General features: G+C 66.8%; 74 protein-coding genes, 3 tRNA genes, 1 rRNA gene and 2 pseudogenes. 42 read left to right on the top strand and 38 right to left on the bottom strand.

Features of this window, described 5'->3' with window-relative positions; translation table 11 throughout:
- Positions 1 to 162: 162 nt before the first annotated feature.
- From EDL96_RS11515 to EDL96_RS13965, 9 genes and pseudogenes are all read right to left on the bottom strand, one after another.
- Entirely contained in the window at positions 163 to 1029 is an 867-nt protein-coding gene (locus EDL96_RS11515; protein WP_123826264.1) for an aldo/keto reductase, read from the bottom strand.
- A gap of 74 nt (positions 1030 to 1103) precedes the next feature.
- Positions 1104 to 2246, bottom strand: a complete 1143-nt coding sequence (locus tag EDL96_RS11510; protein ID WP_123826262.1) for an MFS transporter — start codon at positions 2244 to 2246, stop codon at positions 1104 to 1106.
- A gap of 80 nt (positions 2247 to 2326) precedes the next feature.
- Positions 2327 to 2992: an N-carbamoylsarcosine amidohydrolase gene (locus EDL96_RS11505; protein WP_233568858.1), complete on the bottom strand. Its 666-nt coding sequence runs from the start codon at positions 2990 to 2992 to the stop codon at positions 2327 to 2329.
- A 507-nt stretch (positions 2993 to 3499) separates the two neighbouring features.
- Positions 3500 to 4596: pseudogene (locus tag EDL96_RS11500) on the bottom strand (IS3 family transposase).
- Positions 4597 to 4635: 39 nt separating this feature from the next.
- The gene (gene mobF, locus EDL96_RS11495; protein ID WP_123826260.1) at positions 4636 to 8220 is read right to left on the bottom strand and encodes a MobF family relaxase; all 3585 of its coding nucleotides are present in this window, start codon (positions 8218 to 8220) and stop codon (positions 4636 to 4638) included.
- Complete coding sequence (locus tag EDL96_RS11490) at positions 8217 to 8927, bottom strand: hypothetical protein (RefSeq protein ID WP_123826258.1); 711 nt, start codon at positions 8925 to 8927, stop codon at positions 8217 to 8219. The genes mobF and EDL96_RS11490 overlap by 4 nt, the downstream gene beginning before the upstream one ends.
- A 250-nt stretch (positions 8928 to 9177) precedes the next feature.
- Positions 9178 to 10242: a LysM peptidoglycan-binding domain-containing protein gene (locus EDL96_RS11485; protein ID WP_123826256.1), complete on the bottom strand. Its 1065-nt coding sequence runs from the start codon at positions 10240 to 10242 to the stop codon at positions 9178 to 9180.
- A gap of 139 nt (positions 10243 to 10381) precedes the next feature.
- Complete coding sequence (locus tag EDL96_RS11480; RefSeq protein ID WP_123826254.1) at positions 10382 to 12073, bottom strand: hypothetical protein; 1692 nt, start codon at positions 12071 to 12073, stop codon at positions 10382 to 10384.
- Between the two features lie 301 nt (positions 12074 to 12374).
- Positions 12375 to 13220: a tyrosine-type recombinase/integrase gene (locus tag EDL96_RS13965; protein ID WP_123826252.1), complete on the bottom strand. Its 846-nt coding sequence runs from the start codon at positions 13218 to 13220 to the stop codon at positions 12375 to 12377.
- A 1132-nt stretch (positions 13221 to 14352) separates the two neighbouring features.
- Here EDL96_RS13965 and EDL96_RS11470 point away from each other — a divergent pair.
- The 3 genes from EDL96_RS11470 to EDL96_RS11460 all read left to right on the top strand — a co-directional run bounded on the left by EDL96_RS11470 (position 14353) and on the right by EDL96_RS11460 (position 19384).
- On the top strand, positions 14353 to 14625 hold the full coding sequence (locus EDL96_RS11470; RefSeq protein ID WP_123826250.1) for a DUF6504 family protein: 273 nt from the start codon (positions 14353 to 14355) through the stop codon (positions 14623 to 14625).
- A 52-nt stretch (positions 14626 to 14677) separates the two neighbouring features.
- Positions 14678 to 18034, top strand: coding sequence for a DNA polymerase III subunit alpha (locus tag EDL96_RS11465; RefSeq protein WP_123826248.1), 3357 nt, complete (start codon positions 14678 to 14680; stop codon positions 18032 to 18034).
- 88 nt (positions 18035 to 18122) lie between these two features.
- A protein-coding gene (locus EDL96_RS11460; RefSeq protein ID WP_123826246.1) for an IS3 family transposase occupies positions 18123 to 19384 on the top strand; the annotation gives its coding sequence in 2 pieces (ribosomal slippage) (positions 18123 to 18471 and positions 18471 to 19384; 1263 coding nt in all).
- Positions 19385 to 19507: 123 nt separating this feature from the next.
- On the opposite strand, the gene EDL96_RS11455 is transcribed toward EDL96_RS11460, so the two are convergent.
- On the bottom strand, positions 19508 to 21025 hold the full coding sequence (locus EDL96_RS11455) for an MFS transporter (protein ID WP_123826244.1): 1518 nt from the start codon (positions 21023 to 21025) through the stop codon (positions 19508 to 19510).
- 61 nt (positions 21026 to 21086) lie between these two features.
- On the opposite strand from EDL96_RS11455, the gene EDL96_RS11450 reads away from it, so the two are divergent.
- Both EDL96_RS11450 and EDL96_RS11445 read left to right on the top strand, forming a co-directional pair.
- Positions 21087 to 22064, top strand: a complete 978-nt coding sequence (locus tag EDL96_RS11450) for a helix-turn-helix transcriptional regulator (RefSeq protein WP_123826242.1) — start codon at positions 21087 to 21089, stop codon at positions 22062 to 22064.
- A 54-nt stretch (positions 22065 to 22118) separates the two neighbouring features.
- The gene (locus EDL96_RS11445; protein WP_123826240.1) at positions 22119 to 23612 is read left to right on the top strand and encodes a cryptochrome/photolyase family protein; all 1494 of its coding nucleotides are present in this window, start codon (positions 22119 to 22121) and stop codon (positions 23610 to 23612) included.
- Here EDL96_RS11445 and EDL96_RS11440 read toward each other — a convergent pair.
- On the bottom strand, positions 23587 to 25098 hold the full coding sequence (locus tag EDL96_RS11440) for an SDR family oxidoreductase (protein WP_123826238.1): 1512 nt from the start codon (positions 25096 to 25098) through the stop codon (positions 23587 to 23589). The two genes, EDL96_RS11445 and EDL96_RS11440, sit on opposite strands and share 26 nt — an antisense overlap.
- A gap of 67 nt (positions 25099 to 25165) precedes the next feature.
- Positions 25166 to 26083 (bottom strand): LysR family transcriptional regulator, encoded by a 918-nt coding sequence (locus tag EDL96_RS11435; RefSeq protein ID WP_123826236.1) that lies wholly within the window; start codon positions 26081 to 26083, stop codon positions 25166 to 25168.
- An 89-nt stretch (positions 26084 to 26172) separates the two neighbouring features.
- Between EDL96_RS11435 and EDL96_RS11430 the strand changes: the two genes are divergently transcribed.
- Positions 26173 to 26454 (top strand): hypothetical protein, encoded by a 282-nt coding sequence (locus EDL96_RS11430; RefSeq protein WP_123826234.1) that lies wholly within the window; start codon positions 26173 to 26175, stop codon positions 26452 to 26454.
- Between the two features lie 215 nt (positions 26455 to 26669).
- Here the strand turns inward: EDL96_RS11430 and EDL96_RS11420 are convergent, their stop codons facing one another.
- From EDL96_RS11420 to EDL96_RS11395, 6 genes are all read right to left on the bottom strand, one after another.
- Positions 26670 to 27407 (bottom strand): amino acid ABC transporter ATP-binding protein, encoded by a 738-nt coding sequence (locus EDL96_RS11420; protein WP_123826232.1) that lies wholly within the window; start codon positions 27405 to 27407, stop codon positions 26670 to 26672.
- Complete coding sequence (locus EDL96_RS11415) at positions 27400 to 28074, bottom strand: amino acid ABC transporter permease (RefSeq protein WP_123826230.1); 675 nt, start codon at positions 28072 to 28074, stop codon at positions 27400 to 27402. Before EDL96_RS11415 ends, EDL96_RS11420 begins: the two co-directional genes overlap by 8 nt.
- The gene (locus EDL96_RS11410; RefSeq protein WP_233568857.1) at positions 28071 to 28910 is read right to left on the bottom strand and encodes a transporter substrate-binding domain-containing protein; all 840 of its coding nucleotides are present in this window, start codon (positions 28908 to 28910) and stop codon (positions 28071 to 28073) included. The genes EDL96_RS11415 and EDL96_RS11410 overlap by 4 nt, the downstream gene beginning before the upstream one ends.
- Positions 28911 to 28920: 10 nt before the next feature.
- Positions 28921 to 30054, bottom strand: coding sequence for a trans-sulfuration enzyme family protein (locus tag EDL96_RS11405; protein WP_123826228.1), 1134 nt, complete (start codon positions 30052 to 30054; stop codon positions 28921 to 28923).
- 152 nt (positions 30055 to 30206) lie between these two features.
- A complete protein-coding gene (locus EDL96_RS11400) occupies positions 30207 to 30521 on the bottom strand; it encodes a DMT family transporter (protein ID WP_233568856.1) in 315 nt (104 codons plus the stop codon).
- A 125-nt stretch (positions 30522 to 30646) separates the two neighbouring features.
- On the bottom strand, positions 30647 to 30967 hold the full coding sequence (locus EDL96_RS11395; protein WP_123826224.1) for a DMT family transporter: 321 nt from the start codon (positions 30965 to 30967) through the stop codon (positions 30647 to 30649).
- Positions 30968 to 31113: 146 nt separating this feature from the next.
- Here EDL96_RS11395 and EDL96_RS13795 point away from each other — a divergent pair, with 146 nt between their 5' ends.
- A complete protein-coding gene (locus EDL96_RS13795; protein WP_233568855.1) occupies positions 31114 to 31971 on the top strand; it encodes a MerR family transcriptional regulator in 858 nt (285 codons plus the stop codon).
- 135 nt (positions 31972 to 32106) lie between these two features.
- Positions 32107 to 32817 (top strand): LppP/LprE family lipoprotein, encoded by a 711-nt coding sequence (locus EDL96_RS11380; RefSeq protein WP_199732600.1) that lies wholly within the window; start codon positions 32107 to 32109, stop codon positions 32815 to 32817.
- A 25-nt stretch (positions 32818 to 32842) separates the two neighbouring features.
- Here the strand turns inward: EDL96_RS11380 and EDL96_RS11375 are convergent, their stop codons facing one another.
- Positions 32843 to 33817 (bottom strand): MsnO8 family LLM class oxidoreductase, encoded by a 975-nt coding sequence (locus tag EDL96_RS11375; RefSeq protein WP_123826222.1) that lies wholly within the window; start codon positions 33815 to 33817, stop codon positions 32843 to 32845.
- 42 nt (positions 33818 to 33859) lie between these two features.
- Positions 33860 to 34474: a TetR/AcrR family transcriptional regulator gene (locus tag EDL96_RS11370; RefSeq protein ID WP_123826220.1), complete on the bottom strand. Its 615-nt coding sequence runs from the start codon at positions 34472 to 34474 to the stop codon at positions 33860 to 33862.
- 401 nt (positions 34475 to 34875) lie between these two features.
- On the opposite strand from EDL96_RS11370, the gene EDL96_RS11365 reads away from it, so the two are divergent.
- From EDL96_RS11365 to EDL96_RS11345, 5 genes are all read left to right on the top strand, one after another.
- Positions 34876 to 37317 carry a nitric-oxide reductase large subunit gene (locus EDL96_RS11365; RefSeq protein ID WP_233568862.1) on the top strand — a complete coding sequence of 814 codons (2442 nt, stop codon included), beginning with the start codon at positions 34876 to 34878 and terminating at the stop codon, positions 37315 to 37317.
- A gap of 5 nt (positions 37318 to 37322) precedes the next feature.
- Complete coding sequence (locus EDL96_RS11360; protein ID WP_233568854.1) at positions 37323 to 38030, top strand: transposase; 708 nt, start codon at positions 37323 to 37325, stop codon at positions 38028 to 38030.
- Positions 38030 to 38821, top strand: coding sequence for a slipin family protein (locus tag EDL96_RS11355; RefSeq protein WP_123826216.1), 792 nt, complete (start codon positions 38030 to 38032; stop codon positions 38819 to 38821). The genes EDL96_RS11360 and EDL96_RS11355 overlap by 1 nt, the downstream gene beginning before the upstream one ends.
- Before the next feature lie 34 nt (positions 38822 to 38855).
- Positions 38856 to 39197, top strand: coding sequence for a DUF2200 domain-containing protein (locus EDL96_RS11350; RefSeq protein ID WP_123826214.1), 342 nt, complete (start codon positions 38856 to 38858; stop codon positions 39195 to 39197).
- 80 nt (positions 39198 to 39277) lie between these two features.
- Positions 39278 to 39796: an asparaginase domain-containing protein gene (locus EDL96_RS11345; RefSeq protein ID WP_123826212.1), complete on the top strand. Its 519-nt coding sequence runs from the start codon at positions 39278 to 39280 to the stop codon at positions 39794 to 39796.
- Positions 39797 to 39917: 121 nt separating this feature from the next.
- Here the strand turns inward: EDL96_RS11345 and EDL96_RS11340 are convergent, their stop codons facing one another.
- The 4 genes from EDL96_RS11340 to EDL96_RS11325 all read right to left on the bottom strand — a co-directional run bounded on the left by EDL96_RS11340 (position 39918) and on the right by EDL96_RS11325 (position 44027).
- On the bottom strand, positions 39918 to 40820 hold the full coding sequence (locus EDL96_RS11340; RefSeq protein ID WP_123826210.1) for an alpha/beta hydrolase: 903 nt from the start codon (positions 40818 to 40820) through the stop codon (positions 39918 to 39920).
- Positions 40821 to 40950: 130 nt separating this feature from the next.
- Positions 40951 to 42474, bottom strand: coding sequence for a peptide MFS transporter (locus tag EDL96_RS11335; RefSeq protein WP_123826208.1), 1524 nt, complete (start codon positions 42472 to 42474; stop codon positions 40951 to 40953).
- A 65-nt stretch (positions 42475 to 42539) separates the two neighbouring features.
- Positions 42540 to 43553, bottom strand: coding sequence for an NADP-dependent oxidoreductase (locus EDL96_RS11330; protein ID WP_123826206.1), 1014 nt, complete (start codon positions 43551 to 43553; stop codon positions 42540 to 42542).
- Between the two features lie 84 nt (positions 43554 to 43637).
- Positions 43638 to 44027, bottom strand: a complete 390-nt coding sequence (locus tag EDL96_RS11325; protein ID WP_123826204.1) for a DUF1304 domain-containing protein — start codon at positions 44025 to 44027, stop codon at positions 43638 to 43640.
- Between the two features lie 165 nt (positions 44028 to 44192).
- Between EDL96_RS11325 and EDL96_RS11320 the strand changes: the two genes are divergently transcribed.
- The 5 genes and pseudogenes from EDL96_RS11320 (at position 44193) to EDL96_RS14090 (ending at position 52695) form a co-directional block, all read left to right on the top strand.
- Positions 44193 to 44774, top strand: coding sequence for a TetR/AcrR family transcriptional regulator (locus EDL96_RS11320; RefSeq protein ID WP_123826202.1), 582 nt, complete (start codon positions 44193 to 44195; stop codon positions 44772 to 44774).
- Between the two features lie 193 nt (positions 44775 to 44967).
- Positions 44968 to 47064 carry an acyltransferase family protein gene (locus EDL96_RS11315; RefSeq protein WP_123826200.1) on the top strand — a complete coding sequence of 699 codons (2097 nt, stop codon included), beginning with the start codon at positions 44968 to 44970 and terminating at the stop codon, positions 47062 to 47064.
- Between the two features lie 575 nt (positions 47065 to 47639).
- Complete coding sequence (locus EDL96_RS11310; protein ID WP_123826198.1) at positions 47640 to 49814, top strand: RecQ family ATP-dependent DNA helicase; 2175 nt, start codon at positions 47640 to 47642, stop codon at positions 49812 to 49814.
- Between the two features lie 106 nt (positions 49815 to 49920).
- Positions 49921 to 50009 (top strand) — tRNA-Ser (locus tag EDL96_RS11305).
- 28 nt (positions 50010 to 50037) lie between these two features.
- Positions 50038 to 52695: pseudogene (locus EDL96_RS14090) on the top strand (HAD-IC family P-type ATPase).
- On the opposite strand, the gene EDL96_RS11295 reads toward EDL96_RS14090, so the two are convergent.
- On the bottom strand, positions 52679 to 54820 hold the full coding sequence (locus tag EDL96_RS11295) for a prolyl oligopeptidase family serine peptidase (protein ID WP_123826196.1): 2142 nt from the start codon (positions 54818 to 54820) through the stop codon (positions 52679 to 52681). The pseudogene EDL96_RS14090 and the gene EDL96_RS11295 overlap by 17 nt on opposite strands.
- Before the next feature lie 56 nt (positions 54821 to 54876).
- Between EDL96_RS11295 and EDL96_RS11290 the strand changes: the two genes are divergently transcribed.
- The gene (locus EDL96_RS11290; protein WP_123826194.1) at positions 54877 to 56940 is read left to right on the top strand and encodes an FAD/NAD(P)-binding protein; all 2064 of its coding nucleotides are present in this window, start codon (positions 54877 to 54879) and stop codon (positions 56938 to 56940) included.
- A 36-nt stretch (positions 56941 to 56976) separates the two neighbouring features.
- Here EDL96_RS11290 and EDL96_RS11285 read toward each other — a convergent pair whose 3' ends face one another.
- Positions 56977 to 57516: a TetR/AcrR family transcriptional regulator gene (locus tag EDL96_RS11285; protein WP_123826192.1), complete on the bottom strand. Its 540-nt coding sequence runs from the start codon at positions 57514 to 57516 to the stop codon at positions 56977 to 56979.
- Here EDL96_RS11285 and EDL96_RS11280 point away from each other — a divergent pair.
- On the top strand, positions 57515 to 58321 hold the full coding sequence (locus tag EDL96_RS11280; protein WP_123826190.1) for an ABC transporter permease: 807 nt from the start codon (positions 57515 to 57517) through the stop codon (positions 58319 to 58321). The two genes, EDL96_RS11285 and EDL96_RS11280, sit on opposite strands and share 2 nt — an antisense overlap.
- A gap of 119 nt (positions 58322 to 58440) precedes the next feature.
- On the opposite strand, the gene EDL96_RS11275 is transcribed toward EDL96_RS11280, so the two are convergent.
- The 3 genes from EDL96_RS11275 to EDL96_RS11265 all read right to left on the bottom strand — a co-directional run bounded on the left by EDL96_RS11275 (position 58441) and on the right by EDL96_RS11265 (position 61520).
- On the bottom strand, positions 58441 to 58842 hold the full coding sequence (locus EDL96_RS11275) for a VOC family protein (protein ID WP_123826188.1): 402 nt from the start codon (positions 58840 to 58842) through the stop codon (positions 58441 to 58443).
- Between the two features lie 94 nt (positions 58843 to 58936).
- Positions 58937 to 60046, bottom strand: coding sequence for a DUF4190 domain-containing protein (locus EDL96_RS11270; RefSeq protein ID WP_123826186.1), 1110 nt, complete (start codon positions 60044 to 60046; stop codon positions 58937 to 58939).
- Between the two features lie 475 nt (positions 60047 to 60521).
- Positions 60522 to 61520, bottom strand: a complete 999-nt coding sequence (locus EDL96_RS11265; RefSeq protein ID WP_123826184.1) for an acyl-CoA thioesterase — start codon at positions 61518 to 61520, stop codon at positions 60522 to 60524.
- Between the two features lie 112 nt (positions 61521 to 61632).
- Between EDL96_RS11265 and EDL96_RS11260 the strand changes: the two genes are divergently transcribed.
- Both EDL96_RS11260 and EDL96_RS11255 read left to right on the top strand, forming a co-directional pair.
- A complete protein-coding gene (locus EDL96_RS11260) occupies positions 61633 to 62076 on the top strand; it encodes a helix-turn-helix domain-containing protein (RefSeq protein WP_123826182.1) in 444 nt (147 codons plus the stop codon).
- Positions 62077 to 62096: 20 nt separating this feature from the next.
- Positions 62097 to 62465: a HepT-like ribonuclease domain-containing protein gene (locus EDL96_RS11255; RefSeq protein WP_123826180.1), complete on the top strand. Its 369-nt coding sequence runs from the start codon at positions 62097 to 62099 to the stop codon at positions 62463 to 62465.
- Between the two features lie 108 nt (positions 62466 to 62573).
- Here EDL96_RS11255 and EDL96_RS11250 read toward each other — a convergent pair.
- Positions 62574 to 62661 (bottom strand) — tRNA-Ser (locus EDL96_RS11250).
- Positions 62662 to 62789: 128 nt separating this feature from the next.
- Here EDL96_RS11250 and EDL96_RS11245 point away from each other — a divergent pair.
- The 4 genes from EDL96_RS11245 to EDL96_RS11230 all read left to right on the top strand — a co-directional run bounded on the left by EDL96_RS11245 (position 62790) and on the right by EDL96_RS11230 (position 67125).
- Positions 62790 to 63770: an NAD(P)H-quinone oxidoreductase gene (locus tag EDL96_RS11245; protein WP_123826178.1), complete on the top strand. Its 981-nt coding sequence runs from the start codon at positions 62790 to 62792 to the stop codon at positions 63768 to 63770.
- Between the two features lie 185 nt (positions 63771 to 63955).
- Positions 63956 to 66250, top strand: a complete 2295-nt coding sequence (locus EDL96_RS11240) for a carbon starvation CstA family protein (protein WP_123826176.1) — start codon at positions 63956 to 63958, stop codon at positions 66248 to 66250.
- 141 nt (positions 66251 to 66391) lie between these two features.
- Positions 66392 to 66607 (top strand): YbdD/YjiX family protein, encoded by a 216-nt coding sequence (locus tag EDL96_RS11235; protein WP_123826174.1) that lies wholly within the window; start codon positions 66392 to 66394, stop codon positions 66605 to 66607.
- 23 nt (positions 66608 to 66630) lie between these two features.
- On the top strand, positions 66631 to 67125 hold the full coding sequence (locus EDL96_RS11230) for a hypothetical protein (protein WP_123826172.1): 495 nt from the start codon (positions 66631 to 66633) through the stop codon (positions 67123 to 67125).
- A 38-nt stretch (positions 67126 to 67163) separates the two neighbouring features.
- On the opposite strand, the gene EDL96_RS11225 is transcribed toward EDL96_RS11230, so the two are convergent.
- Both EDL96_RS11225 and EDL96_RS11220 read right to left on the bottom strand, forming a co-directional pair.
- A complete protein-coding gene (locus tag EDL96_RS11225; protein ID WP_123826170.1) occupies positions 67164 to 68807 on the bottom strand; it encodes a beta propeller repeat protein in 1644 nt (547 codons plus the stop codon).
- A 213-nt stretch (positions 68808 to 69020) separates the two neighbouring features.
- Positions 69021 to 69093, bottom strand: a tRNA-Thr gene (locus EDL96_RS11220).
- 239 nt (positions 69094 to 69332) lie between these two features.
- Here EDL96_RS11220 and EDL96_RS11215 point away from each other — a divergent pair.
- The gene (locus EDL96_RS11215; protein WP_123826168.1) at positions 69333 to 70097 is read left to right on the top strand and encodes an HAD-IA family hydrolase; all 765 of its coding nucleotides are present in this window, start codon (positions 69333 to 69335) and stop codon (positions 70095 to 70097) included.
- 77 nt (positions 70098 to 70174) lie between these two features.
- On the opposite strand, the gene EDL96_RS11210 is transcribed toward EDL96_RS11215, so the two are convergent.
- The 3 genes from EDL96_RS11210 to tmk form a co-directional block, all read right to left on the bottom strand.
- Positions 70175 to 71677: an alpha/beta hydrolase gene (locus EDL96_RS11210; protein ID WP_123826166.1), complete on the bottom strand. Its 1503-nt coding sequence runs from the start codon at positions 71675 to 71677 to the stop codon at positions 70175 to 70177.
- Positions 71678 to 71784: 107 nt separating this feature from the next.
- Positions 71785 to 72924 carry a DNA polymerase III subunit delta' gene (locus EDL96_RS11205; RefSeq protein ID WP_123826164.1) on the bottom strand — a complete coding sequence of 380 codons (1140 nt, stop codon included), beginning with the start codon at positions 72922 to 72924 and terminating at the stop codon, positions 71785 to 71787.
- Positions 72921 to 73544, bottom strand: a complete 624-nt coding sequence (tmk, locus tag EDL96_RS11200; protein ID WP_123826272.1) for a dTMP kinase — start codon at positions 73542 to 73544, stop codon at positions 72921 to 72923. The genes EDL96_RS11205 and tmk overlap by 4 nt, the downstream gene beginning before the upstream one ends.
- 149 nt (positions 73545 to 73693) lie before the next feature.
- Between tmk and EDL96_RS11195 the strand changes: the two genes are divergently transcribed.
- From EDL96_RS11195 to EDL96_RS11185, 3 genes are all read left to right on the top strand, one after another.
- The gene (locus EDL96_RS11195; RefSeq protein ID WP_123826162.1) at positions 73694 to 74845 is read left to right on the top strand and encodes a trans-sulfuration enzyme family protein; all 1152 of its coding nucleotides are present in this window, start codon (positions 73694 to 73696) and stop codon (positions 74843 to 74845) included.
- Positions 74842 to 75192 carry a DUF2516 family protein gene (locus EDL96_RS11190; protein ID WP_123826160.1) on the top strand — a complete coding sequence of 117 codons (351 nt, stop codon included), beginning with the start codon at positions 74842 to 74844 and terminating at the stop codon, positions 75190 to 75192. The genes EDL96_RS11195 and EDL96_RS11190 overlap by 4 nt, the downstream gene beginning before the upstream one ends.
- A 120-nt stretch (positions 75193 to 75312) precedes the next feature.
- Positions 75313 to 76068 carry a phosphoglyceromutase gene (locus tag EDL96_RS11185; RefSeq protein WP_123826158.1) on the top strand — a complete coding sequence of 252 codons (756 nt, stop codon included), beginning with the start codon at positions 75313 to 75315 and terminating at the stop codon, positions 76066 to 76068.
- Between the two features lie 101 nt (positions 76069 to 76169).
- Here the strand turns inward: EDL96_RS11185 and phoU are convergent, their stop codons facing one another.
- Positions 76170 to 76865, bottom strand: a complete 696-nt coding sequence (gene phoU, locus EDL96_RS11180; RefSeq protein WP_123826156.1) for a phosphate signaling complex protein PhoU — start codon at positions 76863 to 76865, stop codon at positions 76170 to 76172.
- A gap of 297 nt (positions 76866 to 77162) precedes the next feature.
- Between phoU and EDL96_RS11175 the strand changes: the two genes are divergently transcribed.
- Positions 77163 to 78428 (top strand): sensor histidine kinase, encoded by a 1266-nt coding sequence (locus EDL96_RS11175; protein WP_123826154.1) that lies wholly within the window; start codon positions 77163 to 77165, stop codon positions 78426 to 78428.
- Positions 78425 to 79105, top strand: coding sequence for a response regulator transcription factor (locus EDL96_RS11170; protein ID WP_123826152.1), 681 nt, complete (start codon positions 78425 to 78427; stop codon positions 79103 to 79105). The genes EDL96_RS11175 and EDL96_RS11170 overlap by 4 nt, the downstream gene beginning before the upstream one ends.
- A 136-nt stretch (positions 79106 to 79241) precedes the next feature.
- On the opposite strand, the gene EDL96_RS11165 is transcribed toward EDL96_RS11170, so the two are convergent.
- Positions 79242 to 79781 carry a hypothetical protein gene (locus EDL96_RS11165; protein ID WP_123826150.1) on the bottom strand — a complete coding sequence of 180 codons (540 nt, stop codon included), beginning with the start codon at positions 79779 to 79781 and terminating at the stop codon, positions 79242 to 79244.
- A gap of 210 nt (positions 79782 to 79991) precedes the next feature.
- Between EDL96_RS11165 and EDL96_RS11160 the strand changes: the two genes are divergently transcribed.
- The 6 genes from EDL96_RS11160 (at position 79992) to glgX (ending at position 86702) form a co-directional block, all read left to right on the top strand.
- The gene (locus EDL96_RS11160) at positions 79992 to 80474 is read left to right on the top strand and encodes a CarD family transcriptional regulator (RefSeq protein ID WP_123826148.1); all 483 of its coding nucleotides are present in this window, start codon (positions 79992 to 79994) and stop codon (positions 80472 to 80474) included.
- Positions 80475 to 80531: 57 nt separating this feature from the next.
- Positions 80532 to 81317 (top strand): IspD/TarI family cytidylyltransferase, encoded by a 786-nt coding sequence (locus EDL96_RS11155; RefSeq protein WP_123826146.1) that lies wholly within the window; start codon positions 80532 to 80534, stop codon positions 81315 to 81317.
- Entirely contained in the window at positions 81314 to 81829 is a 516-nt protein-coding gene (gene ispF, locus EDL96_RS11150; protein WP_123826144.1) for a 2-C-methyl-D-erythritol 2,4-cyclodiphosphate synthase, read from the top strand. The genes EDL96_RS11155 and ispF overlap by 4 nt, the downstream gene beginning before the upstream one ends.
- Positions 81830 to 81926: 97 nt before the next feature.
- On the top strand, positions 81927 to 83387 hold the full coding sequence (cysS, locus tag EDL96_RS11145; protein WP_123826142.1) for a cysteine--tRNA ligase: 1461 nt from the start codon (positions 81927 to 81929) through the stop codon (positions 83385 to 83387).
- Between the two features lie 101 nt (positions 83388 to 83488).
- On the top strand, positions 83489 to 84496 hold the full coding sequence (gene rlmB, locus EDL96_RS11140; protein WP_123826140.1) for a 23S rRNA (guanosine(2251)-2'-O)-methyltransferase RlmB: 1008 nt from the start codon (positions 83489 to 83491) through the stop codon (positions 84494 to 84496).
- Between the two features lie 118 nt (positions 84497 to 84614).
- Positions 84615 to 86702 carry a glycogen debranching protein GlgX gene (gene glgX / locus EDL96_RS11135; RefSeq protein ID WP_233568853.1) on the top strand — a complete coding sequence of 696 codons (2088 nt, stop codon included), beginning with the start codon at positions 84615 to 84617 and terminating at the stop codon, positions 86700 to 86702.
- A 98-nt stretch (positions 86703 to 86800) separates the two neighbouring features.
- Here glgX and glgP read toward each other — a convergent pair whose 3' ends face one another.
- The gene (gene glgP, locus EDL96_RS11130; protein ID WP_199732596.1) at positions 86801 to 89383 is read right to left on the bottom strand and encodes an alpha-glucan family phosphorylase; all 2583 of its coding nucleotides are present in this window, start codon (positions 89381 to 89383) and stop codon (positions 86801 to 86803) included.
- A 321-nt stretch (positions 89384 to 89704) separates the two neighbouring features.
- Between glgP and EDL96_RS11125 the strand changes: the two genes are divergently transcribed.
- The 4 genes from EDL96_RS11125 to EDL96_RS11110 all read left to right on the top strand — a co-directional run.
- Complete coding sequence (locus EDL96_RS11125; RefSeq protein WP_123826268.1) at positions 89705 to 91729, top strand: alpha-1,4-glucan--maltose-1-phosphate maltosyltransferase; 2025 nt, start codon at positions 89705 to 89707, stop codon at positions 91727 to 91729.
- A 116-nt stretch (positions 91730 to 91845) separates the two neighbouring features.
- A complete protein-coding gene (gene treS / locus EDL96_RS11120) occupies positions 91846 to 93624 on the top strand; it encodes a maltose alpha-D-glucosyltransferase (RefSeq protein WP_407656955.1) in 1779 nt (592 codons plus the stop codon).
- A gap of 110 nt (positions 93625 to 93734) precedes the next feature.
- The gene (gene glgB / locus EDL96_RS11115) at positions 93735 to 97559 is read left to right on the top strand and encodes a 1,4-alpha-glucan branching protein GlgB (protein ID WP_233568852.1); all 3825 of its coding nucleotides are present in this window, start codon (positions 93735 to 93737) and stop codon (positions 97557 to 97559) included.
- Between the two features lie 530 nt (positions 97560 to 98089).
- Positions 98090 to 98205 (top strand): 16S ribosomal RNA (locus tag EDL96_RS11110); the annotation flags it as partial.

The following is a 98205-nucleotide window of genomic DNA, read 5'->3' as shown; positions in this document are numbered from 1 at the left end:
AACGGCCGGCCGGAGCACCTGCGAGGCACCGCCCTGGGCTTCGGCAACCTCGGTCACTACATCACCCGCTCTCTGCTCGACACCAGGGGCTTCAGGAACGAGCTACACCGCCATCTGTGAAGAGCCGTTTTACCCACTGGTGCGCGGCAGCAGGCTGGGGAGTTAGTGGCCGTTCTCGGGGGCGTCCGAATCGCGCGCGGCCTGTTCACCGCGGTCGAGTCCTGCCATGGCTTCCATGTCTCCGGGCGTCAGGCAGAAGTCGAACACCGAGATGTTCTCCGCCAGCCATTCGGGCTTGGCAGCCTGGGGGATTGGGACGATTCCCTGTTGCACGTGCCACCGGAGGAGGACCTGCGCCGGAGTCCGTCCCGTTCTGTGTGCGATCTCCACCACTATCGGGTGGTCGCGCAAGCCCGATTCGCGGCCGATGGGACTCCACGCTTCCGTGACAACTCCCAGACTCTGGTGGACGGCCCGCGGCGGCAGGCGTGCGAGGTCGGGGCTGAGCTGGATCTGATTGACGTCGGGGACAACGTCTGTCGCGGAGATGATCTTCTCCAGGTGTGCTGGCTTGAAGTTGGAGACGCCGATGGCCTTGACACGTCCCTCGTGGAGGAGCTTGACGAGGCCCTTCCACGCTTCGACGTAACGGCCCTGAGCAGGCACCGGCCAGTGACACATAAACATGTCCAGGTAGTCGAGACCGAGGGCCTGGAGACTGCGGTCATAGGCCCGCTGGACGCCATCGACGCTGTGGGACTCCTTATTGAATTTGCTGGAGACGAACAGTTCCTCCCGGGGGACGTCGGCCGTACGGATACCTCGTCCCACGGCATCTTCGTTGCGGTACTGGAACGCAGTGTCAACGAGCCGGTATCCGCTTCGAACCGCGTAGCGGACGACCGCTTCGCACTCCTCGCCCACGAGCGGCCAGGTGCCCAGTCCCAGGTGCGGAATGCGGTGCCCGTGCAGCAGGTTCAGCCGTGGGGCCGCCGCGTATTCGTTGTTTGGGTGAGTTTTCGTTATCATGAACAACCTTTCGGCGTAGTGTTTGAAGTTTCGGTCTCTGAATGCGAGCGGTCGGGGGTCAGGATCTGTGTCGCTCAGGTAACACCCTTGTTCGACCTCCGGGTGATGGCCGCCGGGGCGGTGATGAAAAGACCCGCGGCCAGCAGTGCGGCCGCCACTGGGGCAATGGCCACCACTCCTGCCATACCCACTGGTGTAAGCATGAGCGCCATAGCCCGGAAGGTGCCCGTGAGAGCCAGGGCGTCCCCACGTTCCTCCGGGTCCACCTTCTCGGCCGCGATGGCGGGGCCAACGGTCTGCAGGATCCCGGCGCCGATGCCGGAGACGGCCAGGGAGACAGCCACGAGGGCCGTGAGCCCGGCGAACGGTCCCGTTGCGGCCACACCGAGTCCTGTCGCGAAGACGCCGGTAATCAGAGATGCCCTGATCCCCTGTCTGTGTATCCAGCCGCCGAAGGCGCTGCCAGCAAGGATGGTCGTGTTGGCAATGGACAGCAGGATGCCAATGACTGCAGCCGACTGCCCTGCCAGGGATAGGGCGAGCGGAACGTAGGAGTCCAGAAGACTCTTCCATGCGCCTGCGGCAGCATTCATCCAACAGGCTGCATTGACGCCGGAGCGTCGCCATAGATGCTTCTCCTGGTTCCTGCGGGCAACGGGCCTGGGCGCGAACGGAGGAAACCTGATCAGCATGGCCGCAGGGAGGACGGCCATGGACCCCGCAACGGCTCCCAGTGCCAGTGGAAGCTGGACCGAGACCTCCCAGAGGTAGCCGGCCACCGCAGGCCCGAGAAGCGCGCCGACGCCAGCCGTCAGATTGACATCTCGCAGCCCGTTGACTGCTGAGGCCGAGGTGCGGACGGCGTGAGTCTGGTTGCTGGTCCAGAAGAAAGCCCGGGCTGCTCCCTGCATCAACTGGGATGCCACGAAGATTATGAACGTGGGAGAGATTGCCAGGAGTGCGCACGAAACTGCAATCATCACCCCGGAAGCTATGAGGAACCATTTGTCCGGGATTCTGCGCATGAGCGCGCCCATGCAGAGGCGTGTGATGAGCTGCGCGACGGCAGCCACAGCCACCAGCATGCCGATCTCGCTGGCGCTGTAGCCAGCATTAACTCCCAGTAAGGGTACGACGACGGAGAGGGTGCCTAGTGCGACGCCGAACAGGAAGATGGCCAGCGCACTCAACACTCTGTCACGGCCGACGGAGGGCATGGGGTTCCTCGTGGCGGAAGCTTGTTCGGCCGGGCGTTCCGGTGGGTCCCCCGGTGGGCGGGGGCTTACCCTCACCGTTTTTAGCCGCAGACATGCTGGAGGTAGTCGCTGGCGTCGTCCAGGCTCACCACGTCACCGTACTTGTTGTCGATGTCGACGAGGCTGGCAAGGTGCGGCAGCTCGGCCCTGTCTCCAAGACCCTCTTCCACGACAACCGTGTGGAACCCGTAGGAGCAGGCGTCCACGGTGGTGGCGCGGATGCAACCGCTGGCCGTGCAGCCGACGAGTATCACCGTGTCCACGGCCCGCGAGATCAGCCGGGCCGCCAGGTCCGTGCTGAAGAAGCAGGATGCATATTTTTTGACCAACAGCATCTCGTTCTCGCGGCGATCGAGCCGTTCGTCCAGCTCCACCCACTCGCTCCCTTCCACCAGCCAGCTGCTGGAAGGAATCTTGCGGATCCATTTTCCGGCCCCCTGGAGGTCGGAATTGTAGGCGGCCGTCGAGAAGATCACTGGTATGTCGGAGTCTCGAGCGTCCGCGAGCAGCTGTTGGGCTGCCCGTAGCTGAGAATCGAGCTCGCCTGCCAGGGGGGATCTCGTGTCGGTGAACCCCCGGATCAGGTCGATGACTAGCAGCATCGGGCGCTGCCCATAGCCAGTCCGGCCACCTAGACCTTTGGTCTTGAAGTCTGCTGGAAGACGTTCGTACTGCTTCAGTGCAGCGCCGCTGAACATGGTCTGCATCTCCTGTGGCTTGTTGGGACGGTCGTGGTCGGTCTGTGACTCTTCTTCAGGACTGAGGTTTTCTCACCAGGCGAGGTGCCTAGCAGGGGCGTGAACCAGTGGCAGGAGCGAGTTGGCCTGGCGCAGGGCCCTCGAGCAGGACGGAGATCGCCAGGAAACCTATCCGCGAACAAGGACTACGTGTTTGTCTACTCTGCCATCAGCGACCTGCCGATCGAAACCCTGGACTTTCTCACCGGCCTGCTGCACCGCCACCGCTGGGCCCATGATAGGCGATCCTTCCAGCGGGCCGGAACGGCCCGGACGCAGGCGAAGCTGGTGCTTCGCTGGTTCCGTGACCACACCCGGGTGAGGAACCTGGGGCAAGATCATGGGCTGTCGCAGGCCATGGCCTACCGGTATCTGCACGAGGGCATCGACGTAGTCGCCGCCCGGGCCCCTGACCTGCACGAAACCTTCTCCACCGCACAGGAGGGACTGCTGCACGATCAGGTGACAGTTGAGGTGTCAGGCCGCGAGGTGTACGGCCGGGCCCAGGATGGTCTCGTACTCGAGGGGGTCAATCGGCCCAGCCGGGCCTGCCGGCGGCGGGCCAGGACGTTCTTCTGCAGCAGCGCGAAGAACGATTCCATCGCCGCCTTGTCCCCAGCCGCGCCGACCTGGCCCATCGAGCCGACCAGGTGATGGCTGTTCACCGCGTGCACGAATGACCGCGCCCGGAACTGACTGGGATCCTCTGTCCGAATGTACGATGCACCCGGCCACCTCTCCGCGACGCGTCACGGCAATGGCCAGGCCATTCACCGGGAGGCGGGCCTTCATCCGCGAGTCCATCGAGTAGCCCACGATCCGCCCGGAGAACACGTCCTAGATCGCGTAGAGATACAACTTGCCCTCCTCGGTCCAGTGCTCGGTGATGTCGGTTAGCCACAGCTCGTTCACGTCATATGCGGTGAAGTCGCGCTTGACGAGATCGTCATGCACGGGTGGGCCCGGGCGCTTGCCGTTCTTCCCGCGCTTCTTCCCGAACGCGGAGAACCACTGGTTGTCGCGGCAGATCTTCCACGCCGTGCGTTCGCACATCGCCTCGCCAGTCGCGCGGGCTTCCTCGACGAGGAACCTCGAGCCGAACTCCGGGTCGTCCCGATGCGCGTCGAACAGAGCGTTGGCACGGTACGCCTCGGTCAGCTCAGCCACGGTGACCTGCTGCGTGAACCACCGGTAGTACGGAGCGCGAGAGAGCTTCAGGACCCGCAAGGACACCGCGACGGGGACCCCATCGACGGCGAGCTCTCTCACGAGCGGGTAGAGCCTTTTGACGGCAGGTTGGCCTGGGACAGGTAGGCCGCGGCCCGGCGCAGGACCTCGTTCTCCTGCTCCAGTAGCCGGATCCGCTTCTTGGCCTCGCGCAGCTCGGTGTGCTCGGCGGCGGTCGTTCCGGGCTTGGAACCGTCCTCGACGTCGGCCTGGCGCATCCAGTTACGCAAACAGGACTCGGCGATGCCGGAGTCCGCGGCGATCTGCTTGATGGTCTGGCCAGGTTCACGGTCACGGGCGACGCGCACGACGTCGTCGCGGAACTCCTGGGGATAGGGCTTGGGCACGGTGTCCATGCTTCCAGCGACACCTCACGGCGTCACAGATTAGATGTCACCTATTCGTACAGCAGTCCCGTAGTCCTCCGGGCGCAGGGCGTCCGGGGCGGGAGTCGGTGGGCCCTGAGGCGATGAGGTCTGCTCGGTGTCGGCTGTGGCTGTGGCCGTGGTGCGGAAGGCGTGCCAGGCCTCGGCTGCGCGTGGGTCGGAGGGGGTCTGGTCAGGCAGGACTTTGTATTCGTCATGCCAGTGGCACAGCTGCCGGGCGATCAGGGCGGCGTCCACGCGCTCGGGCGTCAAGGGCTCAATGTCGGCTCGCCAGGGCTCGTCGCGGGTCTGGGTTCGGAGGGTCGCGAGGCGAGCGGAGATCTTGTCGAAGACCTGCTCGACGGTCTGGATCTCGGCGGGAGTCTCGGCGCGGGGGACGGTGAGGCCTCCGTGGCCGGCCTCGCGGTGCTGCTGAGGCGTGTCCTTGATCGCGGCGAGGGCTTCTCGCGGAGTCTCGACAGGGCTGTCGGGCAGCTGGTGTCCGCGGGTGAGCTCGTTGATGATCGCGTTCCAGTGCTCGGTGTTAGCCCACCGGGTCACGGCATCGGGGCCGTGAGTCTGGCGGACCCAGTCGACGGCCTGACGGGTGGCGATCGCCTGACCGACATAGCGCAGTTCGTCCGTTAGGTGCGGCAGGTCGGCGTCCCATCCGTGGGCGTGGTCGCGCACCTCGTGCGCGGTCAGCTCGGTCTCGGAGCGGTCGAGCACGCGGGTGAGCTGGTCGCGGGCCGTGGCCGGGGTGATCTCCTTGATCATCTGCCAGGGATCGGGGCCATCGTCGGCCGGCTCGGGCTGGGACAGCACGGCCGTGTTGGAGTGCCGGCCACGGGTCATGCCGACATAGAAGGTCTCGCGGGAGGTCGCTGCCGGATCGACGGCGGTGATCGCCCGGTCCACGGTCACGCCCTGGGAGCGGTGGGCGGTGGAGGCGTAGCCCAGCTGAGTGTGCTCCAGGACGTTGCGGGGCAGGTGGACGGCGGCTCCGTTATCGCGGGTGGCCTCCAACGTGCCGTCGGCGTGGAGGCGGGCCACGGTGAGCAGGTCGCCGTTCTTGATGAACTCGCCTCGGTCGTCGAGGACCTGGCGCTCGTTGCGACGGGTGAGGATGCGATCACCCACACCGGCTTCTGAGTCGCCGGCGAGGCCGGCGGTGCGGGTGTGGTCGATCTCGCCTTCGGAGCGCAGCAGATCCTGGGCCTGGGAGTTGAGGCGGTCGACGGCGTCCTGGGTGGAGGCGATGAGCAGCGCGGAGCCCTTCGTGCGGGCGGTGGCCCACTGGTCGAAGGCTGCGGATTCGACGTCGTCCGGGGTGGCAACTTGGCTGACGCGGCCGTGGTCCATGAGGGTGTCGATCGCGGCGTGGTCGCCGCGGCGCAGGGCCAGGGAATTCTCGGCCTCCCAGTCGTTCTTGAAGCGCCACACGGAGGTCAGCGTGGCGGCGGTGACGTCGTGGTTGCTCTGGTGGCGTTCGATCCAGCCGAGGGTGCCACCGGCCTCGATCGCGCCGAGCTGGGCGGGGTCACCGACGGCCACGATCTTTGCCCCGGCCCGCCGGGCCTGATCGCGCAGCTGGTCGAGGGCATGGGTGCCGGTCATCGACGCTTCATCGACGATGACCAGCTGCCCGGGGCGCATCTGGAAGCGGTCCTGTTCGGCGTCCAGCTGGGTCAGCGTGGCGTTGAGGCGGCGCAGCGATCGCTGCTGGGCTGCCGAGGGGGTCTCGTCGAGGCGGGAGAGCAGGTGTGCCATCTGCTGCTGTGTCTGGGCGATCTGCTCCTGGCGGTGCTGTGCGCCGGGGCCGGTCGACTCCCAGAGCCACTTAGAGACGTTGTCCGTGGGGACGTCGATCTCCTTGCCGAGCACGGAGGCGGCAACTGCGGAGGGAGCCAGGCCGACGATGCTGCCCGGTCCGTGCTGGTCCTCCCACACCTGACGCAAGGCGGACAGGCAGGTGGTCTTGCCAGTGCCGGCCGGGCCGATCAGTGCGGTCAGCGATTGAGGCGCGGCCGCGATGCGCAGCGCGGCTTCACGCTGATCGGCTGCGAGGGCGTGTCCGTCGCCGACGGTCACGGCATCGAGGATCTGGCCGGCACGATCGACGTCGGCCGCGGTCGGGGCCTGGTCGTTGGTCGCGGCGTTGATCAGGCGCTGCTCGGCGTCGACCTGATCGGAGGTGGCATAGGAGGCCGGCTCGTTGAAGGCGTGATCGGCTCCGGAGGACAACCCGGGGTGGAAATCCATCGAGGGCTCGTAGCGGTGCGGGCTCAGTCTGACCGTGGACTCCAGGGCCTGATCTGTGACGACGTCGAGGAGACGATCTCGGTCAGCGGCAGAGTGGCAGCGCACGGCGGCGAGGCAGCGGGAGATCTCGGCATGGACATTCGCGCGAGTGAACGTGGCGCGTTGGGCGGACACGGTCGTGATGGCGCGATCAGCGATCTGAGTCAGGGTCTCGCTCTGGACGTCGTCAGCGCTCAGGACGGTCGGTGACTGGCCGAGCGCTCTGGAGAGGACGGAGGACGGGTCGACGCCGACGGTTTCAACGCGTGCTCTCCAATCCACGGACTTGTGCTCCAGGCTGCGGTCGTCGTCGGTGTCCTTGGCGGTGCGCGTGGACAGCGTCGCCTGCTGGCGCAGGGCCAGGAGATCCGCTCCAGTAGGGGGTGTGCCGTGATCGGCTTCCCACTTGGCGGCGAGGCGGTCCTTCTCCTGCTCGATGGCGTGGGCGCGGGAGGAGAACTCGTCGATCAGCTCGTCGGGGACACCGGCCAGCTCAATCCGGGCGTTCCGATCAGCGATCGCCAGGCCGTCGGCATCTTGGGAGGGGATGTCGCCGCGGACTTCGGCCTGAGTGCCCAGGGTCCGGGCGAGCTCGTCGAACAGGAGTCCGTTGAAACGCTCGGAGGCTGCCACGACGTTCTTGTGCAGCGCGTAAGAATCCAGGGTGGTCCACGCGCCGTCCGAGGCGCGCTGGATGCGGTTGGCGACCACGACGTGCGTGTGCAGCTGGGGATCACCGGCGCGAGAGTCCCAGTGATCGAACGCGGTCGCGACGAGTCCGCGGGTGGCGACCTTGGCCACGCCGGCATGCCCGGCACGGGTCTGGACGCCCCGATCATCCAGCCAGGACAGGGTCTGATCGAGCGCAGCGCGATGCGCGGCATGCACTGCGGCCTTCGTCGGCTCATCGGCCATCGCCCACAGCACGGAGACCGACTTCGGCACGGAGAACGTGAGATCGAATCCGGCCACGGGCTGCCGGTCGCTCTTGGCGAGTCTGCCGGCAGGAGTCTTCGCCCTTTCCGGTGCCGGGCGGGCGGCAGCCGGCGCGCGCCCGAGTGGCTCGCCGGTGTCGGGGTGAGCGGAGTCCTGGAGGAGACGGCGTGCCGCGCGAGCGGTCACTCGCGTGCCGGCGTCGATGCCGAGCCCGGCGGTGCCGGCACCGATCCAGCGGCCCGGAGGCGCGCCGGCAGAGGTGTAGTAGCGGGTCAGGTCGCGGCTGCCTGTGCCGGCCACGGCGGCATCGCCGATGGCGACCTTTTCCAAGTAGTACTCCACGGACATCTTCGAGATGGACACGGTCATCGGTTCTTCCTCTTGGGTCGAGCGGTCGGGCGGGTGGGGCGTGCCGGTGCGGGGGCCTTGCCGTCGGCAGAGCTACTGGAGGGTGCCGGGGTCTGTTGCCGGAGGCGTTGCCAGGTGGTGACGACCTCTTGATCGAGCCCGGCAAGCGGCAGCGCGGTCTTGCCGGAGGCCTGCCGGGCGAGGCGCGCGGCAAGCGCTTCCCATTGCCGGCGGATGGTCTGGATCGGCACTTGCCGCTCGGCCTGCTCGCGCTGCTCGGCATCGACCCGGAAGCGGGTCAGGACCTCGCGCAGCTGATCGACGTGCTCGCTCTGGGTCTTGGCCTCCTGCCGGACTTGCCGCAGTGCATCGGCCAGGTCCGCGTTCCTCCGGCTGATCGCGTGCTGATCTCGACCCATCGACTCGATCGCGCGCTCAGCCCGGCGGTCGGCGGCAGCGGCAGCGACCTCGGCTGCACGGGCTCGATCCCGGTCAACCTGACGACCGGCCCGGAGCCGGGCGATCGTGCGGTCTTTGCCCGCGATCTGCCGATCGAGCTTGGTGATGCTCGGAAGGTCCTGGTCCTTGGTCGCTGGGTCCTGCTCGGGGAGGCCACGGGAGCGACGCCAATTGGCGCGGTCTCGGCAGCGCTTGTTACAGAACCTCTGCGTGGGCCGCGGATCGGGAATGGGGGTGGCGCAGGCTGCGCAACGGAGGGAACGGCTCATGCAGGGCCATCGCTGTAGGCATGCGGAACGTAAGTCGTGCCGCCGAGTCGACTCGGCGGCAGTGCACCTTGGTGCCAGACGTGTGTGCAGTGGTTTGGTCTGGATCTTGTGCAGGTGGGCTGGGCTCTCCTGCGGGCCTGCGTGGCGGGGTGGCCGGTGGTCTCGGGCGGGCGGCTGTGGATATGGCTCAGCCCCTCCAGGGGGGGGGGATGAACTGGAGGGGCTGAGGTCTAGGTGAGCTGCTGGTAGGTCAGCTCAGGTTCAGGGTGATGATCTCTCCGGGGAAGATCAGGTCGGGAGCTCCGGAGCGGAGGGTGTCGTCGTTGGCGGCGTAGAGGGCCTGCCATCCGCCCTCGATGTCGTATCGCTCGGCGATCTCGCTGAGGGTGTCCCCGGGGATGATCACGTACTCATGCGTTCCGTGCGGGTGCTCGGTCGGGATCTCCGCGGGGTCGGCCTCGGGTGCGAAGAGGCTGCCGGGGATCGACTGCTGGGGAACTGTGGTGGGCTTCGGAGCGGTCGGGGCCGAGGGGGTCGGAATGGCCGGTGCCGGCTCGGACTCTGCCGTGGTAGGGGCCGGGGGGATGAACGAGCGCTGCGGCATGACCGGCGTCTCCGTTGCCGGGGCCGCGGGGCCGGATGCCGAGGGCGCGGCAGCCGGCGCGGGTGCCGAGGTGCTTGCCGGTGCCGGAGCGGAAGAAGCCGCCGGTGCCGGGGTCGGGGCCTTCGGCTGCGCGGAAGGTGCCGGTGCCGGGGTAGATGCCGGCGCGGCAGACTCTGCCGGTGCCGGTGCCGGTGCCGGTGCCGGTGCCGAGATCGACGGCTGCGCGGCGGGTGCCGGAGCGGACGTCGGGGCCGACGGTCGTGCGGCAGGAGCAGGTGCCGGTTCGGCAGCAGGGGCCGACGGCTGCACGGAGGGCGCGGGTGCCGGAGCCTGGGGCGCTGCCGGTACAGCGGGTTGGGGCTGCGTCTCCGGAACGGCAGGGGCCGCGGGAGTCGGAACGTCCGGTGCCGGCTCGGCAGGAGCCTCGGGCTCGGGCTGCGTCTCCGGAACGGCGGGGGTCTCGGGTTCTGCCGGCGTCTCCGGGGTCTCGGGGTCGATCGGGGTCTCCGGCTCGGCGGGAGTGTCCGGCTCCTCGGAGGGGCTGCCGGGGTCGATGCCGGTGTCCTCCGTGGGATCGGGGGCGTCCTCGACGGGGGCCGGGGAGATCGGCAGCCCCAGGTCGTCGTCGGCCATCACGGGGGTCAGGGACGTGAACGCGACGGCCGGGGTGATGACTGCGGCAGCCAGGAGGCTGCGAGTGCGGGTGTTCATCGGAGGTCTCCTTCGGTGGAACGGGGGTCGGTGATCTGTGCGGGAATGGACGCGGCCTTGCCGGTGCCGAGCTGGAGATGGGCCGGATCTCCGAGGGGGCCCGGTCCACGGCACCGGCTGCTGTGCGGGTCTGGAATAGTCACTGGCTCTCTCCTTCGGTAGCAGGGGTGAAGGCGGCGATGGCGCCGCGGTGGTCGACGACGATCTCTCCGGACTCGGTGAGGCCGAGCAGAGATTCGGTGGTCTCGGGGGACTCCAGGGATTCACCGTCGGGGCCGATGAGGGTCTGGGTGCCGTCGGAAGCGGTGGAGGTCCATCCGCCGGGAACGGTCTCGACGGTCTGGGTGGTCGAGGACCCGGCGGAGACGGAGCCTTCGATCTTGCCCGTGTCGAGGTCGATGAGCGTCGATCCAGCGACGAGCTGCTGACCGTCGGTGGAGGGCACGATGCGCATTCCAGCACCGGCCCCTGTGGTTCCCATCTCGTAGGTGTCGACGATCTTGCCGGTCTCGGCGTCATGGACGGCGATCACGCTGCCGGACCCGTCGTTGGCCCAGATGGCTGCGGCGTAGTCCTCGGATGCTCCGAGCCACTGGGAGATCGTGGTGTTCTCCGACGGGCCGATGAGGCGGGTGCTGGACTCTTCCTCGCCGTCCTCGTTGGCGAGCAGCAGGGTGCCGCCCTCATCGTTGGTGGCCCACAGGAAGCCGCCATTGCGAGTCGGGCCGATCGGGGCGGCGGAGGAGTCGGGGGAGACGATCTCGTGGAAGCCGTCCGTGGTCACGAGCTGGAGCGCATCGGGGCGAACGTCGTCGTTCTGCGGGACGGTGAAGGCCGTTGTGCCGCGCAGCACGAGTCGGTCGTCTTCCCCGATCTCGGAGTCGACGAGTCCGTGCTCCTGGGACCAGGTCATCACGCGGTCATCGGTCGCCAGCAGCATCCCGCCGTCATCACCGTCGCGCAGCGGGGCCGGGCCGGTGGTGGGCGGGGTCGGCAGGGTGACGGACTCGGCGATCTCCCCGGAATCGGTCTCCACGACATCGAGGGCCCGGCCGGAGACCGCACCGACGTGCGCGCCGTTCCAGGTCATGCCGGAGCTTTGATCTGTCGCACCAACGACTTCCCAAGACGGGGTGCCAGAGAATCCAGCAGGGGGCAGCGCCTGCGAGACGAGCGCGGTCGCTGACTCGGAGGGCTCGGGCGTGGCGCTAGGGGCGGAAGATGTGGCTGCGGCTTCGGGGGTCGACTCCGGGCTGGTGCCCGGGGCGTTGAACAATGCCCATCCGGCAGCGGAGACGGAGCCGAGCAGGAACAGTCCCAGTGCTGATCCGCCGAGGATGGCTCGGCGGCGGAACTTCCGCTGCGCCTCGCTGGGGCCGGTGTCCCCGTCGGCCAGCTCCTCGAACAGATCGTCCTCGGGCTCGTCGTCGAGGGCCTGGGGCGCGGTCACGGTCTCAGGCACGGAGGGCTCGATCAGCTCGGACGTGTCCTCGTCGGTGCCGGTCGTCTGGAGGATGAGATTGACGTTGCCGGCCGTAGCCGCGTCGGTGGCCTGAGCGCGGGCGACGGACAGCGTCGAGACCTCGCGAACATCAGGACCGTCCTCGTAGGGGACGGACATCAGCCACGGCGAGAGCAGCAGACGGAATTCTGCCTCATCGGGCGTGGTCGTCGGAACGATCTCCAGCTGCGTGCGGGTGCCGTCGGGCGAGAGCTGCCACATACGCAGCAGCTCATTGCCGTCGAGGACAGCTATCTTGGAAACGAGGCCGGTCGCCCGGATGTGCTGCGTGATCGTCGCCCAGACCGGGTCGATCGAGGATTGGTTCATGCGCCGATCGGCGACGCTGAGAGTCAGCGTCGGCGTGAGCGTGATTGTCGTTGTCACAGGATCCCCCCTGGAACGGATTTGCGAGGACGTCTGCGCCTCCCTCCGTCATCGGAGAAGCAACCCCGCGCGTAGTTCACCTTTGACTCGGACGTTCCCCGAGCTCGTCCCGCGCGCTTAGGCGCCGATCTCCCGGCCGGCGGTGCCCAAGGGAGCGCAGCGACCGCCGGGTGTCGGCGGAACGAGGGTGCAGGGGCCGAGCCCCTGCCGCCGGGGTTCGGGGGCGGCGGCAGCCCCCGAGTCGTCACCGCGCGGATTGCGGTGGCTTCGGGATCGCGGCGACCGCGGCCGTAAGGGCATCTCGATCTACGCCGACATAGATCTGTGTGGTCGCCACGGAGGCATGTCCGAGGAGCTGCTGGACGGCCAGCAAGTCGCGGGAGGCGCGATAGCACTCCGTGGCGAAGCGGTGTCGGAGCGTGTGGGCCGTCCATCCCGGGCCGAGGAGGCGGGAGATGCGCTTGCCGATGTAGTCCGGGTGGACATGCCCGCCGAACCGCCCAGGGAAGGCCCAGCCCTGCCGGTCTTGGACGCGGCGCAGGAAGGGATCGAGGGCGCTGTGGATCGGAACGAACCGACGCGCGCCGCCCTTGCCCGTCACGAGCAAGAAGTCGTCGTCGATGTCGGCGGCATGCACGCAGGCGATCTCCGTGCGCCGGAGGCCGCCGAAGGACGCCAGCAGGAGCATGAGCTGTTCAGCGTCGGTCTGGGCTGCCTCTAGGGCATGGGCCAGGACGCGCATCGGCGCAGGGCGCGGCGTCGGTCGGGGGACCTGGACGCTGAGCAGAAGCTCCGACGGATCATCTGCGCGGATGCCGGTGACGCGAGCCCAGTAGAAGAAGCGCTTGAGAGCTGCGCGGGCCGAACGGCGCGTGTTCGGGGACCAATCGTGCCGCGCGCCCCAGCTCAGGATCTCTTCCGAGGTGATGGTGGACGGGGCAGCCGGCGCGCAGTCCACGGCTAACTTGGTGATCCACCAGACGCGCAGGTTCACGGTCCCTTGGCTGCGCCCGGCGGCCGTCAGCCATGTCGAAAACTGCTCCACGGCCTGACGCCATGACGGGGGGATGCGATCGCTCTGAGTCGACATCTGCTTAGTCTCGGTGCACTCCGGGAGGACTTGTGACGTGGCCAGTGCTGCCGGAACTTACAAACCAAGTAGAGAACGAGGTGCCGGCGTCGGTCCATGCTGTCGAGAGAGCAGGAGTTTGTGACATGCGGCAAGTGTCGCCAGCTTCGTGTGAACGCGGCGGTGTGACGGGAGCAGGGTGGTGCATCTGTCATCCTGATGGGATGGAGCTCACCATGAACGTGACTACTCTCGTGGTCTCTCTGATCGCTTTGATCGTGGCCGTCCTCGCTTTACTTCACGAGCGTTCTCAGTCAACGGCACATGCGATGTTGGTGGAGATCACTCCTGGTGATGGGCAACGTCCAGTCGAGCATGGGCAGCCGGCCAGCATCGTCGGCTGGACGGCACGCATCGAAATCTTGGGCCCCGCGCCGGTCCTCCAGGCTCAGCCATTGCTCTTTACAGAGGGCGATAGGCTCGCCAAGACGAAGGACGGAGATCCCACGGTGACGGCAGTTGTCGATAGGCAGCTCGTGCCGATCTGGAGCCCTGGGGATGCTCCGTTGGAATTGACGATCAGTCGAGCGCCCGATGGAGCCATGCCTGAGGAGATTCGGGCGGGTGTGACCTGGGCGGAGCCGGTTCCGTATGGAAAGGGGCTGATCTCGCGGGTTCGTCGGTGGCAGATTTATGTTCGAGGCGGTGCTGAAACCAGCAGCGCGACCTACTACTGGTGTCATTGGGGCAAAGGGCGATGGGCTCGGTCCCGTCGGCCGTTCTGGAGGCCGGAACCAACGAACCGGTGGGGCCGAGACATGAAGAAACTTCCGCTCCGGAGGCCAGATGAGCCGCACCAAGGTGACGCCCTGACGGATCGGTGATGCGAGCAGGTAGCTACCTACCCGCCGGCATCGGTGGGACTGATAATCCATGGGTCGTGGGTTCGAGCCCCACAGGGCCCACCCATTCTCTGACGCCCCCGTGGTGACCAAGTCGCCGCGGGGGCTTTTGCGCGGGTGGAGGCTTGTTTGGCCTGGATGACATCTTCTACTGCAATTAGGTCATCTGAGGCCCTTGCGCTGTCCGACCCCGTCCATACACTCGAACATATGTTCGAATCATTGAGTGGATGGGTGGGGAGGTCGCGATCATGCCGACGATGATCGATCAGCCGATCTCGGTGGCCGTCGCCCCGGACGGTGAACCGCGGTCTTTCATGTGGGGTGCCTACGAGTACGAAGTCATAGGGGTCCCCCAGGCCTTTTTCCGCCGCCGCAAGTGGTGGCGTGAGGCCGGGGACCTGACCACCATTGACCAGGAACTGTGGCGAGTGGAGGCGTCCTGCGACAGCACCGAGTTCCGCCTCTACGACCTCCTCCGCAGACCCGACGGCGAATGGGCGCTCTACGTCCAGTGGGAGTGATCCCCGTCTGACCTGACCAAGGAGCCAGCAGAACCAGCACTCGAGTACGTCCATGCCCTTCACGCACTTGCACGTCCATTCCGGATTCTCCGCCCATTACGGCACCACTTCCCCGGAGCGTTTGGTGCAGTTGGCAGCAGACCAGAAGTCCTCCGCACTCGCCCTGACCGACCGGGACGGGTTGTACGGGGCCGTCAAACACGTCGGAGCCTGTCACCAGGCAGGCATCGCTCCTGTCCTCGGGGCCGACCTGGCGGTCCGGGGCGACGACGGCGCCCCGCTGGGGCGCGTCGTCGTCCTCGCCCACGGGCGCCTCCACGGGGCCGGGTACGCCGCACTGTGCCAGGCGGTGTCGGCGGCACACGCCGTTGACACCAAGAACCCTTCGATCAGCAGGAATGACCTGGCCGAATGCATCGCCCACGGGCGCCCTCTCCCTCACGGGGAACGTCGCAGCAACACCGGCGGTTCCAGCTGCAGCGGGGACAGACCCGTGACGCAGGAGCCGCACTCACCTCATGCTCCTCTGCTGAGCATTCTGGTGGGGCCGGGCTCCGACGTCGGCCGCCTCGTGGAGAACCGCAGGTTCGGCCCGGCCCGGAAGGCGTTGGAGGGATGGATGCAGGCATTGCCTCCTGGCTGTTTGAACATTGAGGTGGTCTCTCGGCTGGCCGAACCCGGTCGGCCAGGCAGCGTCACCCCCGCAACACGCATGCTGGGGTTGGCCGAGGCGTCGTCGTTGCCCGCCGTGTTGACCAATGCGGTGCGCTACGGGACCCCGGAGGAGGCGGTCACGGCAGATCTGGCCGATTCCACCCGCACGCTGCTGCCTCTGGATCAGGTCGACCAACTGGATCCCACCGGCCAGGCCTGGCTGAAACCGGAACCGCTGATGCACCGGATCGCGCGCATGGTGGTCACGGTCGGCGACCACCAACGCACGGCCGCCGATCTGCTCGAAGCCACCGAACGCCTGAGTGAGCGCTGCGCCCTGGACCCCCTCGAGGACCTGGGGTGGGGTGTGCCCAAGATGCCCGAGGCCTCCGTGATCGGTGTCAACGGGGACCCCATGACCACGCTGTGGGAGCGGGCGCGAGCGGGGGTCGAGGTCCATTACCCCCGGGCCACCCGTCGTCGACGACGCGAGGTGGAGGACCGTTTGGCCCACGAGATGGCCACGGTGGAGCACCTTGGTTTCCCGTCGTACTTCCTGACCGTGGCCCGGGTGGCAGAGATCATCCGTTCCATGGGTATCAGGATCCAGGCCCGCGGTTCCGGGGTGGGGTCGGTGTTGAACTACCTGCTGGGGACCTCCGGGGTGGAGCCGTTGTCCAACGGTTTGTTGTGGGAGCGTTTCCTCTCCCCCGAGCGATTGAGCCTGCCGGACATCGATCTGGATGTGGAGTCGGCCAGACGGCACGAGATCTACCACCGGTTGTTCAAGGAGTTCGGGGAGCAACGGGTTTCCTTGATGTCGATGACCAACACCTACCGGTCCCGCGGTGCCGTGAGGGACGCCGGCCTGGCCCTGGGGCTGCCGGAGGAACAGATCGACCGGATCGCCAAGGAACTGTGGCGTTTCGACGCCAAGCATTTCCGCCGAGCCCTGGCCGAGAAACCCGAGCTGGGTGAAATCGCCCAACAGGTGCGGGAGTCCGAACAACTGGATCTGCTGGTGGAGTTGACCCAGCGGCTGGATTCCCTGCCCCGGCACATCTCCATGCATCCGTGCGGCGTGATCCTTTCGGACACGTCCCTGCTTAACCGCACCCCCGTGCAGAACAGCGGGCTGGGGTTGCCCATGTCCCAGTTCGACAAACACGACATGGACCCCATGGGCCTGATCAAACTCGACATCCTGGGAGTCCGAATGCAGTCCTCCATGGCGTTCGCCCTGGAGGAGATCCGGCGCAACACCGGCGAGCGCATCAATCTGGACCGTATCCCTCTGGACGATGAACCGACCTTCGAGACCATCCGCACCACCCACACGTTGGGGATCTTCCAGGTGGAGTCCCCCGGACAGATGGAGCTGGTGGGCAAGTTGCAACCGGAACGGTTCAACGACCTGACCGTGGACATCAGTCTGTTCCGCCCCGGGCCGATGAAGTCCGACATGCCCCAGCGCTACCTGGCCGCCCGCCACGGGTATGCCCGCCCGGACTACATTCACCCCCGGCTCAAACCGTTCCTGTGGGAGACCAAGGGCGTGGTGGTCTTCCACGAACAGATCATGCAGATCCTGGACGAGATCACCGGGTGCGGTCTGGGCAAAGCCGATGTTTACCGCCGCTGGTTGGGCAATCCCGACAAGATGCCCGCCATCCAGGAGCTCGTCTACACCCAGGGCGCAGAACGCGGGTTCCCACGGGGCGTACTCGACAAGGTCTGGAACATCCTGGAAGGGTTTGGTTCCTTCGGTTTCGCCAAGGCGCATGGCGCAGCCTTTGCCCTTCCCACGTACCAGAGCGCCTGGTTGAAGACCCATCACCCGGCGGAGTTCCTGGCAGGATTGTTGACCCATGATCCAGGGATGTGGCCCAAGGACCTGTTGGTTGCCGAGACCCGCAGGCTGGGCATCCCCCTGCTCCCGTTGGATGTGCAACATTCCGGGTTGGACTACGCCACCGAGCCTTTACCTGACGGTCGTACCGGGATCCGCATGGCCTTGGGTGAGCTCATGGGCAGTTCCGAGGCCGAACGCACCCGGATCGCCGGTGCCCAGCCCTTCAAGACCCTTCACGATTTCCGCGACCAGGTCCGCCCCCGCCGCACCACGTTCGAGAACCTGGCACGGGTGGGTGCCTTGGACTCGTTCATCGGTTATGAACGACGACGACGCCACGACCTGCTGACCTACGTCCGATCCATGACCGCGTCCGCGGAACAGGTTCCCCACGGGCAGTTGTCCTTCGACTTCGCCGTGCCCGTCCCGGAGCTCTCCGGGGTGACGGCACTGGACCTGCACGGTCAACGACAGGTGGATCTGGAACTCCAGCAACTCGGGTTGGGTGTGACCGAACACCAGATGCAACGGTTCCATCCGCTGTTCCGTCAGCTGGGGGTGGTCCCCGCCAAGAGGCTCGTGGAGTTGCCGGACAACACCGAGGTGCTGATCGCGGGGGTCCGTCGCGCCACCAACACCCCACCCATGCGTAGCGGCAAACGGGTGGTGTTCGTGAGCCTGGACGACGGCACAGGGCTGTCGAACATCGTGTTCTTCCCCGATGCCCAGGAACGCATCAAGAACAAGGTGTTCCGAACCAACTACATGTTGGTCCGCGGGGTCACCAGGCGGCAGGGTGCCCGCGGGATCAGTGTGGTAGGTGACATGGCCTGGGACCTGTTAACAACCCAGCGACAGGAGGACGTGCTGACATCAGGGCGCGTCTGGTCATATGCAAGCTAGGGGTCACCCGGGTACGGGGCCTGACCCCGGTTCTTGGACACGCTGAATCCAGCACGTGGTGCTGGGGAAGCGAGATGATCCGAGAACCATGGCCAGGAAGAACTACTCCGAGGAGTTTCGTCGTCAGGCCGTCGACTTGTACGAGTCCACCCCGGGCGCCACGGTCCGCGGCATCGCCGAGGACCTCGGCATCGTGCGCGGCACGCTGCGGGGCTGGCTCGAGGTCTACGGGACCGGCAAGAAGACCGCCGCCGACGGAACGCTGACCTCCAGCCCGTTGCAGTCCAAGCCTCCAGGGCCGAGCCCCGCGGTACCCGAGGGTGAGGCGCCCGAGCAGAGGATCGCCCGACTCGAGGCCGGGAACGCGGCGCTACGTGCCGAGAGGACCAAGCTCACCACCGAGCGGGAGATTCTCCAGCGGGCGGCCAAGTATTTCGCCGGGGAGACGCGCTGGTGAGTCGCTTCCAGTTCGTCGCCGACAACTCCGCCACCTTCGAGGTGAAGCGACTGTGCGCGCTCGTCGAGATCGAGCGCTCGTCCTACTACGCCTGGCTCAACGCCGCCCCCGCTCGCGCAGAGCGCGCCCGGGCAGATGCTGAGCTCGCGACGCGGATCAGGGCCGTTCATGCCGAGGACGACACCCAGGGGGCGCCGCGGATCACCGCCGAGCTCAACGACAACGCCCCTGCCGGTGAGCGCGTGAACCACAAGCGCGTGGCCAGGGTGATGCGGCTCGAGGGCATCCGTGGCTACGCGAAGAAGCGGCGGGTGCGGACCACGATCCCCGAGCCGTCGGAGCAGAAGTATTTGGATCTGCTCAAGCGGGACTTCACCGCCGAGCGCCCGAACCGGCGCTACGTCGGGGACATCACCTACCTGCCGTTGGCCGACGGGACGAACCTGTACCTGGCGACCGTGATCGACTGCTACTCACGTCGGCTCGCCGGCTGGGCGATCGCCGACCACATGCGCACCGAGCTCGTGGAGGACGCCCTCAACGCAGCGGCCGCGACCCGGGGCAGCCTCAAGGGCGCGATCTTCCACAGCGACCACGGGTCGGTCTACTGCTCCAAGGCCTACGCCAAGCTGTGCAGGAAGCTCGGTGTCACCCAATCCATGGGCGGCATCGGATCGTCCGCCGACAACGCGCTCGCGGAGTCGTTCAACGCCACCATGAAGCGCGAGGTCCTTCAGGACGCCGCATGCTGGACAGACGAGCTGACCTGCCGCCGGCAGGTCTTCAGGTGGCTCGTCCGCTACAACACCCGCCGCCGTCACACCTGGTGCGGCTACCTGTCCCCGTCCACCTACGAGGCCCGCCGGGCCGCTACACTGCCGACCGCCGCGTAATCACACCCTGTGTCCAAGTTCCGGGGGTAGGGCCCCCAGCGGCATGACCCACTGTTTCTTCTGGCGCCGGTGACACGGGCCGGATTCGGAACACGGCCCGAACTCAGGACCGCTGAAATCCGCTCAATGCGCCCCGGCTGCGGCGGCTTTGGGCAAGGCAAGCATGGCGACGGCGGCCAGCACGTAGGTGCCCACTTGCCAGGGCATCACGTGGGCCAGGGCATTCCCGAAGAGTTCGCCCGGCGTCGTCGATCCTGCCGCCGTTGCCGTGCCCGTAGATGTGAGCGCACTGAAGAAGATGGTTCCAAGGAAGGCCACGCCAACAGCCCCGCCGATCTGATTGACCGTGGAAAACACGCCGCCCGCGGCACCCGCTGCGCGGCCGGGAACACCGGCAAGGACAACGTTCACCAGAATCGGTGCGCCGAGTCCCAGTCCGAGACCACCAATGAACAGAACCCCAGCCAGAGACCAATATCCGGGTGTGGCGCCGTCGCGAACCAGCCACCACAGCAGCGCCTGTGATGCGGCCAGCATCAACGCACCGGTCACGAGGAGGGCCCGCCCAGCCTTGGGGGCAAAGGCCACGCCGGCTCCGGACGTCAGCATCGAACCGATGGCGTAGGGGAGCATCACCAGCCCGGTCTCCCAAGCTGACCTCCCGGTACCGGCCTGAAGGTAGATCGATAGCACGAGGAAGAACGACGCGAGGCCCCCGAAGAACAGCACCGATGCGGACAGCCCGGCCGTGAATGGGCGCAAGCGCAGTAACGCAGGGTCCAAGACGGGTTCAGCGCCCTTGCGCGTCAGTGCGTGTTCGTAACCGAGGAACCCGACCAGCACCAGCACACCGACGGCGAGCAGTGCCCACCCCCATCCCGGCCATCCCCAATCCCTGCCCTGCACCAGCGGCAGAAGGACCAGAAACACTCCGACCGACGCCATGACGGCACCGATGACATCGAGGCGTCTTCGGATCGGCGCATGGGACTCGGGTAGCACACGGACACCCAGAATCAACGCGATGATTGCGGTGGGGACATTGATCCAGAAAATGGTCCGCCATCCCAGCCCCCACAGATCGGCATCGACGAGCGCACCACCCAGCAACGGCCCTGCGACGGCAGCCAGGCCTTGTACGGCACCGAAAGCGCCAAAAGCCTTGGCCATCGAGCGGGGCTCGAAAGACGAGCGGATGATGCCGAAAACCTGGGGAACCATGAACCCGCCGGCCAGGCCTTGGACCGCCCGGACCGCAATGAGCGCACCAGCACTCGGGGCCAGAGCACAGGCCGCGGAGGCGATGGCGAAGCACGTCAGCGAGACCAGAAAGACCCGACGACGCCCATAGCTGTCACCGACTCGCCCTCCCGTGATCAGGCCCGATCCCAGGGCCAGCGTGTAGGCCGCCAATGTCCACTGCAACTGGGCCGGTGAGGCCTCCAGGTCCGCAGCGATGTGTGGGGCCGCAACCGTGACGATGGTGACGTCAACCAGATCCATGAACGAGGCGAAGAGGATGACAAGTAGCGCCAGGGACGCCGTTCGGCCTTGCACCTGTCCGGCCTCGCTCGGGTACGGGCTGTCGGAGCTCACGGCGGTGTTCGGCGGTGTCGGGGAGTTCTGCTGAGGTGAAGTCATGAGGCAACGGTGACTTGGGTACGGGACATCGACTGGCCGCTTCTTCCTGCATGCTGAAGTCATGGCTGATACCTCTGCCCGCACTCTGCGGCTGCTGTCGCTCCTCGGGGCACGCCTCGAGTGGGCTGGGCATGACCTCGCGCAGCGACTAGGGGTCTCAGCGCGAACCCTGCGGCGTGACATCGAAACCCTGCGCGAGCTCGGGTATCCCGTGGAAACGCTCAAAGGCCCGGGAGGAGGCTACCGACTCGGCACCGCAGGCAAGCTTCCGCCTCTCGTTCTCGACGACGACCAGGCCATCGCCATTGCCCTCGCACTTCAGACCGCTCCAGCCACGGTCACGGGCATCGACGACGCTGTGGGGCGTGCACTGACCACACTCCGTCAGGTGATGCCCGCGCGTCTGAGAGCTGCAAGTGAAGCGTTCCAGGTCACGAGCTTGCGCAACTACTGGGACTTCGCTGCCCCGCCCGTCGACGTCGCCACCCTCCAGGCCGTTGGGTCCGCGATCCGCACCAACCACACGCTTCGCTTCGACTACGCGGAACCGGACGGTCACTTCCTGGCACCTGCGGATCCGGGATTTCGCCCTCCCGCAGAAATCGAACCTCATCACCTGGTGGTGTGGGCCGGGCGTTGGTACCTCATCGCCCGAGAACCTGTCGCTGCCACCTGGGCCACCTACCGTGTTGATCGCATCAGGCCGAAGGCCGCCGTGGGCCGTTCCTTCACTCCGCACCCTCTTGGGTCCGATGATCTGGCGCGACTCGTCGTGCAGAACCCAGACAGGGGCGACACTCCGGGGCAATGGCAATGCGTCGGGACCGCAACCCTGGATCTGCCCGCAGACCTCGTCGCCCGGTGGGCGCCCGGAGGGTCCGTGGTGACACCCGTCGATCCGAAGCACTGCCGCCTCACCATCGGAGGCTGGTCCTGGGTCGGGATTGCGGGGCTCTTCATCACCTTCGACAGCAACCTGGCAGACATCACCCCGCCCGAGCTTGCCGACGCTTTCGCAACGATCAAACGCCGTCTTTAGCTTTCCCGCTTGTCGTCACCGCCGCCCGTCTGACCAGAGTGCCAAGATGACCCCATGGCACACCCACCGCACGGCCCGAGTCGCAAGGCCACATCGCCCGAAACCGTAGGTGCCCCAGACCAGCCCGTCACGTTGGTGTGGTTCCGTGACGATCTGCGGATCACTGATCACCCCGCACTGACCGCCGCGCGTGGCGACGGGCCGGTGGTCGCGGTGTGGATCCGTGAGGAGCGCGACGACGACGGCCTGGGGCCACGGCCGCTAGGAGGTGCGGCGCGGTGGTGGGCCCATCGTTCGCTCGAGGTGCTGCACGGAGAGCTTGAGGCGCTCGGCATTCCCCTGCTGTTCGCCGCGGGGCGGGCGGCTGATGTCCTGCCCCAGATTGCACGAGGACTGGGTGCTGACACAGTGCGCTGGTCGCGCCGCTACGCACCGGCGTCGCGCGAGCTGGACGCGCGGATCAAGGCCGCACTGCACCGGGACGGGATGACCGTGCACAGCCATCCGGGTTCCTTGCTTGTCGAACCCTGGCAGGTGAGCACCGGTGCCAACGAGCACTACAAAGTCTTCACACCCTTCTGGAAGGCGGCCCGCGAATTCCCAACGGGCGAGGCGCTGCTCGCCCCACAACTACAGACACCGCGGCACGACCTCTACCCTCGTATCGACGGATTGTGTGACGCCGGCGTCGTCAAGGACCTGGATGCCCTCGGCCTCCTGGACGGCACCGGCACAGGCCAGGGCGAATCGGCTGCGGCCCGCACACCCCGATGGTGGGCGGACACAGTGGCCCGGCACTGGACCCCGGGCTGCGCTGCCGCGCTGGATGAGCTGGGTAACCTGAGCCACGCCGTCGACGGGTACACCGACACCCGTGACCTTCCCGCCGATCGGCACGGCACCACCAGGCTGTCCCCGCGGTTGCGCCATGGTGAGCTCTCCCCGCGCCAGCTGCTCCAAGCGGTCGCCCAGGACCCCCATCTTCCTGACGACGACCGTGAAGCCTGGGTCCGCCAGCTCTACTGGCGCGAGTTTGCGTGGCACCTGACCTACCACCACCCCGGAGTCGAGAGCCGCCCCATGCGCCCGGAGTTCGAGGTCTTCCCCTACGAACCCGACGACGACGCCCTGCGCGCCTGGCAACGCGGGCGCACCGGTGTTCCCCTGGTGGACGCGGGAATGCGCCAGCTGTGGCAAACAGGCTGGATGCACAACCGGGTCCGCATGGTCACGGCCAGCTTCCTGACCAAGAACCTCCTGCAACCCTGGTGGCACGGCGAACAGTGGTTCTGGGACACCCTGGTGGACGCGGACGAGGCGAACAACGCCGTCTCCTGGCAGTGGGTGGCCGGCTGCGGGGCCGATGCCGCACCGTACTTCCGGGTCTTCAACCCCCAGACCCAGCGCGAGCGGTTCGACCCCCAGGACGCGTATGTGCGCGAATGGCTGGGCTCACAGCCCGAGGAAGAGCCCATGGTGGACCTCAAAGAATCCCGCCGGCAGGCGCTGGACGCCTACGACGTCATGAAGCATCGGTCGGGCCGCTGACCTGGCCCGTCCCGGTGGATTTGCGCTCGGCCGCGGCCAAGATGTTGCGCGCCATGGACGGGAAGATGAATCCGTGGAAGGGGTAGACCCCCCACCAGTAGGCCTTGCCCAGGATCCCGCGCGGGAAGTAAATGGCCCGCTGTCGGTACTCCGTGCCACCGTCCTTGGGGACCGCTGACATTTCCAACCAGGCCTGTCCCGGGGCCTTCATCTCGGCGTGCAACAGCAGGGTCCGCCCGCCGTCGTCGGTGTTCGTGATGGCTTCGACCCGCCACCAGTCGACGGCATCGCCCACGGCCAGTCGCTGCCGGTGGCGGCGGCCGCGGGTCAGGCCCACCCCGCCCGCCAGTTTGTCCATGACCCCGCGCACCGACCACGCGAGCCCCCAGGAGTACCAGCCGTTGTCGGCACCCACGGACTGAATGACCTCCCACACGGCGTCCGGGGAGGCTGCACCCCAACGGTGACGCTCATCCACATAGGTCGCGCGCCCGGACCAGTCGGGGTCGGAGGGCAACGGGTCCGACGGCGGTGTGTTGGCCGCGCTGGCCCACGTGGTCTCCACGTCTTCCGCGGCGATCTTGCCCAAGGCCAGTTGGACGGACCGGCGATAACCGGTCAAACCACCTTCAGGCGGGGGGATGTAGCCGTCGATGTCGTGCTCGGTGGTCACCGCGTCGTGCTGCAGGGACTGAACCAGAGGCACGGCCAAAGGGTGAGGGATGGGGGTGGTCAGGGCAACCCACCACCCGGCCAGTGTGGGCGCAGGAATGGGCAGGGCGTAGATGTAACGCTGATTCAGGTGGGCCTCGTGTGCGTAGCCGTACATGATGGCCCCGTACGTCAGGACCTCGCGGGAACCAAGACCGAACCGGCGATTGAGACCGGCGGGCAGCTCCGGCGCATGCACCAGGTAGTGCAACAAGTCCCGGACTGCGATCGACTCGATCTTGCGCAGCACCCAACTGGGGGCGGGCATCACGGGAAGGTTCTCCGTGAGGTGCCGGATCATCTCGAACGACGCTGATCCGGACCCGATGACCACACCCGCCTCGAACACGACCGCGGGGACCTCACCCTGCAGCAGGATGTCCCCGACGGCGGTCCGCGAGCGCATGTGCTGCGAGAGCTTCACGCCTTCCGGGTGCAGACCACCCAGATAGACGATGCGTTGCACCCCCGCACGAGCGGTGGCGGCGGCGACGGTTCGGGCCATGTCGCTTTCGGTCTGTTCGAAGGCGGCACCGGAGGACATCGAATGCACCAGGTAGTAGATGGTCTCCACGTCCTGACAAGCCCGTTCAACGGACTCGGCATCTCCGAGGTCCCCCTGCACGATCTCCACCTGATCGTGCCAGGGCACTCCCGAGAGCCGCTGCGGCGAGCGGACCAGCACCCGGACCGTGTAGCCCGCTTTGAGGAGTCGGGGCACCAGGCGCCCGCCCACGTAACCGGTGGATCCTGTGACGAGCACGCGTGAAGTCATATGGTCAGTATGCTGCAGGGCGCCGACACGCACACCGTCTGGGGCGTACCGAATGTGAGGTCCGCTCTCACAGAACCCGAACACCCGGCACCACGTCCGCGTGATCGGCGGCCACGGCTCGCACGCATTCCAGCGCGTACCGTGCCGCGGGGTTCTGCGCCACAGCGCGGCGCGTCCGCACCTGGATCCGTCGGCGTGGCCGGTCACCTGCCAGGGGGATCGACACGACATCGGCGCGGATGCGCTGGGTCACCAGCGATGGCTGCACGCTCACGTGATCACCGGCCGCGAGAAATCCCAGGACCGCCTCGAAATCCGACGGGTTGACCTCCACGTGCGGTGTGAACCCCGCTGCCTTGCAGGCAGATGCGATCACGCCGAACCACACGGAATCGAGTGGGTCGTCGGTCACCCAGGGCAGGTCCGCGAGTTCGCCGAGCGCCACACGTTCCCGCGCGGCCAGTGGGTGGGTGGCACCGACCAGCGCCACGTAGCCCTCCTCGAGCACGTCGGTCGATTCCCATTCCGGGCCGAAATCACCCGCCGTTGCGTCGACGATCGCGACATCGCCGCGGTAGGCCGCATCGCCTTGCGTGCAGTCCCGCAGTTGCAGCGTCAGCGCCAGATCCGGGAACGCTTGGCGCACCTCGCTCGCCACGCGTGGCAGCCACGTGGCCGCCACGGAACCCACGTAAGCAAGGGACAAGGATCCGGTCCTTCCCGACTTCAACTCTTGGGCCAGTCTTTCGACGTCGGCCAGGGCCTCCAGTGCCCGGTCGGCCCGGTCGGCCAGGGCCTTGGCGGCCGGAGTGATTACAACACCCCGGCCCGAACGTTCCACCAGCTCCAACCCGGTCTGATGCCGAAGCGCCGCCAGGTGCTGGCTGACCGCCGACGGGGTGTAACCCAGGGCCTCCGCGCTGGCCCGGATGGATCCGGTTTCGACGACGGAACGCAGCACGCGCAGTTTGACAGGATCGAGCATGCGGCCAGCGTAAAACAGTTCAGTACGACTGAACAGAAGGCAAGAAACGTTCGCTTGTCCTATGTGGTTGGCGGCCGCAGGCTCGAACCATGAACACCACACTCACCGGCCTCTTCGTCGTTGCTGCCATAGCCGTCATCACCGCGGTGCTGGGTGTCGCCTCCAGGGCCCTGGCGCGACGCTGGACCCGCGGTCAGGAGGTCACCGAACCGTCGGCAGAGCGGCCACTGGCCACGGATCCGTATTCGTGGCGGGAGGCGCGCGAGCGGCAGGTACGGCGCCGCAATGCGGAAAATGCCGTTGATCGGATGCGCCGTGAAGCCCAGGTTGCCCAGAAGGGCCTTCCGGATATTCGGAACGTGCCGCGGTGACCCCCAGATCCGTGCGGGCTAGCGTCGCTTCACCAGGCGATCTGTAATCCCGGCAGGTCGTCGAACACACGCTCCAGGAGCAGACCACTCACGCTCCGCCCTCCCACGCACCGATCTCGTCGTCGGGAAGGGGCTCGAAGAACGAGTCGGGGACGGAATAGGTGCCGAATCCAAGTTCACGTTCGCCGCTGTCCAGTGAGCATGAAGCCCGTCCCTTACGCGGTCCCGTACGTGCTCAGGTACCGCTGGATCCGCTCCGAATCCGAGGCGAAGAACTCCTCCGGGGTTCCGTCGAAGCCCACGGAGCCATCCGCCAGGAAGATGACGCGCTTGGCCACCTGGCGGGCGAACTCGATGTTGTGGGTGACCACCACGAGCGAACGACCTTCGGAAGCCAGGTCGACCATCACCCGGGTGACGTCGGCGGCCAGTTCCGGGTCCAGGGCGGAGGTGGGTTCGTCGAACAACAGGTAGTCCGGGTCCACGGCCAAGGCCCGGGCGATCGCCACGCGCTGCTGCTGACCGCCCGAGAGATTGTCCGGATACTCGTCCAGACGATCGCCCATGCCCACCCGGTCAAGAACCTCCTGCGCGCGCTCGCGAGCCTGAGCCTTGGAGAGCTTTCCGTTGAGCACCGGAGGCAGGCTGACGTTGTCCACCACGGTCTGGTTGGGGAACAGGTTGTACCCCTGGAAGACCATCGCGGAGTGCTTCCGGACAGATCGGATCTGGGCGTCCGTGAGACGACCGCCGAACGTGACGGCGTCGTCGTTGATGCTCAGGGAGCCGGTCTCGGGGAACTCCAGCAGGTTCATGAACCGCAGCAGCGTGGACTTGCCGGAGCCGGAGGGGCCCAGGATCACCGTGGTTTCACCGTCGCGGACGGTGAGGGAGGCGTCTTGGAGCACCTGGTTGTCGCCGAAGGCCTTGGAAACGTTCTTCAACTCAAGCATTGGTGCTCCTGACGTAGCGGTTGGAGACCTTCTCGGCACGTCCCTGGATCCAGGACAGGACGGTGAAGATGATCAGATAGATCAGCGCCACCTCCATGTAGAGGGCTAGCGGCTGGAAGGTGGTGGCCGCGATCTGGCGACCCACCTGGAACACGTCGGCCAGGGTGATGACCATGACCAGTGACGTGCCCTTGACCAGGTCGATCAGGTCGTTGCCCAGGGGAGGCAGCGCGATCCGCAGCGCCTGCGGGGCGATCACGTGCCGGAGCGTCTGCCAGCCGGTGTAGTTCAGCGTCTTGGCCGCCTCGATCTGTCCGCGGGGGATCGACTGCACGGAGGCGCGAAGGGTTTCGGCCGCGTATGCGCCCGTGTTCAGCGTGAACGCGATGATCGCGGAGACCCACGCGGAGAGCGTGATCCCGATGGCCGGCAGTCCGTAGAAGATGATGAACAGTTGAACCAGGATCGGGGTGCCGCGGAACAGCCACACGTAGAACCGGGACAGCCATTGCAGCGGTTTCACCCGGCCCATTCGCATGGCCGTGGCGATCACGGCCACGATCAGTGCCAGGACGAAGGCCAGCGCGCTCAGCGGGATGGTGACCGTGAGCGTGGCCAGGAGCAGTTGGGGCAGCGATTCTGCCCAGAGGGAGAAGAGTTCAGTCATGATTCCGGGGTGAGGTCGATGGACACGTAATCCCGGAAGATCTTGGCCAGATCTCCGTTGTCCATGTGGGTTTGCAGGGATTTGTCGATCGCGGCGCGCAGGTTGTCCTGCCCCTTGGGCATGAGGATCGCCGATTCGGCGGGCTCACCGAGCACACCGTCCAGCAGCCGGATGTCGACGTCGGGGCGCTGTTGGGAGAACGCCTCGAAGGTCACGAAGTCGTTGCCGGTCATGTCCACGCGCCCGAAGGAGACCAGCATGACGGCCTCGTCGAAGCCGGTCACGGGCACCAGATCGGCTCCGGCCTTGGCCATTTCCTGGCCGAAGTTGGAGGTCTCGGTCTGGGCCGCCGAGTGACCGGCGATCTCGTCGACGGACTGCAGCGGAGAGTCGTTCGCCACCCCCACCTTGCCCTCGCTCACGGCGTAGGGGACCGAGAAGTCGAAGACCTCCTGGCGCTCGGCCGTGGGCGCGATGTTGTTGATCACGATGTCGTACCGTCCGGCATCCACACCTGCGATCAGAGAGTCCCACTGGGTCTCCACGTACACCGGCTCGACGCCCAGATCGGCTGCGACCAGGTCAGCGATCTCCTTCTCGAAGCCCACCAGCTTCCCGGAGGAATCGTGGTACCCGTACGGCTGGAAGGTGCCTTCCATCCCGATGCGGATTTCGCCGGCGGACCGGATGGTCTCCAACAGGTCGCCCTGCGGGCCGGAGTCCGCCGATTCGTCGTCGCCGGAGCAGGCTGCCAGGGCGAGGCTCAGCGCCCCGATACCGGCTCCTCCCAGGAGACGACGGCGGGTGGGGCGCAGGTCCGCGATCTGTGTCAGCACGCCGGGGGTGTCAGGCCGCATCGATCGCACGGGTCAGGTCCTCGATCAGGTCTTCCGCTCCCTCGATGCCCACGGCCACGCGCAGCAGGCCGTCGGGAATCTGCGCCAGTTCGCGGTCTTCGGCCGAGTAGGCGCCGTGGGTCATGGAGGCGGGAAGGCAGATCAGGGATTCGATCCCGCCCAGGCTCACGGCGAAGCCGAACACCTTGAGTTCGGCCAGGAATTTGCGGACATCCTTGCCGTCGGCGAGTTCGAAGGCGAACACGGCACCCGGTCCGGAGGCCTGCTCGGACTGGATCCGGGCCTCGTCCTCGCTGAACGACCCCGGAACCAGCACGCGGCTCACGCCCGGGTGGTTGTTCAGCGCCTCCACGATGCGGCTCGTGTTCTCCTGCTGCCGGTCCAGCCGCAACCCCAGGGTCTTGACGTTCTGCAACAGACGGTAGGAGTCGATGGGGGACAGAACCCCACCGGAGATCACCTGCGACTGGGCAACGGTGGCGGCCAGGTCGCCGTCGTTGGTGGCCACCACGCCGGCCAGGAGGTCGCCGTGGCCACCCAGGTACTTGGTGGCCGACTGGACGGTCAGGTCTGCCCCCAGCTCCAGGGGGCGCTGCAGGTAGGGGGTGAGGAACGTGTTGTCCACGACTACCAGTGCGCCGTGAGCGTGGGCCAGATCCGTGATGCGGCGGATGTCGGCCACACGCAGTGTGGGATTGGTGGGGGTCTCCAGGAACACCATCTTGACGGAATCCGTGAAGTGGTCCTCCGTCAGCTGGTTCAGGTCCGGGACAAAGGTGGTGGTCACGCCGCGCTTGGGCAGTTCGATCGTGGCCCAGCGGTAGTTTCCGCCGTAGACCGGCAGGCCCATGATGACTTCGTCACCGGAGGCCAACATGCCCAGCACGGAGCCGGTGGCGGCCATGCCCGTGGCAAACGCGAACGCGTGCTTGGAGCCTTCGACGGCGGCCAGGGTGGTCTCCGCATCGGTGCGCGTGGGGTTGGAGCCACGCTGGTACTCGAACTCGCCTTCCCCGCCCTCGGTGGGCTGTAGGAAGGTGGACGCCGGGTAGATCGGCGGGGTCACGGCGCCCTTTTCGACGTCGTGCAACGCGTGGATGACGCGGGTGGTGAAGCCTGGCACTGTGCCTCCTGGCTGGGGGACGAAGATCTGGTTCTCGCCCCCCTCAGCGATGCGGGCCAGCGAAATAGTCCCGCCGAGGCGCCGGTGTGAGCTTCGCGTCAGGATTTGTGACTCCTGGTGTCCTGACCCTGGAAGTTTCCTGGATGCCGGCTTCAGCCCTTGTGCCCGTCGGCCACCTTCAACCACACGACTCCCGAGATGATCACGGCCAGCCAGACCGCCCGTGACGGAGTGAGGACTTCGTCGAAGAATACCGGCCCCAGTACGGCTGCGCCCACCGCGCCGATCCCCGCCCAGACCGCGTAGCCGATGCCGACGTCGATCCCCCGGAGGGCGCGGCTGAGGCAGAACAGCGTCAGCAGGAAGAACACAACGGCCACGACGGACCAACTGAGCACGGTGAAGCCTTGGCTCCCGCCGACCGACAGTGCGTAACCGACCTCGAAGGCACCTGCCAGAAGGAGCACGGCCCAGGATGACGCGCCTGAAGGCTGATGTTCGGCATGCGGATGCTGGGATGGTTGATTCGTGCTTGCGGTGGACATGCGACTTCCTTTCCTGAAGGGAGATTGCTGGGCGACGGCTTGTGGGCTCACGCGGCTCCGCAGAGCTGCAGCCCGACGACGCCGCCGATCACGACGGCGATCCCCACGGCTTTCCGCCACGCGAGGCGCTGTCCGAAGAAGAGCGCACCGAGCACCACAATCCCGACTCCCGCGATAGAGGTCCACAGCGCGTACCCCACTCCCACGTCGAAGGTGAGCAGGGCGAGACTCGGGAAATAGGCGGCGATGCCACCGCTGATCAGAGTCACCACGGTCCACCCCACGCGGGTGAAGCCCTGCGCCAAGCCGGCAGCCAGGGCAACGGTGATCTCGAAAACGATGGCGACGGACAGGAACAACCAGCTCACAACGGCTCCTTGTATACGGTGACGGCGGGGCACGGCACTGGATTCACCCCTGATTCACCAAGGTGTGGGAATCACTGGGTCCCGCGGCGTATCGAGGATCGGACCTGACACCGGTGTCAGGTGCAAGCTCTCTACCGGAGGACGAGATGCGGATCGGCGAACTGGCGGAGTCCACGGGGGTCAGCGCGCGGTCCCTGCGCTACTACGAGGCGCAAGGGTTGATCCGTTCCTGCCGGAGTCCGGGCGGGTGGCGTGATTTCGATGAGGACACCGTGGAGCGGGTGATTCTGATCCAGTACCTGTTCGCCGCGGGTTTGGGCAGCCGCACCATCGACCAGGTGCTGCCGTGTCTGGAGGCTCCCCTGGAGGAGCGGACCGGCGTGCTGGAGGACCTTTTGGAACGGGAAGTCAGCCGGTTGGAGGAGCGCCGCCGGGACCTGGACCGTGAACTCGACACCCTTCGGGCGCTGCAGTCCGAAACGCGGGTCGACACCGTGAGGACGTCATGGCGTCTTGAACCTGACACCGGTGTCAGGGCTGAGCATCAGGGCATGACGAATACATGTGACCCCGCCGAACCCACGTCCAACACCCCGGCCGTTCGGCAACTGCGCCTGGTGATCGAGGCCGCCGACTTCGACGCGGCGCGGGCGTTCTTCCAGGACGCCTTGGGAATGTCGGCCCTGGCGGCCTTCTCCGAAGCCGACGACGCACAAGTCGTCATCCTGGACGCCGGCCGCGCGACTCTGGAGATCACCAATCCCGCGCACAAACGATTCATCGACGACGTCGAGGCGGAGGGGCGGCCCAGCACCCCAATTCGTCTCGCTCTGGAGGTCGACGACACGGCGGCCGTGACGCAACGGGCGGTCGACGGCGGTGCCCAGCTGACGGCCGAGCCACGGCTGACCCCGTGGCTCTCCGTCAACGCCCGGTTGGCGGCGCCGTCCCTGCCCGACCTGGACCTCACGCTGTTCCAGGAGACCATGGAAAGCGACCACTGAGGGCCCTTCGATAACAGCCGCGTGCCCGCCACGTCATGTTCTGCCGAGCCATTGAGGGCGTACCCGGGCTGTCCTAGCCTGGCCACGTCTCACCACGGTGGGCTCGGCAACGGGAACGCGGCGATGGAGGTAGCAATGAAGAAGGCATCCACGGCAACGGTGGTCCTGGCACTCATGTTCGCCCTCTCGGCGTGCGGCGGTGGAACCGGCGGCGGTTCCGACGGTGGAACAGAAACCAGCGCGCCTGCGTCGTCGGCGTCCGCGGAATCCACTGAGTCGACAGGGTCCAGCGCGTCCACGAGCCCGAGCGCAGAGACCGGCGCCCCTGCGGCACCTACCGCAACAAGCGCGGCCCCCTCCACCGAACCCACGACGGCGGAACCCTCGGCCACGTCGTCGGCGACTCCTACGTCGTCGACCGAGCCCACGTGCTCAGGGATACCGGCGGATCAGGCAGTCGCGGACAACCTGCCTCAAGTCCCGGAGTATGACTCCGGCCTCGGAGAAACGTGGGCGTGGGACGGGCAGACCGCCGCAACGGACACGTACGACGACTGCGCCGAGCTGTCCGCCGTCGCGGTGACGGTCGAGGGGGCCACGGCTTCCTCCCCTTACCAGATCCTGCTCTTCAGCAACGGCGAGTACATCGGTACGGCCAATGATGAGGCCTATGGGTTCTCCCCGCAGATCGTCCGCGTGGACGACTCCACGCTCCAGGTGACGTACGTATGGCCCGGCCCCGAGGACGCCAACGCCAACCCGACCGAGTCCGCCGTCGCCACCTACACCGTGGACCCGGAATCCGACAGAGTGACGATGAGCGGAGAACTTCCGCCCTCCCAGTAGGTCTGCTGCCGGGGGCAGCCGGAGATCACAGTGACTTGACGACCTCGACCAGGCGGGAATCGGAGGCGTACAGGGCCTGGGTGTCGAACGTGGATGCGGTGCTCATGATCTCGTCCGCTCCGGTCCGGGTGATCAATTCCTGCAGTCGGTCCTGAACGGTGTCCTCGGTCCCGGCGATGACGAACTTCAGCGCTTGGTCCACGTACTCCGCCTCCCGGGCGGCGAGGGGAGCCGGGATCGTCGTCGTCGGCGCCAGGGGAGGGAAAGCGCCCGTGAGCCGCGACTGTGCCATGGCCCACGCCTCCGGCAGCGCGAGCTCCCGGGCTTCGGACCCCGTGTCTGCCACGAAGATCTCCGCCGAGACCACTAGATACGGTTCCGGACATTCCGCGCTCGGCCGGAACGTGGCCCGGTACTCCTCGAACGGGGCGGGATCCGCAGCGATCAGTGGACCACCGACGACGACGGGCAATCCCAGCTCGGCCGCGAACTTCAACCCGCTGCCGGTACCCAGCACGAACACGGGAATGGTGCCGGGCAGGGACGGGCGCATGGTGATGGCGGCCCGGCCCGTCAGGTAGTCGCGAAGTCTTGTGATGTCTCGGAGGAAATCGGCCGGTTCCGCCTGCGTCGTGCCCAGCGCCTCACGGACGGGTTTGGTGAACCCCAGGGAGCGGCCGACTCCAAGGTCGAAGCGTTCGCCGTGCAGCGCCGTGAGCACCGCGAACTCCTCGGCCACGACCAGCGGTCGGTGGTTGGGGAGCATGACCCCGCCGGAGCCGACGCGGATCGTGTTCGTCGTGGCGGCGACGGCCTGAGCCATGAGTGCAGGTCTGCCCGAAGCCACCCCCGGAACCCCGTGGTGCTCAGAAACCCAGAAGCGGTGGTACCCGGCGGATTCCGCGTGCTGCGCGCGGGTGACGGTCTGCGTCAACGCCGCCGCGTCGGTTTGGTATCGGCGAGTTCTGGAACGGTCCAGCATGGAAATTCGGACATTCATCAGGTGTCCCAACGGCCTTGAGTTCCGGGTGATTCCGTGCTGTCAGATTTTCCCCGCGCCCAGTCCGCCCAGGATGAAACTAACGGTCATGTCGCTGATCTCCTGCACCCGCGCGGGGTCCCGGTCGATGTGTTCGATGGTTCGCTCCATCGTGGCCACCATCAGATCCAGGACCAGTGTCAGATCGGCGGGTTCCGGAATCTCTCGTCCCGCGACAGCTTGCTGCAGCAGGTCCAAGACCACGTTGACCATGACGTTCTTCTGCGCTTCGAACAGGTCGCCGTCCGCCGCGGTCGGTCTCTGACGCAGAGCCCAGACCGCCAAGGCGCCATATGCCTTGTTGGCCACGTTCGCCAGGAGTAGCCGGATCAACCCCTCCAGCCGTTCCACGGCGGACACGGAGGTCTCTGCCACCAGTGCCCCCAGAACCGGCTGGATCGCCGTGACGGCGGCCTCGGCCGAGGCCAACAGCAGCGACTCCTTGTCCGGCGCGTAGTTGTAGATCGCCGTCCGGGCGACACCGGCCCGCTTGGCGATCTCGGCCATGGACACGGATTCGATCCCTTGCTCGGCGATGAGCTCCTGAGTGGCCTGCAGCAAGGAGGCGTAGGTCCGCTCCTTGTGCTCAGCCATGTTGGCCGCATTGATCTTCGGCACGAGCCCACCTCCTTGAATGTGTTGCACACCACATTAGGTTGTTAGGGGGCTGATTTTGCCACGGGATCCCGATCGGGCCGACGACGGCGGGTCGCAAGCCGTCGGAATCACACCGACATTCTCCTGAAAATTGCCTTTGATCAAGGAAATCTATTTAGTGTTGGATTAGCCGCTGCTGATTCTTTCGACTTAATTGCAAAAGTTGCACATTCTTAGTGAATATCTGTCAGCAAAGGGGTAGGCCTGACTGTGAGTTGACCATCCGGTGGTGCGCTTTCCTCCCTGTCCTGCCCCCGCACCCTGGGTCTGACCAGTGAGGTAGCACCATGTCGGTATCCACCAAGGACCGCAGCACACCACAACCGGATCCCGAGTTCAGGGTGGATGCCACATCCAAACAGATGGTTCTGGGCAAAGGCTGGGTTCAAGCCATTGCCATGGTCATGCTTTTCGGTTTCTTCGTCATGGGCCTGTTGGCCTATCGAACGTACTCGGCCTCCATGCCCTTGCCCGATAAGATCGTGGCCGAGGACGGAACGGTGGTGGCAACCGGTGAAGACATCACGCGCGGCCAGGAGATCTTCAATGCCCGTGGGCTCCAGGAGTACGGATCCGTCCTGGGTCACGGTGCCTACCTGGGCCCCGACTGGACGGCGGAATACCTCCGTGTGACCACAGACCGGGCGATCGAGCAGTACACGAACGACGGCGTCCAGGACCCTCAGCAGGCGGTCGAGGACGAATGGCGGACGAACCGGTACGACGAGGAAACTGGGACCTTGACCTGGACCCCCACCCAGGTCGACGGCTTCAATCACATGGAGAGCTACTACTCCGACTTCTTCGGTGAGCCGACCACCAAGAACGGTCTGCCGGCCAACATGATCACGGACCAGGACCAGATCCACGACCTGACCGCGTTCTACGCGTGGACCGCCTGGGCGGGCTCCACAGATCGGCCGGGACACGACTACTCGTACACGAACAACTGGCCCGCCGAACCGAACGTCGGCAACACCGCGACCGCCGACTTGATGATCTGGTCCGTGCTGTCCTTGGTCGTCCTTCTGGGCGGTATCGGCGTGCTGTTCGCGGTCTACGGTCGGTGGTCGGCCAAGATCGGTTGGCACGGCGACGACGCCCCCATCCTGGACTTCCGGCAGCCCGGCGAAGTGCGGCTCACGCCCTCACAACGCATGACGGTGCTGTTCTTCTCCACCATCATCGTGTTGTTCCTGGCTCAAGCGCTCCTGGGCGCTCTGACAGAGCACTACCGCGTGGAACTGACCGGCTTCTTTGGCTTCGACATGTCGCAGATCCTGCCTTACAACCTGGCACGCACGTGGCACGTTCAGCTGTCCCTGTTCTGGACAGCCGCGGGCTTCCTGGCCGCGGGTATCTTCCTGACGCCGTTCATCGCCCGTCGGGAACCCAAGAAGCAGGGGCTCCTGACCGTGCTCCTGTACGTGGCGGTCGTGATCGTCGTCGTCGGAACGTTGTTGACAACGTTCCTGTCCGTCCACGGAATCACGGAACCAGGGTCCTGGCTGTCCCAGCAGTGGGAGTACCTGGACCTGCCGCGGCTGTTCCAGATCCTGCTCACGGTGGGCATGTTCATCTGGATCGCGATCGTCTACCGCGGCATGCGCGCCAGGTTGCGCGGGGAGCACAAGGGCAACATGCCCTGGCTGTTCTTCTTCGCGGGCCTGGCCATTCCGGCGTTCTACGCCGTCGGGATGCTGGCGAGCACGGACACACACTTCTCCGTCGCGGATTTCTGGCGCTTCTGGGTGGTCCATCTGTGGGTGGAGGACTTCCTGGAACTGTTCACCACGGTGATGGTGGCCTACATCTTCGTGCTGCTGGGTGTGGTCCGGGAGCGCATCGCGATCGCCATCATCTACATGGACATCATCCTGTACTCCGTGGGTGGCGTGATCGGCACCATGCACCACCTCTACTTCTCCGGAACCCCGGTGGAGCACATGGCACTGGGCGCGTTCTTCTCCGCGGCCGAGGTCATCCCGCTGACGTTCCTGACGGTCGAGGCATGGGGCTTCATGCAACTCGGGTCCCGCCAGCACTCGAACCGGACCAAGCCGTTCCCGCACCGTTGGGCGGTCATGTTCCTGGTGTCGGTGGGCTTCTGGAACTTCCTGGGCGCGGGAATCTTCGGGTTCCTGATCAACATGCCGATCGTGTCCTACTACCAAATCGGTACCGCACTCACCGCCAACCACGCACACGGCGCCATGATGGGCGTGTACGGGTTCCTGGCGATCGGCATGGCGGTCTTCGCCCTGCGCTACGTCATCCCGCCGGAGAAGTGGCCCGAGAAGTGGATGGGGTTCTCCTTCTGGGCGCTGAACATCGGCTTGCTGTGGATGGTCTTCGTCTCCCTCATGCCGCTGGGGGTCGCCCAGCTCTACCACTCGGTCTCCGAGGGGTACTACGAGGCACGGTCGCTGGGCTACCTGACTGAACCCGGCAACGTGGTGGTCGAGTGGCTGCGCATGCCAGGCGACGTGATCTTCCTGGTCGGCATCGTTCCGCTGCTCTACCTGGCCTTCCTGGGACTCAAGTACTTCCTGCGCAAGAGCCCGGGGGAGGACGGCACCACCACGCCGTTGTACGAAGAGATCACCCCCGCCAAGTTGGCGGAGTTCGACGCCGAGGAGCGGGTGGAGGCCACCGCCACGAGCGAACGCACGCCATACCGTTCGGACCGTCAACTCCGGGAAGCCGACAAACCGCGGGGACGGTACCGGTCGGACCGGGAGGCACAGGACCGACCCATGGGCCGGGCCGATGACCCGGACGATCCCAACAGTTCGGACCTGTGACCGGAATGGATCAGATCTCACTGCTGACATGGGGCCTGTGCCTCTACGGTCTGGCGTTGGCCGCCGCCGCCTGGGGATTCGACATCCTGGCGCGGCGCACGTCCCAACGGGCGGTGGCCTGGCGGACCAACGGCTTCGTCTACCACGAGAGTCACGACGCCTGGCTGTGCCCGGAAGACCAATGGTTGTGGCCCACGTCCTTCGACCCGGACAACCGCGTCATGCGGTATCGCGGCAAGGCCGACATCTGCAATGCCTGCCCGGTCAAGGACACCTGCACCGTGTCCGACCACGGCAAGCAACTGACCCGAGAAGTGGACCCGTGGCCGCATTCCGAGAACGGCCGGTTCCATCGCGGCGTGGCCGTGGCTGTGGGAGCCATGGGCGTGATCATGCTGTTGGCCGGCATGCTCATGGCCACCACGGGCCTTGAAGTGTTGGTGCTGGCGGTCACCGCGTTCGTCGTCGCCGTCGTGTGTGCGCCCCTGGTGATCCATCTGGTGCGAACCCCGACCGGGGCTCCCGATCACATCGTTCACCACAACGACCGTGAGGCTCTGCAGGCTATGACCACGGATCGCTTCGCCGCCAAGTGGGGTGGAGATTCGCGGGGCAACGACGCCGTGTGGGGCGGTGTCACGCGGGAGCGGCTGCCCATCGAACCGGTGCAACGCTCTGCGTCCGATACCAGTACCGTCCGAAAGGGGAAGTGATGCCCGCGTCCGCGGTCATAGCCGTTCTGTGTGTCCTGCTGGTCATCGTGGTGATCCTGCTGGTGAGCCTGCGGGTGATTCCGCAGTACCAGCGCGCGGTGGCCTTCCGGTTCGGCCACGTGAAGCCGCTGTACGGGCCGGGGCTCAAGGTGGTGCTGCCGCTGATCGATTCCCTGCACCGGGTGGACCTGCGCACCATCACGCTCACCATTCCGCCGCAGGAGATCATCACCAAGGACAACGTGCCCGCTCGCGTCAACGCCGTGGTCATGTTCCGCGTGGTGGACCCCCAGAAGGCTGTGCTGGAGGTGGAGAACTACGCGGTGGCCACCTCGCAGATCGCGCAGACGTCCCTCCGGTCCCTCCTGGGGCGCGTTGATCTGGACACACTGCTGGCCCATCGGGACGACTTGGGGTCAGATCTTCGGGAGATCATCGCCCGCCAGACAGGGCCCTGGGGCGTGGAGGTTGTGATCGTGGAGATCAAGGACATCGAGATCCCGGAGGCCATGCAGCGTGCGATGGCGCGTGAAGCGGAGGCGGAGCGCGAGCGCCGCGCCAAGGTGATCAATGCCCACGGTGAGCTGCAGGCCTCCGCCGAGCTTCGCGATGCCGCCGAGACGCTGTCCCAGGCTCCCGCCTCCATCCAACTGCGCTACCTGCAGACCCTGCTGGAGCTCGGCGCGGACCAGAACTCCACCGTGGTGTTCCCGTTGCCCGTGGACATCATGTCCGGGCTGACCAAGATGCTGGGGTCCGAGGGGCAACCCGGCAGCCAGGGCGACCACTGACCGGTGTCCGGAGCAGGTGGTCTAGCCTGAGTCGATGCACAGGATCTTCACCACCAGCGTCGCCTCCGTCTATCCGCACTACGTCACCAAGGTCGAGAAGAAGGGGCGTACCCGGGAGGAACTGGATGAGGTGATCCGCTGGCTCACCGGCTTCACGCAGGACGAGCTCCAGGCGCACCTGGATCAAGAGACCACGTTCGAGGACTTCTTTGCCGACGCCGATCTCAATCCCAACGCCCCGTTGATCAAAGGCGTGGTCTGCGGGGTCCGCGTGGAGGACGTCGAGGATCCGCTCATGCAGAAGATCCGGTACCTGGACAAGCTGGTGGACGAACTGGCCAAGGGCAAGGCCATGGAGAAGGTCCTGCGAGGGTGACCTTCTGCGCCTGCCAGTCCTCGGCCGCCGTGGTCGGGGTCGAGGGTCCAACCGACCTCGGCACCCGATAGTCTCGTGCGATGACGAATCCCCAGCCCATCGCGCTCGTGACCACCGGCGGCACCATCGACAAGATCTACTCCCTGACCGGCGACTTGGAGATCGGGGAGCCCGCAGCGTTGGAGATCCTGTCCGTCGTCAGGCCGACCGTTCCCGTCACCGCGGAGCCGGTCCTGCGCAAGGACAGCCTGGACATCACCGACGACGACCGGCAGACCCTGTTCGAGCGGGTCGAAGCCCTGCCCAACACGCGTGTGGTCATTACGCACGGCACGGACACGATGACCGACACCGCGGAGTACCTCCGGACGCACGGCACCGCGCTCGCGGACAAGACCATCGTGTTCACGGGCGCCATGCAGCCCGCGTCCCTTCGCGTCACGGATTCGCAGTTCAACCTGGGTACCGCGTTCGCGGCGGTGCAGCTCCTCGACCCAGGGATCTACCTGGCGATGAGTGGCCGCGTGTTCCCCGTGGGCGCTGTGGTCAAGGACCGAGACCGCGGTCAGTTCGTGGACCTCGTCGTTCCGGAGAACTGAACGGCCCCGTTTCGCTCCGTTCGTGCCGACCACACCACTAAGCGTCGACCGCACACGTTATGGCGTGTGCGGTCGACGCTTAGTGGTGTGGTCGAGGGACTGAGGGCGGGTGGCCGGGCTGTCAGTTCGGGGAAACCTGGGCGGCAAGATCGGCCACCGACTCCACCAAGTCCGTGAGACCCGGTTCCTCGATGGGGAAATGCCCGCACCCACGCAACATGACCACTCGTGTGGGTCCGGACAACCGCCGCAAGAAGCGGGTGCTGAGTTCCACCGGTGTCCACGCATCCTGTGCCGGGTGGGTCAGGAGCAGCGGTTTGGTGAAGTCCTCCGGTGCGCTGTGTCGATGGGTCATGTAGGACCGGAAGAACCGAAGTGGGACCTTGGCGCCCCCGCCTCTCGGGTCCAATGCACACAACTTGGAAAGGTCCGGGTTGCGGCTCATCTTGGACAGGTCCGCCACCCACCGCATCGGGATCATGAGGTCGCCCACGCGTCCGCGGAGCAACCGCAGGAACGGAGGCCCCAGGACGGCCAGGGGTCCGAACCGCGTCATGCGTGCGCGTGCACGCCAGTCGGCTGGGTCCAAGAGGCAGGTTGCTGCCACAGCGACCACGCGATCGGAGCGGTGAGCCACCTCGTACGCGATCAACCCGCCGATGCTCGCACCGAGCAGCAGGACGGGCCGTTCGTCGTCGTCGGCGTCCAGGAGATCCTGGAGGAGGTCCAGCCACAAGTCGTAGGTGACCTTCTGCGGGGTGGGTGATTCGGTTCGCCCGTAGAGCGGGAGATCGATCGCCGTCACGTCAAGTCCGTGGTCCGCCAACTGGGCCACCGTGGGCCACAGCGCCGCACTGTGTGCGCCGGCCCCGTGCACGACGACGACGCGCACGGGACTGTCGCAACGGGCCCTGGCGACGTGAACGCGATGCCCGGTCCACGACCACCAGTCGTGGACCGGATCAATCGCGGCCGCGGCTCGACGGGGTTCCGGGAGGAATGCGGCGTACTGAGCTTCCGACACGTTCCGAATCTACCGGCCTGAGTGGGCAGCGCCAGCGACCCCGATCATCGACCACACCACTAAGCGTCGACCGCACACGTTATGGAGTGTGTGGTCGACGCAAAGTGGTGTGGTCGAGGGGACGGAAGGGTCAGCGGACTCCGCGCATCATCTTGGTGATCGAGCGCGACAGCACCAGCAGGATCACGCCGATGCCGATGGTCACGGCACCCAGGGTGCCGAAGTACGCGGCCTCGGTCTCGGCGCTGTAGAACGTCGCCAGGGAGCCCGACAGCGCGGTGCCCAGCGCCACGGCCAGGTAGTTCAGGGCCACCATCTGCACGGGGAACGACGTCGGCGCGAGCTTGGTCGACAGCGACAGGCCCACGGGGGAGACCAGCAGCTCGCCGATCGTCGCCACCAGCATGATCAGTGCGATCCACATGACTGCCACCATGGCAACGTTCACCTGGCTGAGGAAGATCAGGAACGCGGAACCCATCAACACGATGCCCAGCCCGAACTTGGTGGGCGTGGACGGCTGGCGGGTGCCGAGCTTGGTCCACAGGGCCGCGAACACGGGCGCCAGCACGATGATGAAGAACGGGTTGAAGGACTGGACCCAGGAGATGGGCATCTCCCAACCGAACAGCGACCGGTCCAGGCGGGTGTCCGCGTAGATCGTGAGCACCGTGAACTGCTGCTGGAACAGCGCGAAGAACGCCGCCTCACCGATGAACAGCGGGATGAAGGACAGGACGCGGGAACGCTCGTCACCGTCGACCTTGCTGCTGCTCAGCAGCAGCGTGAACACACCGATCGCCGCGATCACGATCAGGGTCACGATCACGTTGGCCAGATTGGCGGCGTTGAGGAGGCCCGTGACCACGGCAATTGCGATCAGAACGACGGCGACGACGACGATCCCGATCCACTTGGGGTACTGGGAACGAGGCAGCGGATCCGGAACGTGGTGAGCCGATTCGGGCATCGCACCGCGGGTCAACCAGTACTGCGCCAGACCGATGGCCATGCCGATCGCGGCCAGTCCAAAGCCCAGGTGGAAGCCCCAGGACTGCTGAACCAGACCGGTGAGCAGCGGGCCGAACAGACCGCCGATGTTGACGCTCATGTAGAACAGCGAGAAGCCGGCGTCGCGGCGCGGGTCCGTGCGCTCGTACAGGCCACCCACCAGGTTGGTGATGTTGGCCTTGAGCCCTCCTGAACCGACGGCGACCAGCATCAGACCGACGGCCAGGCCCGCCACGCCCGGTAGCAGCGCCAGCGCGATGTGGCCGGCCATGATCATGAGGGCGCTGACGAACATGGCCCGTTCGGAGCCCATCAGGCGGTCAGCCACCCAGGCGCCGACGATGGTGAACAGGTACACGCTGCCGCCGTAGGCTCCGACGATGCCTGCGGCGACCGACTGGTCGATTCCCAAGCCACCGTCGGTGGTCTGGAAGTACATGTAGATCAGGACGATGCCCTGCATGCCGTAGAAGGAGAATCTCTCCCACAGCTCCACGTTGAACAGTGAGGCCAACATTCTGGGCTGGCCGAGGAAGGTTTTCTGGTCATTCTGACCAGGGTGGTTGTTGGTGGGGGACGGAGTGGCCGCGGGGTCAGCGGCGGTCTGTCCCCGGTTTTCAGGGGGTTGAATCGATGAATTCATGCGTCTACCTTCCGCCTCCTGCCCGCGATTGCACAGCAGGCATGCGGGACGGAGCCACGGTTTTCTCAGGCGGTCCGCACGACCATCTTTCCGGTGTTGGCCCCGCGCATCATGTCCAGGAAGGCGTCAACGGCGTGGTCGATTCCGTCCACCACCGTCTCGTCGTAGGCAATCTTTCCCTGCCCGAACCACTGCGCCATGCGCTGGTTGAACTCCGGCGCCAGGTCCATGTGGTCACCCAGGGTGAAGCCCCGGAGCGACAGGCCCTGCTGGATGATCTTGACCATGTTCTTGGGTCCCGGCACGGGCTCGTCCGAGTTGTACGCGGCGATCGCCCCGCACATTGCCACCCGTCCGTCCCGGTTCAACGTCCCCAGTGCCGCCTCCAGGTGGTCGGCCCCCACGTTGTCGAAGTACACGTCAATGCCCTGCGGCGCGGCAGCCGCCAACTGCTCTGCCACCGGTGCGTCCTTGTAGTTGAAGGCGGCGTCGTACCCGTACTTGGTGGTCAGCAGATCGACCTTCTCGGGTGAACCGGCGGAGCCGATGACGCGCGCCGCCCCGAGCAGGCGAGCGACCTGCCCGGCGGCCGTCCCAACCGCTCCGGCGGCGCCCGAGATGAACACCGTGTCCCCTTGCCGCACGGGCGCAATGCGGGTCAGACCCACATAGGCGGTCAGCCCGGTCAGCCCCAGAACGCCCAGATACAGGGACAGCGGTGCTCCGGGGAGTTCGGGAACCACACGGAACTTCTCGGCGTCGTCCTGCGCGATGTCCCGCCACCCGAGCTGGTGGAGCACGACGGCGCCGACGGGGACGTCGTCGTCCGTGGATTCGACCACCCGGCCGATCGCACCGCCGGTCATGGTTTCGCCGAGTTCGAAGGGCGGGACGTAGCTCTTGGCGTCGTTCATCCGGCCGCGCATGTAGGGGTCCACGGAGATGAACTCGTTGCGGACCCGGACCTGCCCGGGGGTCAGTTCGCCGTAGGAGACGGTGGCGGTGCGGAAGTCCTCCGCGGACGGCCAGCCGGTGGGGCGGCGAACGAGCTGGATCTGTGTGCTGTCAACGGAAGTCATGAGTCCTCCAGGGGTTGAGGTCGTGCGGAATCTGCGGGTGATTGAGGGTGGCGTGGGTACGACGGCGCAGGCCGCCGGCAGGCCTCAGGCGGCCAGGCCGATCCCCAGGGCAATCACGCCGAGCAGCGGAAGGGTCAGTTGTTTAAGCGCAGCCGAGGTCTTGGTGCGGTCGGACATCAGGAGCACCAGCCCAGCGGCGACCATGGATCCGGCGCCCGTGAAGATCAGGGTTGCGCCGACGGCGGTCGACCCCAGTGCCATGACGACCAGCCCCAGGAACACCGCGACGGCCAGGAACAAGTTGTAGAAGCCCTGGTTGAACGCCAACGACTTGGTGGACTCCGCGAACTCGGCGGAGGGGAGCCCGAAGGTGCGCCGGGCTGCGGGGCCGGTCCAGGCCAGGGACTCCAAGTAGAAGATGTAGACGTGAATCAGGGCTGCCAACCCGGTCAGGATCAGGCCGATGACGGTCATGGAATACCTTTGCTCGAAAGTTGAGGGGGGCCGAACAGAGCGGAGAGTCGCTGAGCGGGCCCATTAATTTGAACAGATCGTTCCAATATATGCTGATCTCGCGCGACCGCAACAACGGGGGAAGGCTCGCGCGGGTCGAGCACCAGAGGCGGAGAGGGCGGATTCATGGGCCGGGCGCAGAGCTTTGACACGGACACGGTGGTTCGCGCTGCGCTGGGCGTGTTCTGGGAGCTGGGCTTTGAGGCGGCTTCCCTCCCGGATCTGGAGCGCGCAACCGGGCTGAACCGTTCCAGTCTCTACAACTCGTTCGGAAACAAGCGAGGACTTTTCGACGCGGCGGTGGAGGACTACCTGGACCGCGTGGTCCGGCCCCGACTGGCACCGTTGACGGGACGGGACGTGGCACCGGAGGCCGTCGTGGACTATCTGCGTCAGCTGCGGGCGTCCCTGGCCACGCCGGGCTCCTTGCCCGCCAGGTTCGGGTGCCTGCTGGTCAGTGTGGCCGGTGCTCCGCTGGGTCAGGACGACGTGGTGCGGGGCGTGATCTCCGGATACCGAACCGAGATGCTGGCCGCCATGACCCGGGGCGTGCAGGCGCACGCCCCGGACCTGTCCGACGAAGAGTTGCGGCAACAGGCCGAGACCACGGCGGGGCTGATCATCGCGGCCCTCGCCATGGCCCGGGTGGATCGGGACGCGGCTCTGGCCAGCCTGGACGCCGCCCTGTGGCACCTGGGAAATCACTGACCCGAGTTATGGGCGGTGCCGATTCAGGGTTCGGCGGGCCTAACGGGTGAACTCACCGGTCGCTGGTCGGAACCCGCGGTCCCGTGTGACCAATTGCCCCTGGAAGGCACTTTCCCGTAATGGTTCGCATGCGTAAACTCATGCGCTAGGAAATGCTTCCCGAGCCAATACCCGAGCCAACACCAGCGCCAGTATTCAAGCCAGTCGCCAAGGATCCAGAATCAGTACACGTACCGATGCTCCCTCACAGGGTCTCCGCGGAGGCCCCACCCGCCGCACCGAGATCCAGGGGCTGCGGGGTCTGGCGATCCTCCTGGTTGTCGGTTTCCACCTGTGGGGGACCGGAGTCTCCGGCGGGGTCGACGTGTTCTTCGTGGTCTCGGCCTATCTCCTGACGCTTTCCTTCACGCGCAAGGCGGAGAGCGGCAAGCCGCTGGACCTGCTGCACTACTGGTCACGGACGTTCGTACGCCTGCTGGTGCCGGTCGGAATCGTCCTGCTGAGTGTCCTGGTCGCCGCGATCGCCTTCTATCCCCGCTCGCGCTGGGAAGCCCTGTGGGAGCAGCTGCTGGCGGCGGCGACCTACCGCCTCAACTGGAATCTCGCGGAGCGATCCGTGGACTACTACGCCGGTGGAGGGGTCAATTCCAGCTCCGTCCAGCACATGTGGTCCCTGGCTGTTCAGGGCCAGGTCTTCGTGATCTTCCCGCTGCTGATCGCACTGGCGCTGCTGGTGGCCAGATGGACCAACAGATCCTTCCGAACCGTGGCCGTCGTGGTCTTCGGTGCGGTGTTCGTGGTCTCCCTGACCACCTCCGTCCTGGTTACGCGACTGGATCCCGCGCCCAATTACTTCGACACCCGTTTGCGCCTGTGGGAGTTCGCCCTGGGGGCGCTGGTTGCGCTGGTCGTCACCCGTCCGCTGCCGCGCCGCCTGGCGGTTGTGCTGGGGTGGACGGGCCTGGTCGCGGTGGTCAGCACCGGATTTGTGGTGGGGCCGAACGCGCTGTTCCCGGGATGGGTGGCGATCATCCCCACTGTGGGTGCCGCACTTCTTCTGATGGCCAAGGACGACGGCGGAGATCACGGTGCGCACGTGCCTCTCCGGGTGCGGTGGCTCACCTGGATCGGTGACCGTTCCTACGGGATCTACCTGTGGCACTGGCCGATGATGATCACCTACCTGTTGCGCACCGGCGCCCAGGACGTGCCGATCCACGTGGGGTTGGCGATCTTCGGTCTGTCGGTCGTGCTGTCCCTGGGGACGGAGCAGGCCGTCGCGTTCGTGACCCGGCCGCGATCTGCCAAGCAGAAGGCGTCCACGCGTCGGGAACTTGTGCGGCTGGTCGCCGTCGTCGGTGTCGTGGCCTTGCCCGTGACGGCGGCGCAGGCCTGGACGGACAGCCGAGCCCGTGCCCAGGCGTCCTACGAGCGCACCGCCGAGAACTATCCGGGGGCGGCCGTGCCGGCCGGAACCTACGACGAAACGGCGCTGCCGGACCTGGAACCGATCCCCATGTGGTCGGAGGTGAACGCGGAATGGGGCAGCCCGGGGGAGGCGTGTACGGAGGAGCAGCTTCCGGACAGCTTCCAAGACAACTCGGAGTGCTTCGTCTACGAACCCGAGACCCAGGATGGCGGAACGGGTGAGGGTGCCGAGCCGCAGCGGACCGTGGTGTTGTTGGGCGATTCGCACGCCAAGCAGCTCTCCGAACCGTTGAAGGCCGTGGCGGACGAGCAGAACTGGCGCGTCGTCAGCTATCTGTACCCGGCCTGCCGGTACGCGGGGGAGACCGAGGGCAACACGGAGGAGTGCAACCGGTTCAACGCCGCAGCGCAGGAGGCGGTGCTCGAACTCGAACCGGACGCCGTGATCGCCCAGGGCACCCGCTCGACGATGGATGGCGACCGCGAGGAGCTGGTGGCCAACTGGTACGAAGGGGTGGAGCCGTTCGAGGACGCGGACATCCCCGTGGTGAGCGTGCGCGACAACCCGCGCTGGGACCGGGACATGTACGAATGCGTGGACCTCTACGGCGAGCACAGCCCCCTGTGCTCCGATTCCGCCGAGGACGCCCTGAGTGGGCAGGAGATCGTGGACGCGTGGGGCGAGGAGAACCCCGGGGTGCCGCTCGTGGACCTGACGGACCTCTACTGCCCTGACGGACACTGCGGTCCGGTGGTGGGCAACGTGATGGTCTATCGGAACATGGACCACATCACCCGGACGTTCGGCCTGACCACGGCGCCGGTCCTGGAGGAACGTCTGCTCGACGCGCTCCACTGGTGACGCCGCCCGTGATCGCGGCAGCCTTGCCGCGGATCGCGGCAGCGGTCGTGACGTTTCATGACGCCTCGAACTGCGGGGAACCCGCGCGAGGTGTCGGCCGTGTGGGGGTAGGGAGTGGGTCCAGCTGTCCCCATTTTCCGGGACGCAGGATTCCTCGGGGGAGGGGCCGACGCGGGCGGATTCGCCCGTCAACAGTGCCTCGGCGCCGAATGGGCGGGGATCCGCAGACTAGTGGGCATGCATGGAGTCGCCGCTGGGCCGTGCGGTCGAGGAGACGGGAGTCTGTCAGGCTTTCACCAACGGCTCGACTTCTTCAGAGACCTCCGGGAAGCGTCCATCGTTGACCCGGAATCCGTGAGCGGGCTATGGCGTGCAAGGCATCGGGGGGTGCCTGCACGGTGAGTGGCTCGCCGCATCCGGGGGGAGAGCCGGCGAGCTGAGGGGTTGGGATCGGTCGGGGGGCCGATCCCAACCCCCACGCATTTCCTGACTCACACCGGCATCACCCGGAAGGCGATTCCACAGGGCGGATGACCGCCTGTTGTGTTGTCCGTGCACCTTGCCAGACTGGTCGCATGGCATCCCCGACTCCGCCCCTTGACCAAGCGCTGTACGCGCAGGCCGTCGATCTGCTGCGCGCGCTCACCGGTCGGCCCGATGCCACGTTCCACCCCGGTCAGTTCGAGGCCATCCAGGCACTGGTCGCCCAGGGGCGCCGAGCGCTGGTGGTTCAACGCACGGGCTGGGGGAAGTCCGCGGTGTACTTCATCGCATCCTTGCTCCTGCGCGCACGGGGCCGGGGGCCCACGCTCATCGTGTCCCCGCTGCTGGCACTCATGCGTGACCAGGTCGCGGCTGCAGCTCGCGCGGGCGTCCGGGCCGCCTCCATCAGTTCCGCGAACGCCACGGAGTTGGGCGAGATCCTCGGTCGGCTGGACTACGACGACGTCGACGTCCTGCTGATCTCACCTGAACGGCTCAACAACGCCCGGTTCCGGGACGAGCAGTTGCCGCAGCTCGTGCAGCGCATGGGGCTCCTGGTGATCGACGAGGCTCACTGTATCTCCGACTGGGGACACGACTTCCGGCCGGATTACCGCAGAATCCGTGATCTGATCGGGCGGCTGCCCACAACCGTGCCCGTCCTGGCCACCACGGCCACCGCCAACCAGCGGGTGGTCCACGACGTGGAGGAACAACTGGGCGTGGGGCTCGTGTCCCAGGACCGTGAGCCGGTGCTCACCCTGCGCGGGCCCCTGGCCCGTGAGTCCTTGCGCCTGGGGGTCCTGCGTCTGCCGTCGAACACGGTGCGGCTCGCCTGGTTGCTGGAACACCTGGGGGAGTTCGAGGGGTCCGGAATCGTGTACGCCCTCACGATCAGCGCGGCCGAGGACACCGCCCATGCCCTGCGGGAAGTGGGCTACCAGGTGGAGGCCTACACGGGCAGGACCGATCCGGCCGATCGGGAGCGGCTCGAGCTGGCTCTCAAGGACAACCAGGTGAAAGCACTCGTGGCCACCTCTGCCCTGGGAATGGGTTTCGACAAACCCGACCTGGGGTTCGTGGTGCACCTGGGGGCGCCGTCGTCACCCGTGGCCTACTACCAGCAGGTCGGCCGTGCGGGCCGTGCCACGGAGCGCGCGGACGTGCTCCTGCTGCCGGGGACCGAGGACCGGGAGATCTGGGAGTACTTCGCCACCGCGTCCATGCCCACGGAGGCCAAGGCGCAGGCCGTGTTGAAAGAGCTGGGTGCGGCCGAGCGTCCGCTCAGCGTCGGGGCTCTCGAAGCGCGGGTGGACATCAAACGGTCGCCCCTGAACATGCTGCTGCGGGTCCTGGCCGTGGACGGCGCCGTCGAACAGGTCCAGGGCGGATGGCAGTCCACCGGACAGCCCTGGAGCTACGACGCCGAACGGTACGGCCGGATCCGTCAGGCCCGGATCGACGAGCAGAACGCCATGCTGGACTACGAGAACAAGCCCACCTGCCGCATGCAGATGCTCGTGGAGCAACTCGACGACCCCCAGGCGGAGCCCTGCGGGCGGTGCGACAACTGCGCCGGGCCCTGGTATCCCACGGAGGTCAGCCGTGCGGCCTCCGAATCTGCGACGGCCACGTTGAAGCGAGTGGGCGTTGCCATCGATCCGCGGGCGCAGTGGCCGGTGGGCATGGACCGACTGGGGGTTCCCCTCAAGGGCAACATTCCTCCCGCCGAACGCGCCTCGGAAGGACGCGCGGTGGCCCGACTCACGGACCTGGGGTGGGGTAATCGTCTGCGCGAGATCTTCCACACCGATGAGCAGGGCCGCCCCGTGGACCAGGACGTCGATCAGGCGCTGGGGCGGGCCTGCGTGGAGGTCCTGGCCCAGTGGAGTCATGACCGTTGGGGTGGGGCTGGGCGACCCGCCGGCATCGTGGCCATGCCGTCCCTTGCAAGGCCCCGTCTTGTGCATTCCCTGGCTCAGGGACTGGCGGCAGCCGGGCACCTGCCGTATCTCGGTGACTTGGGTCTGGTTGAGGGGCATCCAGGTGGCGGCGGGGGTAACGGCGCCTACCAGTTGGCTGCGGTGTGGGGGAAGTTTGTGGTGACCCCGGACCTTCGCCAGGCCTTGGAGCAGATCGACGGGCAGCCCGTGTTGCTGATCGACGACCTGGTGGACAGCAGGTGGTCGCTGACCGTGGCCGTCCGCGAACTCCGCCTGGCCGGGAGCGGACCGGTGCTGCCGTTCGTGCTCGCCTCCCGGGGGTGACGGCCCGCCTGACCGACCACGTGGTTTTGACCCGAGTCACGCGCTCCGACTAGCATGGCACGTGCTGTTTCCTATCGGGGTCCATGACCTCCGCGGGGTGCAGCGGGGAGACGTGCCAGAGCGGCCGAATGGACTTCACTGCTAATGAAGGATCCGGGGAAACCTGGATCGAGGGTTCAAATCCCTCCGTCTCCGCCGATCGAAGTGGATCTGACCGGGGTCGATGTCCTGCCGCATGGTGGACATCGACCCCGGTCTTTTCGTTTCGCCACTGGGGCCGGGCGGCCGGTGTGCGGCGGGGTCACGCACTTCCTATCCTGGAACGTTGCTCCGAGTTCACCCGCGACGCAGCGGGGATTCTCCGGCATCGACGAGATGCACCGGGCGGGCCCGAACACCTGGATGGGAGCCACACGTGCCAGCCGACCCGCGATCGTTGACCACCCCCGAGGCCGCCCAGGGCCCCGGGATCTCCGGGACCCGGCCGCTCGAGAAATCCGGCCTGGACGGCGACTTGACCAAGATCCAGGACGCCCACGCGCTCCCAACCCAGGACGTGGAGCAGTGTCTGGCCGTGGACCCGCACCGGGGGTTGTCCACCGAGGAGGTCAGCCGTCGTCGTGATGTGCTGGGGCCCAACAAGCTCCCGGATCTGCCGCGCGACAGCGTCATCGTCCGCTTCCTGCGGCATTTCAACGACGTTCTGATCTACGTCCTCCTGGCTGCGGCCGTCCTCACGGCCGTGCTGCAGGAATGGGTGGACACCGGCGTGATTGTTCTGGTCGTGGTGATCAACGCGGTGATCGGCTTCGTCCAGGAAGGCCGGGCGGAGAAGGCGCTGGAAGGCATCCGCCAGATGCTCTCGGCCAGCGCGAGTGTGCGTCGGGACGGCCTGTGGTCCACCGTCGAAGCGGAGGACTTGGTACCCGGCGACATCGTTCGCCTGAGTGCGGGGGACCGGGTCCCCGCGGACATTTGACTCCTGGAGGCCGCCAACCTGACCGCGGAGGAATCCGCGTTGACCGGTGAATCCGTCCCGGCGGACAAGACGACGGCCGCCGTGGAGAAGGACGCACCCCTGGGGGACCGCACCGGAATGCTGTTCTCCAGCTCGATGGTGGCCTCCGGGTCGGGCACCGGCGTCGTCGTCGCCACCGGGGCACAGGCCGAGATCGGGCGCATCAACGCCATGATCTCGGGGGTGGAAACCCTGGAGACCCCGCTGACCCGGCAGATCGCGTCGTTCAGCACGTGGCTGTCAGCCATCGTGTTCATCGCCTCGCTCGTGCTGATCGCGGTGGGTCGGTTGCTTCACGGGACGGACCTGGTCGACCTGCTGCTGGCCGCCGTCGGATTCGCCGTCGCCGCGATTCCCGAAGGGCTCCCGGCACTGATCACGATCACCCTGGCGCTGGGCGTGCAGACCATGGCCAGGCAGAAGGCGATCACGCGCAAACTGCCCGCCGTGCAGACCCTGGGCAGCGTGACCACCATCTGCTCCGACAAGACGGGCACCCTCACCAAGAACGAGATGACCGTGGTCAAGGGTGTGGTCGGTGACCTCGAATTCGACGTTTCCGGGGCCGGCTACGAACCCCGCGGATCCGTCACGGCGGGCGGGCAGGACCTGGACCTGGACCTGTCCCACCCCGGCATCCGCCCCCTGGTGGAGGCAGTAGGGACGGTCAACGACGCCGATCTGACCGAGAACGGCGACGGCTGGACGATCGTCGGCGAGCCCACGGAAGGTGCCCTGCGCACGTTCGCCGCCAAGCTCGACCTGGACCACCAGGCCGCCCGGCGCCACGCCACCCTGCCGTTCAGCTCGGACTACAAGTTCATGGCCGCGGCCCTGGACCTCCCCGACCGGGAAGACACCTACGTGCTGGTCAAGGGCGCACCGGACGTGCTCCTTGCGCGGTCAACCACCCAGATCGAGGCGGACGGGCAGCGCTCCGAACTCCAACTGGAGACCTGGCAACAGCGGATCGAGGACCTCAGCAACCAGGGCCTCCGCGCCCTGGCGGCCGCACGGAGAACGGCCTCCGACCAGGACACGGGAGAAATCACCCCGGATTCCCTGGGCCACGAGCTGCAGTTCCTCGGCCTGGTGGGCATCGTGGATCCGCCCCGCGAGGAAGCCATGGCCGCGGTGCGCAGCTGCCGGGACGCGGGGATCGTCGTCAAGATGATCACCGGGGACCACGCGGGCACTGCCACCGCGATCGTCCGGCAGATGTGCATCGACGACGGCGCAGGTGCGGTCACGGGCGTCGAACTCGAGGCGGCCGACGATGCCACCTTGCAGCACCTGGCCCTGACGCACAACGTGTTCGCGCGGACCAGCCCCGAACACAAACTGCGCCTGGTCAGGGCGCTGCAGGACCACGGTGACGTCGTGGCCATGACCGGCGACGGCGTCAACGACGCCCCCGCTCTCCGGCGCGCTGACGTGGGCGTGGCCATGGGCATCAAGGGCACCGAGGTGACCAAGGAATCCGCCGAAGTGGTCCTGGGGGACGACAACTTCGCCACGATCGAGACCGCCGTGGAGGAAGGTCGGCGGATCTACGACAACCTGCGCAAAGCCATCGTGTTCATCCTCCCGACCAACGGCGCCCAGTCGCTCGTGATCCTCCTGGCCGCCCTTCTGGGGTGGATGCTCCCGCTGACGCCGCTGCAGATCCTCTGGGTCAACATGGCGGTGGCGGTGACTCTTGCCTTTGCCTTTGCCTTCGCCTTCGACACCCGGCCCCTGGGAGCGGATGCTTTGCTCATTGCGACGGCGATGGGTGCGGCCGTGTTCGTGATCGTGGAGGTGACCAAGGCCCTGACCAACGCCGTGGTCAGCCGGAGGAAGCGGGCTACAGCGTCCCCGTGACGCAGCGCCACAGGAACTCGGAGGACAACGCGTGCGAGCGGGCGGCCTGCTTGTTGTCGCCCGCTCCCGCGTGGCCACCTTCCAGGGTCTCGTGGAACCACACCCGTTCGTGGCCCTGCTCCTGCATCAACGCGGCCATCTTGCGCGCCTGCACCGGGCCCACCCGGTCATCGCTCGTGGCGGTCCAGAACAGGACCGGCGGGTAGTCGGCATCCGCCCGCACCAGGTGGTACGGGGAGAAGGTGCGGATGAACTCCCACTCCTTCGGGTCCTCCGGGTCCCCGTACTCGGCGACCCAGGAGGTTCCCGCGGACAGTTTGGTGTAGCGGCGCATGTCCAATAGGGGCACGCCGCAGGAGATACCGCCGAACAGGTGCGGATAGGTCGCGAGCATGTTCCCCACCAGCAGCCCACCGTTGGAACCGCCCGAACAGGCCAGCGACGCCGGACTGGACACCCCGCGGTCGTGCAGGTCCTGGGCCACGGCGGCAAAGTCCTGGTAGGCGCGGTGTCTGTTCTTCTTGAGGGCAGCACGGTGCCACTCGGGTCCGAATTCACCACCGCCGCGGATGTTGGCCACCACGTACACACCGCTGCGACCGGCGGCCACGGGCCCGTCGTCGGCTCCGTCGTCGTCGTTGCCGGGGGTGAAGGCCCGGGTCAGCCAGGAGCGGCCGGTGACCCCGGAATAGGCGGGTGTGCGGGAGACCTCGAACCCTCCGTACCCGGAGAGCAGGACGGGATTGCGGCCGTCCAGCGGCAGCTCGGCGGGCCCCACCTGGTAGTACGGGACGCGGGTTCCGTCGGCTGAGGTGGCCCAGTGCTGCTCCACGCGCAGCCCGTACGCGTCGAAGAACGACGGCGCCCGCTTCACCTCCCGCGGAGCCTCGTCCCGGGTGGGGTCGGCGCCGAGTGTGCCGCGCATGATCGTGGTCGGCCGGAGGAACCCCGAGGTCGAGACCCAGATGTCGTTGCCGTCCCGCGGATCCTCGTCGTCGACGGCCCAGACGCTGGTCGAGTGGTGGGCCAGGGCGGTGGCCAGGGGGCGGGAGGTCCAGGTGCCCGGTTCGACCACGCGCACCTCGGAGGAGACGTCGTGCAGCAGCTGCAGGACCAGTCGATCCGCGGTCCACGACCATCCCTGAAGACTCACGTGCGGGTCCGGTTCGAACACCACGTGAAGATCGCGGTCACCCGCCTGGTACCGATCGAACTCGGCGGCCAGCAGCGTGCCCGGGGCGAACGTGCGGCCTTCGAGCTCCCAAGCCTCCTGCGGACGAAACAGCACCCACTGCTTGTGGATGTCCACCTCCACGGATTCCGGGACCTCCACCGGCACCGGATGCCCCGCGGCGTCGAAGACGTAGGTCACGGAGCGGAAGAAGTCGATCACGTCCAAGGCCAGCGTGCGTTCGTGTCCGGGCGTGTGATCGTGACCGGCCCAGGCCTGCACGTGGTCGTGGGCCACCTCGAAGACCACCGGAGCCTCGGTGAGCCCCGTCCCGCGGGACAGACGACGAACCTGCGCGGGGTAGGAGGAGGCAGTCAATGATCCCGGACCGGCCTCCGTGGCCACCAGGAGGGTGTCGGCATCCAGCCAGGACGCGGAGGTCTTGGCCACCGGGATGTCGAACCCGCCGTCGGAGGGGTCCACGAAGGAACGGGTGACCAGGTCGAATTCACGCACCCTGCGGGCATCGCCGCCGTCGGGGCTCAGCGAGATCAGCGCACGGCGCCACTGCCCGTCCGTGTAGCGCGGACGCAACAGCCGTGACCCCGCCCAGACCCACGGCGTGCCCTCCCGCTCGGAGAGTTCGTCAAGGTCCAACAGGACGTCCCACTCGGGGCGCTCGCTGATCCACGACTCCCAAGAGGTCCTGCGGAACAGACCCCGCGGGTGATCTGCGTCGCGCCAGAAGTTGTAGTAGAAGTCGCCCTGCTTGGAGACCATGGGGATCTTGTCCGTGGAGTCCATGACCTCCAACGCACCGGCCTCCAGCCGCAACAGATCGTCTGTGACCAGCAGGGATTCGGTGCGTCGATTCTGTTTCTCGACCCATGAGAGTGGCTCGGTGCCGTGGATCTCTTCGAGCCACAGGAAATCGTCAGGATGGTGATGGGTCATGCCGTCGAGCCTATGCGTGACCGTGCCCGTTCCGGCGTGGTTCTATGCTGAAATCCATGACCTCCCCCTCCGAGTCTGCGCCGATTGCCCCTGCTCCCACCCCGTCTGACCAGCCCGCTCGCGGTGCGGTCGGGGTGTCGGAGTCCTCGGGTGAAGCGGCACGTGCGACGGGCGTGCCCCGGGTGGTCATCGTCGGCGCGGGACCGCGTGGGCTGTCGGCCCTCGAACGGATCGTGGCCCACAGCGCGGCCACCGGCAGGCGCGTCCAGGTGGACGTCGTGGACCCCTTCCCTCCCGGGCCGGGTCACGTGTGGCGCACGAAACAGTCGCCGCGGTTCCTGATGAACACCCCCAGTCTGTTCCCCACGGTGATCGCCGATGACGGGGTGCTCCCGGTGGACCCCCTGCCCGCCCTGCGGGGTATGAGTTTCGACGCCTGGCGTGCGTCGATTGCCGACGGCTCCCTGGTCCTCGAATCCCTGAACGACGACGACGCCGCCCTGCTGAAGACCATGACGCGCACGGACTTTCCACCCCGCCGGATCTACGGTCTGTACCTGGAATGGGTGTTCACCACGATCCGACGAAATCTCCCGGAGTCGGTGGAACTGCTGGTTCACCGGGACGCCGCGGTGGCGGCGCGACCCGTGGACGCGGGGCGCCACAGGTTCGCGGTGGAGATCGCCGGACAGCAGGAGCTGCCCGCCGACCACGTGGTCCTGGCGCTGGGGCACTTGGACGCGCACCTGCGCCGGGACCAGAAGGACCTGGTGGACGCCGCCGCGGAACACGGTTTGCAGTACCGTCCACCGGCGGTTCCCGGGGACGTGCACTGGGAGGAACTGCCGGCCGGTGAGACGGTCCTGTTCCGCGGGATGGGGTTGAACTTTCACGACGTGGTCACCGAACTGACCGAGGGCCGCGGTGGTCAGTTCGTCGAAGCTCCGGGCGAGGACGGTGCGGGGCGATTGGTGTACCGGCCCTCCGGGCGGGAACCGTTCGTCGTCGTCGGGTCCCGGCGTGGAACGCCGTACCGGGCCAAAGCGGAGATCGACGGGTACTACGCCCGGAGCCTGGACCACAAGTTCCTGACCCCTGAGCGGGTGCGGGAGCTGGCCGACGGTGAGCCGCTGGTATTCGACACGGACCTGTTGCCCCTGGTGCGCAAGGACGCCACCCGCGCCTTCTACCAGACCCTGGCCAGGGTCAGTCCAGGCGCCTTCGACCGGCCCGCGGACCAGTTCCTGGCGGACCTGGACCGCGCGCTCGGACTGGGCGGGCCCGAAGATCCCGAGGACCCGACGCCGTGGGACGTGCACGTGGAGCGTCTGGTCAACCAGGCCGTGGCCTACGAGAACCGGCTCAACATCAAGTGGCAGTCCTATCCCTTCCTGGACGAACGGTTCAGCTCCCACGAGGAGTACGCCGCGGCCCTCGTGCACTGGCTGGACCGCGATGCCGCAGGCTCCGCGGCCGGGGAGGACGATCCCGCCAAGGTCGCCTTCTCGTCACTGAACTGGTCGCGCACGCTGCTCAAGCAGGTGGTGGCCGAGAGGGGGTTGCAGGACGAGTCCTGGTACGAAGAACTCATGCGCGCGTTCTCCCCGCTGGTCGAGGGCCTGGCCTCCGGCCCGCCGGCCTTGCGCATCCGGCAGCTGGCGGCGCTGGCCAGAGCCGGGGTGGTGCGCTTCCTGGGGCCCAATCCCGTGTTCCGTGTGGACACCGAACGCGGTTGCTTCGAGGCGAGTTCCCCCTGGGTGGCGGATGAACCCTTCCGAGCCGGGTGGATGATCGAGGCGATGTCCCCGCCCAACGAGGTGCGCCGCAACGTTTCACCGTTGCTCACCGCCATGCACGAGCACGGCCTGGTCCGCGCCAAGTCGCTGCACGTCGACGACGGCGCCGCTCACGTGGCGGGTCCCGGGCTGGACGTCACCGCCGCACCGTACCGCGCCGTCGGGACGGACGGTCAGGCGCGGGAAGGGGTGTGGGTCCTCGGACTGCAACTGGCCTCGGCCCAATGGGGCACGTCCATCGCAGCCGAGGCGGGAGCCCCCGCCGCGCTGGGCTCGCGGACCTTGGCCGACGCCGACCGGGTCGCGGCAGCCATCCTGGGCTGATGCTTTGCGCAGCAGCACCTTCCGGACGGTACGGGGCTACTGCTTGTGGTCCTGGGAGTCATCGGGCCGGAGGCCCCTGAGGTAGATCTCGACCAGCCACGCGTCCATCTCCTCGTGGGGGAACACCCTGGAGGCAGGCTCCGGCAGTGGGCGGGTGATGGCCCCCAGGCCAATGAAGAACCGCTGCGGCGTCAACGTGGGTTCGATCAGCCCGTGGGACCGGGCGCGATCCAGGACCGGGGTCAGCACCTGCATCAGCCGATCGCGGCGCTCCATGAACGGGCCCAAGTCCTTTTCCGCCAGGGCAGTCGGGGCATTTGAGCCCGTGGCAATCGCACCCGTCCGCAGCGCACCACACCCCCGGACGAACTCCGCCCACGCACCCTGGGGGCCGGCCTCCCAATCAGCCAGAGCCTTGGTCGCCAGGGCCTCGACTTGCTGGGCGATCTCATCCACGATGCCCAGGATCAAGTCCGGACGCTCGGGGAAATGACGGTAGAGAGTCCCGACTCCGACGCCCGCGGTCTGGGCTATCTGACGCGCGGTGAGCGGGCCCGAGGTGGCGGTCGGCGCCATGACCGATCAACTCGAGACCGCCAACCCCGGCGCATTCGAGACCACCACGTATGACTCGGCCGACGAGGTGCGGGACGCGGTCGAGAACCGGGAGGCCATTGGCGGCGTGAGCCTGAGCCCGGAGGGTGCAACGATCACCACGGCTGCCGGGGCCGGGACGCCTTACGCCACCATGCTCACGCAGATGGGCGCGGGCCTGGAACAGAGCGGGCAGTCCGTGACGTACCAGGAAGTGGCACCCATGACCGCCGATGACCCCAACGGCGCGGGCCTGAACGCACTGGGCCTGCCGCTCGTGTTCGGCGGCATGATCTCCGGGGTTCTGCTCTCGACCGTTCTCAAGAACCGCCCCGTGCACAAGATCCTCGGATCCCTTGGGATTGCGGTCTTCGGAGGGGCCGCCGTCGCAGCCGTACTGCAGTTCGGGTTCCACTCCACCGACGGCAATTACTGGCTGCTTGCCGGAGGGGTGTCGTTGGGCATTGCGGCCGTGTCCCTGACGATCCTGGGACTCGAATCCACGTTGGGTAGGGCTGGTCTGGTGCTTGGCGCTCTGGTGATGATGTTCGTTGCGAATCCACTGTCCGGCATGACGGCCGGTGCCGCGTGGCTGCCCCAACCCTGGGGTGCCATCGGCCAGCCCCTGCCGCTGGGTGCCGCCAGCACGTTCATCCGTTCCGCGGCGTACTTCGACGGCGCCGGGGCCGGGAGTGCGCTGACGGTTCTGGTGTACTGGATCGTGCTCGGCCTGGCGCTCATCGTCCTGGGCAGTTTGCGCCGGCGTTCGTCGTCGGTGGCGAAGTGAGGCACTGAGGCAGTTCTGACAGGGAGAGGGCCACGAATCGAGCAGATTCGTGGCTCTCTCCCTGTCAAAGTTCGCCGCTGGGGTAGCCCAGCCGTGACGCGGGTCCTGTTCAGTCGGTATCAGGCCTGAGGCTCGGCCCAGCACAGACAGAAGGGGTGGCCTGCCGGATCGGCGTAGACCTGGAAGCCCATGGGGGAGTCCAGGTCCTCCGCGGTTTGGAGCAGGGTGGCGCCCAATTGCACAACCTCCTTGTGTGCCGCCTCCAGGGCATCGCGTTCCACATAGAGGTCGAGGTGGATCTGCTGTTGCTGATCACCCGAGGGCCACTGCGGCGCCTGGTGGGTCGGCGACCATTGGATGCCGAGTTCCTCCCGCCCGTCGACAACGACGGTGTGCCAGTCCACCTCTTCATGATTGACCATGCCGCGTTCGACCGTGCCGCCCAGGACCGCGGCCCAGAAGGTGCTCTCCGCCTCGATGTCGGTGGCATCGAGAACCGGGTACTTCTTGATGATTTCCATGGGACGTCCTCCTCACGCTCGAGTGTGGGCTCGGGGAACCGGTCCATACAAGATTCTTGGACGGCGGGCGTCCGAATCGTATGGCTCACCAGCCTCACTCGAGTGAAAAGAACCACACGACGAAGATCATCAGCCCGATGACACTGATCATCATGGCGGCAACCGCCCGTCCGGTGCCCAGCAGGAAGATTTCCGCCCTGCGGTTCTGTCGATATGCCAGGGCCCCGAACCAAAGTCCGAAAAGTGAGAACAGAGCCCCGCCAGGCAGGCCGACGATGGAAAGCGCGAGTGCGACCGTAGCGAGGCGATTCCGTGGTGGCTTGGAGCGCCGCCGTTGCTTGGCACCTTCGCGCTTCAACGCCGCGCCCATGAGTAATTGCGAGCCGTTGAGTGCGAGGTCCACATCGCACCGTTTATCACCCAGTTCGTTGAACATGGCCCGTAAATGACCCTCTGGCCATGCCTGCACAGGTAAAACGTCGGTGACTAGCTCATGGTCTTCCAGCATGACAATCCCGGCCCGTGCCGTCACTTTGGAGATCAAGTCGATCGAAAAGGCTGCCCCGTCTCGGGGGTACACCACCAGTCGGCGTTCTGCGTCATAACGCGCGGCTGTCACTACGTCTCGGTCGTCCTTCTCCCGTCTAGTGAGCGCAAGCGCGATGCGTTGATGGGCCTTGTCTGGGGGCAATGCCGATCTCTGCTCCCGTGCCCATTCGGCGGTGGTCCTTGATTGCGCCTCAGGCCCACCGTCACTCGGCAGCAATACCGGTGGTTCACCCGCAAGGTGCGAAACCTCGGCTGCCGCAATGCCACGGGGTAACTTCCCAAATCCGCCACGCGGCAGATCAAGGTAAACGTCGTCCTCCATCCCCTTGACTGCACGGATGCCGCTGAACGTCACCGCTGTGCCACCCGGGCGAATCAGTCGCAGTGCGCGGTCATACACTTCGACCGCCATCGGGCCTGGGCCGTATAGGCTGCGCAGCCGGTTCACATCGGACAGCTGGGACGCCCGACCGGACCGGATCAGCTTGATAACCACTGCACCTGCCAGAGAGGCGGAGAGGGTCGGAAAGGCGATGGCGGCCCACAACAATGGCTGCCAGGTGCTTTGAACCAAGCTCCACACACCGGCAACCACCACGAGCACAATCAGGGTAGGAACGGCAGCAATTAGCACAATGAAACCCGTGGTGCGCATGCCTCCCTGAGTGACGAAGCTCAGAAGCAGACTCCTCCGGTTATGTCGGGGGGCAAATGTCGACTGCGTCGAGCTCCACTCCTGATCGGAAATCTCTACCTCCCGACGAAAGCGGAGCGGCCCGGGGCCGGAGTCACCATCATTGGGGTATCGCTGCTGGTCGTTTATAGGGGAGTCCTGCACGGCGACAGGATACAGAGGGGGGCAGTGGGCGCTCGCCCACGACTTCGTCGTCGTTATGCCGTCAGCCAGAACGATCATGAGTGTGGCGCGCGGGGCGCGCGCCGTTGATTATCCAGGCAAGGGCATCCTCGCGCGGTCAGGCCGTTGCCAGCAAACACACGGAGGCAGCGTTCACCACCGCGCTGCGCCCGGACTTGGCCCGATTCGTGACCGACTGCTTCCGGAACAAAGCTGAAAAAGCAAGCAGGGCCCGCGACTGCAGCCTACGAGACATCGCCGCACACTTCGAGGGTCAGTTCTTCTCGAGCAGGTGGTTCGGCAGCCGGTTGCCCGGCGCGCGGCCGCGGATTTCCAGCATGTCCCGCGCCAACTGCCACAGGCGCTTGTCCTCCGACGACGATGGTTCCCACCGTGGCACCGGAACTGATGTTCCCTCGTCGTCGCGGGCGACCATCACGGTGATGCAGTTGGTCGTCACGCGGAGGTCGCCACTCTTGGGGTCGCCCGAACGGACCTCCACCCAGACGTGCATGCCCTTGCTGCCGGTGTAGATCAGGCGGGCATCGACCTCGACCAGGTCTCCGATGTGCAGCGGCTGCAGGAATCGGATGCCACCGGAGAACACCGCCACCGTGTCCTGACCGCAGTAGCGGCTGGAACACAGATGGGCGGCGGAGTCGATCCACTCCATCACGATGCCGCCGTGGACCTTCCCGCCCCAGTTCACATCGGTGGGTGCCGCCAGGAAGCGGAGGACCACGCGCTCCGCGGTGCCCTCACCGGCGGGTTCCTGGCTGTTGAGCAGGGCGGTGATTTCGTTGCGCACGGGCACGCGATCCAGTGCGTACTGCTGGGCGAGTTCCTGTTCCAGGGACTGCGGCTCGAACCGCGGGACCTCGGTGGACTTCCCGTTGCCGTCGACCGCCACGAAGATCACCAGGCAGCGGGCGCGTTCCTCGAGTTGTCCGGTCTTGGGATCGCCCGATCGCACCACGGTGTTGATGTGCATGGACGAGCGCCCGGTGTGCAGGACGGTGCCGGTGACCTCGACCATCTCGCCCACCTGGACGGGGTAGCGGAAGTGGATGTTGCCCACGTAGGCAGTCACACAGTAGGACCCGGACCAGGCCGTGGCCGCGGCGAAGGCCGCCTTGTCCACCCATTCGAGAACCCGGCCTGCGTCCACGGTGCCGGAATGGCCCAGGTCGGTGGGTGCGGCCAGGAAGCGCAGCGTCACCTCGTGGCGGCGGTCGTGGGCGGAGGATGGCGACGGCGTCGTTGCGGTGTCCATGGGAGTCAAGTTACCCGCTGGCCGGAAACGTTGTGCTCAGATCAGGGTGTAGGCCTTGTCAGGATTGCCGCGGGTATATCGCCGTCGATAACCCTGGCTGTAGGGTCGGTTCATGGACATCAGAGCCCAGCGCCTGGCCGCAGGGATGAGTCAAGCTGAGCTGGCGCAGGCAGCGAACGTGGCGCAACCCAACTTGTCCGCCTACGAGAACCGCCGGCGGACACCAACGCCAGAAGTGCTCCACCGCATTGCGCAAGCACTACGGAAGAGGCCGTCGGCGCGCGTTGCAGAACATCGCCAAACGGTCTTGGAGATCGTGGCGCGCCACCGCGCCGCGGCGCCGCGCATCTTCGGCTCGGTGGCCCGCGGGGAGGATGACGACGAATCCGATCTGGACATCTTGGTGGATTTCGCTCCGGACGCGACGCTGTTTGACGAGGTCGGGCTTCGGGTGGACCTGCAGGAGCTGCTGGATGTCAGAGTGGACGTGGTTGCCTCCGACTCCTTGCGCGGAGAGATCCGCTCACGGGTCTTGGCCGAAGCGGTCCCGCTGTGAACCAGCACGAGCGGAAAGCATTGGACACCCTGACGCAGATCGTCGCCGTCTGCGACGTCTTGGACCAGATGACCAAAGATGGATCGGCCGTTTTCCTCGCTGACATCCGGTCACAGTGGGCAGCGGAAATGGGGCTCATTCGAATCGGGGAATACGTGAATCGCCTGCCGGTGGAACTGCTGAGGCAATACCCGGAGCAGCCCTGGCGGACGGTGGTGGCCATGCGCAACTTTGCAGCCCATCAGTACGACGACCTTGAACCGCGGCGTGTATGGCAAACCCTTGTGGTCAACATCCCATCCCTGCGCGACTACGTTTCCACCGTGATCATTCCAGGGCTCGGGAACGCTGCACAGCCGGACGGCGACACCGCAAAATCCCACGGGTGACTTCGAGTCCATCCAGCTGGACTGATCTTCCGCCCATGAGACCGCCCGGGTACGACGAAGGCCCCGAGTCCCGCGTGATTTCGCGGTTCTCGGGGCCTTTGCCGAATGCGGAAGGTGTAGGATTCGAACCTACGGTACGGGGTTACCGCACACCGGTTTTCAAGACCGGCTCCTTCGGCCGCTCGGACAACCTTCCATGTAGCGAGTCGGCTTCCACCGCCCGTACGGGGAAACACATTAGCACACCCGGTGGTACGGCGGCCCCGCCAGCGGTGCCACCGGCATCGCCCACCGGTACACCCGAGCTAGAGGTCAGGAGCGCCCATGCGAGTCGTCGTGAACAGCCGGCCGGGAGGCCCTGAGGTCCTGGACGTGCAGGAGCGGACACCTTCGGAGCTGCCTTCGGACGGGGTGCGCATCAAGGTCGCGGCCGCGGGGATCAACCGGGCCGATGTCCTCCAGAGAGAAGGTAATTACAAGATTCCGCAGGGGGTGTCAGAGGTCCTCGGCCTGGAGGTCTCCGGCACCGTCGTCGAGGTCGGCCCCGACGTCGACCCTGACTCCGGGATCGAACACGGCGCGGAGGTGTGCGCCCTGGTGGACTCCGGGGGCTACTCGGATGAGGTGGTGGCTCCCGCCGCGCAGGTGCTGCCCGTCCCGTCCGCTGTCACGCTGGAAGAAGCTGCGGGCCTGCCCGAGGTGGCCGCCACCGTGTGGTCCAACATCTTCATGGAGGCTCGCGCGCAGGAGGGCGAGACCGTTCTGATCCACGGGGGTTCCGGAGGTGTGGGAACCGCGGCGATCCAGATCTGCAAGGCCGCGGGACTGCGGGTCCTGACCACCGTGGGCAGCGCCGAGAAAGCGGCCTACGCGCAGCGGCTGGGTGCCGAGCCGATTCGATACGACGTCGAGGACTTCGCCGCCCGGGTCAAAGAACTGACCGACGCCAGGGGAGTGGACGTGATCCTGGATGTCGTCGGCCCGGACTACCTGGAGGGCAACCTCAAGTCCCTCGCGGTGGACGGGCGGCTGGTGATCATCGGCATCCGCGGGCGAACCGGCCAGATCGACCTGGGTCGACTGGTGGCCAAGAGGCTGCACGTGGCCGGCACCGCCCTGCGCCCGCGACCGGCGGCTCAGAAGGCGCACATCATGCAACAGGTCCGCGACCACGTCTGGCCCATGATCGAGCGCGGCCAGGTCCACGTGGTGGTGGACCGCATGTTCATGTTGAGCCAAGTTACCGAGGCCCACGAGTACTTCGATTCCGGTGCGCACAAAGGCAAGGTGCTGCTGCGCCCGTGATGATCCCTGCTCACACGGCATCCGTGGTGGCCCGTGGTTGACCGAGCGGACCGACGGCGCAACGGTGCTCAGGCCTGGGCCACGGCAATCGACATGTTCCGCGTCACAATTGAGCCTAGACTCACGGTGTCTAGAGGCTGACCACACCCCTCAAACGAGCAGCCTCAACCTTCCTCAGGAGCATCATGAGCACCACAGTTCATCCCCCGAGCGGCGGTGGTTCCGGGTCGCAACCCGACATGGAACTGCCCCCGGTCGCCGTCGACCCCGAAGTCCTGGAAGCGGAACACCGCCGCTGGACCCCCGCCAAGATCGCCATGTGGGTGGCCATCGCACTCCTGGGCGGCGTTGCCTGGGCCATGATCGCGATTGTCCGTGGCGAGACCATCAACGCGATCTGGTTCGTGCTGGCGGCCGTGTGCAGTTACCTGATTGCGTACCGGTTCTACGCCAAGTTCATCGAGGCCAAGTTGGTCCAACCCGATGACACCCGGGCGACCCCCGCGGAGTACAAGGCCAACGGTCGCGACTACCTGGCCACGGACCGTCGGGTCCTCTACGGCCACCACTTCGCCGCGATCGCCGGTGCCGGACCCCTGGTCGGCCCCGTACTGGCAGCTCAGATGGGTTACCTGCCCGGCACCATCTGGATCGTCGTCGGCGTGATCCTGGCCGGTGCCGTCCAGGACTACCTGGTGCTGTTCTTCTCCATGCGCCGCGGCGGCCGTTCCCTGGGCCAGATGGCCCGGGAGGAACTGGGCGTGGTGGGAGGCTGGGCCGCGATCATCGCGACCCTGACCATCATGGTCATCATCGTGGCCATCCTGGCCCTGGTGGTGGTCAACGCCCTGGGTGAATCCCCGTGGGGCGTCTTCTCCGTGGGCATGACCATCCCGATCGCGCTCTTCATGGGCCTGTACCTGCGCTACATCCGCCCCGGCAAGGTCATGGAGATCTCCGTGATCGGCTTCGCCCTGCTCATGCTGGCGATCGTGGCCGGTGGTTGGGTTGCAGAGTCCTCGTGGGGTGCCGAGCTCTTCACCCTGGAGCGCACCACCCTGGCGTGGCTGGTGATCGCCTACGGTTTCATTGCAGCGATCTTGCCCGTGTGGCTGCTGCTCTCCCCGCGCGACTACCTCTCGACCTTCATGAAGGTCGGCGTGATCGTGTTGCTGGCGCTGGCGATCGTCGTCGTACGTCCCGAGATTTCGGTGCCCGCCGTGTCCGAATTCGCCGGGCGCAGTGACGGACCCGTGTTCGCGGGCGCACTGTTCCCGTTCCTGTTCGTGACCATCGCCTGCGGTGCGCTGTCCGGGTTCCACGCCCTGATCGCCTCCGGAACCACCCCCAAGATGGTGGAGAAGGAACGCCAGACCCGCATGATCGGCTACGGCGGCATGCTCATGGAGTCCTTCGTGGCGATCATGGCCCTGGTGGCGGCGATCTCCATCGACCGCGGCATCTACTTCGCCATGAACTCCTCGGCAGCAGCGACCGGCGGAACAGTCGAAGGCGCCGTGGCCTGGGTGAACTCCCTGGGCCTGACCGGCGTCAACGTCACACCGGAGATGCTTCAGGGCACCGCCGACGCCGTGGGTGAGGAGACCATCGTCTCCCGCACGGGGGGCGCACCCACCCTGGCCGTGGGGCTGTCCCACATCATGCAGCAGTGGTTCGGCGGGCCCGGGCTGATGAGCTTCTGGTACCACTTCGCGATCATGTTCGAAGCCCTGTTCATCCTGACCGCGGTCGACGCCGGTACGCGTGTGGCCCGCTTCATGCTGCAGGACTCCCTGGGCAACTTCGTTCCCAAGTTCGCGGACACCAACTGGCGGCTGGGCTCCTGGCTCACGACGGCGATCATGGTCGCTGGGTGGGGCTCCATCCTGATCCTGGGTGTGACCGACCCCCTAGGAGGGATCAACACGTTCTTCCCGCTGTTCGGCATCGCCAACCAGTTGCTCGCGGCGATCGCGCTGTCCGTGTGCCTTGCCATCGCTGCGTCGCGCGGAAGCTTCAAGTACCTCTGGATCATCGTGATCCCACTGGTTTTCGACCTGGTGGTCACCGTGGTGGGTTCGTACCAGAAGATCTTCTCGGACAACCCCGCCGTCGGGTATTGGGCCAACCACAACGCGTTCAAGCAAGCGCTGGCTGCGGGCGAAACCAGCCACGGTACGGCCAAGACCGTGGAGGCCATGGAGGCCGTGGTGCGCAACACCGCGGTCCAGGGCACCCTGTCGATCGTGTTCGTGGTGCTCTCCCTGATCGTGGCCATCACCGCGATCCTGCGCACCATCCGCTGCTTCCGCGAACGCACACCGGAGGTCCACGAGGACCCCTACGTGCCCTCCAAGTTCTTCGCCCCGGCCGGATTCGTTCCCACCGCCGCGGAGAAGGACCTGGAGAACCAATGGGCAGAGCTCCCGTTGGAGGTTCGCACGCCGGGAGCCGCGCACGGTCACGGGCACGGCCACTGACGTTCGCGTCGGCAGGGCCGGTCACATCGACTCACGGTTCGACGACGGCGCCACCCGGCGTCGTCGTCGAACCCACCGAACGGGTTGGGCCTTCGAGGCCCCGTCCCGTGGATTGAATCAACTGAGAGGAGCCGAGTCACAGTGAATGCACTCAACGCGGTGCTGGCCTCGACGGGTCGGCGCGCGGGGCAGGCCAGGCGCTGGTTCTCCGGGGTCATGGGTGCCGACAAGTACCAGCGCTACCGGGAGTTCCACGCCGCACACGGGCAGCCCGGTGAAGCGCCCATGACGGAACGGGAGTTCTGGCGGGACTGGCAGGACTATCAGGAGAAGAACCCGCAGGGCCGTTGTTGCTGACGGTCTGAGAACATGTGACCACCATGAGCTTCTTCAGCGAACACATTGCCGCACGCCGGGACGAGAAAGAACTCGGCCGGGGCGCTTGGCGGCGGGCACACGACCGGTTCCGGCGCGGACTGGACCGGTTCCACCAGGTGCTCGAGCAGTTCCAGGATCCTGCCGTGCTGGACGCCGTGGTGCCCGTGGCCAACGAACTCGCGGACCTGCTGCCCAGGGTGCGGGGTCTGTGTTCCCGCTTGCAGACTCTCGCCCCCGCGGACACGGAGGACATCCCGCCGTCGGAGGGTGGGTGGCTTCACGACGTCCACCGTGAACTCTCCCGTGCGGGCAACGATTTGGCGCAGGCGGCCGAAGCGCTCGCGATGGCCCGATTCCACGGGCAGGGGACTGCGACGGATTCGAGTCAGCGGCCTGATGCGGCCCGCTTGCGGCCCGATGCCATTGCTCGACGTGCGGCGGCCGTGGCCGAACGGGTCGACCGGGCGGAGCAACTCTTCACGCTGCACGATTCCTGAATCCTTCAGGTCGGCGTCGAACGGCCGGCTGGAGCAGGTCAGAAGCTGTTCGGCGACCAGTCGTAGTCCGAACGACGTGAGCGCTCGAAACGGTAGGACATGAAACCGGTGACGGTCACGGGGCTCGTCGTTCCCGTGTTGGTCACTCTCAGCAGCAACACGTCCCCCGCGTCGAGTTTCTCGGCCCGGGTCCACCAGGGTGCCTGATAGCCGATGTCGAAGGCACGGTCCAGAGCGTTGGTCTGCAGCCCGCCCACCCGGCTGTTCGTCCGTGGGTTCCACACTTCCACGACGGCGGTGTTCGGGCCTGAGACGATGTACCGGCCCATGTCAAAGACCACGAGGTCCCGGCGTCGTCGTGGGACCCGCAGGTGGCCAAGAACAGCGGAAGATCCGGGGTCAACCGTGGCAGTTCCATGCAGACGTTCCGTGGGCATGGCGCCGATTTCGCGCCGGTCTCTGCCTTCGACGGCAATCCCGGTGGACATCGTGGCCGCGAAGTACCCAGACCAGTTGGACGAGAAGAACCGCGAGTTCATCCAGAACCGCGACTTGCCGTCCCGTGGACCCACGCATTGCACCGACAGCGGCCCGCCCCACTCACCTTGCCCGGGGACGGTGCCGACCTCATGGACCTCCAGACCTTCGTCACCCACGATGTACAGGTGACAAGCGGTGTCGATGTTGGTGTAGGCGCTGTCATTGGATCCGGACATCATCCAGCGTGTGCCCTGGGGGTCCAGCGGCCAGGCCCACCAGTTGCTCGAGTTGGTCCGGAACGTCTTCTCCACCTGCGGGTTGGTGGCACCGATCTGGTCCCTTGCCATCCGGAAGATGCCCAGTTCCGAGGAATTGTCCGTGCCCCACACGATGTGATCTGGGAAGAACATCAAGTCGATCGCACAGGCCAGATAATTGGGAACCTGGGTGTTGAGCAGGACCGGTTCTACACCGGTGCCGTCAGCGGTCACCCGGTAAATGCCACCACCGGGCTGTAGGTCACCCACGGTCAGGTAGAGGCTCTGGGAATACTGGTCCCAGGTGATCGAGTGGATGTGACGGGTGACGGGTTGCCCAGTGGTCGAGGACATCCCGGGAAAGACATGGAACACGCTCCAATTCACCCCTTGGTCCGTGGAACGCCACAGGCGCAACTCGGGCACGCGGTCGGCCCCGGACGGCAGGTAGGCACCGAAGTAGAGGTGTCCCGAATTGGGATCACGTCCCATTGAAGTGGCGCCCAGGGGCTGGTCCCCGGTGACCAACGTTCCGGATGCGGCGTTCGTCCAGGTCCGCCCGCCGTCCGCGGAATACATGGGTTGCATGACCGGTGCCGTGAATGTTCCCACGTTACCCATCGCGACGATCCGTTGGAGGTCTGTGTCCGGAATGGGCATGAAGACGTCTTTGTATCCCGGGATGGGGTCGTTCGGCCCCGGGGAGTGGAGCCGCACCCAGTCCACTCCGGAAGACTGGGTTCGCATCAGGAAACCGTCCTGGTGCACGGCGTATGCGTTGTCGCCGTCGCCCCAGATGATGCGCAAGGGAAAGGCGTCTGCGGGGAAGGTGCGTACTGCCGTGATGGTCGGTTGGCGTTGCCGCGGTGGTTGGTCTCCGGAGATGTCCAACAGGGTTGCTCCCTCGGCCACCGGTGTGTTGTTTTCAGGGGTCGGCGTTGTCATCCCGATGCCTCCTCATCGATTGGCATTTCGGCCAGTCTGAAGGCAGCGGCGGCATGGGACCAGAGATGTGGGCGGAAGTGTCCAACCTGTGTGACGAAGGTATGGGCGGAGCGTGTGGAGGGTTCTGAGCCCTGGCGTCTGATCGGTGCGGCACTCGGGCGTTCCATGAGACGAAAGGAGCCCGGTACCGCGGGGTACCGGGCTCCTTGACCGAGCCGCCTGCCGGAATCGAACCGGCGACCTATTCATTACGAGTGAATCGCTCTACCGACTGAGCTAAGGCGGCGCACAAAAGTGCGGCGCTGCGAACAGCGCGCACGACACTTTAGCACCGCCGCGGGTCAGCACCACAAATCACCCGGGGTTCGGCTCGGGGATCTTCAGGGTTGGGTGTCATCCGCGCACGTGAACGACTGTTCTCCCAGCGTTCACCCGGCCGTCGACCCCAGGTCGGACCTGGGATTGTCCGCCCCTGGACGATGTGTGCTTCGGGATATTCCACGCACACGAACGCGGCGGTGAGTTATGGGGCACGACCTCACCCGTGGCCTGAAACTGGCCTTCATCGACATGTCAGGGACGACCTTCCAGGACAACGGGTTGATGGAGCGCGCCTTCATTCGGACCGTCCAGGACCTGGGTGTGGATACGGGCTCCCTGCGTTTCGCCGGGATGCTGGCGTATCTGCGGGACACGCTGGGACAGTCCAAGGTCCGGGTCTTCCAGCAGCTCTTCCAGGGCGACCCCGCCACGGCCATCCGCGCCACCCACGAGTTCGAACGGCAACTGGACGAGTTGTTGAGCGCGGAGGGCGTCCAGCCCGTCGAGGGTGCGGCGGAATCCATCGAAAGACTGCACAAGGCCGGCCTCAAGGTCTGTTTGGCCACCGGGTACAACCGGCACAGCCAGAACATGATCCTGGAGTCCCTGGGGTGGATGGGTCTGGCCGACCTGAGCCTGTGCCCGGCGGATGCGGGACGCGGCCGGCCTTACCCGGACATGATCCTGACTGCGTTGCTGGCGCTGGACATCGGCGACGTCCGGGAGGTCATGGTCGTGGGGGACACCACGGCCGACATGCAGGCCGGGACGCGGGCCGGGGCCGGTTTGAAGGTGGGTGTGCTCACGGGTGCGCACCTGGGGCCGGCGTTGAAGTCGGCCGGGGCGGACGTGGTGGTCGATTCCATCCGCGCCGTCCCTGCACTGCTGCAGTTGCCGAGCTCGCACCGCGATTCGGGCTCGCACGGTTCCAGGGGAGAGTCCGTCCGCCGCCTGGCGATGCCCGGGTGACGCTGGGGATATCCGGGAACGACGGCGGTGCCCACCTCGCGGACGGCTAGTAGGGGCCCGTTATCGGGTGGCGCCGGTCAGCTCGCGGCGCACACCGTCCCCTGGTCCGGCAGGTCGCCGTCGACCAGATAGGTGTTGACGGCGGAGATCACGCACGAGTTCCCGCTCGTGTACGCACCGTGGCCCCAGCCGTCGTAGGTCAGCAGACGGGCATTGCCCAGCTGCTCGGTCAGGGCTTCCGCCCACGGATACGGCGTGGCCGGGTCGTGGCGGGTTCCCACCACCAGGATCTGCGAGTCACCGTCGTACTCGGCCGCGGCCGGTTGATCCACGGACTCCACCGGCCAGCCCTGGCACGCTGCGTCCGAGTAGCCCAGGAACTCACCGAAGGTCGGTGAGACTTCGTTCAGTTCGTCCTGGTTCCGGGCCATCTGTTCGTCGGTCACCGCGTCGGCGTCGTAGTCCAGACAATTGACGGCGGCGAAGGCCACGCTCGAATTGCCGCGGTAGCTTCCGTCGGCCTCCCGCCCGTGGTTCGAGTCCGAGATCTTCAGCAACGCCGTGTAGTCGCCGCCCTGCGCATCCACCAGCGCTTGGTTGAGGGTCGAGTACCCGGAGGGGGAGTACAGCGGGACCAGAACCCCCTCGACGGCGGAGACCGACGAGACCTCGCGCCCGTCGTCCGCGGTCACGGACCCGTCCCGGGTGCGGTCGATGATGCTCTGGATCTCCTCCAGCCCGTCGTCCACGGATCCGTCGGTGAAGCACTCGCTGTTGGTCTCCGTGCAGTCCTCCACGAAATGCCGGAGGGTTTCCTCGAAGGACGCGGCCTGGCCCACCGTGACCTCGGAATTGGTCAGCTCGGGATCCACGGCGCCGTCCAACACGAACCGCCCCACGCGGTCCGGGAACAGGCCCGCGTAGGTCGAGCCGATCTGCGTCCCGTAGGAGAACCCCACGTAGTTCGTGGTCGCATCACCCAGGACGGCGCGCATGACATCCATGTCCCGCGCCACGGATTCCGTGTCCATGTGCTCCAGAACGGGGCCTGAGTTCTCCTCGCAGGCCTGACCGACGTCCCCGTACTCCGAGCGGAGGTCGTCCAGGGACTCGGTCTCCGGATCGAAAGCCGACTCGGCGCGCCACTCGTCCACCTCGGCGTCATCCAGACACTCGATCCCGTCGGAGCGGTAAACCCCGCGGGGGTCGAAGGAGACCAGGTCGTAGTTCTCCTGGACGTCCTCGTCGAAGTACGCGGGCGCCGCTTGCATGAGGTCCACACCCGACCCGCCGGGTCCGCCGGGGTTCATCAGCAATGATCCCTTACTGGCGTTCCCGCCGGAGGTCGACCGGGCCATGACCACGGTGGTGGTTTCACCCTCCGGGTCGGAGTAGTCCACGGGCACGGTCAGGTCCGCGCACTCGAGGTCCGACCCGCGGGTGACGTCCTGGCAGTCACCCCAGGTGATCTCCTGTTCGTAGGACTCGGCCAGCGCCGGGTCCGTACCGTCCAGGGCCGCCGAATCAGCCGTCGAGGTCTCCTTGGGGGCGCAGCCGGCCAGGGCGAGCACGGTGGCCATCAGCGCGACGATGGCCGCGGCCACAAGTGCCCGCGACGAAGAGGGCCGGTAGTAGCAGGACCGGCTAAGGGAAGATCGGCGTGGGGAAAACCGGCTGGGAAACCTCGTCACAACAACGACACCGCCATTGCCTCGAAGGCCAGGCCCGCGGCGGCGTTGGTGCGGATCCTGGAACGCGTCCGGGTGATCACGTCAATGCGCTTGAGGGATTCCTCCGGCGAACTGTTCGCGGCGTAGTCCTGCAGAGGCGCCTCCAGATGGGAATTGACCAGGTGGGACCCCGTTCCCAGTTGGAGGGTCAGCACGTCGCGGTAGAACGTGGTCAGATCGATCAGGAACCGGTCCAGGGTGTCCGTGCGGATGCGCTTGGAGCGCCGCTTCTGATCGTCCTCGAGTCGCTTCAAGGCGCTGCGCACGCTGGGGGGCATCCGCCCGGATTCCGGTGCTCCCAAGGCCACCATCAGGTGGGCGCGCTCCTCCTCGTGGCGGGTCTCCGCGTCGGCGGTGGCTTCTTCCTCGGCAAGTTTGGTCAACCGGTCGGCCTCCCGCACGGCGTCGGCCACGCCACCCAGGCGAAGCGGCAGTTCCACCACCCGACGACGCCGCTCGCGGGCGTCGTCGTACTGGGCCAGGCGCCTGGCGACGCCCACGTGCGACTGGGCGAGCCGGGCGCATTCCGCGGCCAACGCGGGGGGAACGCCGTCGCGGGTTTCGAGCAGTTCGGCCACGGCCTCGACCGGTGGGATCCGGAGGGTGACCGGGCGGCACCGGGAGCGGATGGTGACCAGCACGTCCATGGGGCTGGGGGCGCACAGGAGCCAGATCGTGTTGGGCGGCGGTTCCTCGATGGCCTTGAGCATGACGTTGGAGGTCCGCTCGACCATACGGTCGGCGTCCTCGACCACCATGACCCGCCACCGGCCCACGGAGGGTTTGTCCTGGGCCCGGACCACGAGCTCCCGGGCATCGTCGATGCGGATCTCGTTGTGTTCGGTGCGGAAATGCGTGAGGTCCGCGTGCGACCCGGATGCGACCGTGCGGCAGGACGTGCAGCGCCCGCACCCGCGCTCCGAAGGGTCCGGCTGTTCACACAGCAAGGCGGCGGCCAGCGCCAGGGCCGCGCTGGATCGCCCCGAACCCGGGGGGCCCGTGAACAACCACGCGTGCGTGGGGCGTTCGTCCTGTGCTGCGCGCTGCAACTGGGCCACCACGGCGTCCTGACCCACCAGTTCGTCCCAGACCGTCACGGCAACCGCCTCGCTCCCAGGATCTCCTGTGCACGTGCGGCGATCCGCTCGGCCAGGGCGGGAACGGGGGAGTCCGCCGGAAGGACCAGGTAGCGGTCCGGGGACTGTGCGGCGAGGTCCAGGAAGGCCTGACGGACCTGGTCGTGGAACTCCTCGGATTCCTGCTCCATGCGATCCTCCGTGCGGGAGGACCGGCGCGCGCGCCCCGTGGCCGCACTCACGTCCAGCAGCACCGTCAGATCGGGCATGAGTCCGCTCACGGCCCAGGTGTTGAGGTCGCGCACCACGGCGGTACCCAGTCCACGGCCTGCGCCCTGGTACGCCACCGAGGAATCGAGGTAGCGGTCGGTCACCACCACCTCCCCGCGCTGCAAAGCAGGGCGGATCACGGTCTCCACATGGGCACTGCGCGAGGCGGCGAACAGCAGCGCCTCCGTCCGTGCGCCCACGGGGGCGTACGCAGGATTCAGGACCAGGTCACGGATCTCCTCACCCATGGGCGAGCCGCCGGGTTCGCGGGTGGTCAGGACGGTGTGGCCGGTGTCCTGGAGGTTGCGGGTCAACCGCTTGATCTGGGTGCTCTTGCCTGCGCCGTCTCCGCCTTCCAACGCGATGAACAGCCCCGGGTACCGTTCGACCGAGCCAGGTTCGTCTGAGCTGCGGTCCTCGGAGGCCTGGCCGGTCGGATCGCCATGGGGAGCGGTGGAAGTCACTGCTCAACTGTAACGGCGGGATCGGACGACGCGACGGGCGAGCCTATTCTTGTGGCATGTCTGATTCCACGGGCCTCCGGCCTGACACGGTCGTGGTTACCGGCGGCCGTCCCGAACCCGTTCACGACGCACCCGTGAGCCCCGCCGTCGTCCTGACCTCGACCTATCGCGGAGCCGGGGAGATGACCGACACCGACCGTGGGTACGGTCGGATGTCCAATCCCACGTGGGAGGACTTCGAAGGGGTGCTCGGTCGGCTCGAGCACGCGGACCTGCCCGCACTGGCGGTGGCCTCCGGGCTGGCCGCCGTGGGGACCGTCATGTCACTCGTACCCGTCGGTGGGCGGGTGGTCATGCCCACCCACGCCTACCAGGGCTCCCAGGTCCTGGTCGACGACGCACAACGCGCGGGCCACTTCACCGTGACCCGGGTGGACGTCACGGACACGCAGGCGGTCCTGGAGGCTGCCGACGGTGCCGACCTGGTCTGGCTGGAGTCTCCGACGAACCCCATGCTGGAAGTGGCCGACCTGCCCGAGATCCTGGCGGCCACCCGTGCCTCTGGGGTGCTGACCGCCGTCGACAACACCTTTGCCACGCCCTTGCTGCAACGGCCCCTGACTCTCGGCGCGGACATCGTGGTGCACTCGGTGACCAAGTACCTGGCCGGGCATTCCGACGTCGTCCTGGGGGCCGTGCTGACCTCCGACCCCGACCTGTGGGCGCGGTTGAAGCACCACCGCACCATCAACGGTGCGATCCCCGGGACTTTCGAGACCTGGCTGGCCCTGCGGGGCATGCGCACCCTGTCGCTGCGGGTCGAGCGTTCGGGCCGCTCAGCGCTGGACCTGGCCGCGCGCCTTGCCGAGCACCCCGCCGTGACACGGGTGCGGTACCCCGGCCTGACCTCGGACCCGGGGCACGTCCGGGCGGCGGCCCAGATGGACGGTGGGTACGGGGCGATCATCAGCGTCGAGCTGGCCACGGATGCCGACGGCGCTCAACGAGTGGTCGAAGCCCTCGAGGTGTGGACCCCGGCCACCTCGCTGGGAGGAGTGGAGTCCCTGGTGGAGCGGCGGCGAAGGCACCACGACGAACCGGCGACCGTCCCCGAATCACTGCTGCGGCTGTCCGTGGGGATCGAGAACGTCGAGGACCTGTGGGCGGACCTGGATCGCGCGTTGGCGACCGTTAGGCTCGGATCATGACCCTCTCGCCCTTCGAGTACCTGATCTCGCAGCTCGTCACCTGGACCGATGTGGCGGCTATTGTGTTCGTGGCTGTCCTGTGCGGCCTCGCCTTCTTCCACTGCCTGGCCAGGACCAAGGCCGTCCAGTTCCAGCGCGCGTTCAAGCGGACGCGGAACTTCTGGCTGGCCGCGACCGGCGCTTGCTTTGCCGTGATCGCACTGGTCCTGGCCATGATTCTCACCGGGCAGTTGGCAAGCAGCAGCTCCTACTTCGTGGCGCTCATCACCGCCACGGTCTGCGGCGTCTATCTCGCGGACGTCAAGCCCGCCGTCGACGTGGAATCCTCCGGTCCCTCTGCCTGGTGACCCGCGGTCCCGCGGCGATCCCAGACCTTTCAGCACGCGGAACCACGAATTCACACAGGAACGCAGACACAGGGCTGCAACACGAGACATCGGCGGTCGCCGCGGTGAAATACTGGGCGCATGGCTACTGAAGCGAAGTACAAGCTGATCCTGCTGCGCCACGGGCAGTCGGACTGGAACGAGAAGAACCTCTTCACCGGCTGGGTTGACGTGCCGTTGACCGAGAAGGGCAAGGGCGAGGCCACCCGCGGCGGTGAGCTGCTCAAGGAACGCGACATCCTCCCGGACATCGTGCACACCTCCCTGCTGCGTCGCGCGATCATGACCGCCAACCTCTCCCTGGACGCCACGGACCGTCACTGGATCCCCGTCAAGCGGTCCTGGCGCCTCAACGAGCGTCACTACGGTGCGCTTCAGGGCAAGGACAAGACCCAGGTGCGTGACGAGTACGGCGAAGAGCAGTTCATGACCTGGCGCCGTTCCTACGACGTGCCGCCGCCCGAGTTGGACGACGACGACGAGTTCTCGCAGGCCCACGATCCCCGCTACGCCGACGTGCAGGACGCCCCGCGCACCGAGTGCCTCAAGGACGTCCTGGAGCGTTTCCTGCCGTACTGGGAAGAGCAGATCGTCCCCGACCTCAAGGCCGGAAACGTGGTTCTGGTCGCCGCGCACGGCAACTCGCTGCGCGCGCTGGTGAAGCACCTGGACGGGATCTCCGACGACGACATCGCCGGCCTCAACATCCCGACCGGTATCCCCCTGTACTACGAGCTGGACCAGAACTTCCGCCCCGTGACTGCGGGCGGCGAGTACCTGGACCCGGAGGCCGCAGCGGCCAACATCCAGGCCGTGGCCAACCAGGGCAAGAAGTGACCTGACCCTGGCGGGCCCCCACCGACGGCCTCAGCACAAGGGCGGGGCCCACAACCGGATGGTTGTGGGCCCCGCCCTTGTGTGTTGGTCCCGCGGGTGACTCAGGCGTCAGAGCCGACGTGCCCGTGACCCGTCGGGTGCTCCACGGAGGCCGACGGGGTCCATTCACCCGTGACCAGGTAGGCAACCTTGCGGGTCACGGAGACCCCGTGGTCTCCGATGCGCTCGAGGTAACGGGCGGAGAGGGTCACATCCACGGCGGTGGAGACGGGGGAGTCCCAGTCCTCGTTGGTCAGCGCGGTGAAGACGCTCTGGTGCAGCTCGTTGACCTTTGCCTTCTTGGCGTAGATCGAGTCGGCCACCCCCATGTCGCGGGTTTCCAGGACCTGGATGACACCCTCGATGATCTCCAGGTCCAGATCGAACATCTGGGTGAACGTGTCCACCAGCTGCGGGGGCAGAACGGGTTCCGGGTAGCGACGACGGGCGTCCTGGGCCAGGTGGCGCGCCAGGTCGCCCATACGCTCGAGCGAAGAACTCATCCGCAGCGCACCCACGATCATCCGCAGGTCGGAGGCCACGGGCGCCTGCAGGGCCAGGATGTCGATCGACCGCTCGTCGAGTTCGTTCTGCATGAAGTCGATGCGGGCGTCTCCCGCGATGACTTCCTGCGCGGTCTCCAGGTCGGCGTCCAAGAAGGCCTGGCGGGCCTCGCTCAAGGCCTTGTCCACCAGTTTGGCGATTTCAACCAGTTCCTCGCCGACCTGCTTCAGTTCAGCCTGGAAAACTTCGCGCATCGCGCGCTCCTCTCACATCGCGTGTCCAGCGCGGGAGGAAACGGCGGCCGGATCAGTCGGCCGCGTCCCCCGTGTGGGCATCGACAATTTTCGGGCGCACGGCAGCGCCCGTAGATCCATCAGAAGAGTTTACCGGCGGTGCCGACCCCGTGCGTGCCCGGGCCGGTCCCGACGGCGGTCGGGTGGGTGAACGTCTGACCAACTCGTGCGTAACCGTTCATGACCAGGTGACGCGCGGGGTCCCCACGGGGGTGGTTCTGCCCCCACCGGGTAGTTCGGCCGCTTACTCTAGGTGCCGTGGACTCATCCGTCGTCGCCGCCGTCTCCGGGCTCATCGGCCTGCTGCTTGGCCTGAGCGGTCTCCTGGTGCTCCGGGGGACCCCCCGTCGCCGTGCGGACGCACTGGAGATCGACGAACCGGGCCTGCCCGATGGAGCCGCCGACGTGCTGTCCGTGATCGGACAGGCCTACGTGGTGGTGGACGGTGTGGACGGTGTTGTCAGGGCATCACCGGCCGCCTACGCCTTCGGACTGGTGCGCGGATACTCCGTGGCCCAGGAGGACTTGCTGAAGATGATCCGGTCCGTGCGGGCCACGGGAGTGACGGAGGAATACCGCCTGGAACTCGGACGCGGTCCCAACCACTCCGGTGCCACGGTCCTGGACGTGCGCGTGGCGATCCTAGGCGACGAGTACGTCCTGCTGCTCGCGGAGGACCAGACGGAGATCGTCCGGGCACAGTCCGTGCGCAGCGACTTCGTGGCCAACGTGTCGCACGAACTCAAGACCCCCGTGGGTGCCATCCGCCTGCTGTCCGAAGCCATCGGCGACGCCGCCGACGATCCCGACGCCATCCGTCACTTCACCCAGAGCCTGCACAAGGAGTCAGAACGCCTGACCGCGCTGGTGCAGGACATCATGGAACTCTCCCGCCTGCAGGGCACCGACGTCGTCGCGGCGGGCCGCCCCGTGGACCTGGACCGGGTCATCGGTGAGGCCGTGGACCGGAACCGCCTCACCGCTGAGTCGCGCGAGATCAAGATCGTCGTGGGCGGGCAGGTCCAGGCCCAGGCCTTCGGCGACGCCGACCTGCTCACCACCGCCCTGCGCAACCTGATCGACAATGCCATCCGCTACTCGCCGCCCGCAACACGCGTGGGGGTGGGTGTCCGGGAGCGCGAGGGCATGATCCAGATCTCCGTGACCGACCAAGGCCCCGGCATCTCCGAAGAGGAGCAGGAACGGATCTTCGAGCGCTTCTACCGCGTGGACGCGGCGCGCTCGCGGCAGACCGGCGGCACCGGGCTGGGACTGAGCATCGTCAAGCACGTGATGCAGCAGCACGGCGGTGAGGTCACGGTCTGGTCCCGGGAAGGGCAGGGCTCCACCTTCACTCTGTCGGTTCCGGTCATGGAGGACATGGACGCCCTCGATCAAGCGGCCGAGGGGACCGAGAAGCCCGGCGAACCACCGCAGCCCGCAAGGAACCAACCGACCGACCGCGGTGCCGGAGAGCTCGCGGCGCCGATGACCAACCAAGACGCGAACGGAGAACTACGATGACCCGGATCCTGATCGTCGAAGACGAGGAATCCCTGTCGGATCCCCTGTCCTACCTGCTCGGTCGTGAGGGGTTCGAGACCGAGGTCGTGGACAACGGCCTCGACGCCGTCAGCGAATTCGAACGCGCCGGGGCCGACCTGATCCTTCTGGACCTCATGCTCCCGGGCCAGTCAGGAACCGAGGTCTGCCGTCAGATCCGCCAACGCTCCGCAGTGCCCATCATCATGCTCACCGCCAAGGACGCGGAGATCGACAAGGTCGTGGGCCTCGAGCTGGGCGCGGACGACTACGTGACCAAGCCCTACTCCTCCCGCGAGCTCGTCGCCCGGATCCGGGCCGTGCTGCGTCGTCGTACCGAACCCGAGGAGGTGGAGACGGCCACGGTGGCCGCCGGACCGGTCCGGATGGACGTCGAACGCCACGTGGTCAGCGTCGCGGGCGAGGACATCAGCATGCCCCTCAAGGAGTTCGAGCTGCTCGAGATGCTGCTGCGCAACGCCGGTCGGGTGCTGACCCGCGGCCAGCTGATCGACCGCGTGTGGGGTTCCGACTACGTCGGCGACACCAAGACTCTGGACGTCCACGTCAAACGTCTGCGCTCCAAGATCGAGCCGGACCCCTCGGATCCCAAACACCTGGTCACGGTCCGTGGCCTGGGGTACAAGTTCGAACTGTGAACCCTTGCGCCTGAGCGCCGCGCAACCCTGAGCGCTCCGTCGCTGGGTGCGGGCACGACGAAGGCCGGGGAGGAACCCATCCAGTGGGTTCCTCCCCGGCCTTCGTCGAAGCGTAGGAGTGCGATGCGCAGACGGGTCAGTGCCCGCCTTCTTCACCCTCCGGGGCCGGGGTGTTGGACGGGTTGCCCGGCGTGGACGGCGCCCCGCCCGGGATGTACTCCGCGTAGCGCGGGAACGTGTGGTCCAGAACCGGGACGGACTTGGTCAGGGAACCGCCGTCGGTGGTGAAGGTGACCTCGACCATCTCACCGGGCTGGGCTCCGGCGGGTTCCAGCAAGGTCTGGTTGTCGGTGTCCTCGAGCCGCGTCTCGCTGTCCGCCGGGACCTCGATCTGCGCGTTGGCTTCGGAGGTCTTCAGCTCCAGCGTGATGTCCTGGTCCGAATCGTTGACCACGGTGCCCAGGACGCGGCCGGGATCCTGCTCCGACTTGGCAACGATCAGGATGTTGTTCAGTGAGACGTCGTCGATCTTCTCCACCAAGCCGTCCGAACCCGAGTACTCCAACGTGGTGGCTTCGGGGTTGACGTACGAGCAACCGGTCACTGACACGGTGGCTGCGACAACTGCAGCACACAGGCCAACCATCCTGACCTGCTTGCGGGCGGCGATGTTCACGGCGCGAACTCCTCGACGGTTCGATGTCTTTTGAATCTCATGCTATCCGCTTGACGACGGTTCGTCCGCATCCGAGACCCGGATGGCAGCACAGGTTGCAGGCCGCTACATGGTTCGAACGTCCGGGCCGGGGCCGATCGCTGCCCGCGGACGCCCGGAAACACGCCGAAGCCCCGTGCTAGAATCGGTCGTCGGAAAGGGGCACAAAACATGGTTTTCGAGGTTGGCGAGACAGTCGTCTACCCCCACCACGGGGCGGCACTGATCGAAGAGATCAAGACCCGCACCATCAAGGGCGAAGAGAAGATGTACCTCAAGCTCAAGGTCACCCAAGGTGATCTGGTGATCGAGGTACCCGCGGAGAACGTCGACCTGGTGGGCGTCCGCGACGTCGTCGACGAAGAAGGCCTCAAGGAGGTCTTCGCGGTCCTGCAGGCGCAGGACGTCGAGGAAGCCAGCAACTGGTCGCGTCGCTACAAGGCCAACGTGGAAAAGCTCGCCTCCGGTGACGTGCTCAAGGTTGCGGAAGTCGTCCGTGACCTCTGGCGGCGGGACAAGGACCGTGGCCTGTCCGCTGGCGAGAAGCGCATGCTCACCAAGGCTCGTCACATCCTGACCTCGGAGCTGGCGCTGGCCAAGGACATCGACGAAGAAGAGGCAGAGAAGCGCCTCGACGACGTCCTGGCGGCCTGATCCGCTCGATCACGCACGGTCACCGTCTCCGACGGCGGACCTGCTGACTCCCGCGCCATGACGCCACAGCCACCACGAGTTCAGACGACGGCGAACCCACCCATTCCCGGTGGGTTCGCCGTCGTCGTCGTTGCGGCAGGATCCGGAACCAGGCTGGGGCAGGGCATCCCCAAGGCCTTGGTCCGGGTGGGTGACCGCACGATCCTGGAACACTGCCTCACCGGCATCACCACCTCCGGTGTGACCGCCGACGACGGCGACTGGGACGAAGGCCCCGTGGTGGTCACTGTGCCCGCCGGGGACACCGGCCTGACGGACGTTGCTCGCAGCCAGGGCGCTGTCGCTGTGACCGGCGGTGCCGATCGTGCGGACAGCGTGCGCAACGCCCTGGAGCACCTCCGCGCCCTCGGGTGCCGACCCCGGGGCGTTCTGGTGCACGACGCCGCCCGGTGTCTTGCACCCACGGAGGTGTTCGCCAGGGTTGCCCGAGCGCTGGTGGACGGTCAGGAGGCGGTGATCCCGGTCCTCCCCGTCGTGGACACCATCCGTGCGGTGGATGGAACGGGTGCTTGTCAGGGCGTGGTCGATCGCAGCGGCCTCCGCGCTGTTCAGACCCCGCAAGGCTTTGACTGGGATCTCCTGTTGGCGGTCAACGACGCCGCCGCAGACCACCCGGAGGTCTCCGTCACGGACGATGCCTCCTTGGTGGAGAAGTTCTCCGACCGCACCGTCCACACCGTTGCGGGGGATGACGCCGCCCTGAAGATCACCCGCCCCTTGGACCTGGTCCTCGCCGAGGCGCTGCTGGCCAGAACGCTGAACAGGACGGAGCCCCGACCGTGACCGAACCGGTACTGCCCCGCACGGGAATCGCCGTGGACGTGCACGCCTTTGCCGATGACCAGGAGTGCGCCGCAGCCGAGGACGGGCTGGTGCCCCTGTGGCTCGCGGGCCTGTACTGGCCGGGGGAGCGCGGGCTGTCCGGACACTCGGACGGCGACGTCGTCGCCCACGCGGCCGCGGACGCCTTGTTCTCCGCCGCCGGGTGCGGAGACCTGGGCTCGAACTTCGGGGTGGACCGCCCCGACATGAAGGGCGCCTCCGGGCTGCGGATCCTCGCGGAGGCGGCCGAGATCGTCAGTCGGGCGGGGTTCACCCCCGGGAACATCGCCGTGCAACTCGTCGGCCAGAAGCCCAAGTTCGCACCCCGCCGGGACGAAGCCCAAGCCGCCCTCACCCGCGCTGCCGGGTGCTCCGTGACCGTGTCCGCCACGACCTCCGACCACCTGGGATTCACCGGACGTGGCGAGGGCCTGACCGCTGTGGCCACCGCCTTGGTGATCCCCACGCCCTGACCCGGGGCGGGTGCCGAGCGGGTTCCCGCACGGTCCAGGCGACCGGAGGGTGAGGGCGGCCCACCGGGCCGACCCCGGGGTCGATAGACTTGCCCGCGTGACCTTGCGCTTCTACGACACTGCGACCGCCTCCGTCCGCGACTTCACGCCCGTCCACCCGGGGGAGGCCAGGCTCTACTACTGCGGCGCCACCGTGCAGGGCCGACCCCACATCGGCCACGTCCGCTCGGCACTCGTGTTCGACATCCTGAGCCGATGGCTGCGCTTCCGCGGGTACCGGGTCACCTCGGTCCGCAACGTCACGGACATCGACGACAAGATCCTGACGAACTCGGCGGCCTCCTACCGGGAGGACTTCGACGGCGAGCACCCCCTCGAACCCTGGTGGGCGCTGGCCTACCGGTTCGAAAAGGTCTTCACCCAGGCCTACGCCGCTCTGGGCATCGAGGACCCGACCTACGAGCCCCGCGCAACGGGCCACGTGCCGGAGATGCACGAACTGATCGCGGAGCTCATCGATGCCGGTCACGCCTACCCGGCTCAGGACGGATCCGGCGACGTCTACTTCGACGTGCGTTCCTGGCCCCGTTACGGCGAACTGACCCGGCAACGCGTCGAGGACATGCAGGACGCCCCCGACGCCGATCCGCGCGGCAAGCGCGACCCGCGTGACTTCGCCCTGTGGAAGGGACACAAGGACGGAGACCCGCAGACCGCGTCCTGGGATTCGCCCTGGGGCCGAGGACGCCCGGGGTGGCACCTTGAGTGCTCGGCGATGGCGGGCAAGTACCTGGGCGAGACCTTCGACATCCACGGCGGCGGACTGGACCTGCGTTTCCCGCACCACGAGAACGAACTGGCCCAGTCCGCGGCGGCCGGACGCGGGTTCGCGAACTTCTGGTTGCACAACGGCCTGGTCACCTACGAGGGCGACAAGATGTCCAAGTCCATCGGCAACACGATCGCCCCGGACGAGATGCTCCGGTTGGCTCGGCCCCTTGCCGTGCGTTACTACCTGGGCCAGGCCCAGTACCGGTCCGTGCTCGACTACCGCCCGACGTCCCTGGAGGAGGCCACGGCCGCCGTCGAACGCGTCGAGGCCTTCCTCAAGGCCGCCGCGGAGGCCGGACTGGACCTGACCTGGACGGCCGAGGACGTGCCGGAGGCCTTTGCCGAGGCCATGGACGACGACCTCAACGTGCCGCGCGCTCTCGGCGCCCTGCACGACGCCGTACGGCAGGGCAACGCCGTGCTCCACGGTGAGCAGGCCGGTGGGAACAGCGACCAGGAGCACGACGGTGTGGCGGCCTCCCAGGCGCGTGCCGTTGCGGCCATGACCGAGATCCTGGGGCTGCGTCAGCTCATGGACCTGGAGGGCACCGCCGGTGGGGGTGAGCACGCTGCACTGGACCACCTGGTCCGGGACCTTCTGGATCGCAGGGCCGCGGCCCGGGCGGACAAGGATTGGGCGGAAGCCGACCGGTTGCGGGATACTCTGTCGGCCGCCGGTGTGAGCGTGGCCGACGGTGCGAACGGGTCCACCTGGACCCTGGGCTGACACCCGATCCAGGGCCGACACAGCACGACACGGACCGAGCACGGCGAGCAACCGAGGCCTCCACGGAACACGGGGCCGGACGAACAGGCGGGATGAGGACAATGGCAGCAGGTCGACGACCGGGCGCGGGCAACAGCAAGAAGAAGGGGCCCAGCGTGGGAACCGGGGGTCACGGACGCCGTCGTCTCGAAGGCAAGGGCCCCACCCCCAAGGCCGAGGACCGGCCGTACCACAAGGCTCACAAGATGAAGAAGGCCGCCGAGCGCCGCAACGCAGCGCGCCCCAAAGGTGCCGCCGACCGCGGACCGGCGAAGACCCACAACCGCCGCGGGCCCGGCAAGACCGAGGACCTGGTGACCGGACGCAACTCCGTGCTCGAGTCGCTGCGCTCGGGCATCCCGGCCAAGACGCTGTTCATCGCGACCAGGATGGAGGTCGACGACCGGATCCGGGAGACGCTCAAGCTGTGCGCCGAGGCGAACGTGCCGGTGCTCGAGGCCACCAAGCCCGAACTCGATCGCTTGACCGAGGACGCCGTGCATCAGGGGGTCGTGCTCCAGGTGCCGCCGTACGAGTACGAGGACGCCGATGACCTGCTCGAGTCCGTCATGGGCCAGTGGCAGGACCGCGCCCAGGGGGAGGACGGCCGCCCGCCGCTGGTGGTGGCCCTGGACGGCATCACCGACCCCCGGAACCTGGGTGCCATCATCCGCAGCGTCTCCGCCTTCGCCGGCGATGCCGTGATCCTCCCGGAGCGACGTTCGACCGGGGTGACCGCAACCGCCTGGAAGACCAGTGCGGGCGCTGCCGCCCGGGTGCCCGTCGGCAAGGCCACCAACCTCAACCGTGCGGTGGAGAAGGCCAAGGCCAACGGGTACTTCGTAGTGGGTCTCGACGGCGGAGGCGACGTCGACCTCCCGGGTCTGAAACTGGCCACCGAACCGTTGCTCGTGGTCGTCGGCTCCGAAGGCAAGGGCCTCTCCCGCCTGATCACGGAGAACTGCGACCAGATCGTGTCCATCCCGATCGACTCGGCCATGGAGTCCCTCAACGCGTCCATGGCGGTGGGCATCACCCTCTACGAGATTGCGCGGCGTCGTGCCGGCTAGCGACCGCCCGCTCAGTTCCAACCACCCGAGACCCCGTTCACGTCCCCTGGGGGTCTCGCGGACACCGGGGGAGAGCCTCGCGGCGAACGTCGCGGTCTGGGCCCCTGGATTGGAGTCGGTGGATCTGATCTGGGCCGAACCGGGCCAGTCCTGGCAGCGTCACACGTTGCGGCACCTCTCGGGTGGGATCCACTTCGATCTCATCCACGTCAGCCCCGACCGTGCACTGGCCGCGGCCAACAGCGACCGCGACCCATACGTGTTCATGGCCTTGCCGCCGGGCACCCGTTACGGGTTCATCCCGTCGTCCTCGACCATGCTCAGGGAGGGCAACCGGACGCCTGAGACCGAGCAGATCCTGCTGGACCCGCACGGGCTGGGCCTCGAGCGGGTGGGAAGGCCGGACCATCTGCCGATCCACGACCCCCGGACCGATGCCTACGGAACCCGCTATGTCTCCTCCGTGGTCGACGAGCGCTTCGACTGGGACGGGGACGTGCACCCGGACATCCCGTGGCGTGACACGGTGATCTACGAGGCCCACGTGAAGGGCCTGACCATTCAGCACCCGGAAATCCCCGAGGACCTCCGTGGAACGTACGCGGGCCTGGCCCACCCGGTCATGACCGACTACCTCAAGTCCCTGGGCGTCACCACGGTCGAGCTCCTGCCCATCCACGCGCACCTGGACGAAGCGCACCTGACCGAGAACGGTCTCAGCAACTACTGGGGCTACAACACGCTGTCCTACTTCGCCCCGCACGCGGCCTACGCGACGCCACAGGCCCGCGCCCGCGGATCCCAGGGCGTGCTGGAGGAGGTCAAGGCCACGGTCAAGGCGTTGCACGCGGCCGGGCTGGAGGTCGTGCTCGACGTCGTCTACAACCACACGGCCGAAGGCGGGGCAACGGAGCAGGCCTACTGTTGGCGCGGTCTGGGGGACCAGCAGTGGTACCGCCATCACGACGGCCACTACCTGGACATGACCGGATGCGGGAACACCCTGGACTTCGCCAACCCCAACGTGGTGCGCATGGCCCTGGACTCCCTGCGGTACTGGGTGCGGCAGCTCCACGTCGACGGCTTCCGCTTCGACCTGGCCCCCGCGTTGGCGCGGGACGCCAGCCACCACTTCACCGCGCGCCACCCGTTCCTGGTGGCCGCCAACGCGGATCCCGCGATCGGCGCCTCCAAGCTGATCGCCGAACCGTGGGACGTGGGCATGGGCGGCTGGCAGACGGGCAACTTCCCTCCCGGTTGGGCGGACTGGAACGATTCCTACCGGGACACCGTGCGCGACTTCTGGCTCACCGATCAGCGGGCCATCGCGTCCGGGGGCACCGGCGGCAGCCTGTCCCGGCTCGCGGACGCCCTTGCGGGGTCGAACAGCCGGTTCGCCGCCTCCGGGCGAACCCCGCTGGCGGCCGTCAACTTCGTCACGGCGCACGACGGGTTCACGCTCTACGACCTGACCGCCTACGACCAGAAGCACAACCAGGCCAACCGCGAGGACAACCGGGACGGGACGAACGACAACCACTCCTGGAACCACGGTGAGGAAGGCCCCGCCGGCACCGCGTCGGTCCGGGCCGCGCGAGCCCGCACCGCGCGCAACATGATGGCCACGTTGCTGCTCTCCCAGGGCACCCCCATGATCACGGCAGGCGACGAGTTCCTGCGCTCGCAGGGCGGCAACAACAACGCCTACTGCCAGGACTCACCCATCGGGTGGGTGAACTGGAGCATGACGCCCGCGGACCGTGCCATGCTCTCCTGCACCCGGGAGCTGCTCAAGTTGCGGCGACGCTTCATGAACGCCCAGCCGGACGACTACATGCACCGCGTGCAGGACGTGCGGATGGACTGGTTCTCCCCGAACGGCACCCCCATGCAGCCCGACGAATGGCAGGCCGCGGGATTCCGGACGGTGCAGATGGCCGTCGGGGCCCGGTCGGGAACGGCGAAGGGCATGGTCCTGGTCAACGGTGGCCCGAACGACGTCGAGGTGAGGCTGCCCGACCAGGACTCCGTGGAAGCGTTCACGGGCACGGAGACGCCCGACGATGCCGACCGTTCGGTCCTGACCGGATTCGAGCTGCTGTTCTCGACTGACGCGGCCCTTCGACCCTTCTACGGAACGGCCATCCCAGCGGGAGGTTCGACCGTGGCCCCTGCGATGTCGGTGACGGTGCTGCACCTGGTCTGACCCGGTCCGCACCACGTGTCCGACACAGTCGCACCCACCAAAAAGCGAACGGCCGTTCCGGGAAAATTCCCGGAACGGCCGTTGCCGTACTCCTGGAGTCAGGCCGTGGCCACCAGACCCAGTTCGGCCCTATTGGTCAGGGACTCGTGCTGCGGGAGGACCCGCACCGTGTACCCGAACGGGCCGGAGCGGTCGATCGTGATCGAACCGGTGAAAGCCCACTTTCCGTCGTCGGTGCTGCGCACCTGGTCCAGCCGCGCGAAGCTGCGCTCGTGAATGTGATCGGACTCGGAAACCCGTCCGTACCCGATTTCCACGTTCACATCCGTTGGCTCGAGTTCGCCCAGGTTCACGTACGCGGTCACCGTGAGGTTGTCGCCGATCTGCGGCACCTCGGCCACGGCGTCGGCCTCAACATGATCGACCCGGACCTCCTGCCAGTGACGCCGGACATTCTCGGTCCACTTGGACGCAACACGGGCCGCGGCGTGGTCCTCGGCCGCCACACTCCGCCCCGAGTCGGCCGCGGGCACGTAGAGCTGCGTGACGTAGTTCTCGAGCATGCGTTTGGAGGACACCTTGGGGCCGAGGGTCGCGAGGGTGTGCTTGACCATGGCCAGCCACTGGTGGGGCACGTTGTCACCGCCGTCGGCCGACTTCTCACCGTAGAACCGCGGCGCCACGTGGTCCTCGATCAACTCGTAGAGTGCGGCCGCCTCGATGTTGTCGCGTTCGTCGGTCGAGGCGCGGTTGTCCGCCGTCGGAATGGCCCAACCGTTCTGGCCGTCGTACATCTCGTCCCACCACCCGTCGAGTACGGACAGGTTCAGGCCCCCGTTGATGGCGGCCTTCATGCCCGAGGTTCCGCAGGCCTCGAGGGGGCGGAGCGGGTTGTTCAACCAGACGTCGCACCCCGGGAACAGGGTCCGGGCCATGGCGATGTCGTAGTTGGGCAGGAACACGATCCGGTGCCGGACCTCGGGGTCGTCCGTGAACTTCACCAGGTCGCGGATCATCTGCTTGCCCATCTCGTCGGCCGGGTGCGACTTGCCCGCGACCACCAGCTGGACGGGGTGCTGCGGATCCAGCAGCAGCCGCTTGAGCCGCTCAGGGTCGCGCAGCATCAGGGTCAGGCGCTTGTAGGTGGGGACACGACGGGCGAAGCCGATGGTCAGGACATCCGGATCCAGCACGGATTCGGTCCACCCGAGTTCGGCGTCGGCCGCGCCGCGCTTCTTCCAGGACGCGCGCAGCCGCGTGCGGACGTCTTCCACCAGGGCTTCACGGAGTTCACGACGCACGGCCCATAGCTTCGCGTCGTCGACCTTGAGCACGGCGCGCCACCGGGAGGCGAGATCCGGCTGGGAGCGGTCCACCGCGAGTTCCTCGATCCGCGGATCGATCCAGGACGGGACGTGGACGCCGTTCGTCACGGAGCTGATCGGGACCTCGTCGTGGTCGAATCCCGGCCAGAGTCCGGCGAACATCTCGCGCGAGACCTTGCCGTGCAGCTGTGCCACACCGTTGGCGCGCTGCGCCAGGCGCAGGCCCATGACGGCCATGTTGAACTTGCTCGGGTCGCCACCTTCGTAGTTCTCATCGCCCAGCGCCAGAACGTTCGCAGTGGGGACCGCCGGGACCAGACCGGCAGAGAAGAACCGGTGGATCTGGTCCTTCTCGAAGCGGTCGATGCCTGCGGGCACGGGAGTGTGCGTGGTGAAGACGGTAGCCGAACGAACGGCGGTCAGGGCCTCTTCCCAGGACATGGGAACCCCGGTCTCGCCAGGGGCCATGAGCTCGGAGATCCGTTCGATCCCCAGGAACCCGGCGTGGCCTTCGTTGCAGTGGAAGACCTCGGGCTCCGGTGCTCCGGTCAGGCGGGAGAAGGTGCGCAGGGCGCGCACGCCACCCATGCCGAGCAGCAGTTCCTGCTGGAGCCGGTGATCGCCGCCGCCGCCGTAGAGGCGGTCCGTGACGTTACGTGCGTGTTCGTCGTTGTCGGCGATGTTGGAGTCCAACAGCAGCAGCGGCACGCGACCGACGTCGGCCCGCCAGATCTGTGCGAGCAGTCGCCGACCGTCGGGCAGCGGCAACTCCACGCGGGCCGGGGTCCCGTCCTCCTCGCGCAGGAGGCTCAGGGGCAGTCCGTCGGGGTCCAGGACCGGGTAGTTCTCGAGCTGCCAGGCGTCGCGGGACAGGGACTGCTTGAAGTACCCGTGCTGGTAGAGCAGGCCGACGCCGACGATCGGGATGCCCATGTCGGAGGCGGTCTTGAGGTGGTCGCCGGCCAGGATGCCCAAGCCGCCGGAATACTGCGGGAGAACGGAGGTGATGCCGTATTCGGCGGAGAAGTAGGCGATGGACTTGGGTGCGTCTGCGGAGAGTTCCTGCTGGTACCAGAGGGACTCGGTCAGATAGGTCTCCAGGTCGGCGTCGAGCGCGCGGATGTGTTCGACCGTTTCCGGGTCGTGGGCGATCTGTTGGATTTCTTCGCGCGTCAACGAGCCGAGCAACTTGACCGGGTCGTGGTTGACGCTGTCCCAAGCCTGCGGGTTGAGATCGGCGAAAAGCTGTTCGGTGGGCTTGTGCCACGACCAGCGGAGGTTGTTGGCGAGCCTGCTCAGAGGGCGAATCGACTCGGGGAGGACAGTGCGTACGGTGAACCTGCGGATAGCCTTCACAGGCGCAGGATAGCCGCTGCCGGGCCGCCGCACGATTTCGTTGCACGTCCTCTCACGATCACCGGTTGTGAGGCTCCGCATGACGCTGGACAGGTCCTACTTTCGCGACCGACTACTACCGGAGCGGTCCGACTGACTACGGTGTGAGATGTGACTTCGAATGACTCGAACAAGCCCGCAGCCATCAAGCCCGAAGCCGTCGATCCCCGTGCTCCACGCCGTTCGTCGACGGACGGAGCCGTCACGAAACCGGCCCCGGCGTCCTCGCCCCTGCCGGCGACCGGTGCCGCCGCAGCAGGTACCACCGAGGCCGAGGCGGTCCTGGACCGTTCCGGGTTGGTCTACGGGCGTATCCCGATCGAACAGGTCTCGCCCGTGGTGCACGAAGGGCGACGCCCCGCGACCGCACTGCCCGGGGAGGACATCCGGGTTCAGGCCACGGTCTTCAGGGAAGGCCACGACGCACTCGGCGTCTCCGCGGTCCTCTTCGACCCGCAGGGTGAAGTGCGTCAGCGCGTGCCCATGAAGCTGACGGCACCGGGTACCGACCGGTACGAAGGATGGCTCCGGCCGGAATCCGTCGGTGACTGGAGCTTCGAGGTCGAGGGCTGGTCCGACGTCTTCGGCACCTGGCACCACGACGCGTCGATCAAACTGGCCGTCGGCCAGGACGTCGAACTCATGATGGATGAAGGCGCCCTGGTCTTCGAGCGGGCCGCGGAGGAGACCGATCGCCCCGAGGCCCAGCGGCGGCACTTCGCGTCAGTCGCCGAACACTTGCGGGACCGCTCCGTGCCCGCCGGGCAACGCTTCGCGCAGGCCACCGACCGAGGCATCCTCTCCGCGGTGGAGCACCAGCCGATCCGCGCCCTGGTGACGACGTCGCAGCGCTACCCGTTGCGGGTCGAGCGCGACGAGGCCGGACGCGGCGCCTGGTACGAGTTCTTCCCGCGTTCGGAAGGCGCCGAATGGGACCCGGAGACGGGCCGCTGGCGCTCGGGCACGCTGGTCACGGCGGCGGAACGCCTCGACGCGGTGGCCGGAATGGGCTTCGACGTCATCTACCTGCCGCCGATCCACCCGATCGGTGTCGCGCACCGCAAGGGCCCCAACAACTCGCTGACCCCCGCCCCCGGTGATCCCGGATCGCCCTGGGCCATCGGTGCCGCCGAGGGCGGGCACGACACCATTCACCCGGACCTCGGCGGTTTCGAGGAGTTCGATGCCTTCGTGGCACGGGCCGAGGCCTTGGGGCTGGAAGTCGCGATCGACCTGGCGTTGCAGGCCTCTCCCGACCACCCGTGGGTCACGGAGCACCCGGAATGGTTCACCACGCGAGCGGACGGAACCATCGCCTACGCCGAGAACCCGCCCAAGAAGTACCAGGACATCTACCCCCTGAACTTCGACAATGACCCCGAGGGCCTTTCCCTGGAGGTCCTGCGGATCGTCAAACTGTGGATGTCCCACGGCGTGCGGATCTTCCGCGTGGACAACCCCCACACCAAGCCCCTGTGGTTCTGGGAGTGGCTGCTGGCAGAGGTCCACAAGGTCGACCCGGGCGTGGTGTTCCTCGCGGAGGCGTTCACCCGTCCCGCCATGATGCAGGGGTTGGCCAAAGCCGGTTACCAGCAGTCCTATTCCTACTTCACCTGGCGCAACGCCAAGTGGGAGCTCGAGGAGTACCTGCGGGAGATCTCGCAGGAGACCGCCGGGCACTACCGTCCCAACTTCTTCGTGAACACCCCGGACATCCTCACGGACTACTTCGTCCAGGGCGGGCGTCCGGCCTTCAAGATCCGCGCGGCCCTGGCGGCAACGGCGTCGCCGCTGTGGGGCATGTACGCCGGCTACGAGTTGTACGAGAACGTGCAGCGCCCGGGCGCCGAGGAAGCCAACGACAACGAGAAGTACCAGTACCGCCCCCGGGACTTCGACGCCGCCGAGGCACGTGGCGACTCCTTGGCCCCGTACGTGCGCCGCCTCAACCAGATCCGGCACGAGCACCCCGCACTGCTCGACCTGCAGAACCTCATCCTGCACAACACGGACGACGACGCCGTCCTGTGCTTCTCCAAGACCAAGACGGTGCAGGACGACGACGGCGAACACGAGGACACCCTGATCGTCGTCGTCAACACGGATCCGCACGCGGTGCGCATGGCCAACATCAACCTGGACCTGGCGGCGTTGAAGCTGCGCCCGGAGGATCTGGGTGAGGACGGCACCTTTGCCGCCGACGACCTGCTGACCGGTGCCTCGTGGCACTGGGGCGAGCACGTGTGGGTGCGACTCGACCCGTTCTACGAGCCCGTGCACATTGTTCAGGTGCGCCGTAGCCGATAATCGACAGAAATCAGCAGGAGGCTGAGGGTGTGCTCGCCCCGGGCAGGGGAGAGCACACCCTCACCGCCCCGCACGAATGACGCGCGAACCGACGTAGCCCAGGAGAAGTTGACTCTGTGAACGCCATCAATCCTTCCAACTTCGGGATCAACGCCCCGGGAATCTCCCACGATCCCGACTGGTTCCGCAAGGCCGTCTTCTACGAGGTCTTGGTCCGGGCCTTCTCGGACGCCAACGGCGACGGGTCGGGGGATTTCTCCGGGTTGATCGACAAGCTGGACTACCTGCAGTGGCTGGGAATCGACTGCCTGTGGATCCCACCGTTCTACGAGTCGCCGCTGCGTGACGGCGGGTACGACATCTCGGACTACTACTCGGTCCTGGACGAGTTCGGAACGGTGTCGGACTTCAAGCGGCTGGTCGCCGAGGCGCACGCCCGGGGGCTGCGGGTCATCACCGACCTTCCGCTGAACCACACCTCGGACCAGCACCCCTGGTTCCAGGCCTCCAGGGAGGATCCCGAGGGCCCGTACGGGGACTTCTACGTCTGGTCGGACACGGACGAGTTGTACCAGGACGCGCGCATCATCTTCGTGGACACCGAGGAGTCCAACTGGACCTTCGACCCCGTACGGCGGCAGTTCTTCTGGCACCGGTTCTTCTCCCACCAGCCCGATCTCAACTTCGAGAACCCCAAGGTCGAGGAAGCGGTCTTCGACGTCGTCAAGTTCTGGCTGGACATGGGGATCGACGGGTTCCGGGCCGACGCGATCCCGTACCTGGTCGAGGAAGACGGCACCAACTGCGAGAACCTCCCGGGAACCCACGACTTCCTGGTGCGGTTGCGTCGCATGGTCGACGAACAGTACCCGGGGCGCGTGATCATCGCGGAGGCCAATCAGCCGCCCGAGGAAGTGGTCGAGTACTACGGCAGCGAGGAGGACCCCGAGTGCCACATGTGCTTCCACTTCCCGATCATGCCGCGGATCTTCTACGCCCTGCGGGACCAGAAGGCGGCCCCCATCGTGGAGACCATGGACAACACCCCGGCCATCCCCAACGGGACCCAATGGGGAACGTTCCTGCGCAACCATGACGAGCTGACCCTGGAGATGGTCACTCCGGAGGAGCGCCAGGCCATGTTGGGCTGGTACGCCCCGGACTCCCGGATGCGTGCCAACGTGGGCATCCGGCGCCGTCTGGCCACGTTGCTGGACAACTCCCGGGCGGAGACGGAGCTGATCCACGCCCTCCTGTTCGCCATGCCGGGCAGCCCGTTCCTGTACTACGGGGACGAGATCGGAATGGGCGACAACATCTGGCTCGAGGACCGGGACGCCTCACGGACTCCGATGCAGTGGACTCCGGACCGCAACGCGGGGTTCTCCACGGCGGATCCCGGCAAGCTCTACCTGCCCGTGGTGCAGTCCCTGGTCCACAACTTCACGCAGACGAACGTGGAGGCCCAGCTCGCCTCCTCGTCGTCGCTGTTGCACTGGATCCGGCGCATGCTCTTGGTCCGCCGCGAACACCCCGCATTCGGCATGGGTGACTACCGCAACGTGCCCACCGACCACGAGTCCGTGCTGGCTTTCGTCCGTGACTACCGAGCCGAGGACGGGGACAAACACGCTCCGCAGTCGGAGACCCTGATCTGTGTGTTCAACCTGTCGCACACCCCGGCGAGGGCCACGCTGGACCTGGCCGAGTACGCGGGCCGGGGCTTGCGCGAGGTCTTCGGGGGAGAGACGTTCGGCGCCGTGGGCAACGACGGGAACTTCCACGTCACCCTGGGAACGCAGGACTTCTACTGGCTGCGCCTACGCGGGGCTCCCGACGCCGACGGCAACCAACCGGAGACCCGGGCACTGCCGATCGTCTCGTCCCTGGGCTGACGGGATGCACACCATGTGGAATCGGGCCGAACCACGGCGTTGACCCGCACCATGGCATGTTTCGACTACCAGGATTCGACCACCAGGATTCCACGATCAGGAGGGCTCCGTTGAGTACCACCGCCACACTTCCCGAACGAGTCCCCGGGGCGCTCGAAGAGCTCCTGACCGCTTGGCTGCCCACTCGCCGCTGGTTCCCGTTCGACGCCGCAGCAGGGTCTCCCCGCGTCTCGGTCATCGCTGAAGTACCGGTCCCCACGGCTTCTCCGGACACCGATTCCGCCGGGCAGACCGACGCCGGGCACATCGACGCCGGGCCTGCAGACGACGTGCACGTCCTGTACCTCGTCCGCGCCGAACTGAACGGCCGGAGCGAGCTCATGCAGGTTCCGTTGACCTTCGGCACCGCCGGGAGCGGGAGCAGCATCGGGTCCGTGCGAACCAGCCGCGGTACCGTGGAGGTCCGGGAGGCCGTCGACGACCCCCGGTTCCTGGAGGCCACGCTCGCTCTCATGCGGAACAACGGCCGCGTCGGCACCGGAGAACACGGATTGGTGGGGGCCGCCAACGGCTCCTTGAACGCCGTCAGCGCCGTACGTTCCGAGGACCAGGTACAGGTCATCTCCGCGGAACAGTCCAACACCTCCGTGATCGTGCGCCCGACCGAACCAGGCGAGGCCGCAGTGATCCTCAAGTTCTTCCGCGTGGTCTCTCCCGGAGCCAACCCGGACGTGGAAGTCGGCCGCGAACTGACGGATCTCGGGTGCTCCGTGGTCCCCAGGACCTGGGGATGGGCCGACCTCACCTGGGCCGCGGACTCGGGCGACGCCACGGGTCAGGTCGTCGTCGTCACCGAACTGATCGACGGCGCTTCGGACGCGTGGGCCGGAGCCGTGGAAGCAGCCACGGCCGGACAGGATTTCACCACTGAGGCTCGTGAACTCGGCCGTGCGACGGCCCGGATGCATCGCGACCTGGTCAGTGCTTTCGGGGCCAAGAAGCCCGACGACGAACAACGCCGGAGCCTCTTGGGCGCGATCCGGCAACGGATCGACTGGGCTCGCGAGGAGCTCTCGCCCCGGTTCGACCAGGACTCCACGCAGTTCGACGGCGCACTGACCGAACTCGATGCCGCGTGCAAGCTGCCACCCCTGCAGCGCATCCACGGTGACTACCACCTGGGGCAGGTTCTCCGGGGCGCGGACGGCGCGTATCGCATCCTGGATTTCGAGGGCGAGCCCCTGCGGCCCATCCACGAGCGTGTGCTGCCCGACCTGGCGCTGCGCGACGTCGTCGGAATGCTGCGATCGCTGGACTATGCGGCGGCCTTCGGCCAGAAAGCCGCCGGTGCCGATCGCACCCAGTGGGGTGAATCGGCGGCCGACGCGTTCCTTGAGGGCTGGTCGGAGGTCAGCCATAGGCCCGTAGACCGGCAGGATCCTGTCTTCCGTGCCCTGTGGCTGGACAAGGCCCTCTACGAGCTGGTGTACGAATCACGCAACCGTCCGAGCTGGGTGGACGTGCCCGCACAGGCGGTTGAAACTGCGTTGCGTCCGGTCGCGAGTACGTCTCAGGCCACGCCCGCGGACGGATCAACGGCACCCGCCACACCGTCCACCGAGGGCTCCGTAACCGCACCACCGGCCGGTCCCGATGCACTGCCGCAAACGCAGACGTCACCAGTAATGTCGCCCGAAACATCGCCCGCGGATCCCCCCGCAGAGCCCGAACACACCGGAAGTGAGCACCCCGTGGAACACACCGTCTCCGAGGACGTCCTGGCCGCTGTCGCCGAGGGTCGGTATTACGACCCCCACCAGATCCTTGGTGCGCACCCCGCCGGCGACGGGACCGTGATCATCCGAACCCTGCGCAGGTTCGCGAAGGAGGTCTCGGCGGTACTCGCCGACGGCAGCACGCACCGCCTCAGCCACGAATGGGGCGGCATCTTCACGGGCCGGGTACCCGCCGACGGCGACGGCGTCCCCGACTACCGACTGCTCGTCACCTGGGGTGAGCAGGAGCCGGTCGAACTCGACGACCCCTACCGGTACGCGCCGACGCTCGGGGACCTGGACCTGCACCTGATCGGGGAGGGACGCCACGAGACGTTGTGGGACGCCCTCGGTTCCCACGTCCGGTCCTGGTCCTCGTCCTTCGGCGAGATCAAGGGCACGAGCTTCGCCGTGTGGGCCCCCAACGCACAAGCTGTCCGGGTCATCGGTGACTTCAACGGTTGGGACGGCACCGAACACGCCATGCGCTCGCTGGGCGGCAGCGGCGTCTGGGAGGTCTTCATCCCCGGGGTTGGCGTGGGCACCACCTACAAGTACCGCTTGCTGGGCAAGGACGGCCAGTGGCGGGACAAGGCAGACCCCATGGCGCGCTGGACGGAGGAACCCCCGCGCACCGGATCGCGTGTGTGGGACGGCGGCTACGAGTTCACCGATGACGCCTGGATGACGCGTCGTGCGGAGACCGATCCCCACAACTCGCCCATGAGCGTCTACGAAGTCCACATCGCCTCCTGGCGCCAGGGCCTGTCCTACCGGGACCTGGCCACGGAACTCGTGGACTACGTCCGCACGCACGGCTTCACGCACGTGGAGTTCATGCCGGTGGCCGAACACCCGTTCGGCGGGTCCTGGGGTTATCAGGTCACGGGTTACTACGCGCCGTCGTCGCGGTTCGGTGACCCCGATGACTTCAAGTACCTGGTCAATGCCCTGCACGAAGCGGGCATCGGGGTCCTGGTCGACTGGGTGCCCGGGCACTTCCCCAAGGACGACTGGGCGCTGGCCAAGTTCGACGGCGAACCGGTCTACGAACACCCGGATCCCCGCCGTGGCGAACACAAGGACTGGGGCACGTTGATCTTCGACTACGGCCGTACGGAGGTGCGCAACTTCCTGGTGGCCAACGCCCTCTACTGGCTCGAAGAGTTCCACGTGGACGGTCTGCGGGTCGATGCGGTGGCCTCGATGCTGTACCTGGACTACTCCCGCGAAGACGGCGAATGGGCACCCAACCAGTACGGCGGGCGGGAGAACCTGGAAGCCATCGCGTTCCTGCAGGAGGCCAACGCCACGGCGTACCGGCGCAACCCGGGCATCGTGATGATCGCCGAGGAATCCACCGCCTTCCCGGGCGTCACGCAGCCGACCGAGAACAACGGTCTGGGCTTCGGCATCAAGTGGAACATGGGTTGGATGCACGACTCCCTGGAGTACGTGGCGGAAGACCCGATGTACCGGCACTACCACCACGGGAAGCTGACCTTCTCGCTCGTGTACGCCTACTCGGAGAACTTCATCCTGCCGATTTCGCACGACGAGGTCGTCTACGGAAAGGGCTCCCTCCTGCGCAAGATGCCGGGCGACCGTTGGAAGCAACTTGCCGGGGTGCGCGCCTACTTGGCCTTCATGTGGGCTCATCCGGGCAAGCAGCTGGTGTTCATGGGGCAGGAGTTCGCCCAGGAAGCCGAGTGGAACAACGAACGCAGCCTGGACTGGTGGCTGGCCGACACCGAACCACACCGGGGCGTGCAGAACCTGGTCTCCCGGGTCAACGAGGTCTACAAGGACACCCCGGCGCTGTGGGCCCAGGACAACACGCCCGACGGGTTCACGTGGCTGGACGCGAACGACGCCCAGCGCAACACGCTCTCCTTCGCACGGTGGGATCGGGAAGGCAACCCCCTGGTGTGCGTGGTCAACTTTGCCGGTAACCCGCACCACGACTACCGCGTCGCCCTGCCCATGGCGGGCGAATGGGAGGAAGTCCTGAACTCCGACGCCGAGATCTACGGCGGGTCGGGCGTGGGCAACGGCGGGAAGATCGTCGCAGTGCAGGAGCCGCACTACGCTCAGCCAGCCCACGCGAACATCACGGTCCCGCCGCTGGCCGCACTGTGGCTGCGTCCCGTGGGGAAGTGACCCCCACAGCAGGCAGTAGCCGGGATCTCGTTGGACCGACCGAAGCGGGTCCCGAAGGCGAACGCCCGCGGCCCGCACCCCGTCGTATGAGGGGTGCGGGCCGCGGCCGTTCGGTCATTTGCGCGGGCCCGATGCCGCGTGTACTGTTTCACCTCGTTGCTCCGGCGGCCCACCGAAAGGGAAGGCCGACCGAAACGGGAAGTCTCCGAGGAGTTCACCCGCCTGACAGGCGGAGTTGACGCCGAGGACACCGGATCGGTAGAGTAGTGGAGCACTTCGGCGAGGTGCAGAAGCACCGAACGAGCCGCACACTGACGCAGATCACGAAGGAAACTTCGGTTGCTCAGCATGCGGTGGCGACAAAGCCCTCGACCGTCCTGTTGTTTGAGAACTCAATAGTGTTTTGTTTGTTTGTTGATACCAAATTTTTTGTTTGTTTGGTTGATGCCTGCCCTGGGGTTTCGTTCCCGTGATCGTGGGGTGGGTTTTCGGCCGGGTTTTGATGTTTTCGTTGAAACATGTTTTGTTTTTTGACGGAGAGTTTGATCCTGGCTCAGGACGAACGCTGGCGGCGTGCTTAACACATGCAAGTCGAACGATGAAGCGGTGCTTGCACCGTGGATTAGTGGCGAACGGGTGAGTAATA

This window comes from Kocuria soli, from assembly GCF_003797835.1.
GTDB classification, from domain to species: Bacteria; Actinomycetota; Actinomycetes; order Actinomycetales; family Micrococcaceae; genus Kocuria; species Kocuria soli.
The sequence above is the reverse complement of the archived record's forward strand: the minus strand, read 5'-3'. Positions and strand labels throughout refer to the sequence as shown.

What these genes read in the sequence shown, in the direction of transcription:
- EDL96_RS11515 (WP_123826264.1), bottom strand. Translation starts at nt 1,029, where the DNA reads ATGATAACGAAAACTCACCCAAACAACGAATACGCGGCGGCCCCACGG.
- EDL96_RS11510 (WP_123826262.1), bottom strand. Translation starts at nt 2,246, where the DNA reads ATGCCCTCCGTCGGCCGTGACAGAGTGTTGAGTGCGCTGGCCATCTTC.
- EDL96_RS11505 (WP_233568858.1), bottom strand. Translation starts at nt 2,992, where the DNA reads ATGCAGACCATGTTCAGCGGCGCTGCACTGAAGCAGTACGAACGTCTT.
- mobF (WP_123826260.1), bottom strand. Translation starts at nt 8,220, where the DNA reads ATGACCGTGTCCATCTCGAAGATGTCCGTGGAGTACTACTTGGAAAAG.
- EDL96_RS11490 (WP_123826258.1), bottom strand. Translation starts at nt 8,927, where the DNA reads ATGAGCCGTTCCCTCCGTTGCGCAGCCTGCGCCACCCCCATTCCCGAT.
- EDL96_RS11485 (WP_123826256.1), bottom strand. Translation starts at nt 10,242, where the DNA reads ATGAACACCCGCACTCGCAGCCTCCTGGCTGCCGCAGTCATCACCCCG.
- EDL96_RS11480 (WP_123826254.1), bottom strand. Translation starts at nt 12,073, where the DNA reads ATGAACCAATCCTCGATCGACCCGGTCTGGGCGACGATCACGCAGCAC.
- EDL96_RS13965 (WP_123826252.1), bottom strand. Translation starts at nt 13,220, where the DNA reads ATGTCGACTCAGAGCGATCGCATCCCCCCGTCATGGCGTCAGGCCGTG.
- EDL96_RS11470 (WP_123826250.1), top strand. Translation starts at nt 14,353, where the DNA reads ATGCCGACGATGATCGATCAGCCGATCTCGGTGGCCGTCGCCCCGGAC.
- EDL96_RS11465 (WP_123826248.1), top strand. Translation starts at nt 14,678, where the DNA reads ATGCCCTTCACGCACTTGCACGTCCATTCCGGATTCTCCGCCCATTAC.
- EDL96_RS11455 (WP_123826244.1), bottom strand. Translation starts at nt 21,025, where the DNA reads ATGACTTCACCTCAGCAGAACTCCCCGACACCGCCGAACACCGCCGTG.
- EDL96_RS11450 (WP_123826242.1), top strand. Translation starts at nt 21,087, where the DNA reads ATGGCTGATACCTCTGCCCGCACTCTGCGGCTGCTGTCGCTCCTCGGG.
- EDL96_RS11445 (WP_123826240.1), top strand. Translation starts at nt 22,119, where the DNA reads ATGGCACACCCACCGCACGGCCCGAGTCGCAAGGCCACATCGCCCGAA.
- EDL96_RS11440 (WP_123826238.1), bottom strand. Translation starts at nt 25,098, where the DNA reads ATGACTTCACGCGTGCTCGTCACAGGATCCACCGGTTACGTGGGCGGG.
- EDL96_RS11435 (WP_123826236.1), bottom strand. Translation starts at nt 26,083, where the DNA reads ATGCTCGATCCTGTCAAACTGCGCGTGCTGCGTTCCGTCGTCGAAACC.
- EDL96_RS11430 (WP_123826234.1), top strand. Translation starts at nt 26,173, where the DNA reads ATGAACACCACACTCACCGGCCTCTTCGTCGTTGCTGCCATAGCCGTC.
- EDL96_RS11420 (WP_123826232.1), bottom strand. Translation starts at nt 27,407, where the DNA reads ATGCTTGAGTTGAAGAACGTTTCCAAGGCCTTCGGCGACAACCAGGTG.
- EDL96_RS11415 (WP_123826230.1), bottom strand. Translation starts at nt 28,074, where the DNA reads ATGACTGAACTCTTCTCCCTCTGGGCAGAATCGCTGCCCCAACTGCTC.
- EDL96_RS13795 (WP_233568855.1), top strand. Translation starts at nt 31,114, where the DNA reads ATGCGGATCGGCGAACTGGCGGAGTCCACGGGGGTCAGCGCGCGGTCC.
- EDL96_RS11380 (WP_199732600.1), top strand. Translation starts at nt 32,107, where the DNA reads ATGAAGAAGGCATCCACGGCAACGGTGGTCCTGGCACTCATGTTCGCC.
- EDL96_RS11375 (WP_123826222.1), bottom strand. Translation starts at nt 33,817, where the DNA reads ATGAATGTCCGAATTTCCATGCTGGACCGTTCCAGAACTCGCCGATAC.
- EDL96_RS11365 (WP_233568862.1), top strand. Translation starts at nt 34,876, where the DNA reads ATGGTTCTGGGCAAAGGCTGGGTTCAAGCCATTGCCATGGTCATGCTT.
- EDL96_RS11360 (WP_233568854.1), top strand. Translation starts at nt 37,323, where the DNA reads ATGGATCAGATCTCACTGCTGACATGGGGCCTGTGCCTCTACGGTCTG.
- EDL96_RS11355 (WP_123826216.1), top strand. Translation starts at nt 38,030, where the DNA reads ATGCCCGCGTCCGCGGTCATAGCCGTTCTGTGTGTCCTGCTGGTCATC.
- EDL96_RS11350 (WP_123826214.1), top strand. Translation starts at nt 38,856, where the DNA reads ATGCACAGGATCTTCACCACCAGCGTCGCCTCCGTCTATCCGCACTAC.
- EDL96_RS11345 (WP_123826212.1), top strand. Translation starts at nt 39,278, where the DNA reads ATGACGAATCCCCAGCCCATCGCGCTCGTGACCACCGGCGGCACCATC.
- EDL96_RS11335 (WP_123826208.1), bottom strand. Translation starts at nt 42,474, where the DNA reads ATGAATTCATCGATTCAACCCCCTGAAAACCGGGGACAGACCGCCGCT.
- EDL96_RS11330 (WP_123826206.1), bottom strand. Translation starts at nt 43,553, where the DNA reads ATGACTTCCGTTGACAGCACACAGATCCAGCTCGTTCGCCGCCCCACC.
- EDL96_RS11325 (WP_123826204.1), bottom strand. Translation starts at nt 44,027, where the DNA reads ATGACCGTCATCGGCCTGATCCTGACCGGGTTGGCAGCCCTGATTCAC.
- EDL96_RS11320 (WP_123826202.1), top strand. Translation starts at nt 44,193, where the DNA reads ATGGGCCGGGCGCAGAGCTTTGACACGGACACGGTGGTTCGCGCTGCG.
- EDL96_RS11310 (WP_123826198.1), top strand. Translation starts at nt 47,640, where the DNA reads ATGGCATCCCCGACTCCGCCCCTTGACCAAGCGCTGTACGCGCAGGCC.
- EDL96_RS11295 (WP_123826196.1), bottom strand. Translation starts at nt 54,820, where the DNA reads ATGACCCATCACCATCCTGACGATTTCCTGTGGCTCGAAGAGATCCAC.
- EDL96_RS11290 (WP_123826194.1), top strand. Translation starts at nt 54,877, where the DNA reads ATGACCTCCCCCTCCGAGTCTGCGCCGATTGCCCCTGCTCCCACCCCG.
- EDL96_RS11280 (WP_123826190.1), top strand. Translation starts at nt 57,515, where the DNA reads ATGACCGATCAACTCGAGACCGCCAACCCCGGCGCATTCGAGACCACC.
- EDL96_RS11285 (WP_123826192.1), bottom strand. Translation starts at nt 57,516, where the DNA reads ATGGCGCCGACCGCCACCTCGGGCCCGCTCACCGCGCGTCAGATAGCC.
- EDL96_RS11275 (WP_123826188.1), bottom strand. Translation starts at nt 58,842, where the DNA reads ATGGAAATCATCAAGAAGTACCCGGTTCTCGATGCCACCGACATCGAG.
- EDL96_RS11270 (WP_123826186.1), bottom strand. Translation starts at nt 60,046, where the DNA reads ATGCGCACCACGGGTTTCATTGTGCTAATTGCTGCCGTTCCTACCCTG.
- EDL96_RS11265 (WP_123826184.1), bottom strand. Translation starts at nt 61,520, where the DNA reads ATGGACACCGCAACGACGCCGTCGCCATCCTCCGCCCACGACCGCCGC.
- EDL96_RS11260 (WP_123826182.1), top strand. Translation starts at nt 61,633, where the DNA reads ATGGACATCAGAGCCCAGCGCCTGGCCGCAGGGATGAGTCAAGCTGAG.
- EDL96_RS11245 (WP_123826178.1), top strand. Translation starts at nt 62,790, where the DNA reads ATGCGAGTCGTCGTGAACAGCCGGCCGGGAGGCCCTGAGGTCCTGGAC.
- EDL96_RS11240 (WP_123826176.1), top strand. Translation starts at nt 63,956, where the DNA reads ATGAGCACCACAGTTCATCCCCCGAGCGGCGGTGGTTCCGGGTCGCAA.
- EDL96_RS11230 (WP_123826172.1), top strand. Translation starts at nt 66,631, where the DNA reads ATGAGCTTCTTCAGCGAACACATTGCCGCACGCCGGGACGAGAAAGAA.
- EDL96_RS11225 (WP_123826170.1), bottom strand. Translation starts at nt 68,807, where the DNA reads ATGACAACGCCGACCCCTGAAAACAACACACCGGTGGCCGAGGGAGCA.
- EDL96_RS11215 (WP_123826168.1), top strand. Translation starts at nt 69,333, where the DNA reads ATGGGGCACGACCTCACCCGTGGCCTGAAACTGGCCTTCATCGACATG.
- EDL96_RS11210 (WP_123826166.1), bottom strand. Translation starts at nt 71,677, where the DNA reads ATGGCCACCGTGCTCGCCCTGGCCGGCTGCGCCCCCAAGGAGACCTCG.
- EDL96_RS11195 (WP_123826162.1), top strand. Translation starts at nt 73,694, where the DNA reads ATGTCTGATTCCACGGGCCTCCGGCCTGACACGGTCGTGGTTACCGGC.
- EDL96_RS11190 (WP_123826160.1), top strand. Translation starts at nt 74,842, where the DNA reads ATGACCCTCTCGCCCTTCGAGTACCTGATCTCGCAGCTCGTCACCTGG.
- EDL96_RS11185 (WP_123826158.1), top strand. Translation starts at nt 75,313, where the DNA reads ATGGCTACTGAAGCGAAGTACAAGCTGATCCTGCTGCGCCACGGGCAG.
- phoU (WP_123826156.1), bottom strand. Translation starts at nt 76,865, where the DNA reads ATGCGCGAAGTTTTCCAGGCTGAACTGAAGCAGGTCGGCGAGGAACTG.
- EDL96_RS11170 (WP_123826152.1), top strand. Translation starts at nt 78,425, where the DNA reads ATGACCCGGATCCTGATCGTCGAAGACGAGGAATCCCTGTCGGATCCC.
- EDL96_RS11160 (WP_123826148.1), top strand. Translation starts at nt 79,992, where the DNA reads ATGGTTTTCGAGGTTGGCGAGACAGTCGTCTACCCCCACCACGGGGCG.
- EDL96_RS11155 (WP_123826146.1), top strand. Translation starts at nt 80,532, where the DNA reads ATGACGCCACAGCCACCACGAGTTCAGACGACGGCGAACCCACCCATT.
- rlmB (WP_123826140.1), top strand. Translation starts at nt 83,489, where the DNA reads ATGGCAGCAGGTCGACGACCGGGCGCGGGCAACAGCAAGAAGAAGGGG.